General features: G+C 36.5%; 138 protein-coding genes, 10 tRNA genes, 3 rRNA genes and 1 other RNA gene (2 of these 152 only partly in view). 18 read left to right on the top strand and 134 right to left on the bottom strand.

What is annotated here, in order from left to right:
- The 16 genes from BR77_RS12505 to BR77_RS12435 form a co-directional block, all read right to left on the bottom strand.
- On the bottom strand, positions 1-175 hold the beginning of the coding sequence (locus tag BR77_RS12505) for an HK97-gp10 family putative phage morphogenesis protein (protein ID WP_035065228.1). The gene continues 260 nt to the left of window position 1, outside the view; 175 of the gene's 435 nt are visible here — the first part of the coding sequence; its start codon is at positions 173-175; its stop codon lies beyond the left edge, outside the window.
- Entirely contained in the window at positions 175-525 is a 351-nt protein-coding gene (locus tag BR77_RS12500) for a phage head completion protein (protein WP_035065226.1), read from the bottom strand. Before BR77_RS12500 ends, BR77_RS12505 begins: the two co-directional genes overlap by 1 nt.
- Positions 512-811: a head-tail connector protein gene (locus BR77_RS12495; RefSeq protein ID WP_035066171.1), complete on the bottom strand. Its 300-nt coding sequence runs from the start codon at positions 809-811 to the stop codon at positions 512-514. The genes BR77_RS12500 and BR77_RS12495 overlap by 14 nt, the downstream gene beginning before the upstream one ends.
- Positions 812-822: 11 nt before the next feature.
- Complete coding sequence (locus tag BR77_RS12490; RefSeq protein WP_051926727.1) at positions 823-1,071, bottom strand: hypothetical protein; 249 nt, start codon at positions 1,069-1,071, stop codon at positions 823-825.
- A 102-nt stretch (positions 1,072-1,173) separates the two neighbouring features.
- Complete coding sequence (locus tag BR77_RS12485; protein ID WP_051926726.1) at positions 1,174-2,391, bottom strand: phage major capsid protein; 1,218 nt, start codon at positions 2,389-2,391, stop codon at positions 1,174-1,176.
- Between the two features lie 44 nt (positions 2,392-2,435).
- A complete protein-coding gene (locus BR77_RS12480) occupies positions 2,436-2,987 on the bottom strand; it encodes an HK97 family phage prohead protease (RefSeq protein ID WP_035065224.1) in 552 nt (183 codons plus the stop codon).
- The gene (locus BR77_RS12475) at positions 2,984-4,186 is read right to left on the bottom strand and encodes a phage portal protein (protein ID WP_035065222.1); all 1,203 of its coding nucleotides are present in this window, start codon (positions 4,184-4,186) and stop codon (positions 2,984-2,986) included. Before BR77_RS12475 ends, BR77_RS12480 begins: the two co-directional genes overlap by 4 nt.
- Complete coding sequence (locus BR77_RS12470; protein WP_035065220.1) at positions 4,186-4,371, bottom strand: hypothetical protein; 186 nt, start codon at positions 4,369-4,371, stop codon at positions 4,186-4,188. The genes BR77_RS12475 and BR77_RS12470 overlap by 1 nt, the downstream gene beginning before the upstream one ends.
- Before the next feature lie 12 nt (positions 4,372-4,383).
- Positions 4,384-6,150, bottom strand: a complete 1,767-nt coding sequence (locus tag BR77_RS12465) for a terminase large subunit (protein WP_201784004.1) — start codon at positions 6,148-6,150, stop codon at positions 4,384-4,386.
- On the bottom strand, positions 6,137-6,604 hold the full coding sequence (locus tag BR77_RS12460) for a phage terminase small subunit P27 family (RefSeq protein ID WP_035065218.1): 468 nt from the start codon (positions 6,602-6,604) through the stop codon (positions 6,137-6,139). Before BR77_RS12460 ends, BR77_RS12465 begins: the two co-directional genes overlap by 14 nt.
- Before the next feature lie 268 nt (positions 6,605-6,872).
- The gene (locus BR77_RS12455) at positions 6,873-7,235 is read right to left on the bottom strand and encodes an HNH endonuclease (protein WP_035065217.1); all 363 of its coding nucleotides are present in this window, start codon (positions 7,233-7,235) and stop codon (positions 6,873-6,875) included.
- Positions 7,210-7,746, bottom strand: a complete 537-nt coding sequence (locus BR77_RS12450) for a hypothetical protein (RefSeq protein ID WP_035065215.1) — start codon at positions 7,744-7,746, stop codon at positions 7,210-7,212. Before BR77_RS12450 ends, BR77_RS12455 begins: the two co-directional genes overlap by 26 nt.
- Positions 7,737-8,048, bottom strand: coding sequence for a hypothetical protein (locus BR77_RS12445; RefSeq protein WP_035065213.1), 312 nt, complete (start codon positions 8,046-8,048; stop codon positions 7,737-7,739). Before BR77_RS12445 ends, BR77_RS12450 begins: the two co-directional genes overlap by 10 nt.
- A 4-nt stretch (positions 8,049-8,052) precedes the next feature.
- Positions 8,053-8,328 (bottom strand): hypothetical protein, encoded by a 276-nt coding sequence (locus BR77_RS12440; protein ID WP_035065211.1) that lies wholly within the window; start codon positions 8,326-8,328, stop codon positions 8,053-8,055.
- Positions 8,329-8,340: 12 nt separating this feature from the next.
- A complete protein-coding gene (locus BR77_RS19535; RefSeq protein WP_257613304.1) occupies positions 8,341-8,466 on the bottom strand; it encodes a hypothetical protein in 126 nt (41 codons plus the stop codon).
- 240 nt (positions 8,467-8,706) lie between these two features.
- Positions 8,707-9,114, bottom strand: coding sequence for an ArpU family phage packaging/lysis transcriptional regulator (locus tag BR77_RS12435; protein WP_236700891.1), 408 nt, complete (start codon positions 9,112-9,114; stop codon positions 8,707-8,709).
- Positions 9,115-9,384: 270 nt separating this feature from the next.
- Between BR77_RS12435 and BR77_RS18755 the strand changes: the two genes are divergently transcribed.
- Positions 9,385-10,526 (top strand): IS3 family transposase gene (locus BR77_RS18755; protein ID WP_233463432.1). Its coding sequence is split into 2 segments (ribosomal slippage): positions 9,385-9,631 and positions 9,631-10,526, totalling 1,143 coding nucleotides; the frame shifts between segments, so codons are not numbered across the junction.
- A gap of 19 nt (positions 10,527-10,545) precedes the next feature.
- Here BR77_RS18755 and BR77_RS12420 read toward each other — a convergent pair.
- The 15 genes from BR77_RS12420 to BR77_RS19130 form a co-directional block, all read right to left on the bottom strand.
- The gene (locus BR77_RS12420) at positions 10,546-10,833 is read right to left on the bottom strand and encodes a hypothetical protein (protein ID WP_035065207.1); all 288 of its coding nucleotides are present in this window, start codon (positions 10,831-10,833) and stop codon (positions 10,546-10,548) included.
- A gap of 14 nt (positions 10,834-10,847) precedes the next feature.
- Positions 10,848-11,390: a hypothetical protein gene (locus tag BR77_RS12415; RefSeq protein ID WP_155520270.1), complete on the bottom strand. Its 543-nt coding sequence runs from the start codon at positions 11,388-11,390 to the stop codon at positions 10,848-10,850.
- Positions 11,339-11,674: a hypothetical protein gene (locus BR77_RS12410; RefSeq protein WP_035065204.1), complete on the bottom strand. Its 336-nt coding sequence runs from the start codon at positions 11,672-11,674 to the stop codon at positions 11,339-11,341. The genes BR77_RS12415 and BR77_RS12410 overlap by 52 nt, the downstream gene beginning before the upstream one ends.
- Positions 11,662-11,847 carry a hypothetical protein gene (locus BR77_RS12405; protein WP_035065202.1) on the bottom strand — a complete coding sequence of 62 codons (186 nt, stop codon included), beginning with the start codon at positions 11,845-11,847 and terminating at the stop codon, positions 11,662-11,664. Before BR77_RS12405 ends, BR77_RS12410 begins: the two co-directional genes overlap by 13 nt.
- Positions 11,848-11,860: 13 nt before the next feature.
- Positions 11,861-12,631, bottom strand: coding sequence for a putative HNHc nuclease (locus BR77_RS12400; RefSeq protein WP_051926723.1), 771 nt, complete (start codon positions 12,629-12,631; stop codon positions 11,861-11,863).
- A 13-nt stretch (positions 12,632-12,644) separates the two neighbouring features.
- A complete protein-coding gene (locus BR77_RS12395) occupies positions 12,645-12,926 on the bottom strand; it encodes a hypothetical protein (RefSeq protein ID WP_035065199.1) in 282 nt (93 codons plus the stop codon).
- Positions 12,927-12,977: 51 nt separating this feature from the next.
- Positions 12,978-13,712: a hypothetical protein gene (locus BR77_RS12390; protein ID WP_035065196.1), complete on the bottom strand. Its 735-nt coding sequence runs from the start codon at positions 13,710-13,712 to the stop codon at positions 12,978-12,980.
- Positions 13,713-13,735: 23 nt separating this feature from the next.
- Positions 13,736-14,173 carry a hypothetical protein gene (locus BR77_RS12385; RefSeq protein WP_035065193.1) on the bottom strand — a complete coding sequence of 146 codons (438 nt, stop codon included), beginning with the start codon at positions 14,171-14,173 and terminating at the stop codon, positions 13,736-13,738.
- Between the two features lie 35 nt (positions 14,174-14,208).
- Entirely contained in the window at positions 14,209-15,570 is a 1,362-nt protein-coding gene (locus tag BR77_RS12380; protein WP_051926722.1) for a PcfJ domain-containing protein, read from the bottom strand.
- Positions 15,567-16,040: a Cas9 inhibitor AcrIIA9 family protein gene (locus tag BR77_RS12375; protein WP_035065189.1), complete on the bottom strand. Its 474-nt coding sequence runs from the start codon at positions 16,038-16,040 to the stop codon at positions 15,567-15,569. The genes BR77_RS12380 and BR77_RS12375 overlap by 4 nt, the downstream gene beginning before the upstream one ends.
- Complete coding sequence (locus BR77_RS12370; RefSeq protein ID WP_035065186.1) at positions 16,037-16,423, bottom strand: hypothetical protein; 387 nt, start codon at positions 16,421-16,423, stop codon at positions 16,037-16,039. The genes BR77_RS12375 and BR77_RS12370 overlap by 4 nt, the downstream gene beginning before the upstream one ends.
- A gap of 28 nt (positions 16,424-16,451) precedes the next feature.
- Positions 16,452-17,270, bottom strand: a complete 819-nt coding sequence (locus BR77_RS12365; RefSeq protein ID WP_035065185.1) for a rolling circle replication-associated protein — start codon at positions 17,268-17,270, stop codon at positions 16,452-16,454.
- A 237-nt stretch (positions 17,271-17,507) separates the two neighbouring features.
- Positions 17,508-17,678, bottom strand: a complete 171-nt coding sequence (locus BR77_RS19135; protein WP_155520271.1) for a hypothetical protein — start codon at positions 17,676-17,678, stop codon at positions 17,508-17,510.
- Complete coding sequence (locus BR77_RS19530; protein WP_257613286.1) at positions 17,678-17,803, bottom strand: hypothetical protein; 126 nt, start codon at positions 17,801-17,803, stop codon at positions 17,678-17,680. The genes BR77_RS19135 and BR77_RS19530 overlap by 1 nt, the downstream gene beginning before the upstream one ends.
- A gap of 13 nt (positions 17,804-17,816) precedes the next feature.
- Complete coding sequence (locus BR77_RS19130; RefSeq protein WP_035065182.1) at positions 17,817-18,527, bottom strand: antA/AntB antirepressor family protein; 711 nt, start codon at positions 18,525-18,527, stop codon at positions 17,817-17,819.
- A gap of 110 nt (positions 18,528-18,637) precedes the next feature.
- Here BR77_RS19130 and BR77_RS12355 point away from each other — a divergent pair, with 110 nt between their 5' ends.
- Positions 18,638-18,874 carry a DUF1883 domain-containing protein gene (locus BR77_RS12355; RefSeq protein WP_035065180.1) on the top strand — a complete coding sequence of 79 codons (237 nt, stop codon included), beginning with the start codon at positions 18,638-18,640 and terminating at the stop codon, positions 18,872-18,874.
- 4 nt (positions 18,875-18,878) lie between these two features.
- Here BR77_RS12355 and BR77_RS12350 read toward each other — a convergent pair whose 3' ends face one another.
- Together BR77_RS12350 and BR77_RS12345 are read right to left on the bottom strand one after the other, a co-directional pair.
- Positions 18,879-19,058 (bottom strand): hypothetical protein, encoded by a 180-nt coding sequence (locus BR77_RS12350; RefSeq protein ID WP_035065177.1) that lies wholly within the window; start codon positions 19,056-19,058, stop codon positions 18,879-18,881.
- A gap of 80 nt (positions 19,059-19,138) precedes the next feature.
- Complete coding sequence (locus BR77_RS12345; RefSeq protein WP_035065174.1) at positions 19,139-19,507, bottom strand: hypothetical protein; 369 nt, start codon at positions 19,505-19,507, stop codon at positions 19,139-19,141.
- Positions 19,508-19,612: 105 nt separating this feature from the next.
- Between BR77_RS12345 and BR77_RS12340 the strand changes: the two genes are divergently transcribed.
- A complete protein-coding gene (locus BR77_RS12340) occupies positions 19,613-19,930 on the top strand; it encodes a hypothetical protein (protein WP_035065171.1) in 318 nt (105 codons plus the stop codon).
- 20 nt (positions 19,931-19,950) lie between these two features.
- Here BR77_RS12340 and BR77_RS12335 read toward each other — a convergent pair whose 3' ends face one another.
- The 3 genes from BR77_RS12335 to BR77_RS18745 form a co-directional block, all read right to left on the bottom strand.
- On the bottom strand, positions 19,951-20,145 hold the full coding sequence (locus BR77_RS12335) for a hypothetical protein (RefSeq protein ID WP_035065168.1): 195 nt from the start codon (positions 20,143-20,145) through the stop codon (positions 19,951-19,953).
- Positions 20,146-20,226: 81 nt separating this feature from the next.
- Positions 20,227-20,523, bottom strand: coding sequence for a MerR family transcriptional regulator (locus BR77_RS12330; protein WP_035065164.1), 297 nt, complete (start codon positions 20,521-20,523; stop codon positions 20,227-20,229).
- A gap of 58 nt (positions 20,524-20,581) precedes the next feature.
- A complete protein-coding gene (locus tag BR77_RS18745; protein ID WP_257613278.1) occupies positions 20,582-20,755 on the bottom strand; it encodes a DUF739 family protein in 174 nt (57 codons plus the stop codon).
- A 22-nt stretch (positions 20,756-20,777) separates the two neighbouring features.
- Here BR77_RS18745 and BR77_RS18740 point away from each other — a divergent pair.
- Positions 20,778-21,919, top strand: a protein-coding gene (locus BR77_RS18740) for an IS3 family transposase (RefSeq protein ID WP_233463432.1) whose coding sequence is annotated in 2 segments (ribosomal slippage) — positions 20,778-21,024 and positions 21,024-21,919 — 1,143 coding nt in all. Because the reading frame shifts where the segments join, the coding sequence is not laid out codon by codon here.
- Here BR77_RS18740 and BR77_RS12315 read toward each other — a convergent pair.
- Entirely contained in the window at positions 21,916-22,074 is a 159-nt protein-coding gene (locus BR77_RS12315; RefSeq protein ID WP_080732574.1) for a DUF739 family protein, read from the bottom strand. The two genes, BR77_RS18740 and BR77_RS12315, sit on opposite strands and share 4 nt — an antisense overlap.
- Before the next feature lie 161 nt (positions 22,075-22,235).
- Between BR77_RS12315 and BR77_RS12310 the strand changes: the two genes are divergently transcribed.
- From BR77_RS12310 to BR77_RS12300, 3 genes are all read left to right on the top strand, one after another.
- Positions 22,236-22,631 (top strand): helix-turn-helix domain-containing protein, encoded by a 396-nt coding sequence (locus BR77_RS12310; protein ID WP_035066154.1) that lies wholly within the window; start codon positions 22,236-22,238, stop codon positions 22,629-22,631.
- Between the two features lie 113 nt (positions 22,632-22,744).
- Positions 22,745-23,209: a hypothetical protein gene (locus BR77_RS12305; RefSeq protein ID WP_035065161.1), complete on the top strand. Its 465-nt coding sequence runs from the start codon at positions 22,745-22,747 to the stop codon at positions 23,207-23,209.
- A gap of 85 nt (positions 23,210-23,294) precedes the next feature.
- Positions 23,295-24,464 (top strand): tyrosine-type recombinase/integrase, encoded by a 1,170-nt coding sequence (locus BR77_RS12300; protein WP_035066150.1) that lies wholly within the window; start codon positions 23,295-23,297, stop codon positions 24,462-24,464.
- Between the two features lie 162 nt (positions 24,465-24,626).
- Here BR77_RS12300 and BR77_RS12295 read toward each other — a convergent pair whose 3' ends face one another.
- From BR77_RS12295 to dnaX, 15 genes are all read right to left on the bottom strand, one after another.
- Positions 24,627-24,974: an initiation-control protein YabA gene (locus tag BR77_RS12295; RefSeq protein ID WP_035065157.1), complete on the bottom strand. Its 348-nt coding sequence runs from the start codon at positions 24,972-24,974 to the stop codon at positions 24,627-24,629.
- 60 nt (positions 24,975-25,034) lie between these two features.
- Positions 25,035-25,847 carry a PSP1 domain-containing protein gene (locus tag BR77_RS12290; RefSeq protein WP_010053486.1) on the bottom strand — a complete coding sequence of 271 codons (813 nt, stop codon included), beginning with the start codon at positions 25,845-25,847 and terminating at the stop codon, positions 25,035-25,037.
- Between the two features lie 30 nt (positions 25,848-25,877).
- Positions 25,878-26,873: a DNA polymerase III subunit delta' gene (holB, locus tag BR77_RS12285; protein WP_010053485.1), complete on the bottom strand. Its 996-nt coding sequence runs from the start codon at positions 26,871-26,873 to the stop codon at positions 25,878-25,880.
- A gap of 17 nt (positions 26,874-26,890) precedes the next feature.
- Positions 26,891-27,220, bottom strand: a complete 330-nt coding sequence (locus BR77_RS12280; RefSeq protein ID WP_010053484.1) for a cyclic-di-AMP receptor — start codon at positions 27,218-27,220, stop codon at positions 26,891-26,893.
- 1 nt (position 27,221) lies between these two features.
- Positions 27,222-27,869, bottom strand: coding sequence for a dTMP kinase (gene tmk / locus BR77_RS12275; protein WP_015077654.1), 648 nt, complete (start codon positions 27,867-27,869; stop codon positions 27,222-27,224).
- A 283-nt stretch (positions 27,870-28,152) separates the two neighbouring features.
- A complete protein-coding gene (locus BR77_RS12270; protein WP_035065152.1) occupies positions 28,153-29,388 on the bottom strand; it encodes an MFS transporter in 1,236 nt (411 codons plus the stop codon).
- Positions 29,389-29,582: 194 nt separating this feature from the next.
- Entirely contained in the window at positions 29,583-30,056 is a 474-nt protein-coding gene (locus tag BR77_RS12265; protein ID WP_015077656.1) for a MarR family winged helix-turn-helix transcriptional regulator, read from the bottom strand.
- A gap of 129 nt (positions 30,057-30,185) precedes the next feature.
- Positions 30,186-30,644, bottom strand: a complete 459-nt coding sequence (locus BR77_RS12260; RefSeq protein ID WP_010053475.1) for a hypothetical protein — start codon at positions 30,642-30,644, stop codon at positions 30,186-30,188.
- 91 nt (positions 30,645-30,735) lie between these two features.
- The gene (locus BR77_RS12255; RefSeq protein ID WP_010053472.1) at positions 30,736-31,080 is read right to left on the bottom strand and encodes a hypothetical protein; all 345 of its coding nucleotides are present in this window, start codon (positions 31,078-31,080) and stop codon (positions 30,736-30,738) included.
- Positions 31,077-32,411: a DUF1576 domain-containing protein gene (locus tag BR77_RS12250; protein ID WP_016356660.1), complete on the bottom strand. Its 1,335-nt coding sequence runs from the start codon at positions 32,409-32,411 to the stop codon at positions 31,077-31,079. Before BR77_RS12250 ends, BR77_RS12255 begins: the two co-directional genes overlap by 4 nt.
- Positions 32,412-32,420: 9 nt before the next feature.
- The gene (locus BR77_RS12245) at positions 32,421-33,866 is read right to left on the bottom strand and encodes an aminotransferase class I/II-fold pyridoxal phosphate-dependent enzyme (RefSeq protein ID WP_015077659.1); all 1,446 of its coding nucleotides are present in this window, start codon (positions 33,864-33,866) and stop codon (positions 32,421-32,423) included.
- Positions 33,867-33,967: 101 nt separating this feature from the next.
- Complete coding sequence (locus BR77_RS12240; protein WP_010053463.1) at positions 33,968-34,198, bottom strand: YaaL family protein; 231 nt, start codon at positions 34,196-34,198, stop codon at positions 33,968-33,970.
- Positions 34,199-34,214: 16 nt separating this feature from the next.
- A complete protein-coding gene (gene recR, locus BR77_RS12235) occupies positions 34,215-34,811 on the bottom strand; it encodes a recombination mediator RecR (RefSeq protein ID WP_010053460.1) in 597 nt (198 codons plus the stop codon).
- A 104-nt stretch (positions 34,812-34,915) separates the two neighbouring features.
- Positions 34,916-35,227, bottom strand: a complete 312-nt coding sequence (locus BR77_RS12230) for a YbaB/EbfC family nucleoid-associated protein (RefSeq protein WP_010053459.1) — start codon at positions 35,225-35,227, stop codon at positions 34,916-34,918.
- 97 nt (positions 35,228-35,324) lie between these two features.
- Positions 35,325-37,211 carry a DNA polymerase III subunit gamma/tau gene (gene dnaX, locus BR77_RS12225; protein ID WP_015077660.1) on the bottom strand — a complete coding sequence of 629 codons (1,887 nt, stop codon included), beginning with the start codon at positions 37,209-37,211 and terminating at the stop codon, positions 35,325-35,327.
- Between the two features lie 230 nt (positions 37,212-37,441).
- On the opposite strand from dnaX, the gene BR77_RS19525 reads away from it, so the two are divergent.
- A complete protein-coding gene (locus tag BR77_RS19525) occupies positions 37,442-37,612 on the top strand; it encodes a hypothetical protein (protein ID WP_257613240.1) in 171 nt (56 codons plus the stop codon).
- Complete coding sequence (locus BR77_RS12220) at positions 37,578-38,213, top strand: carbonic anhydrase (RefSeq protein WP_236700905.1); 636 nt, start codon at positions 37,578-37,580, stop codon at positions 38,211-38,213. Before BR77_RS19525 ends, BR77_RS12220 begins: the two co-directional genes overlap by 35 nt.
- A 51-nt stretch (positions 38,214-38,264) precedes the next feature.
- Here the strand turns inward: BR77_RS12220 and ffs are convergent.
- An RNA gene (gene ffs / locus BR77_RS18735) (signal recognition particle sRNA small type) lies at positions 38,265-38,351 on the bottom strand.
- A 173-nt stretch (positions 38,352-38,524) separates the two neighbouring features.
- Here ffs and proC point away from each other — a divergent pair.
- Positions 38,525-39,337, top strand: a complete 813-nt coding sequence (proC, locus tag BR77_RS12215; protein WP_015077724.1) for a pyrroline-5-carboxylate reductase — start codon at positions 38,525-38,527, stop codon at positions 39,335-39,337.
- A 74-nt stretch (positions 39,338-39,411) separates the two neighbouring features.
- Here proC and tadA read toward each other — a convergent pair whose 3' ends face one another.
- The gene (tadA, locus tag BR77_RS12210) at positions 39,412-39,933 is read right to left on the bottom strand and encodes a tRNA adenosine(34) deaminase TadA (protein ID WP_015077725.1); all 522 of its coding nucleotides are present in this window, start codon (positions 39,931-39,933) and stop codon (positions 39,412-39,414) included.
- A gap of 141 nt (positions 39,934-40,074) precedes the next feature.
- On the opposite strand from tadA, the gene BR77_RS12205 reads away from it, so the two are divergent.
- Positions 40,075-40,941 (top strand): helix-turn-helix domain-containing protein, encoded by an 867-nt coding sequence (locus BR77_RS12205; RefSeq protein WP_010049713.1) that lies wholly within the window; start codon positions 40,075-40,077, stop codon positions 40,939-40,941.
- Between the two features lie 74 nt (positions 40,942-41,015).
- Here BR77_RS12205 and BR77_RS12200 read toward each other — a convergent pair whose 3' ends face one another.
- From BR77_RS12200 to BR77_RS12115, 17 genes are all read right to left on the bottom strand, one after another.
- Positions 41,016-41,366 (bottom strand): hypothetical protein, encoded by a 351-nt coding sequence (locus BR77_RS12200; RefSeq protein ID WP_010049709.1) that lies wholly within the window; start codon positions 41,364-41,366, stop codon positions 41,016-41,018.
- 102 nt (positions 41,367-41,468) lie between these two features.
- Positions 41,469-43,961 carry an ATP-dependent Clp protease ATP-binding subunit gene (locus BR77_RS12195; protein ID WP_016356668.1) on the bottom strand — a complete coding sequence of 831 codons (2,493 nt, stop codon included), beginning with the start codon at positions 43,959-43,961 and terminating at the stop codon, positions 41,469-41,471.
- Between the two features lie 30 nt (positions 43,962-43,991).
- Positions 43,992-44,453 (bottom strand): CtsR family transcriptional regulator, encoded by a 462-nt coding sequence (locus BR77_RS12190; protein WP_010049704.1) that lies wholly within the window; start codon positions 44,451-44,453, stop codon positions 43,992-43,994.
- A 223-nt stretch (positions 44,454-44,676) separates the two neighbouring features.
- Positions 44,677-44,750, bottom strand: a tRNA-Pro gene (locus BR77_RS12185).
- A gap of 48 nt (positions 44,751-44,798) precedes the next feature.
- A tRNA-Arg gene (locus BR77_RS12180) sits at positions 44,799-44,872 on the bottom strand.
- A gap of 3 nt (positions 44,873-44,875) precedes the next feature.
- Positions 44,876-44,964, bottom strand: a tRNA-Leu gene (locus BR77_RS12175).
- 54 nt (positions 44,965-45,018) lie between these two features.
- Positions 45,019-45,090, bottom strand: a tRNA-Gly gene (locus BR77_RS12170).
- Between the two features lie 36 nt (positions 45,091-45,126).
- Positions 45,127-45,202: transfer RNA gene (locus tag BR77_RS12165), tRNA-Thr, on the bottom strand.
- Positions 45,203-45,220: 18 nt separating this feature from the next.
- Positions 45,221-45,305 (bottom strand) — tRNA-Leu (locus BR77_RS12160).
- Positions 45,306-45,346: 41 nt separating this feature from the next.
- A tRNA-Lys gene (locus BR77_RS12155) sits at positions 45,347-45,419 on the bottom strand.
- 1 nt (position 45,420) lies between these two features.
- Positions 45,421-45,496 (bottom strand) — tRNA-Val (locus tag BR77_RS12150).
- 37 nt (positions 45,497-45,533) lie between these two features.
- Positions 45,534-45,649 (bottom strand): 5S ribosomal RNA (rrf, locus tag BR77_RS12145).
- Positions 45,650-45,905: 256 nt separating this feature from the next.
- Positions 45,906-48,827, bottom strand: a 23S ribosomal RNA gene (locus BR77_RS12140).
- 311 nt (positions 48,828-49,138) lie between these two features.
- Positions 49,139-49,211, bottom strand: a tRNA-Ala gene (locus tag BR77_RS12135).
- A gap of 36 nt (positions 49,212-49,247) precedes the next feature.
- A tRNA-Ile gene (locus BR77_RS12130) sits at positions 49,248-49,321 on the bottom strand.
- Positions 49,322-49,431: 110 nt separating this feature from the next.
- Positions 49,432-50,986, bottom strand: a 16S ribosomal RNA gene (locus BR77_RS12125).
- The 16S, 23S and 5S rRNA genes sit together here with 10 tRNA genes alongside, the layout of an rRNA operon.
- 1,074 nt (positions 50,987-52,060) lie before the next feature.
- Complete coding sequence (locus BR77_RS12115) at positions 52,061-52,834, bottom strand: MurR/RpiR family transcriptional regulator (RefSeq protein ID WP_015077729.1); 774 nt, start codon at positions 52,832-52,834, stop codon at positions 52,061-52,063.
- A 199-nt stretch (positions 52,835-53,033) separates the two neighbouring features.
- Between BR77_RS12115 and BR77_RS12110 the strand changes: the two genes are divergently transcribed.
- Positions 53,034-54,413, top strand: coding sequence for a PTS sugar transporter subunit IIC (locus BR77_RS12110; protein WP_016356671.1), 1,380 nt, complete (start codon positions 53,034-53,036; stop codon positions 54,411-54,413).
- A gap of 69 nt (positions 54,414-54,482) precedes the next feature.
- Here the strand turns inward: BR77_RS12110 and nrdF are convergent, their stop codons facing one another.
- The 9 genes from nrdF to BR77_RS12065 form a co-directional block, all read right to left on the bottom strand.
- The gene (gene nrdF, locus BR77_RS12105; protein ID WP_010052137.1) at positions 54,483-55,445 is read right to left on the bottom strand and encodes a class 1b ribonucleoside-diphosphate reductase subunit beta; all 963 of its coding nucleotides are present in this window, start codon (positions 55,443-55,445) and stop codon (positions 54,483-54,485) included.
- Positions 55,446-55,514: 69 nt separating this feature from the next.
- Positions 55,515-57,689: a class 1b ribonucleoside-diphosphate reductase subunit alpha gene (gene nrdE, locus BR77_RS12100; protein ID WP_015077731.1), complete on the bottom strand. Its 2,175-nt coding sequence runs from the start codon at positions 57,687-57,689 to the stop codon at positions 55,515-55,517.
- On the bottom strand, positions 57,667-58,047 hold the full coding sequence (gene nrdI / locus BR77_RS12095) for a class Ib ribonucleoside-diphosphate reductase assembly flavoprotein NrdI (RefSeq protein WP_010052135.1): 381 nt from the start codon (positions 58,045-58,047) through the stop codon (positions 57,667-57,669). The genes nrdE and nrdI overlap by 23 nt, the downstream gene beginning before the upstream one ends.
- A 2-nt stretch (positions 58,048-58,049) precedes the next feature.
- Positions 58,050-58,283, bottom strand: coding sequence for a glutaredoxin-like protein NrdH (nrdH, locus tag BR77_RS12090; protein WP_010052133.1), 234 nt, complete (start codon positions 58,281-58,283; stop codon positions 58,050-58,052).
- 312 nt (positions 58,284-58,595) lie between these two features.
- A complete protein-coding gene (locus BR77_RS12085; protein ID WP_015077732.1) occupies positions 58,596-59,426 on the bottom strand; it encodes a hypothetical protein in 831 nt (276 codons plus the stop codon).
- A gap of 90 nt (positions 59,427-59,516) precedes the next feature.
- Positions 59,517-60,071, bottom strand: a complete 555-nt coding sequence (locus BR77_RS12080) for a DUF5067 domain-containing protein (protein ID WP_035065146.1) — start codon at positions 60,069-60,071, stop codon at positions 59,517-59,519.
- A 210-nt stretch (positions 60,072-60,281) separates the two neighbouring features.
- Positions 60,282-60,479 (bottom strand): hypothetical protein, encoded by a 198-nt coding sequence (locus BR77_RS12075; protein ID WP_010052128.1) that lies wholly within the window; start codon positions 60,477-60,479, stop codon positions 60,282-60,284.
- Positions 60,480-60,597: 118 nt separating this feature from the next.
- Positions 60,598-61,914 (bottom strand): ATP-binding protein, encoded by a 1,317-nt coding sequence (locus BR77_RS12070; RefSeq protein ID WP_015077735.1) that lies wholly within the window; start codon positions 61,912-61,914, stop codon positions 60,598-60,600.
- A gap of 1 nt (position 61,915) precedes the next feature.
- Positions 61,916-62,617, bottom strand: coding sequence for a LytR/AlgR family response regulator transcription factor (locus BR77_RS12065; protein WP_010052125.1), 702 nt, complete (start codon positions 62,615-62,617; stop codon positions 61,916-61,918).
- Between the two features lie 296 nt (positions 62,618-62,913).
- On the opposite strand from BR77_RS12065, the gene BR77_RS12060 reads away from it, so the two are divergent.
- The 4 genes from BR77_RS12060 to glf are packed head-to-tail and all read left to right on the top strand — an operon-like array spanning position 62,914 to position 68,033.
- Positions 62,914-65,322 (top strand): glycoside hydrolase family 3 C-terminal domain-containing protein, encoded by a 2,409-nt coding sequence (locus tag BR77_RS12060; protein WP_015077736.1) that lies wholly within the window; start codon positions 62,914-62,916, stop codon positions 65,320-65,322.
- Between the two features lie 32 nt (positions 65,323-65,354).
- Positions 65,355-65,870 (top strand): GtrA domain-containing protein, encoded by a 516-nt coding sequence (locus BR77_RS12055; protein ID WP_035065143.1) that lies wholly within the window; start codon positions 65,355-65,357, stop codon positions 65,868-65,870.
- 3 nt (positions 65,871-65,873) lie between these two features.
- Positions 65,874-66,884 (top strand): glycosyltransferase family 2 protein, encoded by a 1,011-nt coding sequence (locus tag BR77_RS12050; RefSeq protein WP_010052121.1) that lies wholly within the window; start codon positions 65,874-65,876, stop codon positions 66,882-66,884.
- 21 nt (positions 66,885-66,905) lie between these two features.
- A complete protein-coding gene (glf, locus tag BR77_RS12045) occupies positions 66,906-68,033 on the top strand; it encodes a UDP-galactopyranose mutase (RefSeq protein WP_015077738.1) in 1,128 nt (375 codons plus the stop codon).
- Between the two features lie 228 nt (positions 68,034-68,261).
- Here glf and BR77_RS12040 read toward each other — a convergent pair whose 3' ends face one another.
- Positions 68,262-69,167, bottom strand: a complete 906-nt coding sequence (locus BR77_RS12040; protein WP_010052118.1) for a magnesium transporter CorA family protein — start codon at positions 69,165-69,167, stop codon at positions 68,262-68,264.
- A gap of 194 nt (positions 69,168-69,361) precedes the next feature.
- Here BR77_RS12040 and BR77_RS12035 point away from each other — a divergent pair, with 194 nt between their 5' ends.
- A complete protein-coding gene (locus BR77_RS12035) occupies positions 69,362-69,751 on the top strand; it encodes a DUF1801 domain-containing protein (RefSeq protein WP_015077739.1) in 390 nt (129 codons plus the stop codon).
- Positions 69,752-69,795: 44 nt separating this feature from the next.
- On the opposite strand, the gene BR77_RS12030 is transcribed toward BR77_RS12035, so the two are convergent.
- The 51 genes from BR77_RS12030 to rpsL form a co-directional block, all read right to left on the bottom strand.
- A complete protein-coding gene (locus BR77_RS12030) occupies positions 69,796-70,782 on the bottom strand; it encodes a tRNA dihydrouridine synthase (protein ID WP_015077740.1) in 987 nt (328 codons plus the stop codon).
- Positions 70,783-70,951: 169 nt separating this feature from the next.
- Positions 70,952-71,335, bottom strand: coding sequence for a RidA family protein (locus BR77_RS12025; RefSeq protein WP_010052113.1), 384 nt, complete (start codon positions 71,333-71,335; stop codon positions 70,952-70,954).
- A gap of 201 nt (positions 71,336-71,536) precedes the next feature.
- Positions 71,537-74,458: a glycoside hydrolase family 3 protein gene (locus BR77_RS12020; protein WP_015077741.1), complete on the bottom strand. Its 2,922-nt coding sequence runs from the start codon at positions 74,456-74,458 to the stop codon at positions 71,537-71,539.
- A gap of 226 nt (positions 74,459-74,684) precedes the next feature.
- Complete coding sequence (locus BR77_RS12015; RefSeq protein WP_015077742.1) at positions 74,685-76,391, bottom strand: metallophosphoesterase family protein; 1,707 nt, start codon at positions 76,389-76,391, stop codon at positions 74,685-74,687.
- Between the two features lie 420 nt (positions 76,392-76,811).
- Positions 76,812-77,462, bottom strand: coding sequence for a hypothetical protein (locus tag BR77_RS12010; RefSeq protein ID WP_015077743.1), 651 nt, complete (start codon positions 77,460-77,462; stop codon positions 76,812-76,814).
- Positions 77,463-77,506: 44 nt separating this feature from the next.
- Positions 77,507-78,004, bottom strand: coding sequence for a hypothetical protein (locus BR77_RS12005; RefSeq protein ID WP_015077744.1), 498 nt, complete (start codon positions 78,002-78,004; stop codon positions 77,507-77,509).
- A 705-nt stretch (positions 78,005-78,709) separates the two neighbouring features.
- Positions 78,710-78,844: a hypothetical protein gene (locus BR77_RS19520; RefSeq protein ID WP_010052107.1), complete on the bottom strand. Its 135-nt coding sequence runs from the start codon at positions 78,842-78,844 to the stop codon at positions 78,710-78,712.
- Between the two features lie 210 nt (positions 78,845-79,054).
- On the bottom strand, positions 79,055-79,447 hold the full coding sequence (gene rpsI / locus BR77_RS11995) for a 30S ribosomal protein S9 (RefSeq protein ID WP_010052106.1): 393 nt from the start codon (positions 79,445-79,447) through the stop codon (positions 79,055-79,057).
- Positions 79,448-79,460: 13 nt separating this feature from the next.
- Positions 79,461-79,904: a 50S ribosomal protein L13 gene (gene rplM, locus BR77_RS11990; protein WP_010052105.1), complete on the bottom strand. Its 444-nt coding sequence runs from the start codon at positions 79,902-79,904 to the stop codon at positions 79,461-79,463.
- 176 nt (positions 79,905-80,080) lie between these two features.
- A complete protein-coding gene (locus tag BR77_RS11985; RefSeq protein WP_010052104.1) occupies positions 80,081-80,560 on the bottom strand; it encodes a GNAT family N-acetyltransferase in 480 nt (159 codons plus the stop codon).
- Positions 80,550-81,368: a tRNA pseudouridine(38-40) synthase TruA gene (gene truA / locus BR77_RS11980; protein ID WP_015077762.1), complete on the bottom strand. Its 819-nt coding sequence runs from the start codon at positions 81,366-81,368 to the stop codon at positions 80,550-80,552. Before truA ends, BR77_RS11985 begins: the two co-directional genes overlap by 11 nt.
- Before the next feature lie 74 nt (positions 81,369-81,442).
- The gene (locus BR77_RS11975; protein ID WP_010052101.1) at positions 81,443-82,240 is read right to left on the bottom strand and encodes an energy-coupling factor transporter transmembrane component T family protein; all 798 of its coding nucleotides are present in this window, start codon (positions 82,238-82,240) and stop codon (positions 81,443-81,445) included.
- Positions 82,237-83,118, bottom strand: coding sequence for an energy-coupling factor ABC transporter ATP-binding protein (locus tag BR77_RS11970; protein ID WP_015077763.1), 882 nt, complete (start codon positions 83,116-83,118; stop codon positions 82,237-82,239). Before BR77_RS11970 ends, BR77_RS11975 begins: the two co-directional genes overlap by 4 nt.
- The gene (locus tag BR77_RS11965; protein WP_010052098.1) at positions 83,094-83,933 is read right to left on the bottom strand and encodes an energy-coupling factor ABC transporter ATP-binding protein; all 840 of its coding nucleotides are present in this window, start codon (positions 83,931-83,933) and stop codon (positions 83,094-83,096) included. Before BR77_RS11965 ends, BR77_RS11970 begins: the two co-directional genes overlap by 25 nt.
- Positions 83,934-84,180: 247 nt before the next feature.
- Entirely contained in the window at positions 84,181-85,350 is a 1,170-nt protein-coding gene (locus BR77_RS11960; protein ID WP_035065136.1) for a M20 family metallopeptidase, read from the bottom strand.
- Positions 85,351-85,371: 21 nt separating this feature from the next.
- Positions 85,372-86,571: a hypothetical protein gene (locus BR77_RS11955; RefSeq protein WP_015077765.1), complete on the bottom strand. Its 1,200-nt coding sequence runs from the start codon at positions 86,569-86,571 to the stop codon at positions 85,372-85,374.
- A 578-nt stretch (positions 86,572-87,149) separates the two neighbouring features.
- Complete coding sequence (gene rplQ / locus BR77_RS11950) at positions 87,150-87,530, bottom strand: 50S ribosomal protein L17 (RefSeq protein ID WP_010052093.1); 381 nt, start codon at positions 87,528-87,530, stop codon at positions 87,150-87,152.
- A 27-nt stretch (positions 87,531-87,557) separates the two neighbouring features.
- Positions 87,558-88,502, bottom strand: a complete 945-nt coding sequence (locus BR77_RS11945; protein WP_010052092.1) for a DNA-directed RNA polymerase subunit alpha — start codon at positions 88,500-88,502, stop codon at positions 87,558-87,560.
- A 73-nt stretch (positions 88,503-88,575) separates the two neighbouring features.
- Positions 88,576-88,965, bottom strand: a complete 390-nt coding sequence (rpsK, locus tag BR77_RS11940; RefSeq protein ID WP_010052091.1) for a 30S ribosomal protein S11 — start codon at positions 88,963-88,965, stop codon at positions 88,576-88,578.
- Between the two features lie 25 nt (positions 88,966-88,990).
- Positions 88,991-89,356, bottom strand: coding sequence for a 30S ribosomal protein S13 (rpsM, locus tag BR77_RS11935; protein ID WP_010052090.1), 366 nt, complete (start codon positions 89,354-89,356; stop codon positions 88,991-88,993).
- 30 nt (positions 89,357-89,386) lie between these two features.
- A complete protein-coding gene (rpmJ, locus tag BR77_RS11930) occupies positions 89,387-89,500 on the bottom strand; it encodes a 50S ribosomal protein L36 (protein WP_010052089.1) in 114 nt (37 codons plus the stop codon).
- 34 nt (positions 89,501-89,534) lie between these two features.
- Complete coding sequence (gene infA, locus BR77_RS11925) at positions 89,535-89,753, bottom strand: translation initiation factor IF-1 (protein ID WP_010052088.1); 219 nt, start codon at positions 89,751-89,753, stop codon at positions 89,535-89,537.
- A gap of 248 nt (positions 89,754-90,001) precedes the next feature.
- The gene (locus BR77_RS11920; protein WP_010052087.1) at positions 90,002-90,649 is read right to left on the bottom strand and encodes an adenylate kinase; all 648 of its coding nucleotides are present in this window, start codon (positions 90,647-90,649) and stop codon (positions 90,002-90,004) included.
- 59 nt (positions 90,650-90,708) lie between these two features.
- Complete coding sequence (gene secY / locus BR77_RS11915) at positions 90,709-92,001, bottom strand: preprotein translocase subunit SecY (protein WP_010052085.1); 1,293 nt, start codon at positions 91,999-92,001, stop codon at positions 90,709-90,711.
- Positions 92,001-92,441 (bottom strand): 50S ribosomal protein L15, encoded by a 441-nt coding sequence (rplO, locus tag BR77_RS11910; protein ID WP_010052083.1) that lies wholly within the window; start codon positions 92,439-92,441, stop codon positions 92,001-92,003. The genes secY and rplO overlap by 1 nt, the downstream gene beginning before the upstream one ends.
- Positions 92,442-92,483: 42 nt before the next feature.
- Entirely contained in the window at positions 92,484-92,663 is a 180-nt protein-coding gene (gene rpmD / locus BR77_RS11905; RefSeq protein WP_010052081.1) for a 50S ribosomal protein L30, read from the bottom strand.
- Between the two features lie 17 nt (positions 92,664-92,680).
- Positions 92,681-93,181: a 30S ribosomal protein S5 gene (rpsE, locus tag BR77_RS11900; RefSeq protein WP_010052079.1), complete on the bottom strand. Its 501-nt coding sequence runs from the start codon at positions 93,179-93,181 to the stop codon at positions 92,681-92,683.
- Between the two features lie 20 nt (positions 93,182-93,201).
- Positions 93,202-93,567: a 50S ribosomal protein L18 gene (gene rplR, locus BR77_RS11895; protein WP_029451410.1), complete on the bottom strand. Its 366-nt coding sequence runs from the start codon at positions 93,565-93,567 to the stop codon at positions 93,202-93,204.
- Between the two features lie 120 nt (positions 93,568-93,687).
- The gene (rplF, locus tag BR77_RS11890) at positions 93,688-94,224 is read right to left on the bottom strand and encodes a 50S ribosomal protein L6 (protein ID WP_010052076.1); all 537 of its coding nucleotides are present in this window, start codon (positions 94,222-94,224) and stop codon (positions 93,688-93,690) included.
- 31 nt (positions 94,225-94,255) lie between these two features.
- Positions 94,256-94,654 (bottom strand): 30S ribosomal protein S8, encoded by a 399-nt coding sequence (gene rpsH / locus BR77_RS11885; RefSeq protein WP_010052072.1) that lies wholly within the window; start codon positions 94,652-94,654, stop codon positions 94,256-94,258.
- 33 nt (positions 94,655-94,687) lie between these two features.
- A complete protein-coding gene (locus BR77_RS11880) occupies positions 94,688-94,873 on the bottom strand; it encodes a type Z 30S ribosomal protein S14 (protein ID WP_010052071.1) in 186 nt (61 codons plus the stop codon).
- 18 nt (positions 94,874-94,891) lie between these two features.
- Positions 94,892-95,431, bottom strand: coding sequence for a 50S ribosomal protein L5 (rplE, locus tag BR77_RS11875; RefSeq protein ID WP_010052070.1), 540 nt, complete (start codon positions 95,429-95,431; stop codon positions 94,892-94,894).
- 27 nt (positions 95,432-95,458) lie between these two features.
- The gene (rplX, locus tag BR77_RS11870) at positions 95,459-95,770 is read right to left on the bottom strand and encodes a 50S ribosomal protein L24 (RefSeq protein ID WP_010052069.1); all 312 of its coding nucleotides are present in this window, start codon (positions 95,768-95,770) and stop codon (positions 95,459-95,461) included.
- 33 nt (positions 95,771-95,803) lie between these two features.
- Complete coding sequence (rplN, locus tag BR77_RS11865; RefSeq protein ID WP_010052067.1) at positions 95,804-96,172, bottom strand: 50S ribosomal protein L14; 369 nt, start codon at positions 96,170-96,172, stop codon at positions 95,804-95,806.
- Positions 96,173-96,226: 54 nt separating this feature from the next.
- Positions 96,227-96,493 carry a 30S ribosomal protein S17 gene (gene rpsQ / locus BR77_RS11860; RefSeq protein ID WP_010052065.1) on the bottom strand — a complete coding sequence of 89 codons (267 nt, stop codon included), beginning with the start codon at positions 96,491-96,493 and terminating at the stop codon, positions 96,227-96,229.
- 31 nt (positions 96,494-96,524) lie between these two features.
- Positions 96,525-96,719 (bottom strand): 50S ribosomal protein L29, encoded by a 195-nt coding sequence (gene rpmC, locus BR77_RS11855; RefSeq protein WP_010052061.1) that lies wholly within the window; start codon positions 96,717-96,719, stop codon positions 96,525-96,527.
- Positions 96,709-97,143, bottom strand: a complete 435-nt coding sequence (gene rplP, locus BR77_RS11850; protein WP_010052060.1) for a 50S ribosomal protein L16 — start codon at positions 97,141-97,143, stop codon at positions 96,709-96,711. Before rplP ends, rpmC begins: the two co-directional genes overlap by 11 nt.
- 2 nt (positions 97,144-97,145) lie before the next feature.
- The gene (gene rpsC, locus BR77_RS11845) at positions 97,146-97,802 is read right to left on the bottom strand and encodes a 30S ribosomal protein S3 (protein WP_010052059.1); all 657 of its coding nucleotides are present in this window, start codon (positions 97,800-97,802) and stop codon (positions 97,146-97,148) included.
- Positions 97,803-97,805: 3 nt separating this feature from the next.
- Positions 97,806-98,162, bottom strand: a complete 357-nt coding sequence (gene rplV / locus BR77_RS11840; protein WP_010052058.1) for a 50S ribosomal protein L22 — start codon at positions 98,160-98,162, stop codon at positions 97,806-97,808.
- A 23-nt stretch (positions 98,163-98,185) separates the two neighbouring features.
- Positions 98,186-98,464 carry a 30S ribosomal protein S19 gene (rpsS, locus tag BR77_RS11835; protein WP_010052056.1) on the bottom strand — a complete coding sequence of 93 codons (279 nt, stop codon included), beginning with the start codon at positions 98,462-98,464 and terminating at the stop codon, positions 98,186-98,188.
- 58 nt (positions 98,465-98,522) lie between these two features.
- On the bottom strand, positions 98,523-99,356 hold the full coding sequence (gene rplB, locus BR77_RS11830; protein ID WP_010052050.1) for a 50S ribosomal protein L2: 834 nt from the start codon (positions 99,354-99,356) through the stop codon (positions 98,523-98,525).
- Between the two features lie 37 nt (positions 99,357-99,393).
- Positions 99,394-99,678: a 50S ribosomal protein L23 gene (rplW, locus tag BR77_RS11825; protein ID WP_010052049.1), complete on the bottom strand. Its 285-nt coding sequence runs from the start codon at positions 99,676-99,678 to the stop codon at positions 99,394-99,396.
- On the bottom strand, positions 99,678-100,301 hold the full coding sequence (gene rplD, locus BR77_RS11820; RefSeq protein ID WP_010052048.1) for a 50S ribosomal protein L4: 624 nt from the start codon (positions 100,299-100,301) through the stop codon (positions 99,678-99,680). Before rplD ends, rplW begins: the two co-directional genes overlap by 1 nt.
- A 25-nt stretch (positions 100,302-100,326) precedes the next feature.
- A complete protein-coding gene (rplC, locus tag BR77_RS11815; RefSeq protein ID WP_010052047.1) occupies positions 100,327-100,962 on the bottom strand; it encodes a 50S ribosomal protein L3 in 636 nt (211 codons plus the stop codon).
- A gap of 50 nt (positions 100,963-101,012) precedes the next feature.
- Positions 101,013-101,321: a 30S ribosomal protein S10 gene (gene rpsJ / locus BR77_RS11810; protein WP_010052046.1), complete on the bottom strand. Its 309-nt coding sequence runs from the start codon at positions 101,319-101,321 to the stop codon at positions 101,013-101,015.
- A gap of 19 nt (positions 101,322-101,340) precedes the next feature.
- Positions 101,341-101,547: a hypothetical protein gene (locus BR77_RS19125; RefSeq protein ID WP_057001695.1), complete on the bottom strand. Its 207-nt coding sequence runs from the start codon at positions 101,545-101,547 to the stop codon at positions 101,341-101,343.
- 193 nt (positions 101,548-101,740) lie between these two features.
- Positions 101,741-102,760, bottom strand: coding sequence for a branched-chain amino acid aminotransferase (locus BR77_RS11805; RefSeq protein WP_015077773.1), 1,020 nt, complete (start codon positions 102,758-102,760; stop codon positions 101,741-101,743).
- A 316-nt stretch (positions 102,761-103,076) separates the two neighbouring features.
- On the bottom strand, positions 103,077-104,264 hold the full coding sequence (gene tuf, locus BR77_RS11795) for an elongation factor Tu (protein ID WP_010052044.1): 1,188 nt from the start codon (positions 104,262-104,264) through the stop codon (positions 103,077-103,079).
- A 145-nt stretch (positions 104,265-104,409) separates the two neighbouring features.
- Positions 104,410-106,494, bottom strand: a complete 2,085-nt coding sequence (gene fusA, locus BR77_RS11790; protein ID WP_015077775.1) for an elongation factor G — start codon at positions 106,492-106,494, stop codon at positions 104,410-104,412.
- 113 nt (positions 106,495-106,607) lie between these two features.
- Positions 106,608-107,078: a 30S ribosomal protein S7 gene (gene rpsG, locus BR77_RS11785; protein ID WP_010052039.1), complete on the bottom strand. Its 471-nt coding sequence runs from the start codon at positions 107,076-107,078 to the stop codon at positions 106,608-106,610.
- 66 nt (positions 107,079-107,144) lie between these two features.
- The gene (gene rpsL / locus BR77_RS11780) at positions 107,145-107,558 is read right to left on the bottom strand and encodes a 30S ribosomal protein S12 (RefSeq protein WP_010052037.1); all 414 of its coding nucleotides are present in this window, start codon (positions 107,556-107,558) and stop codon (positions 107,145-107,147) included.
- A 351-nt stretch (positions 107,559-107,909) separates the two neighbouring features.
- Here rpsL and BR77_RS11775 point away from each other — a divergent pair, with 351 nt between their 5' ends.
- Positions 107,910-108,650 carry a prepilin peptidase gene (locus BR77_RS11775; RefSeq protein WP_015077776.1) on the top strand — a complete coding sequence of 247 codons (741 nt, stop codon included), beginning with the start codon at positions 107,910-107,912 and terminating at the stop codon, positions 108,648-108,650.
- Between the two features lie 59 nt (positions 108,651-108,709).
- Here the strand turns inward: BR77_RS11775 and rpoC are convergent, their stop codons facing one another.
- Positions 108,710-112,357, bottom strand: coding sequence for a DNA-directed RNA polymerase subunit beta' (gene rpoC, locus BR77_RS11770; protein ID WP_035065124.1), 3,648 nt, complete (start codon positions 112,355-112,357; stop codon positions 108,710-108,712).
- A 137-nt stretch (positions 112,358-112,494) separates the two neighbouring features.
- A protein-coding gene (rpoB, locus tag BR77_RS11765) for a DNA-directed RNA polymerase subunit beta (RefSeq protein ID WP_119906970.1) crosses the window boundary here: on the bottom strand, positions 112,495-115,343 show its 3' portion. It continues 733 nt past the right edge of the window; the window shows 2,849 of its 3,582 coding nt (coding positions 734-3,582); the start codon falls outside the window, past its right edge; its stop codon occupies positions 112,495-112,497.

Here is a 115,343-nt window from a genome sequence, read left to right as displayed (position 1 = left end):
CTTTCCACTTACGATCACTTTTTCGGTCCGCATTATATGCCGTCTTTTCTGCTAACTTTCTTCCAGCATACTCAGCCGACTTTTTTAACCCTTTATTTCTAGCCGATTTCGATTGTGCAGCAAGTAGTTTCAAATTTTGATCAAGCTCTTTTTCTCCCTTAATTTCAATGCCCATTACGTCACCTTCTTAGCTACGATTACCATAAACTCATCGTTTTCTTCATCTGGATTTATTTTGATAATTTCGTATTTTTTTGGTGTTTCGTTTTTTCTTCGCTGATAAAGGATAAACCACTCGTTTTTAATTTCTTTCTTTTGTTTTTCACGAATGATAAAAGTCTTGCTATCTTCAAATTTTGTCCCTATTTCTGCCTTTACGTCTTTAATAAATGATTGTTTGATACCACACCAGCACGCTAGTTCTTCGGTTAAATTTAGCTCTGGTTTTCCATGTGGATCTTTAATTGTTTCAGCTGAATAAAATTTAATTCGTTTATTCAATTTATCAACGCTAGTGATCGACATACCAAAGCCCCCTAATTTTTTGTACTAACGTGGCATAGCTATGAGAAATCTTTGACATGTTTTGACTTGAAACAACTCCCCGGTTGTCATACCAGTGTTTAGTGAGAATAAGAGCCGCATAGTTAAACTGCTTGATTTCACGCATTTCGACAATATCAGCTTCTCTATCAACCGAGTCAATGATTTCTTGCTCCGCTAATTCATATTGTTCCTGCAGCAAGTCATCATCAAAGTCATGATCTACCTTTGCATAGTTCTTAATTCGATCCAGGTCTTTTTCTTCCATTTTTCCCAAGGTTATTCACCTGCTTTTGCTTTATCTTTTGCCAATTTAACTACTGGTTCTTCGGGTTCTGGTTCTACCGCTGCAATTTCCGTTTTTTCAGTTAACTTAGTCGTTTTGTCACTTTCTAAGCCATTTTCAACTGCCGTAACTTGAAAATCATAGGCGGTATCACTGGTTAACCCTGAATCTGTATATGCTTTTTTTGTTAATCCTGTAGCAACTTTTTCACCATTTCGATAGACATTATACTTAATAGCCAATTTCAGCCCTCCTTTCTTTAAATAAAAACCCCTATTCCCTAATCCCAAGCCAAAGATATGCTTGTCGCATCTTTGGCTGTCGTTCTTAGGTTTTGGGGCGCATTAGGGTGTAGTTTTAACTTGAATTTGGATAATCGCTTCTTTATCAATTGATTTGTAATCATTTCTAACAACTGTCGCAAGACCTTGTGTGTAAGAATCGAATTTAGTCCATGACACTTCCACTTTTTTACGATCAAATAATCCAACGCCTTCTTTAAAGTCTCCTAAGAACATTGGAAAACCTGCAGCATCACTGGCTAACAATTTATTAGAAATAACAGCTACGTCCACACCTAAAAACATTTTTCCAGTTTTAGAAGAAATAGAGTCCTGTAGTAAATAGCGACCATCTTCATCTTTTTGTAAATCCATCCAGTTATAGCCATCTTGATTAGTTAAGAAAGACATATTTAAATCCGGATCTAAGTCTTTATTTTTTACTGTTTTAACATCATCAACTGAGGTTGCTGGTTTTTTCGTAAAATCAGCTTTTAACACTTTAAGAATGTTCATGTTGTTTGTATTTTTTACAATTTTCCGCATTTGTTCTTTAACTTCACCAACAACATTGATTCCAGCATCATCAATCGTTTCTTCTGACAAGGCAATTTGTCCTGCTCTGGTATCAACTTTGTAAGGAACGCTGAAAAACATGTCAACATCGACATTTTCCATTTCTGCGAGTTCTTCTTTAGTTTTTAATGTCGCATCTGTTGAGCGTTTAGCAATTAGCATTGTTCCTGATTGACGACCAACCTTTTTCACTGTGATCATTGACGTTAGATCAACACCAGTTTCTTTCAATCGGTAAATATCCATGCTGATATCTTCCGGAATAATAATCGATTGATTTTCTGTAGTTAAACCATCACGTACTTTTCCGCTTGATCGTAAATATTCTTCAAAGTTTTTAACTTCTTCGTTTTCTGTTTTAATAATTTTTTTCTTTTTTTTCATACTTCTTTCATCTCCTTTTTTCTTTTTCAAAGGCGGAATATCTTCCCCCTCATCTTCGTCCTCCACTTCCTCTTCTTCGTCCAGCTCTTCGTCCAAATCTAGTTCTTCATCCAGATTTTCTAAACTTTCCAAATCTGAAATTTCTTGATCAGTTGCAGTCATTTTTTCTTTAATTTCATCTGCTTCTTTTTTTAACTTTTTCGCTTCTTCTAGTTCACCAGTTCCGGCTCTTTCCTTCGTCTCCTTCACTTTCAAATTAAACGCATCACGTTGGCTTGCTCTTTTTGTCTTCAATTTTTCAATTTTTTCTTTCAAACTCATTTTTTCCACCCCTTCAATTTTGAGTAAAATAAAAAGCCCTAGCGTTAGCTGGACTCATATTCCATTAATTCGATTTCTAACAGCATCAGCTCTCGCTCATGCAATTTTTCTTTTGCTTTAGCCATATTACGCTCTTTAGCTTTAATAACTGTTTGATTGTATGCTGGAATTGCTAGCGCGCTAATTTCGTAAACTTCATCAATTTTCATGACTCTACGGACAATCACACCATTTTCATCTTTATAAACTTTCGCTTGGCTCTCATCTTCAAAAAATCCATAGCTCATTTTATTTAAGATTCCTTCTTTGATCAGTTTATAATTGTTTTCTCCATCCGTTGTGCCTATGATTGTCGCATTAAAATAGAGCCCTTTTTCATCAACTTTAAACGTCAAACTCCCGTTTTCAGTACTTGCTAATAAAACGCTTGTATCATGATCAACAATAAAGACAATTCTTGACAAGTCACAATCAACTAATGCGCTAGAATCAATAACTTCAACATAATTCCCAAAATTACGACTAGGAACATCAAATACAATCGCATAGCCTTCAACGGTCATCGCTTTGGTTTTAACCGCTTCGACTTGACTCACTTTTCATCCCCCCTTTCAATTTGTGCGTTTTTATTCCGCCTCATTTCATATTCGTCAATTTTTTCTAGTGACGTAAAATTAAGGTTCGCTAAAACACGCTCGCCTCTACCATCCGGTAATGGTGCATACCCTAATTCTCGACGAGCCTCGTCAATCGTAATAATCGTTTCTTTTAACTTTTCGACAACGTTTTTCGTTTCTTCTTCTGGGTCCATTTTTGAAAGACGTCTTGTGTCGTAACCGAATTCCCATTCGCCTATCTCCAATAATTTAGAATCAAATTCGGCGGTACTAGCAGCAAAATAATGATTTAGCGTGTTTTTCATATACAGCATATTAGCATCATTACTGCTTGTATTCGTCATTTCAATTCCCATCCGTTCTAAAGGAATCCCAAAAGCTTTTGCAATTTGTTTTGTGGAATAAATATTGTTGTTGATCAATTTTAAAACTTCCGTTGATACTTCCATTTTCTTGTATTCCATCGTTTCGTCTAATACGATTGTTCGTAGCGCATTTGCATCGCCAGCGTTCGCTTCTTCGAATTTTTCTCGAATAGCTCTTTTTCCGTCAGCATCTAATTCAGAATTAATTACTTTTAAAATACCGCTACTGTTAACACCATTTTTAAAGAATCCAAGTAAATTCTTGTTTCCTTTATTCTGCAAATCAATCTCAACCTGCAAACTCATTAACGGGCTTCGGCCAATAATTCCATCATACGAAAAGAATTTCAAATGGATCATATTCTCCTGGCTAACTTCACGCTCATTCCCAACCATGTAACTAACTATCGAATGATCATCTTCTTGAATGATACTGACCTCACTAGGCTTTAAAAGCTCAAAACCTGTTATTTTTCCAGTCTTATCAAAAAGAATTTCAGCATATCCATTGCCGGCTAGCAACGCATTTACAGCTAAAGCAAATTTCATATGCCAACCAGTTGTATTTTTATTGGGCTTTTTATTCAATAAATACGTGATATGGCTAGGTTTTTGAACAATTCCATTTTTTAGTAATACAATTGGATTACTCGCCATGTCCTGGGCTAATATTTTAACTGCAGTAAATACATCACTATTTTTTAAAGCAGAAATACTGGTGTAGTTCGTCCCCTCTGAAACACTCATTGATACAATTGAATCCAGAAATGGATCTTTACTAGAATTAACGACTTTTTTCGTAGAAAACAGCATTATGTTTCACCTCCTTGCCCTCTATCGATCATAAAGGCAACTAGTATCATAAATAATCCTGTCACTACTAGCCCGATTATTGGGTTAAACACATAAGCGCCGTAGCAAACGATTGCGCCTCCGATTAAAAATAACAACGTTGGCAACATGGCCAACAAAATCCGTTTCATCACATCAAATTTCACATTATCACCCCTTTAAAAAGAAAAGTTATCGGATTTGTAATACTCGGAATCACGATAAACACGACCAAATTCGTGGTATTGTGCACCTGTAAAGGCGTTAATACCTGCAGCAATCGGATCGATTTTGTTTCTATTTTTATTTTTGTTAATTTGCACCGCATCATTGGTTTCTACCACAATCGCATTATTAATCGCTGTATTTAATAGCGGATTATTTGAATGGTGAATTTGTTTTTCATCTGCATAAATTTGGAACTGTTTTGTAGCCGGACTTAATGTTTTCAGCCCTTGTCTAACTTCTATCAATGTGTATTTTTCTTCTAACTCAGTGATAAAACTTGGACTAGAATATTCATCGTAGTATATTCCAGCAACCTTGAAATTGTATTTCTCAACGAGTTCATCAATAAATTCAATGATTCGCTTGTAATCGACAATTCCCGAATCTTTTTTTGTGATTTCGCAAAATCCTTTTCTCTCTAAATCACGATAATCAATCATGTCCCGCTGTTCTTTTCCTTCGATACCGAATCCTTTTGTACCAATAAAAGATTTTGAATCCATGAAAAAATGTTTTTCTTGATCCAGGGGTACAAGCCAAGTCAGCGCACTTAAATCACGAGTTCGAGATAAATCGGCGCCGATATATACTTCTCTACCATGTAAATCTGGAATTTCTTTATCAAAACAGTCTTTCCACTCCGAACCGGATAAGAAAGATTTTTCACTTGCAGATTGCCACATGTTGAAATTTTTAACTAATGTTTTCATAATGCTATTTTTCTGCAAGGCTTCATCTAATTTCCGGTGTAGGTAGGTCATCATTTTTTTAGATAGTTTATCCACTTCAAGCAGTGGATTTGACTTAATCCAAGTCGAATCGTCTTCTATTTCTGACTCTTCTTCTTGTTCATAACAAAGAGCAAAATAATTTTCATTTACTAGCTCTTTTTCCGGATCCAACAAATCAGTGATATATGGATATTCAACCGAATACATGACACCATTCAATTTAAATCCAGCAGTAGAAATAATAATGATCAGTGGCTGATCTTGTTGCCCTTGACTGGACTCTAAAACTTCCATCATGTCATCTTCGTTTGCCGTATGGTATTCATCTAATATCCCTAGCAAAACGTTTAATGAATCGAGATTATCAGTATCGCGAGATAAGGCTTTTAAAATCGACTCGTTGTCTTCGATTAAGACCTCATTTTTTAAAATCTTTGTTAATTTCTTGATTTTCTTACTTTTCGACCGTACTTTTTTTAATTGGGCTACAACCATTTTATAGACGGTTCGTGCCTGGTCTTTTGAATTGGCAGTACAATAAATTTGGCGGTCATACTTAGGCGATTCACCATAGATTAATTCGTATAGTGCAAACCCAGCGACTAAAACCGATTTCCCATTTTTACGCGCCATCGAGATATACGCTTTCGTGAATCTTCTAAATCCTGTCTCTTTTGAACGCCATCCATATAAACTTCCACTAATGAATTTCTGAAATAGTGCCAAAGTGGTTGGTGCTCCCGTACTTAAATCTGGTAACTTTTCCATAAATCGGATAACATGATCTGCTTTTTCAACAACAAAAACATATCCAAAACTAGGATCTTCCTCTGACCTTTTCAAATCATTCAAATGTCGTTCACTTGCTTGAATCACTTTTTTACAAGCTTTAATTTCTCCGGTTACGATTTTTCTAGCGTAAATCGTAGTCCAATCAACAGGCTTTGGAATTTCGGATAATTTTGTTTTGTTTTTATAAATCTGCAAAAGGATCATCCTCGTCCGATTCGCCTTCCGGTCTTACAAGGCGCATTCTTGAATCTAAGGTCATCCCCATATTGCTAGAAATAGATTTCATTTGATTTGTGGCCACATTCAAAACATCGATAGCTGGATGTCGCTTCAATGTTTTTTGGTCCTTACTTCCAATTTCCGTTATGATCACCTGGTTGCTTAATTCTTTTTCAGCTTTTCGGTACACTTGATACCACGTACAATAAGTTTCCAACATTCCTTGGTCCAACATTGAAACGCCTAAAAGTTCTAAGCCAGGTAATAACCTCCGCCACTCCTTTTTGCCAAAATGACCAAGGTGAGAAGGTGGCTCTCCACGTATCGGCGGAAATTGTCCGAGCAATTCTTCGATTTCTTCTCGTTCTTCTAATTCTTCAACTGTCCGATTTCCTTCGATTGCACTGGAATGTTTTTTCTTCCGACCCATTTCTAGCTCACCCCCTCTTTTTTGTCATTTTTCGCTAAATTTTTTTCATTTATTTTTTTAGCTCTTTATTGTTAAAACAATCTTTCCGGGCCCAAATCGGGAAAAAACGCAAACCCGTTTTGGGAGTTTTACGTCAAGATTAGAGTACACCGTTGTTTGGAAAAACAAGCCCCTAGCCGTCAAAAAAGAGGTGGGGCTTACTCAAAAACACAACAAAAAACTAGGCTCAATCGTCACCTAAGAGCGCCTAGTTTAGTCGGCTGGTATTTTATCCTTTATGGTCTATAGCGTTGTGGCAAGCAAAGCAGACACTTTGTAAATTACTCATTTCTAGCCGTTTCGACCAATCCACCTTCGTTTCTATTAAATGATGAACCAATACAGCAGGAACAGGATTGTCCTCGTCTATCGCTAGACATATCTCGCATAACGGATCAACAGTGAGCTTATATTTACTAAGCTTTCTCCAAGCCTTAGAATTATAAAAAGCCACGTACTTTTTATCGGTCAAGTACCTGGCTTTGTTATATTCTTTATGATCAGCACCTTGATGCTCTTCACAATACTTTGTATCATATGGGATTAACTTCCTACAGCGAGCTTTGTTACATTGTTTTAATGGCTTTGCCAATTGGTTTCACCTCGTTCTCTTTATCAAAGAAAGGTTCGTTTGCTGCTTTCATATAAGCTCCTTTGTTGAATGGGCCAACTTCCATCGCTTTATTATCAAACGTTCTGATCAGCTTAATCAGATTATCAATCGTTGGCTGCAAACCCACGTTATCACCTGCGTCCTCTAATTCCTGCAGGTACTTCTGGATATAGCCGCAGAACATTCTTAATGCGATAGCATCTTTTAGCGCATCAGCCTGGTCTAAAATCAGCTGGTTACAATGCTCCAGGAGGTCTTTATATTCGTTTACTGATACCTTGCTAAAGTATACCGGAACGCTATCCATATCCGTTTTAATCTTCGTTACGTCGCACGTTTCATCGATAAGCAAACCTTTAACAGCATCTAATGCTTTCGTTCTATGAGAACGGAACAACGGATAGTCATACTTCTTACGCAGCATCTTTGCTGTTGCTTCGTTCAGGACTAAGATAGTAAATCCTTTTTGAATCGCTTCGGTTACATCCATGATTCTTCAACCTCCTTATTATCCTCACTGAACTTCCTTAATAGTTCAGCAACACGATCAGACGTTTCTCCGGTAGTAATCCCTATATCTACAACCACCTGTGAGAACTCACGAACTTGTTCTAACTGTTTATCGATTCTTTCTATATCTTCATTCAAGCGTTCCAGTTGAGTACTAACTCTCATGCTCTCCCAAATGTTTGAATAAACTACATAGCCTGTAGCTTCAGTTAATCTTTTTCTTTGTTGTATCAAGTGATCTCTGTGCCACAACAAAGATGAATAAATCATTTTTTCATCCACGATGTCATCCCTCCACCATTTCGTATGTCTGTTCAAATATATCCGGCTTACATGGATAGAACTCGCCTTGTATACCTTTAATAATATAATCGCCTTCACTTATTTTCATATCGCCTTCCAACGTCCGTATATAGTAAATCTTTTTGTCGGATGCATAGTGTTCTTGGTGTTCAATAAAATAAGTACCAGCAAATAGTTTTGCTTTATTTAATTCAATATCATTTTTTGTGGTGAATACGACTGCCTCAACCACTACTGGTTTCTTTCTGTACTTATTCATTATCCCGTCCTCCTATTTTTTACTGCTAATTTTCGCACCTGTAAAACATTTAACCGCATAGTCTATTGAGTCAAAAAACATTAGCGCAATAAAGAATGTTAAAAAAGGATGCTGCGACATAAATTCAAATACGTTCATGTTATCTCTCCTTAATAAATTTATGTAAAAATACTCGCAACCTCCGTGTAAAGGTTACGAGCCGTTAACAATCTTTTTTCCTCTACAATTCTCAGATGAATGAAGGACTTTGCCGAATCACTAATCTTTCGACAATACCATAATATCATTTAGGTACGTTACTAATCTTTTGCTTTTTGGTTGAATTTACATTGAATTTTAGTTGTAATTACATTGAATTGTCATTACATTTACGTTGCGTTAATATTCTTCGCATCCAATAGCCCAGGCAAAAGCTAGCAACCCCATAGCTTTATACTTATTATATGTTGAGGGAGTAATATCCAAATTCAACTGACATTCGCTATCATATTTTTCATACCCTCTAATATATTTTTCCATCAGAACTTCTCTCGCTGTTTCATTTGGTATAGATTCAACTGCTGCTTTAATGCGCTCCGTTTCTGTTTCCGCATATACCTTCGCCACAACTTTCTTTTCAATGAGCGGTGTAGTGTCAGCTGTACTTCCAGGTTGCGAATCATAGCTGACTGTCATTTTTTGATGGATCTCACGTCTGGCTACCATTCTTAATCTTCTATAATCTTCCAAAATCATCTGAGCCGCATCTTTAGTTTTTCTTGCGTTTATTCCTTCAAAATCAACCACTAAGATTCCTCCCTGTGTGTTATAATAGTTTTAGGCTTGCTGGGAGAAATCTCAGCTTTTTTTGTTTACTTATTTTTTATTCGCTCATTATATTTCTTTACTACATCCGCAATTAACTGCTTCAATCTTCACACCTCTTTTTAAAGTAAATTGGTAACACTCTTCTGATTACATCTTCTGCAACACTTTGGATATATACTAATAAAGTAGACAGTATTTTTAATGGTATACTGTTTATAAGTAGACACTAAAACGAAAGGAATGATTCAAATGTCCAATTACAAAAAATATGATGAAGAATTTAAGAAAAGCCTTGTTAATCTTTACCATGGAGGTAAAACACAAACTTCGTTGTGTAAAGACTATGGCGTTTCCTTTACAGCGTTATCCCGCTGGGTAAAACAATATTCTGAAGTTCAAATTGAAGATGGTTCTATCCTTACTGCTAAACAGATTAAAGACTTACAGAAGAAAAATGCTTTATTAGAAGAGGAAAACCTCATCTTAAAAAAAGCGATTGCCATCTTCACGCCACACTCAAACAACGATTAGATGCGGTTCATTTATTACGTTTTGATCATTCTATTGTGCGCCTTTGTAGAGTCTTAAACGTAAATAGAAGTACCTATTATAAACACTTTGACCCAACTCCTGCTCCTAGAACTGTTGAAAATCAACAGCTTCGACAAACCATTTTTTCTATCTATATGGATTCTAAAAAACGATTAGGTGCTGCGAAAATAAAAGTTGTTCTTGAGCGTGATTTTGGAATTTTCATTAGTGTTGGGCGAGTGTACCGATTAATGAAATCAATGGATTTGCCAAAAATGTCTACAGCTAAGCCGAAATTTTTATATGCGAAACCAAAGGTTTCTTTAGCTTACTCAAATCACTTAAACCAACAATTCAATCCGACTGAACCGAATCGAGTTTGGACGAGCGATATTTCTTACATTCCTGTTAATAAAGGGTTTGTTTATCTCTGTGTCATTTTAGATTTATTTTCCAGGAAAATTATAGGATGGCGCGTTCGTCCAACTATGGAAGCTTCTTTAGTCCTTGAGACACTTGAAACAGCTGTGAATCAAAGAAATCCCAAAGAGCCTGTTCTATTCCATACAGATCGTGGAAGCCAATACTGTGCGACTAGTGTTCGTCAATTTTTAGACACACATAACCTCGTTCCATCTTATTCCAAAGCAGCTTACCCATGGGATAATGCCGTAAACGAGTCTTTTTTTAAATATATGAAAAAAGAAGAACTGAACCGCAGAACATTTAGAACAATCCAAGAAGTTGAACAATCTTCATTTGAATATATAGAGGGTTTTTACAATTCAAAACGCCCCCATTCAGCAAACAATATGATGACCCCGAATGAAAAAGAAAAAATCTATTTTGGGTCTATCTAAATTGTATCTATTTTTGTGTCTACTTTATTGACATCTGTCCACTTTCAATCCCTTTACGAGGAAATTCTCTTTCATGTAAAATCCAATTAATTCTGTACCATTCCTCACTCTCATAGTCATACATTTCGAATCTGAATCTACAACCTCCAAAAAAATCATCCTGCGGTTCTTTTATAATCCGAAATAAGTTTCGTACATTAACTTTATCGATTGGCGATACTAACATATCAACCATCTTAAAAACCGCACTATTAAAAATTAATTCATACATATCCGGCGTTACTTCAACCCTTTTAAATTTATTCATTTAGTTCACCTCAGTTATTGGCATTTAAGCAAAAATTTAATCGCCGCTTTCTGGTTCTTATTTCTAATACGCTTATTCTTTGTAGTTACTACAATTTTAAGTTTGGTCAGCGCTTCTTTTTCAAACAAACCAGACTCAGCAATATTTTTTTCAAGGTGGAATTTTCGTTCTATTTCTCTCTGTAACATTTCATCTTTAACCGCCATCCTTTCCTCTATCTCTTTGATATGCCTACATTGAGCTACGTTGTCTTGCCTTTCAATTTTAATCAGCTTTTTCAACTCTAAATTGCGGGCTCCTAATTCAGATATCAAAGCAAAATCTAATTTGCTAATCGTTTCTCGATTCCTAACCTTATCTTTTTCTATCTCAATATCTGCTTTATAGATTTTTTCCATTCTTTCAATCTCTGATAATAAACCCGACTCGACTTCTTTCTTTTCTGCTAAAACTCTGTATAGCACACTCGCAATAAACAACACTACAACAACCAATATGAATATAATCATTTTCTCAGCTCCTTTAATTCTTTTTCTAATGCTTCCGCTTTCTCCCACTGCTCTACGCCCCAGCGTGATCTTTGTTGGGAATCATTTATTGCATCAAGATGATTGTATGAACCGTTCTCAGAACCTATCACCTCATATACTGCAACAATAGCTTCTTGCTCGACAACTTCACCATCACACAATTTTTGATTCTCACTAAAGAAATCTTGACCTGTCATCACAACTGCAGTAGTAGGATTGCTTGCTTCTGCATATTCACGTTTAAATCTGATATGATTCTTCTTTCCGTTTTCCGGCTCTGTGTATACTTCTGTAATTACTACAAATTCCATTTGTCGTTACCTCCCTCAATTTTAGCCATTTCTACATGGATTTTAGTCATTTCAACATAAAATGTTTTCTGGTGCTTCTTTTTATTCGTTACGGTATAACCTCGTCTTTCGTTACTGGTAATAAAAGAGTGCATCTGCGCTTTTGACTTACCTTGCCATTTAATTTGATTCATCCTATTGCACTTCCTAACCTGTTGTGAATATTTCTGGTACATTTTGAGTAGCCAATTGTTCTGGTCCATACTGCCTGTTTTTAACTTCGTATGGATATTTAATGTTTGTATCTAAATCTTGTTGAGTAACTTTTATTCCAGCTACATGATACTTATTAAAAAATGTATCAAGCCCTATAAAATGGGTTTCAGTATGATGGACCCAACAAAGGCACATCATTCTACTTTTCGTATGATCAAACTGATTACGGTCAAGGCCCATGCCAATACTGTCATAATGATGAACTTGATTGCCACTGCCGACCCTGTCGCATATCACGCATTTTCTTTTAACTAAACATAGATATACATAGTAAGAAATATCTTCAGTGATTTCCCTTCCTGGTCTAGTTGTATGCATCCCTAGCTCATGGATCAACAACAGAAGAAAGCTTATAAAATCTTTAGCAAACGACATGCTGCATTTTTTTAAACTGAATTCTCCTATTCCTGTCGTATTTCTGTAAGATTGCTTAATCAACTCTTTTGTTTGAGCATAACTATATGCCCCTTTTCCTCCGTCATATTGATTATGAATTTCTCTTATTAAGCCATGAATCGTTTTATTTTGTTGTGCTGATAGATAGCGATTATCAAATAATTCAACATTTACAACCACTTCTCCATCTCTAGAAAATCTTTTTAGTGAACGATCAGATATAGAATCATCTAGTTCAACTATTAATTGCTGTTTTCCATTTTCAGATATTCTTTTACTTACAACCTTAGCTAGACTGTTTTCCAAATTGCATCACAACCTATCGTTTGCCTAACCATTTGTTCATTTTATTTTGACTTGTTCTCTTTGTTTTTTTATACTCTTGTTCTGCTACGCTGAGAATTGTTAAAAAACCCAGATGTGCAAGAAATATATTTTTTATTCCTTCTCTGTCAATAACTGCTTCTGCATCAAATGCTTTTCCTTTGTCATCTGTAGCAGCTCCATATAGATTATAAAAATCTTGTGCAACTAACCGAATGATCGACGGCTCTTTTTTCTCAAATTCAATGTAATATACTTTTCCTAATACTAATTCCATCTGGCATCCTCCTAATTGAATAGAATCAAAGGGGCATGAAGCCCCTTATCGTTACGCTATAATATTAATTTGGCTATCTTCAATTTCTTGTTTGAATGCTACTTCTAAATATTTACGCACATTTAAAATTGCTTCATTTTTCCAAAGTCCTCCATCAGCTTCAAATAAAGCGCATCTGCCTTCATCATCTAATCTAAATATAAAAGCACTTTCTGGCTGTGGTACTTCTAAAAATGTTCTGTATGGTTGCAATGTCGCTGGGCTTGGAACTTTTGCACTTGCTACTGTAGCAGCTCCCGATTTAACAATTGTCGTCTGACTGACTCCGTTATCGTTTAACTCAATCCCATTATCAATTTTTATTGCACCTGTAAATTCCAGTAACGCTTTTGCATCATCATTACGTTGAAATATTGATTGCAATTGAATAATAAAATCACTTGGTTTTAAAAATCTTCCGAACGGATAAACTGGCAAATCAACTACAGCTGTTAAAATATTTTCACGCTGTCCATTTTCATCTAACTGTGATAAAACTTTAACTGTAGTCGGATTTTTAACATGTAAGACTAACCGGTCCCCATCACGATCAAATTTCGCTTTAATGAAATCAATAACTCCTTGCAATGTATTTACAGTTAATGTCTCAGCATATTTCTTTTTATCCAATTCTGTTAAGTCATACTTGTTTCGGTCATAATATACCTTTTCGTTAACCTCAATCGTCTTTTCTTCATCCAGCGCTAGCTCTACTGCGTACTCTAAACTTTCTTTTAAATCTGTCATCTTACATTCCTCCATTGGCCTTATTAGGCATTATTTTGTTGTTTCTTTTGAAAATCAAGAACTGGCGTTTCTGCCTGTTCTGTTTTTTCTATTTCATCAATTGACGTTCCTATGTCCGTCTTTTGTTTGAAATCATCATTTGGATCTAAAAATGTTTGTCCTGGTACTAGGCTGACTAACTCAGCTGCTTGGATTGCCCCTGTATCCATGTCACGTCCGACTAAAACTGTGGTTGAAACTGAATTTTGCATCGCTAATTTGGATTTAGCTTGTACCACCATGTCAACAACGTCTCTCTTATCGTTTGTTGTCATTGTGATCTCGACAGTGATTTTTCTTTTTGCACCTGGATCAGTATTTAAATCAAGTAGGTTTTCAATTACTTCTTTTAATTCGTAATCAACCTTTTCTTGAATACCGCCATTTGCTAAATCTGAAATTTCTAATCTAATATTTTTCATGTTTTTTCTCCCATTCTATTTATATTTTTAACTAATTAAACAAATTCAGTTTTTCGAGTACTTCTTTTTTTGGCCGTTCTTCTATTTTTATTCGTCCATTCTAACCATCTTTCAGTGGCTTGCTTAACTTCTTTTGAAGCTGCTTTATTGTGTTTACCACGTAATTGGTTTATTTGGCCATTCTTGAACTCCAAAGTGAAAAATGGTGTATTCGGATATTCTTTTTCTCTAACAAAAACAATAGTAGTCTGGCCTTTTCTATGCCCTTCTACATAAGTGCTACTACCTACACAGTGATGCAAACTCTTACCTTCAACAATCAATTCATTCAAACTTTTTGGAACAAGAAAAACATAATCATCAATATCCTTTTCAAGCTTCATCGTGCTTTTAAGTCGTTTTCCAATATCAGCATCTCCTCGAGCAACATTCATTTCGTTCATTAACTTAACAACATTGTCATGAGCTTTTTTTAAATCTTTAGGTTTTACTAAATTCTGATCATCTGCTTTGATATTCAAGTCTTTCAACATGCCTAAATAATCTCTATAAAACTGCATGTCTACTTTATTTTTAATGACCCAATTCTGAAAACTAACGATTCCTACACATTTCGAAATACTATTTATATCTCGGTAGTTCATATATTCTTCAATACCAGGTACGACTTTCCCACCTCGTTCAAGCACTCGTCTTTTTAGTTCAAACACATAAAATGGATCTTGATTATTTTTTAGCAACTGTTTATTTACTCGCAGCCACTTCTTAGTAATTGTTCTAAAGTCTATCTGACAGTTGTTAGCAACTTCTCTTGCAATAGTTGTCGCACGTATTTTTTGAAGGTATTCTATTTCAAACTTAAATTTGTATAAATGTGGCAAATCCCCAAAACTCATATATTCCACTTCACTAAGATTTAAATATCTAAGTTCAGAAATAGTTTGAACCCGTTCTTCCCATTTATTCTTATAGAGCCTTGTTCCAGTGTACTTACCACCCATTATTCCAATGCTTACTAGACCGAAACCATATTCATTCATATATGAATAATGTCCGATTTGGATATGTTGATCATTGGCCAACAATTCTAAATTGGTTAATTCAGTTTCTATCGATTCTTTTCCATTTATAATTTGGACCCAATAACAATACGTTTGGATCTCAATTCTTTTTGCAGTAACCAAAACAATTGTAAAAGGGTAAAAGCCCGCATTAAAATCTAAATTAGATACTTTAGTTAATCTTTTTTCAATGACTTTGCTTCCTTGTCGTTCTGAAGATAAAATCATTTTTTCTTTGTTTTCCCACTTGTAAACTGGTATTTGGGATAAACACCAATCAAAAAATGACTTATTTGGCTTCAATCTATTGGTAATGTAACTTTTAGCTTCTCTCATAGCATATCCAGCAAACTCAATTGCTCTCCACTAACATAATTAGTTTTTTCAACTTTTGATTTAACTTCTTTCGTTGTACCAGCTCTCTTATTTGCGATAGATGAAACTTTATCACTAAATATTTTCTTCTCTTCCTTTTCCATTTTTGGGATGGATTCCGAACTGACAACTTCTGCAGTAATTTTTTCTGAACTTTTAGGTGCTTTTTTTGTAACAAAGTATTTCTTCACCCAACTAAAAACTGTTTCATTATCGATCATGGCCACACTTCCAACTTTTTGTTTTGAAGCTTGGTTAGTACAATATTTAACCGCTCCTTTTATACTTCTATCTACTTTTAGAATCCCTTCAAATAAAAGTTCATCTTCCTGATCACATAACCAATTATGAATAGCATCTTCAGCTCCGGAATGTTTCTCATTCATTTCAATAAGCATTTTTTCCGCTGCTTTCATTTTCAACTCATTCATTTCTCTCCCTCCTTATGCCTTAATTCCATATTTTCTTTAGCAAGTTTTTTAGCTTCCCCTCGGAAAAATTCATCTGTAGCAGTAACTGTTTGTAAATTAACCATGAGTTCCCATTTTCCACTATCTATTTTTTCTTGAACATACTCATACGAACATACTTCGCTCTTCACCTCGTAAATTCCTGTAATCCACATAATGAATACTGCATTCCCGTAATGCTGGAGCGCACTATAAATTGCTCCAGTCATCATTTCCCTAAAAGCAAAGCTACCTTTTAAATTCCTAACTTGGATGTTTTTTGATTCAAAGAAATTAAAACTTCTTTCATTTTGTTTATCTAATCTTGTTAACAATCCTTCAATTTCACTTTTTCTTTTCATCATCCAGAACACCTTCCCTGTATTTCATTTTTTAACCATAATACTTTTTCTTCCTATCCTTTTTCCACATTTTCAGATATACATGCCACCTATCTGTATGCTTATTAAACTTAGGAACAATTGATACAATGTCATAATTTGGATATTTTTTAGAGAAGAATTCTTCTCCTAAATCATTAGATACTGCTAACTGGTCTATTTTGCGTTTTTTATATCTACGATCATCTGGTGTCGTTTCTGGACGTTTTAAATTTCTACTACTTGACCAACTTTTTTTCTTATAAGGCTTATTCATGTATTTAACTAAACCCTCTATGCCGTTTCCATTACCATCGAACTGTAGTCTTTTTGCATTGATCCAACCCATTTGTTCTTTTGGCTGACCTTTTATTTTTTTTGACCACAAACTTTCCAGTTTATCCCTGTCTAAACCACCATTGATAATAAGATGGTGGTGAGGTTTAATTACAAAATTTCCTTCTTCATCCTCTTTAAATTCTGTGACTAAAATATATTTAAGTGGACCAACACCTTGCTTTTTCATTTCATATGCCACACGTCTTAGATAATTTCTTATTTCTTTTTCTGCCTCTTCAATTGTCTTTGGCGCATAATTCACATTGTAAGTGCACACTAAAGCCAAATCTTTTCTTGTAAAATTACCATGTGCTAGCAGCTTCATATATCTTTTACTATTTTTTTCATTTAAATTTACTTGGCTTGGTCTTATTAATTTTTCTTTTCTTTTCTTTTCACCTTGTTTTAGTTTTATTGCCCTCCCTATTCCTGGGATGATATCTACTTCCATATAATTCTTGCCACATTTAATTTGTTTCTCTCTCATGAACATTTGACTTACACCCTCCACTTTTTATAGTTTCGTAAGAATGTTACTATCCTATACAAGCTCACTATACGCCCTTAATACTAGCGTTTTGACTAGATTTATTAGGCTTGAAATGGTATAATTAATGTACCGATTTAATTAAACATTTCTACCTGTCACTAACGATTCCAGTCGCTAGTGACTTTTTTTGTCTGTATTTTGCGTAAATAAAGAAGCTACTTGTTTTATACTCAAATAACTTCATTTTTTAATTACTCGTCTTGCTTCGGTAGCTTCTTTATAGTTCTTTAACCGTCTGCTGCGTTTTTTGATTCTAGCAGCTGACCAGTCGTTTGTATGTTTCACTAACTCACTTAATTTCTTGAAATAATACTCCATTCGTTCCTCGTACTTTTGTTCGCTACTGATCACTAAATCACCACCGAAACAATAATTACAATTACACCGCATAAAATAGTAAATCCCAACCCACCAAAAAACCAAATTGCAGTTTCTTTATCATCTGTACCAAAATAATCATTTACTTTGTCAGTCATAAGTCATTCCTCCTTAGACTACTTCATCAAATAATTCTGTTTGAGTATTAGCTTTCTTAATTTTCAACGCTAATTCTGCTGACGGATGCCACATACCAACTAACTCCATTGCATCATTAAACTGAAGCTTCGGTATTTCTTCATAAGCTGCAACTTCAAAGTAATCTTTAATTTCTTTCCAGTGTTCGGAAATTGCTACTCGATAATATAGTGTATATGCTCTTGCTTTCTTTCCACCTACTGCTTTCATACAGTTAAATCGAACCGCTCTGGATAATTGTGCTTTTTGATTCCTAGATAGATCAATTTCATTTTTCAACATATCCACGTCAATTTTTACTGCTTCAAGATTTTTATTCGTCTGCTTTTGAGCTTCAAATGTTAAGGCTAAAACTTCCATTGGGTCAGCTGGCAATTTAAATTGTTTATATTCTTTTTCAACTTTGATGAAATATTGACGAGCTTGTTTCCCTTTTTCGCTTCGTTGAATCATAGAAATCTCTTTGGCCATATCTAAAATTAAAGCATGATCTTGTTTAGGACGTCCTCCAGTGCTTTCGCTCAAAATTGCGCTAAAGTCTACACCTTCAACAAATCCGTATCTAACCATTCTAGGAAACCAGTCTTTATATTCTGTAGCTACTTCAAGGAATCTGTGTAAATCACGACCGCTTGTTAGTTGCTCTCCATTTTCATTTGTTGTTACTTTAATTAATTCGTTCATTTACTTTCCTCCATAATTTAAATTGTTGGTAGCACCTATACTATAAAATTGATATACTTATATTATTAGCAAGTGGTCTGCTGAAATAAAGTAAAAACGAGGTGATAAAAATGGTTCAAATACCCTATTGCGATAGTACTGGTAAATTATCAGTACGAGTTGAGTTGAAAAATACTGCAAATGTTTTCCTAGTTGATAGCAACAACTATAGAAAGATGAAAGCAGGATCTAAATTTTCTTACCATGGTGGGAATTACTCTCAAACCCCAGTAAATATTACTGTATCTGGTACCGGAAGATATTATTTAATAGTAAACGGTAGCGCATATAGCTATAAATTTTATTAATTGATCAAAGAAAGTTGTCAGTTAAATGGCAACTTTTTTCTAATGTCGCATTATTTTCTATATGTTGATAAACTTCTTCCATTGCTTCTTTTATATTTGTAATTGTCATCCGTTTCGATTTTACTTCTGCTATTACCAATGCAACAAATTCCGTTTCTTGTTCTTCTGTCATTAATCTTTTCATCTTTACAGCTCCTTTGTATTAGTAGTTATGTTAGTTACTTTTGTAAATATTGTTCCTGCCAGTCTCAAAGCAATTTTTTCTTATATTTTACTCATTTCCTTAAAATATTTTTTTAAAAATTCACGTATTCCTTGATTTTCAAATCTCCAAGGTGCTCTTACACCTTCACCCATCCTACGTGCCAAATCACCTTCGATAACTCTTGGATCTCGACATATATTACTGACTATCCACTTACTACTAAATCCGGTAATGTATTCCATATCTTCCATTGTTAACCATTCTTTTTCTAACTTTTTATTATAGAATTTTTCGAGAAATTCAATAGCTACTTGGTATAACCAATTTTTATCCCACTCTATTTTCACCGGAATTCTTTCGTTATGCATACAATTACAGTTCTGTCTTTCCCAATCTAATCCATTCCCGTTTTTCTTGTTTTCTGCCATTTGTTTTCCTCCTTGATATTTCGTATATAGCGCCTATTAAACTTTATTGCTATACTTATATTACCAGCAATCCCTTTGCTGAATAATTAACAAGGTGGTGAAACTATGGAAATCGTTTTATCAATATGTGTCTCTGATGGCAGCAATATTGAAGTAGATGGATTTGACGAACTTTATTTCTCAAATGAACTACCTCAAAGCGAAATATCTCGAAATGCCTACTCTTGGGGAAATGACTATTACTTCGACTTATTGAATGGATTAGCTAAATATTCTTTCATTTCTGTAAAGCGGCATGATCCAATTGACAGACTAGAATATCATGATCATGTTTATGCCTTCTTAAATGAGAAGTTTGAACAAAATCAACCTATCCATCTAAAAACATCTGCAATTACTACTATTCAAAAAGTAAATATTTAATGTATTGGCATATCGTTTTCTTACATTTGAACGGTATGCCAACTATTTGAATGAAATATTTTCTCGGCTTTAGTTAAAATTTTGCTAGCTTCTTTTGCACTTGCGCCTTCTTTATACAAAATCAGATTGATCTCTTCAATGATTTTTCTTTCTTTATTTCCATCGATTGGTTTCCCAATATTACACTCACCTATATAACAATCTTCTTGATTCATTGATGCCCTCCTTGTATTAGTAATTATGTTAGTTACTTGTAAATATTGTTTCCCCACTGCTTTGTCCTGTCCGACATTTTATTAATTTAGCTTAGTATTTTTAACGATCCACTCTTCAACTGCTTTTTTAGGATACCTTCGGCCTTTTTCTCCAAAATCCAAATATGGAAACCCTTTCCTATTTAAAAAGTGAGCTTGGGCAGTTTTATCGCAACATTTTAGAATTCTATCAGTTACTTCTTTTGCTGTTAACAGCTCATCAGTGTCTAACTGTTCTTTCATCATCCCTAACAACTTAGGCATCATTATTTCCATTATCTTAGTTGCGAACCATTCAAAAAATTGTTTAGTTCCCATTTTATCAAACTGGATGTTCATTCAATCCACCCCCTTTTCTTCAATCTATCGTCCATTTAATATAGAAACAACTCTTAGTTCATTTTTCGTGAACTTTTTCTTTAAAAAAATACCTTGGAATGTCATCTATTGCAACATTCAATAATTTAGCCGCTTTTAAAATTTCATCATCTTTCCAAGACACTTTGTCATTTGGATATATACTAATAAAGTAGACAGTATTTTTAATGGTATACTGTTTATAAGTAGACACTAAAACGAAAGGAATGATTCAAATGTCCAATTACAAAAAATATGATGAAGAATTTAAGAAAAGCCTTGTTAATCTTTACCATGGAGGTAAAACACAAACTTCGTTGTGTAAAGACTATGGCGTTTCCTTTACAGCGTTATCCCGCTGGGTAAAACAATATTCTGAAGTTCAAATTGAAGATGGTTCTATCCTTACTGCTAAACAGATTAAAGACTTACAGAAGAAAAATGCTTTATTAGAAGAGGAAAACCTCATCTTAAAAAAAGCGATTGCCATCTTCACGCCACACTCAAACAACGATTAGATGCGGTTCATTTATTACGTTTTGATCATTCTATTGTGCGCCTTTGTAGAGTCTTAAACGTAAATAGAAGTACCTATTATAAACACTTTGACCCAACTCCTGCTCCTAGAACTGTTGAAAATCAACAGCTTCGACAAACCATTTTTTCTATCTATATGGATTCTAAAAAACGATTAGGTGCTGCGAAAATAAAAGTTGTTCTTGAGCGTGATTTTGGAATTTTCATTAGTGTTGGGCGAGTGTACCGATTAATGAAATCAATGGATTTGCCAAAAATGTCTACAGCTAAGCCGAAATTTTTATATGCGAAACCAAAGGTTTCTTTAGCTTACTCAAATCACTTAAACCAACAATTCAATCCGACTGAACCGAATCGAGTTTGGACGAGCGATATTTCTTACATTCCTGTTAATAAAGGGTTTGTTTATCTCTGTGTCATTTTAGATTTATTTTCCAGGAAAATTATAGGATGGCGCGTTCGTCCAACTATGGAAGCTTCTTTAGTCCTTGAGACACTTGAAACAGCTGTGAATCAAAGAAATCCCAAAGAGCCTGTTCTATTCCATACAGATCGTGGAAGCCAATACTGTGCGACTAGTGTTCGTCAATTTTTAGACACACATAACCTCGTTCCATCTTATTCCAAAGCAGCTTACCCATGGGATAATGCCGTAAACGAGTCTTTTTTTAAATATATGAAAAAAGAAGAACTGAACCGCAGAACATTTAGAACAATCCAAGAAGTTGAACAATCTTCATTTGAATATATAGAGGGTTTTTACAATTCAAAACGCCCCCATTCAGCAAACAATATGATGACCCCGAATGAAAAAGAAAAAATCTATTTTGGGTCTATCTAAATTGTATCTATTTTTGTGTCTACTTTATTGACATCTGTCCAATTAAGTTTAAGAGAAACACTTCTTTCTGATAACCCCATCGCAAGTGCGAAATTATATTGAGTCCCTAACTTTTCAGTAATCCTTCCTACAAGCGTTGAATAATCATAGCTCATTTCTTTTCCTCCTTCTTTTAGTTCATAAAACATGAACTTTTATATCTAAATCATATACTCCTTTTTGAACGCTGTCAACTAAAACATTCACGAATCATGAACTTTTTTATTGAAGTTATGTTCAATAAATTGTATACTTTAGTGGAAAGGTGGTGAAACACTTGAAAGTATCTACATCAACTAGGCTAAAACAAATAATGAGTGAACGTAATCTAAAGCAAGTTGACATCTTAAGGATGTCACTACCCTTACAAAAAGAGCTTGGAATCAAAATGGGGAAAAGCACATTATCACAATATGTCAACGGAATCCAATCTCCTGATCAGCATAGAATATATTTATTATCAAAAACATTGGATGTTAATGAACCTTGGTTAATGGGATTTGATGTTGACAAAAAAAGAATACCCGATAACGAAAGAGGTCCAATAGAAGAAAAAATTGGTCTTTCCAAAGATATTACTCATATATATGATAAACTTGATTTTCACAGACAAGAGATTGTCTATGCTACTGCTAAAAAACAATTAGAAGAACAACAAAAAAAGCTAAAATAGTCCCGCAAGAACTACTTTAGCTTATAATCACTATTAACGAGCGTGACAATATAATTATATCATAAAAAAATTAAAAGTGGTCTTTAATTTTTTGTGATAAACAAGGAGGAAATATGAAAAAAACATTAAGTGTTGGCTTAATTTTGTTATCTCTGGTTTCTTTAATTGGATGCGGTAGTCAAAATAAAGCTGCTGAAACTTCTTCGGAATTAGTCCAAAAAGATTTGTCACAAAAAGACGTTGATGCAATAAATATTGGATTCAACATTAAAGAACTATCAAAAGAGCTCGGCAAACCAGTAAAAATTTGGAAATCAGATGATTTTATTTATTCTCAGATTGATGACGCGATAAAAGTAAATGAAATAGCTGAATCATTGGTACATGATGAACAAATCAATCACTATAAAAACTTAAAAGAAATCGGAAGTAAGGCAAAAGAAATTGACGGGTTAGAACTTTACCAATTTGAATATCTATCTTCTACCGATACTAAAGAAACTTTTTTAGCATGGGTTAACCCAAAAAACAACACAGTAGTCTATATTAATCAAAGACCCTACATTGACGCTTCATAATCGGAATATTTATACATAGAAAGGAGTGATGACAATACTTCCCTTAAAAGTCCTGTCCGACATTAAAAGGAAGGAATTCATTACAATGACAAAAGCAAAAAGAACTAAAACAAAATATCCAAATATTTTTTCTTATTCTACAAAAAAAGGAATTAAATATCATGTCCGTATGAGATACACTGTTTCATATGGTGTTTATAAAGAAATAGATAGATCAGGCTTTTCACTTCCCGCCGCACGAGCATTTGTTAGGGAGACTGAAAAAAATATCGAACAACATGAATTCGGTTACTTAAACAACCATAAAATTACTGTTGATGATTACTTTGAAACCTTTAAAAAAAACCGAATAGAGTCTAAGGTATGGACCTCTGACTCTCAAGTATCATTTATAAATATTTATAATAACCATATATTCCCAGATTTCGGTCATGTTCCATTAATAAAATTAAATAGAAATATATACCAGAAATTTATCAATCGTAAATTATATATAGATGGATACGCATATCAATCTGTAAAAACTTTTCACAATCAATTCATGGCTTTAATTAACGATGCTGTTAACAGCGGTGTTTTAGAACGGAATCGACTTTCAAGAATTGTCCTACAGAGAGATAGCCCAGATAAAAATAAAAAGATAGAGCTAAAAGATTTTAAAATTTTTCTTGAAACTGCTGAGGCTATTCTTTCAAAATATCAATTTGCCAGACTATACTTGACTATTTTTGGTCTAAGGCGCGGTGAAGTAAATGGAATAACTTCTAGATATGTAAAATTTGTTGGTGATCAGAACATAGCTGAACTCCACGTAGCTATTACCCGAACATCTAATGCCCCTAGAAAAGGACCTAAAACAAAAGATAGCGATCGCATAATTAGAATAGATAAAAAAGGTAGCGACTTACTTGAATATGCGATTCAAGAGGCAACTAATATAAAAAAAGATTTTGGGGAAATTCTCCACCAAGATGATTATATTTTTTTAAATCCACTAACTGGAAAACCATACTCTGCTAATCATTTAAACAGATTGTTTGAAATAGTTAGTGATAAAGCAAATATAAAGATTCACCCTCACATGATGAGGCATAATTTCGCCACTCAAGCAGCACTAGCCGGCGCAACTTTAACCGATACAGCTAATTACTTGGGTCATTCAAATACTGGCCAAACAGAACACTATATTCAACGCACCAACGAGGGGACTAATAACGTCATAAACCTTGTAGAAACAAGACTATCGGAGGGATAAAAATAGAATTGCGGGATACTTTTAGTAAAAAAACTAAATATCCCACAATCCTCCCACTTCACTATTCTTTTTAATACATTTTAATTCCATTAATAAAACATATTTCCTTTTAAACTCACAATTCCAAAGGAAATAGATAGCATTGAAACGTATTGTTTTTATTTACGTTCTTCGCTCACCATAAATTACATCCAAACAAAATGCACAGGGTTCATCCCCAACTCTTCTTGAGCCATAGAAGACATTACAAACATGAAAGCCATCTTCATATAGCTTTTCTAAATTCATGCGAGATTTTGTCATTTCTGGTTCGACTACCTCTTCATCAATTCGTTTCTGTTTTTCTATATCATCTAAACGATCTCTTAAATGTTGGTTTTCAATCTGTAGCACCGCATTTTCTTCAACTAACTCTTCTACACCTTTTTTTAACGCTGTAATTTGGTGTAAAGTAGCATCAGTATCCAATTCTAACTTGGTGAAGCTATCATATAAAGTTCTTTTATCCATCGGTCCTCACCTACTCTTTTATATGAAATCGTTCTGAGAAAGTAACACAATGTACCTTCTTTACATATTAGCAGTTGCTTCATTTAATTCTTCTAAAGTATACTCTAAGGGCGTTTCTTTCCCATTCAAGCGCACTTTAATAATTCGGCTCAATAAGTTTAAGCCAATAACTGTTCCTTCACCATCTGGTGTTACTACCTTTTTCCCATAGTCTGGCAACTCACGTTTAGCTGCTTCGTATTCATCATTTTCATACTTTAAGCAACACATTAAACGGCCACATAAGCCTGAAATTTTCGTTGGGTTTAACGATAAATTTTGATCTTTAGCCATTTTAATAGATACCGGCATAAAGTCTCCTAAGAAAGTTGAACAGCACAGCATACGTCCACACGGTCCAATTCCACCAAGTAATTTAGCTTCATCCCTAACACCAATTTGGCGTAATTCAATCCGTGTTTTAAACACACTAGCTAAATCCTTAACTAACTCTCGAAAATCAACTCGACCTTCTGCACTAAAATTAAAGATCATCTTGCTACGATCAAAAGTATATTCTACATTAATCAGTTTCATTTCCAACTGATGATGAGTTATTTTTTCTGTCGCAATATCGTAAGCCTTAGCTGCATCGATTTTATTTTGCTCTTCCTTTTGGAAATCTTTTTCAGTAGCAATACTGTTAATTTCCTTGAGAGGATGAATTAAATCTTCTTCTAAAACTTCTTTTTTATCTATCACAACATTGCCCATTTCGATGCTATGTTGCGTTTCTACAACCACTTGGTCGCCAACGTGACATTCCCAACTACCAGGAGAAAAGTAATAAATTGTGCCAGCATGTTTAAATCTAACACCAATTACTGTTTTCATGAATCGTCCCTCACTCCAGCTTTATTCTGTCTAAATAGAATTTCTCATTAATAAAAGAACCATTTGTTCAAAAACACCTTGCGCTGAAACATTACTTTCTAGTTTTTTTCGACTAAATAAAATCGTTTCAATCGCTGCTGTTACATCTTTCCCTCGACTTCTTGCCAGAAAATCTTGTAGTATCTTTTGATGTTGAGGATAAGCTAACTGATCAACTGAACCATACAAAAGCATCAGTGCATCGCGATAAGCTAACAACAACAATTCAAAAGCCAGCATTTGTTGTTCTCTTTCCTTAAAATGAGGCATAACATCTGTTTGAACAAAAATAAAAGCTTGTTTTTCATTTTGAGAAATTAACTGAAACCATTTCCAGATAATATCCCTAGCTTCATTAAACCATTCATTGCGATTCATTTCAACTGCTGATTCCAAACTATTGGTCAAATGTACTAATAAAGCGCCCTGTTTTTCACTAATTTCTAATTTTTTTAATTCAGTTAATAACATTCGTTTAGAAAGTGGTGAAAAATGAACAAGCTGGCAACGAGATAAAATAGTCGGTAAAATTTTTTGTTTAGCCGTTGTTAATAAAAAAGCCACGACTGTTCCTTCAGGTTCTTCTAAAAATTTTAATAAACTATTGGCTGCTCCAACTGTCATTTTTTCAACATCTTCAACAATAAAAACTTTTTGACGGCCTTCAACACCACTTTTAGAAAATTCGGTTTTTAATTCTCTAACTTGATCGACTTTAATAGAAAGGCCATCTGGAGCAAGCTCAGTAACGTCTGGGTGTTGGTGTTCCAAAATTCTAGTACAATTTTGGCACTTCCCACAAGGTAGACCATCTTCAGGTTCTAAGCAAAAAATAGCTTGCGACAACCAAATAGCCATTTCCTTCTTACCAACACCTGGTACGCCCTCAAAAAGGTAAGCATGAGCAAGTTGCCCATGCTGTAAGTTTTTTTTGAAGCGATTAAAAAGTTGCGGTTGTAACCATTCTAAATTGTTTTCGTTATCCATCTTAGTCCCCTTATCTTCTAAAATTGATGGAATTGTTCTACCGGCATAACAAATACTGTTGCACCACCAACTTGGACTTCAATTGGATAAGGCATATGTGTATCCATAGAAACGTCTAGGCTAATTGGCGGAGTCATAAATTGTTCTCTTGCTTGACAGGTTTCACGAATAATATCTAAAACTTCTTGAATCCGTTCATCTTCAATCCCAACAATAAACGTTGTATTCCCTGATTTCAAGAACCCACCTGTTGTAGAGAGTTTTGTTGCTCTTACACCTGCATCAACAAATTCATTTGAAAGACGTGCGCTATCTTTATCTTGAACAATCGCTAATAGTAATTTCATTTTATTCAACCTCTTTCAATTTTAATTTTTCTGTAATTAACGTATAACAAGCTGCTACAACTTCTGAAATAGCTCCACTAGCATCAATCATTTTAATTCTTTTTGGATTTTCACTAGCTAGTTTCAGATAAGCTGTTCGAACTTTTTCATGAAATTCAATTTTTTCTTGATCCAATCGATCAAACTGACGACTATCCTTATTACGTGTAATCCGTTCGATTCCAACACTTGCCTCAACATCTAAATAGAGCGTTAGGTCTGGTTCCAAGCCTTCTGTAGCAAATAGATTCATCTCTCTTACAGCTTCAACTCCGATGTCTCTACCAGCACCTTGATAGGCTAGAGAGCTATCTACAAAACGATCACACATTAATAAAGCACCGCTTTCTAAGGCGGGTTTTATTTTTTCAATCAAATGTTGTCTCCGTGCTGCGGCATAAAGTAAAGCTTCTGTCCGAATATCCATTTCAGTATTGACTGGATTCAAGATTAATTCTCTAATTTCCTCTGCAATTCGACTACCACCAGGTTCCCTAGTTGCAATAACATCCATTTGCACTGTTGCTTCCAGTAATGGCAACAACTCCTTTAAGACACTTGTTTTCCCAGCACCGTCTGGACCTTCAATTGTTATAAAAATACCATCCACTTTACCGTACCCCTTATCATCACTTATTCTACTATTCATTATACTTTATCTAGTGCCAACCGTCTAATCAAAAAATTTAAGGTACCAAAAAAACTGATTTTATTCGGATAAAAAGCTCTTTGAATCCCCTAAATCAAACAAAAAAAATAAATCCCCATAAAGTAGTTCTTTACTTTGAGAGGAATTCATCTTTTTCCAAAAATCAGATTTAACAGACCTAGTCTAATAAGCTAGAATTATCAACAAAAAACGCCATTCTTGGTGCTAGTAATTTAAATATAATTTAAGTCTCAACAAGTCCGCGCTTATATAGAAATAAAATCGCTAGTGCAATGAGAATCACACCCATAAAAGCAGGAGCTGCGTGACCTAGTGTGATATAGATTTGACCTCCAATAATCGGTCCAGCAATTCTTGCTAAAGCTTGAATTGATTGACTACCGCCTTGGACTCTCCCTTGTTCACTAGCATCAACAGATTTAGATAACATTCCATTAAATGATGGACCAAAAATTGAATCCCCAAATCCAAAAACAAATATTCCAATAATAAAAAATGGATAAAATGAAAACAAAGCTGAGCCTGCAATCAAGCTATACCCGATAATTTCAGCTGTCATTCCAACAATTGCAATTTGCTTGTCCGTATATTTTAATAAAAGTTTAGGCATGATTAGCCCTTGTGAAAGAATATCTTGGATGCCCATAATTGAAAACATCAATCCAATTATAGCTGGTTTCCAATTAAAATTATCAATTGTAAATTGTGAAAAAATAGCCTGTAATGAACCATTTGGTAACCACAATAAGAAAGCTGATATCAACAACCATTTTAAATTTTTCATCGATAAAATAGTAATTAATTGTGTAAATGGATTCAACCTTACTATTGGAATAGCTACAATTCGATCTTTTTTATCTAAACTCTCAGGCATATAGATAAATCCATATACAACGTTGATTACTGTAATTATTGCTCCAAAATACAGCGGCAATGAGTAATCAAATCTAGCCAGTAAACCACCCAATGCTGGGCCAATAGCCGTTCCAACTCCAACTACAGCACTCATCCATCCAAAATATTTGGTTCTTTGCTGAGCAGGAATGATATCAGAAAAATAAGCAAAAATCGTACTAATACTTCCACCTGTCACTCCTTCAACAATACGTCCAATAAATAAAACCCATAAAGCTCTACCTATTCCAAAAATTAGGTAGCCAATAGCAGAGCCTAGAAGACAAATTAATAAGACTGGTCGACGACCATATCTATCGCTTAGAGCCCCGATACCAGGAGCAACAAAAAAGACACAGACTGCATAAACAGATGTAAGTAATATAACAATAATAGTTTGATTTTGAGGGCTATTTACATAAGGCCGCACTAAAAATGGAACAACCGGCATTATGATACTAAAACCAAGCCCACAAAGGAAACCTGAAATAAGACCAAAGGCTAACGCATGCTTGTCTATTCTTTTTTCTGAATTTTGATCATTATTTTCTTTAAATTTTGACATTGAATTTCTCCTTAATTAGCTAAATATTGTTTCTTAGTCAACAATATAATAACTAATTTTAGTTTCCTTGTCAACAAAAACTCGTTTTTTTTTTTACTTATATTTTAGGATTGCATTCGCTCCTTTGGGTTGATGCCTAGCGTAAGAACTATAACAAAAAGACAGCCTACTCAATAAAGTTGGGCTGTCTTAGTTTATTCTGATTTAGTATTTAGCGTTACTTTCTTTATTTCTTTATCTAGATGCTGACTGTACAATTCGACAAAATGTAGCATGCTATTAAATTGTTCCTCAGTTACCTGCTCAAAAACAACTTTATCTCGTTCACTGAATTCATTGTGCAACTTTTCATGAATATCATATACTGCTCGCCCCTTTTCTGTCAGCCTAAAGTAAATTTCTTTCTTATTATCGGACTTTTGATAGCTCTCAATCAGCTCTTTTTTTATCAGCTTCTTCGTTAGCTTGCTGATAGCACCTCTCGTCATATAAAAAGAGTCAGCTAATTTAGTCACATTAGAGTCTTTATTTTTTTCGATGTACTCCATACAATGAACTTCAGAGGACGTATAGCCTTTCAAACTGTCTTCCATCTTCCTTCGATTTAACCAGCTCATTTTATCATATAACTCTCTAAATCCTACTTTAATTTGTTCTTCTTTATTCATGAGCACACCTCCTACTTCATTACTCTATTATAATTAACTATTGTTTCCATTTCAACAATAGAAAATCAGACAATAAATAAAGACAGATTGCACCTACTATATCAGGTGCAATCTGCCTTTAACCTTTAATTAATAAGAAAACCCTTCGTCAGCTAAATAGCCTTCTGCTGCTTCTTTGGTTTTAAAAATTGCTTCTAAACCACCATGTGACATATAAATTGACCACATGCCATTGCCATATTTCAATGTCAATTGATCATTGTGATCATCATGCCACTCTTCTTCGTAGCCTTCTTCATAACCATCTTCTGTTTTTTTCAAATATTCAATGGCTTGTTGAACATACTTATGAATAGTTCCCGCGTCTTCATCACGAATCGAAATATACCCTTTATTAGTGTCCTCATCAGGTAAATACCCTGCATAAATAAAGGCATTACCGCTTTTAGGATGTAGAAACTTAACAACTATCGTTTTTGCAACTGCACTATCTTCAAAATGGTAATTTAAGCGTTCCATCGAAACTTCATGTACCGTTAATTCATCATATTCATCAAAAATTGCTTTTTTTTCTTCAAATGATAACATTATATCATCCTTTCCCTAGTTACCTGTTCCAATTATAACAGGATTCTCTTGGAATTACTCATTAAAAAAAATTTCTTTTGAACCCACCAACTTAATATAAATTTTCACGGTAAATGCGAATATTTAATAAACCTTCTTGGCAGGTAATTTCAGCTGAGTCTACTAACATTCCCACTAAGCTATAATCCTCTTGTTCCCTGTGCATGCCCATTAAATGTTCGTAGTAGTCATCCATTTCTGGTTGCCTTTTTACTTCCAATAATGTTTTTAAATTTTCTAGATTACCAGGTTTGCGCGGGACAAGTCCTTCTAACTCTAACCAAATGCCTTCTCCATTTACTGTTAAATTCATTTGGGTTTCTTCGCAGCCGTTTTCCAAAAAGTACCCTACTAATTCCTGCAAAATTTTTTGCGCTGTTTCTCGCTCTTCATTCATGCTTTTTTCTCCTTTTTTAAATTTAAGATAGCATCATAAATTGGAACCAAAATTGCGGCTGTAAAGCCACCAGAAAAGCCATTATTATATAAATTCATACCACCATGTAAATAGCCGATATTCATCACTAATGCCATATGCAAAAAGCCTGCTACGACTCCTGCAAAGCTGCCATAGTAACCACTAATCGGAGCTAATGTTGTTCCAAATAAAGCTGCTAATAAAGCATTTGTTGAATTAGGTTGGTAAATATTAAAAATTGCGGCTAAATAAACGCCAATAAAAATTGGAATGCTATTACGCGGATGTTTCCCGAAAGCACTAAATCCCATAATTGTTAGAATTCCACCAATAACTGGCCCATTTAGCTCTCCACCAACTAACAAAACATAAGATGTTGCTACAATTCCTTGCAAACCCATATTGATTAATGTTGTCCCAAATCCTTCTAATAAGAAAAAATCAGTAACCAACTTTCCAGAATGCTTCAATAACTTGGGATAACCACCAATACTCATACCGTTATAGTAGAAACCCAATCCAAAAAAAACAAAACAAAAACCAATAATTACTATTGATAAACTCAGATTGTTTCCACTAGAAAGGATTGAGACACTCTCAATTTCATGACCAAACATGCGGCTAATAGCTGTAATAAACATACCAATAATGCCAGAAGTAAACCCGATATTATATAAACTGAATCCTTTGTGAAAGCTTAAAAAATGGCTCGATAAAGGTGGCAAAATTAGACCTATGCCAATCCCAATTAAATAGCCTAAAGCAATTCCTTTCCAAGGCTCTAATCCCATTCCAAAAGCAAACTCACTAACTACAGGTCCCAATGCTGTTCCAAATAAACTAATTAAAACAAAGTGTGAAAATGGACGCCGCTCGAACTTGGCATATAACATAACCCCTAATGTGATTGGAATTGAGTTAAATAAATTTTTCCCAAATAAAGAGAAACCACAGACAGTCAAAATCCCTGCCACTAACGGTCCTGAAATCGTGATTTTTTGGGAACGCACCATCAAAACGCTCAATAACGTTAACAATCCACTATTAAAAAAAGCTGCCCCAATTGACGTCAGTTCCATATAATCTGTTAACAGTTTCCCTGATGATCTCATAATCACTTTCATTCCATCAAAAATTTCGATAGGCGATTGGAACAAAAAAGCAATTGCCATTAACGCTAAGCTGAAGCTGACTAATAAATAGTACTTACTATCTTCAGTTATTTGTGGTTGCATTACCTTGTTAGTAACTTCATCCCTAGTTACTTCCAATTTAGTTTCACTATTCTTTTTTTCTAACTTTCCTTTCATATCTTCCTCCTATTTTTCTTCCAAATAAACCTGTATTTCACCTTGCTCTGTTAATCCAACCACTCTTGCTCCTTGGCTCAACCAACCTGCTAACTGAGTGATATGCTCTTGTTGAATTTTTTCACCCTTTAACGCTAAAGGAACTCCTGGTGGATAAGGCGTAATATTCTCTGCTGCTATTCGGCCGATACTTGTTCGCCACATTATTTTCTCAAACATCAATCCCACTTGCGCAGCATAGGTTAACTCTAGTTCACTCAATCTTGAATAATGACCATTCACAATAAAATTATTTCTTTTCTCGCTACTCTTTTCTAAACCTAACTGACACTTATCAAACTCTGAAAAAGCACCCAAATCTTGGTTCTCTTTTATTAGCGGGAAAGTTAGAACGATTTTTTCATGATCTACTAGTTCTGGAAATAAACCAGATTTCTCTAGCTTTTTTCCTAATTCTATTCCGGTCAACCCTTGATACCTCAAAATTAATTTAAGAGGATCTCCACTTATTTCAGCATTCAATCCTTGCTCTTCAAAAAAACATTTCCAATTTTTTACAAGTACAAGACTGGCCTCCAAATCAGCTGCTGTTAAACTGGCTAAAAACCAACGTGCATATTCCAAAGATAGCATAAGTAAGTACGAAGGACTACTAGACTGAAGCATATGTAAATAATGCTCCACTTTACTCTTTTGTTCCTCAGTAAGATTATTCCCAATATGCAAATAAGCCGATTGGGTTAATGCTGGCAACATTTTATGTGCTGATTGTACTACAATATCAGCTCCCAAAAATAAGGCTGACTTTGGAAAGCTGGCGTTTTGTTCTCCTAATATAAAATGCGCGCCATGAGCTTCGTCAACTAAAGTTAAACAATTATGTGCTTTGGCTAAATCAAGTAGCTCTTCAATTGGATAAATATCTCCTGCATAAGTTGGATACGTCAAAATCAACGCTTTTACGTCTGGATAGGCCAATAAAGCTTTTTGTAAAGTGGCAAGTGAGATACCTACTGGTGATTGATGTTTAGACTCGATTTCAGGCGCTAAAAAAATAGGACGTAATTCATTTAACTCCAAACCATGAATAATTGATTGATGGACATTACGATCAACAAATACTCGGTCACCTTTTTGCGTTGTGCCTAAAATCATAGCTAAGTTCCCAACAGTTGAGCCATTAACTAAATAATAACTTTGTTGACTCTGATAGAAGTTCGTTAACAAATCTTGACTCTTTTTAATTGCTCCTTCTGCTTCATGTAAATAGTCTAACCCCGTCACTTCCGTTTGATCAAACGGTAGAATACCTCTGAATGCCGCCATATCCTCTAGCCAGTTTAATCCATTTTTATGTCCTGGCACATGAAAAGAAATTTTTTCCTGTTTGTGGTGTTTTTTTAAGGCGTCAAAAAGAGGCCGCTGTTTCTGATCGAAGTTTTTTTTCTCTCCCATCACCCTGGCCTCCATTCTTTCTATCATCAAAACATGAGAACTGGATTTTCTAGACTCAGTCCAGAAGGCACTCGCTATTCTTCTGAACTTTACTCTCATGTTTATCTTACTTTAGTACTTTTTAATTTTCTAATCCGAGCTTCTTTAAATAGATAAAAATACTTAGCTTCAGCTAATTTTGTTTGAGCAAACAAAAGACCGTCTTTGTCAAAAACAGAATCTTCAATATCTTTTTTATACTCCCACTCATCTTTTGTTTTATACATTAACTCAAGTAAGGATTCATCGTATTCTTTTCTTAATAAGCCTTTTTTATTTTTTCCAAATAACATTTTCATCCCCACCTTCTTAAAGTTCTCTACGCCCTTCAACTGCTTTAAGTAATGTAATTTCATCTGCGTATTCAATATCGCTTCCCACTGAAAGACCATGGGCTAGACGTGTAACCTTAATTCCAGCTGGTTTAATTAAACGAGATAAATACATCGCTGTTGCTTCCCCTTCAGCAGTCGCATTAGTGGCGATAATGACTTCATTAATTTCATCAGATTGCAATCGTTTAATCAAGCTAGGAATATTAATATCTTCCGGACCTGTCCCTTCAATAGGCGATAAAACGCCATGTAAAACATGATATAAACCGTGATATTCTCGCATTTTTTCTAAAGAAATAACATCTTTAGGATCTTCTACAACTAGTACAACACTACGGTCACGAGTCGTATCCTTACAAATCTCACAAGGATCTTCTTCTGTAATATTTCCGCAAATCGAACAATAATGTAAGTCGCGCTTGGCGCTAATCAACGCTTTCGCAAAATCCGTCACATCTTCTTCCTTCATATCAATGGTGAAAAAAGCTAAACGAGCAGCTGTTTTTGCACCAATACCTGGTAATTTTTGATAACTATCAATTAATTTTGAAATGGGTTCTGGATAATGCATTTTCTTTTCCTCACATTCATTTAGTCAAAAGAAAGCTGGGACAAAAAGCCCCAGCTTAATCTTTTTATCTAAATAATTCAAAGATTACCTCTCGAATTATTTAATTAGAAGCCTGGGATTCCTTTAGTGAATTTACCCATTGTTGCTTGTGTTTCATTATCGACTTTATCTAAAGCTATATTTGTTGCCATTAAAATTAAATCTTGCAACATATCAATATCATCTGGATCAACTGCTTCTGGTTTAATCACAATATCTTTCATTTTTTTATCGCCAGTCATTGTTACAGTAACTAAATCGCTACTTGCTGAACCAATAAATTCTTTTTCATTTAGGGCCTCTTGAGTTTCAGCCATTTCTTTTTGCATTTTTTGCATTTGTTTCATCATACCTTGCATATTTCCCATTCCACGCATCTTAAAATCTTCCTCTCATTGGTTAGTATATCTTATTTTAACGAAAAATCTCGTTAAAGTCACTTTTATTGCTAGTTCTTAAGAATAAAAAAACTTTTTAATCATTCACAACTTCAACAATTGATTCACCAAATAGCTCTAAGGCTTCGCTTACAACTGAATTATCGGTTTTGGACTCATCTGGTGGTGGAGCTAAATCATCAAGTCCATCAAATGGTGAAGCTTCAACTCGTTGCTCTGTCTCTTGACTAATTTGATGGTTCGTAGGCACATTTTGCTGTTGATTATCTCCTGCTGCTTGATTAGCTTGAATCGAATCTTTTGAGCCTTCACTCTTATTTTGTGTAACTGTATCTGGTTTATTTTGACTTAAATACTGCGTTCTGATAGTTGGCCATTGTTCACTTGGTACACAAATCATTTTAGGCGTATGCCCGATTAAACGACGCATATATTCACTGACTGCTTCAATTAATTCAGTATCGTTGGTTGCTTTTTGACATAAAATATCATATTCAAATGAAACAATCAAACCGTTTGGACTTGCTGCTACTGGTGTAGAAGCCTTCATAATCGCCCGTTGTGTAACAGAAAGCATGTTCAATAAATCAGGCCATAGATCACGGAGTTGGACTAAATTATCTTTAGTTGCTTCTTTTAGCACACTATAAATTCCGGTAGTATTCGGTTTGAACTGTCCACCAACAACTTTTTTCTGAACTTTAGCAGGAGCTGTCTTAGCTGCTCCACCAGAAAAACCTTGCTCTTTCATTTCTTGGAGTTGCTTCTTCAATGCTGCCAATTCTGATTCTAAATAAGCAGTATTGGCATTCCCAGAAGACTCTTGTACTCGATCTACTTGTTTAGTTGGTACTTCCTGAATTACAGCTGGTGCTTCATTCCGAAGCTGGGTCATTTTAACAGTCGCTACTTCCAAATAGATATCCGGATGATTACTAAAACGCATCTCTCCTTGCGTTTCATTTAAAATCGTAATGACACTATACAACGTTTTAGCAGGAATTTTTTGGCTTAACTCTTTGAATCCATTATCGGCACTTGCTTCTTCTAATAAATCAAGCATTTCTGGAGCTTGTTGATAGACAAGCAAATCTCGACTGAATAGAATTAAGTCTTCTACAAAACGAGCAGCATCTTTACCTTCAGCTAAAATACTTTGGAGGATAGACAGTCCTTTTTCAGTATTATTCATTACAATAGCATCAAAGTAACTTAGTAGTAATTCTTGCGTCAAACTACCTGTAACACTCATGGCATTCGCTACTGTCACCATATCATCTCCGTAAGAAATAACTTGGTCTAAAATACTTAATGCGTCCCGCATGCCACCTTCAGCGACTCTAGCAATCACAGGCAATGCTGCATCTTCAAATCCAATTTTTTCTTGATTTAAAATATAAACCATGCGCGCACAAATATCTTTCACCGAAATACGTTTAAAATCAAAACGCTGTGTTCGGGAGATAATTGTTAATGGAATTTTATGTGGTTCTGTCGTAGCTAAAATAAAAATAACATTTTTAGGAGGTTCTTCTAATGTTTTTAATAGCGCGTTAAATGCACCTGTTGATAACATATGAACTTCATCAATGATGTAGACTTTATAGTCCGCGCTTGTAGGAGCATACTTAGCCTTATCTCGAATATCACGTATTTCCTCAACACCATTATTACTTGCTGCATCAATTTCAATAACGTCGTTTAATTGACCAGATGTAATGGCTTTACACGTCTCACATTCATTACAAGGTTCGCCATCTTCTAAAAACTGACAATTAATCGCCTTTGCAAAAATCTTAGCGGCACTGGTTTTACCAGTTCCACGTGGACCGGTGAATAGATAAGCATGACTAGATTTGCCTTGTATCAAAGCATTTCTAAGAGTCTGTGTAATTGCTTGTTGACCAGCAATATCTTGAAAACGTTGAGGGCGCCATACCCGATAAAGTGCTTGATAACTCATCTATTTCCCTCTTTCTTGTTCATATAGTTTCTACCTATTATTATACTTTATTTAGGCTTATATTTCATTAGGAAAGAGCCATTTAATTTCAATCTGGTCTCTTCTCGTATACATATTCCTATTGAATCAAAAAAATTACATATTTTTACCCCAATTTCCAAAAAAATAAACACAGTTTTTAAATTTATTTCATGGTATCATTTAGCTATTACTTATAGAAGGAGAAGAAAATGATGAAAAATAAAAAAATTTTAGTTGGGGTACTCTTTATGAGTCTCTTAGTATTAGCTAGTTGTGGACCACAAAAAGGAGCTTCTGTAGAAAGTTCCAACATAGAAAACAAGTCTGAAAAAAAAAGAAGAACATTTGGATTACAAAAATCAAGAAGAGTGGGATTTTGAAGCTGGTGATGCTCAGTCGCCAATAAATATCGAAACTAGCACTGCCGTTCCCATGGTAGATGCTGGAGAAATCACCATCAACTACAATGATCTTGTGATTGACGAAGTTGATAATGGACATAGTATCCAAATTGATGACACTGGTACGGCAGTCATTAATGGACGGAATTTTGATTTAAACCAATTTCATTTTCATGCTAAAAGTGAACATACCATCAACTCAGAATATTTCCCACTTGAAGCACACTTTGTTAATAAAGCTCAAAACGGTCGCTTAGCGGTACTAGCCGTTTTATTCAAAGAAGGTCAAGCCAATCCAGCATTTGAAACCATTTTACAAAATATTAAAAAAGGTGAAAAAGCTACCGTTTCTGATCCAATTAATACTAGTCAACTTTTCCCAACTGACTTTAGCTACTATCATTATTTAGGTTCACTAACAACTCCACCGCTAAGTGAAAATGTTGAATGGTACGTGATGGAGCATCCTGTAGAAGTTTCTAAAGAACAATTAAAAACATTTAACACCTATTACGATGGAAACAATCGTGAAATCCAGCCATTAAATGAGCGTATAATTCTAAAACACGAGAATCAATAAAAAATTTAAGAAAAAAGAATCTAATCAAATTGATTAGATTCTTTTTTCTCTATGTACATACAGCACATGGCGAAATCAACTTAGTGCTGCTTCCTTCCGGATCTGACACGATTCGTAGACTCACCATTGCCATACGGCCTTGCGGCAATTTCTATTCTACCGTACATCTATAATAAAAGCTAGTCTTTTTTTCAATAAAAATGGAGCTAAATAAGTCAAACTCTTAAAATAGCCGTAGCCAACGCATGCTGATTAAAATGTGGTAAAATAAAAGTTAGTTTGAATACAACTACTAACCAAGGAGTGATATGATGAAAATAGGCTTTATTGGAACAGGAAATATGGCACGAGCCATTATTAAAGGCATCATTGAAAGCAAACAATTACCTAACGAAAATATTTTTGTCTTTAATAGGGATTCAGATAAGACCACTAGTTTTGCTATTGAAACAAATACACACCCTTGTACTTCAAGTCAAAAACTTGCAGAATCTGTGGATGTGCTTGTTTTAGCCGTTAAGCCAGGAGTAATTCCTACAGTTTTAAAAGAACTGCACACGACATTTTTAAAACATCAACCTTTGTTGGTATCGATAGCAGCAGGCACAACGATTGCTTCCCTTGAAGACACTCTTGGATCTATTCAAAAACATCCTATCATCCGTGTAATGCCAAATTTAAATGCGTTGATTGGTAAAGGGATGGCAGCAGTATGCAGTAATCAATTTGCTTCAAAACAACAAATTAGCTTCGTTTTAGATTTATTTAATTCAATTGGGATAGCGATTGAACTAGAGGAGCATCATTTCAGTACCTTTACTGCTATCGCAGGGAGTTCGCCAGCTTATACATTTTTATTTATCGACTCACTTGCTCGAGGAGCCGTTAAAAATGGGATGCCAAAAGATTTAGCCACTAAAATTGCAACTCAAGCAGTCCTTGGCAGTGCCGAAATGCTTTTAGCCAGCGACAAATCTCCTTGGGATCTAATTGATCAAGTTTCGTCTCCAGGTGGGACAACTGTTGCTGGACTGGTTGCTCTCGAAGACGAAGCATTTATATCAACAGTCATTAAGGGTGTGGATGCGACAATAAAAAGAGATCACGAGTTAATGAACGACTAAAAAGTTACCCACAGACTTAGAATAAATTCTTCTAAGTCTGTGGGCATCTTTTTTAATTTATCGTTTATCCACAGCTATTTTGTGGTATTTATTTCATCTATCGCTATTTTTTGTTTTATTTTTTCTATTTTTTTCCTTTTTCGCAATTCTCTGAAAAAATCACTTAGGAGTTTTCCACATTCTTCTTCTAAGATTCCTTTTTCCACAGCAACTTGATGATTAAATCGAGTATCTGTTAATAAGTTTAATAGAGTTCCTGCTGTTCCACCTTTAGGATCTGCTGCTCCATAATAAACGGCCTTCATTCGAGACATAATAAGCGCGCCACTACACATTGGGCAAGGCTCCAAAGTCACGAACAAACTAGCCTCCTCTAAGCGCCAACTCTCCATTACCTGATTTGCTTCTCGAATGGCAATCATTTCAGCATGGGTTGTTGCATCGTTCGTTTCTTCACGACGATTATGACCTCTAGCAATGATTTTTCCATCTAAAACGATGACTGCTCCAATCGGTACTTCTAACTTATCCCCAGCTTTTTTAGCTTCTACGATAGCTTCTCGCATAAATTTTTCTTTTTCCACATGTGTATACATTAGTCAATTCCTTCTTTATTTTTCTATATCATACCATATTCAGCTTCTTTTTTTGTCAATTAATGGTAAAATAAAGACAACTCTTAAGACTTTAATTCGTGTTTTGTCTATAGAGATGACTATACGAAAGGGGCGATTTAATTGGATTTCCAACAACTTAAAACAATCTATCCAACCGCTAAATTATCCGATACTCGTCAGCTTGATACAGCGCTCTTAAATTTTCCCTACTCTAATCAATGGATACAAATTGAAAGCCAAGACTTATCCACATCCGAAATAAAACTACTTAATCAACTGTTTAAGTATTCTGAAACAGCGGCTAACTCGCTCAATACACACTTTTGGTATCAATTTTTATGGGAAAATAAACAGATATCCACAACTAAGCACGGTGACTATCGAGTGATTCAATTTGAAATTGTTCATCCTTCTCAAAATGAAAACGCTACTTCTTGGTTAGAAGCTTTTCAAAATATTTTTGAAGGCTGTGAAGATGCCTTTTTCATTAGTGAAAATTACGGAATTATCATCGAAGAAAAGCAAAAAACTGAACTAAGTACTAAAGAAATAGTAGGCGTCCTTCAAGCCTTAGAAGATGATTTTTCTATAAAATCCATTTGCTATATTGGGCAATATTGGACTATAACTCCATCTTTTCCAAGTTTATTTAATGAAGAGTATACCATTTTTCAAAAACAAAAAGGGCAAAATAAAGGTTTAGCAGTCCTCTCTTTATCTCAACTAGCCCTTTCCCACTATATCAAATCTGCTCTGGAAGAGAGCGAATTACTTAGTGAACTCAAGAAAATATTCTCTGATCAAGCGGAGTGGAGAGAATTAGTCAAAGCCCTTTGGGAGACACAAGGGAATATTTCAATGGCTGCCAAAAGCCTCTATGTGCATAGAAATACCTTGCAATATCGTATAGATCGCTTCAATGAAGCAACTGGCTTTTCTTTAAAAGATAAAGACGATTTAATGTTGTGCTACCTTTTATTACTTTAATATTTTAGTTATCCACAAATTTTGCAAAAAAAAGCACCAGACTCCAATAACTTAGGAGCTGATGCTTTTTTTAATTAATTTTCAAACTTTTCTTTAACGGTATCTTTGTAACCATGTAATGTGCTTTTGAATTCTTCAGCAGCATCTTTCAAGTTATCCCCATACACGTTAATACGTCCTTTTAAGCTATTAACTTTATCCACAATTTGTAGCAGGTTTGTAATTTCTTCGTCAGATAAATGGTCAACAACTTCTAATGCATCATTGTTACCATTTAACTTTTCTTTAATAAAATCTTTCGCACGTTTGCGGTTCATAAAACTTTCGATCTTCTTAACAGCTTTTTCTGATGATGAAACGATAATTGTTCCAACAACGACTGTAGCTCCTAATCCAATTAATAATCCTTTAGTTGCGTTTTTCATTCTATTCACATTCCCTTCAAATTAATAACAATCTACTCTTTTATAGTAACATAGTTTAAAAAAATTCCCTAATAAAAACAATTTTACTTAAGAAGTTAACCTTTATTTCACTTCAACTGTCTCAGGTTTTGCTTTCTTTTTCAATTCTTTAACTTGAATGTTAATTTTACCTTTAGCAGCACCAATTGTCACATGGTCTCCAATTTTAACTGTTTTATTTAGTAATTCTTCACTCAAACGATCTTCAACTTCTTTTTGTAAGGCTCTGCGTAATGGACGAGCTCCATACTCTGGATCAAATCCAGCTTTAGCAATTACTTCAATAGCTGCTGGAGTAATTTTTACATGGATATCTAGATCTTTTAGGCGTTTGACAATAATTGCTGCCATCAGCTTAACAATTTCATTTAATTCATTTTTTTCTAAACTGTGGAAAACAATAGTTTCATCAATTCGATTAATAAATTCAGGTCTAAACGTATTTTTCAATTCTTCCAGAATACGTTTTTCCATTGCTTTATGATCTTTTTTCGTATCTTTCGTACTAAATCCAACTGATTTTTCATCTCTTAATGATGTTGCGCCAAGGTTTGAAGTCATAATTAAAATTGTATTTTTAAAATCGACTTTGCGACCCTTAGCATCTGTTAAATGTCCATCATCTAGAACCTGTAACAGAATGTTAAAGACATCTGGATGAGCTTTTTCAACTTCATCCAATAGAACAACTGAATATGGTTTTTGACGAATTTTTTCAGTCAATTGTCCACCTTCATCATATCCAACATAGCCTGGTGGGGAACCTATTAAACGACTTGTACTATATTTTTCCATGTATTCAGACATATCTACACGAATCAACGCATCTTCACTACCAAACATTGATTCAGCTAAAGCTTTGGCTAATTCCGTTTTCCCTACACCTGTAGGTCCTAAAAACATAAATGAGCCTATTGGTCTGTTAGGATCTTTCAAACCGCTTCTAGCACGTCTCATTGCTCTAGACACTGCACTTACAGCATCTTCTTGTCCAACAACCCGACTATGCAATACTTTTTCTAAATTCAGTAAACGTTCACTTTCTTTTTGTTCCATTTGTTGCACTGGAATTCCAGTCCAAAGAGAGACAACCTCAGCAACATCAAACTCGGTTACTTGTAATTTGGATGCAGAATGTTGTTTTCCTTCTTTGACAATCAAGGTTTCTATTTTTTTCTTTTGACGCATTTCTTTCGTCCGAATAGCGGCAGCTTTTTCAAAATCTTGCATTTGAATAGCCAGTTCTTTATCATTTACAAGTTGATCTAATTCTGCAACTGCTACAGCAACTGGAGTTGGTTTATCAGAAACATCTAACCGAACTTTAGCAGCTGATTCATCAATTAAATCAATTGCTTTATCTGGCAATTGTCGAGATGTAATGTAGCGAGTTGAAAATTGGACAGCAGCATGGATAGCTTCGTCTGTAACTTCCACACCATGATGTTCCTCATACCGTGAACGAAGACCTAAAAGAATTTCCTCAGCCTCTTCCGGAGTTGGTTCATCAACAGTAATAGGCGCAAAACGTCTTTCTAATGCAGCATCTTTTTCAATATATTTTTGATATTCATCTAAAGTCGTAGCACCAATGGTTTGTAACTCACCACGGGCTAAGGCAGGTTTTAGAATGTTTGAAGCATCAATAGCGCCTTCAGCTCCACCTGCACCAATTAGGGTGTGTAATTCATCAATAAATAAAATGACTTGGCCATCTTGATAGATTTCTTCAATAACTTTTTTCATTCTATCTTCAAATTCACCACGATACTTAGTACCAGCTACCATAGATCCCATATCTAGCATCATCAAACGTTTTTTAGCCATATCTTTGGGTACTTCACCATTGATAATCTTTTGCGCTAAACCTTCTGCAATCGCTGTTTTACCAACTCCTGGTTCACCTACTAAAACTGGATTATTTTTAGTTCGGCGGCTCAAAACTTGAATTAAGCGGTGAACTTCTTTATGCCGACCCACAACTGGATCCATTTTCCCCTCTTTAGCAAGTGCTGTTAAATCTCGTGCTAATGAATCTAACGTAGGAGTTCCACCTGTTGCTTGTTTAGGTGATTGACGACCGCGTCTTGCTCCTTTAGTCCCGTTAACGTCGGAAACACCGATTTTCTTCAATAATAGTTGGCGCGTTTTATTTAAACTAACATCTAGATTACTTAAAATTTTTGAAGAAAGGATTTCTTCTTCACGTAATAAACCTAATAACAAATGCTCCGTTCCAACCAAAGGTGCACCCAAGCGTCTAGCCTCATCGGTTGCAAACGTAATCACTTGTTTCGCACGAGGAGAGTACGGTAGCAAAGCATTTTTAGGAACATTTTTCATGGTGCCGTAACCTGTGAAATGTTCAATTTCTTCACGGACATCTTGTTCGTTTACGGCAAATTGTCGTAATGTTTTCCCAGCCATCCCATCTTGTTCAACAACTAGAGCTAATAAAATATGCTCTGTGCCAACTGAATGATGACGGAAATTTTTAGCCTCTTCTTGGGCAAGTATTAAAACTAGCTTAGCTTTTTCAGTGAATAATTCATCCATAAATCGTTCCTCCATCATTTACCGTAATAGTTACTCATATCTTAGATTATTTAAGAATGCAATTAAAATTTGAGCTCGCAATTCATTTTCTAATTTCCCACACAAGGTTAAGACTGGTTTTTCCATTGCAGAAAGGATTAGAGTTGCCTCACGTTTTGTTAACATATCATCTTCATATAACTTTTGAACAATTGAATAGGCATCTTTTTGTGAAATTTTATCGCCAATAATTTGAATCATGGCATCGAGCATTTCTGCTTTGTCTAATAATTTTACTTTAATAATTCTAATGTATCCACCACCACCGCGTTTACTTTCAACTAGATAACCTTGTTGGATGGTAAAGCGCGTGTTAATTACATAATTAATTTGAGAAGGCACACAATTAAATTGATTAGCCATTTCACTACGCCGAATTTCAATTTGTTCATGGGCAGTTAAAACTTGTTTCAAATAGGCCTCAATAATATCAGACATATTTTGATTTTGCATGAGTCTCCTCCTTTAAAAATATTTTATTAGATTTTGACTAATACTGACTTTAATTATACGAGAAAATAATAGATTTGAAAAGCAAGTCTACTTATTTCTACAATATTTTTATAAAAAACAGTGAAAATATGTCACAGATCAGCTAATTTCCTAAAATTACAATTAAAAAAAATGATTTTAACTCCAAAAATGGAATTAAAATCATTTTTTATCGTTCATTTTATCGGGAAGACAGGATTCGAACCTGCGACCCCTTGGTCCCAAACCAAGTGCTCTACCAAGCTGAGCTACTTCCCGTGGGTATGAATCGTAATTGTTCCTATTTTCTTTATAAAAAAAAAGAAATGCACCCAAGAGGAGTCGAACCTCTAACCGCTTGATTCGTAGTCAAGTACTCTATCCAATTGAGCTATGGGTGCAAATGGTGCCGAGGGCCGGAATCGAACCGGCACGGTGATCACTCACCGCAGGATTTTAAGTCCTGTGCGTCTGCCAGTTCCGCCACCCCGGCATGGAATGTGGATCAGATCTCAAAGAAATCTGGGCAAGCTAGACGAATCTAGTAAGCGAAAGACGGGGTTCGAACCCGCGACCCCCACCTTGGCAAGGTGATGTTCTACCACTGAACTACTTTCGCATCGCATATATTTTATTTAATGAAATAGTATAAAAATGGTGCCGGCTAAAGGAGTTGAACCCTCGACCCTCTGATTACAAATCAGATGCTCTACCAACTGAGCTAAGCCGGCTATATAAAAAAATAATTATGGTGCGGGTGAAGGGACTTGAACCCCCACGTCTTACAACGCTAGATCCTAAATCTAGTGCGTCTGCCAATTCCGCCACACCCGCGCAAAAAGGGCAGCTAACTATTCATTTAAAATGTTTAGTTATGAGTCATGTAGGATTCGAACCTACGACCCTCTGATTAAAAGTCAGATGCTCTACCAACTGAGCTAATGACTCATGGTGGGGGTTAACGGGCTCGAACCGCTGACCCTCTGCTTGTAAGGCAGATGCTCTCCCAACTGAGCTAAACCCCCAAAATGAATGGATATTTTGACTAAATGTATTGAATCCGCGTGGCAACGTCCTACCCTCACAGGGGGAAACCCCCAACTACTCTCGGCGCTGAAAAGCTTAACTGCTGTGTTCGGCATGGGAACAGGTGTATCCTTTTCGCTATCGCCACCACACAATTTTTTTACAACTTGCGGCGCTACTCTGCGTCTGTTTCCTTTACTCCACTCCTCATGCACACTAGTGCATTCCGGGGTTCGCTCAGTTACATCCTTGATTAGCTTGCAATTTGTTAAAAAATGCTTGTTTAGGTTGATGGTTACATCGACACTAAACTGCGATTCAATTATTTAGTTGTAGAGAGTTTGATCTCTCAAAACTGGAACTGTTTAAAAAGTAATTGTTTTGGAAACGTTCTTCACCGTTTATTTCTTGGTTAAGTCCTCGACCGATTAGTATTGGTCCGCTCCATACATCGCTGTACTTCCACTTCCAACCTATCTACCTGATCATCTCTCAGGGGTCTTACTCACTTACGTGATGGGAAATCTCATCTCGAGGGGGGCTTCACGCTTAGATGCTTTCAGCGTTTATCCCTTCCACACATAGCTACCCAGCGATGCTCTTGGCAGAACAACTGGTACACCAGCGGTGTGTCCATCCCGGTCCTCTCGTACTAAGGACAGCTCCTCTCAAATTTCCTGCGCCCGCGACGGATAGGGACCGAACTGTCTCACGACGTTCTGAACCCAGCTCGCGTACCGCTTTAATGGGCGAACAGCCCAACCCTTGGGACCGACTACAGCCCCAGGATGCGATGAGCCGACATCGAGGTGCCAAACCTCCCCGTCGATGTGGACTCTTGGGGGAGATAAGCCTGTTATCCCCAGGGTAGCTTTTATCCGTTGAGCGATGGCCCTTCCATGCGGAACCACCGGATCACTAAGCCCGACTTTCGTCCCTGCTCGACTTGTAGGTCTCGCAGTCAAGCTCCCTTCTGCCTTTACACTCTACGAATGATTTCCAACCATTCTGAGGGAACCTTTGGGCGCCTCCGTTACTCTTTAGGAGGCGACCGCCCCAGTCAAACTGCCCGTCTGACACTGTCTCCAGCCACGATTAGTGGCTAGGGTTAGAGTGGTCATACAGCAAGGGTAGTATCCCACCAATGCCTCCATCAAGACTGGCGTCCTGACTTCTATGGCTCCTACCTATCCTGTACAAGCTGTACAAACACTCAATATCAAACTGCAGTAAAGCTCCATGGGGTCTTTCCGTCCTGTCGCGGGTAACCTGCATCTTCACAGGTACTATAATTTCACCGAGTCTCTCGTTGAGACAGTGCCCAAATCGTTACGCCTTTCGTGCGGGTCGGAACTTACCCGACAAGGAATTTCGCTACCTTAGGACCGTTATAGTTACGGCCGCCGTTTACTGGGGCTTCAATTCTTAGCTTCGCCGAAGCTAACCAATCCTCTTAACCTTCCAGCACCGGGCAGGCGTCAGCCCCTATACGTCATCTTTCGATTTTGCAGAGACCTGTGTTTTTGATAAACAGTCGCTTGGGCCTATTCACTGCGGCTGATCTTTCGATCAGCACCCCTTCTCCCGAAGTTACGGGGTCATTTTGCCGAGTTCCTTAACGAGAGTTCTCTCGCACACCTTAGGATACTCTCCTCGACTACCTGTGTCGGTTTGCGGTACGGGCAATTTCTTTCTAACTAGAAGCTTTTCTTGGCAGTGTGACATCAGAAACTTCGGTACTGTAATTTCCCTCCCCATCACAACTTGTCCGTACAGAAGCAAGCATTTAACTCACCTCAAGACTCATTGCTTAGACGCACATATCCAACAGTGCGCATTTCTTAGCCTCCTGCGTCCCTCCATTGTTCAAACAAAAGAAACTGGTACAGGAATATCAACCTGTTGTCCATCGCCTACGCCTATCGGCCTCGGCTTAGGTCCCGACTAACCCTGGGAGGACGAGCCTTCCCCAGGAAACCTTAGTCATACGGTGGACGGGATTCTCACCCGTCTTTCGCTACTCATACCGGCATTCTCACTTCTAAGCGCTCCACTAGTCCTCACGGTCTAGCTTCGACGCCCTTAGAACGCTCTCCTACCATAGAACCCTAAGGTTCTATCCACAGCTTCGGTGTACTATTTAGCCCCGGTAAATTTTCGGCGCAGGGTCACTCGACTAGTGAGCTATTACGCACTCTTTAAATGATGGCTGCTTCTGAGCCAACATCCTAGTTGTCTAAGCAACCCCACATCCTTTTCCACTTAATAGTAACTTTGGGACCTTAGCTGGTGGTCTGGGCTGTTTCCCTTTCGACTACGGATCTTATCACTCGCAGTCTGACTCCCGGATATAAATCAATGGCATTCGGAGTTTATCTGAATTCGGTAACCCTAGAAGGGCCCCTAGTCCAAACAGTGGCTCTACCTCCATGATTCTTAATTCCGAGGCTAGCCCTAAAGCTATTTCGGAGAGAACCAGCTATCTCCAAGTTCGATTGGAATTTCTCCGCTACCCACACCTCATCCCCGCATTTTTCAACATACGTGGGTTCGGTCCTCCAGTGCGTATTACCGCACCTTCAACCTGGACATGGGTAGGTCACTTGGTTTCGGGTCTACGACCACATACTCATTCGCCCTATTCAGACTCGCTTTCGCTACGGCTCCGTCTTATCAACTTAACCTCGCATGTAATCGTAACTCGCCGGTTCATTCTACAAAAGGCACGCTATCACCCATTAACGGGCTCTAACTATTTGTAAGCACACGGTTTCAGGAGCTCTTTCACTCCCCTTCCGGGGTTCTTTTCACCTTTCCCTCACGGTACTGGTTCACTATCGGTCACTAAGGAGTATTTAGCCTTGCGGGATGGTCCCCGCGGATTCCGACGGAATTTCTCGTGTTCCGCCGTACTCAGGATACACAACAGAGTGAACTTTGTTTCGATTACGGGGCTTTTACCCTCTTCGGCGGACCTTTCCAGATCGCTTCTTCTACAAAACTCATTTATGACTCTTAATGTCGTGTCCTACAACCCCAAAGAGCAAGCTCTTTGGTTTGGGCTCTTCCCGTTTCGCTCGCCGCTACTCAGGGAATCGAATTTTCTTTCTCTTCCTGCAGGTACTTAGATGTTTCAGTTCTCTGCGTCTACCTCTACTAGCCTATGTATTCAGCTAGCAGTAACATTCTATAAAAAATGCTGGGTTCCCCCATTCGGAAATCTTTGGATCAAAGCTTACTTACAGCTCCCCAAAGCATATCGGAGTTAGTCCCGTCCTTCATCGGCTCTTAGTGCCAAGGCATCCACCGTGCGCCCTTATTAACTTAACCTAATTTATCTGTATTGCTTCCTACTTCTTCGTCCATTTAGTGTTCTGCGATGCTCACGTACGCTAGTACGCTCTGCTTCTCAAACCCTTCATGTCCTCGAATTAGAAACCACTACAACTAAATTTTTATCGATGGTATTCCCGAAGGAATCTCATGATGTTAGTCAATGATTTTATTCATTATCTTACGATAAGAACTAATTAAAAAACTCATTTAAAACGCGGTGTTTTCTCGGTTTCTTACTTTAATTACTTTTTAAACAGTATCCAGTTTTCAAAGAACAAATTCTGTAATCTGCAATCAGATTACAATGGAGCCTAGCGGGATCGAACCGCTGACCTCCTGCGTGCAAGGCAGGCGCTCTCCCAGCTGAGCTAAGGCCCCTTATTAAGGGTATTTAATTAAAAATAAATAATCCAATGGGCCTAAATGGACTCGAACCATCGACCTCACGCTTATCAGGCGTGCGCTCTAACCAGCTGAGCTATAGGCCCAGGAAATTAGGACTCTAAAAGACTATTTATAAGTACCAATTTGAGAGTTAGACCTCTCAAAACTGAACAAAGTAAAAACGAATGTGTGGGATTTCCGTAATATTCCTTAGAAAGGAGGTGATCCAGCCGCACCTTCCGATACGGCTACCTTGTTACGACTTCACCCCAATTATCTATCCCACCTTAGACGGCTGGCTCCTAAAAGGTTACCTCACCGGCTTCGGGTGTTACAAACTCTCGTGGTGTGACGGGCGGTGTGTACAAGACCCGGGAACGTATTCACCGCGGCGTTCTGATCCGCGATTACTAGCGATTCCGGCTTCATGTAGGCGAGTTGCAGCCTACAATCCGAACTGAGAATGGCTTTAAGAGATTAGCTTGGCCTCGCGACCTTGCGACTCGTTGTACCATCCATTGTAGCACGTGTGTAGCCCAGGTCATAAGGGGCATGATGATTTGACGTCATCCCCACCTTCCTCCGGTTTGTCACCGGCAGTCTCACTAGAGTGCCCAACTAAATGCTGGCAACTAGTAATAAGGGTTGCGCTCGTTGCGGGACTTAACCCAACATCTCACGACACGAGCTGACGACAACCATGCACCACCTGTCACTTTGTCCCCGAAGGGAAAGCTCTATCTCTAGAGTGGTCAAAGGATGTCAAGACCTGGTAAGGTTCTTCGCGTTGCTTCGAATTAAACCACATGCTCCACCGCTTGTGCGGGTCCCCGTCAATTCCTTTGAGTTTCAGCCTTGCGGCCGTACTCCCCAGGCGGAGTGCTTAATGCGTTAGCTGCAGCACTGAAGGGCGGAAACCCTCCAACACTTAGCACTCATCGTTTACGGCGTGGACTACCAGGGTATCTAATCCTGTTTGCTCCCCACGCTTTCGAGCCTCAGCGTCAGTTACAGACCAGAGAGTCGCCTTCGCCACTGGTGTTCCTCCACATATCTACGCATTTCACCGCTACACGTGGAATTCCACTCTCCTCTTCTGCACTCAAGTTCTCCAGTTTCCAATGACCCTCCCCGGTTGAGCCGGGGGCTTTCACATCAGACTTAAAGAACCGCCTGCGCTCGCTTTACGCCCAATAAATCCGGACAACGCTTGCCACCTACGTATTACCGCGGCTGCTGGCACGTAGTTAGCCGTGGCTTTCTGGTTAAATACCGTCAGGGGATGAGCAGTTACTCTCATCCTTGTTCTTCTTTAACAACAGAGTTTTACGATCCGAAAACCTTCTTCACTCACGCGGCGTTGCTCCGTCAGACTTTCGTCCATTGCGGAAGATTCCCTACTGCTGCCTCCCGTAGGAGTCTGGGCCGTGTCTCAGTCCCAGTGTGGCCGATCACCCTCTCAGGTCGGCTACGTATCATTGCCTTGGTGAGCCATTACCTCACCAACTAGCTAATACGCCGCGGGTCCATCCATTAGTGGTAGCCGAAGCCACCTTTCCTTCAAGAATCATGCGATCCCTGAAACTATGCGGTATTAGCATCCGTTTCCGAATGTTATCCCCCTCTAATGGGCAGGTTACCCACGTGTTACTCACCCGTCCGCCACTCACTTGGTTAAAGAGCAAGCTCTTCAACTTCGTGCGTTCGACTTGCATGTATTAGGCACGCCGCCAGCGTTCGTCCTGAGCCAGGATCAAACTCTCATATAAAATGATGCTTGAAGCTCATTAGTTTTTGCTAGCGAATAATTATTCACTTTCTTGCTTGTTTGACTCAACCTTGTTGAGTCATCCTACACATTTGGTTCGTCTTACTTTGTTCAGTTTTCAAAGGTCTAAGTTGTTTCGTTTGTCGTTTTGACAACTTCTATATATTAGCAAATATCTTTTCGATTGTCAACACTTTTTTAAAATTTATTTTTCGTTGAGACGCGAATACGTCGTAACGACATGTATTAATATACCAAGTATGACAAGGTTCGTCAACACTTTTTTATCTTTTTTTATCTTTTTTATTTAAAGATGAACATTAGATAAAAATACATTCTAATTTCTAAAGTTATTCCTACTAAAATACGAATTTAGCAATGTGATTAACCTTTATTGTTCGTGATAAAAACTCCTTACCAATTTATTCTTTATTTCCATAGGGTGTATATTTCCACAAAATCGTTTATTTTATTCATGAATTTACGAAAAAAATTCATTTCCAATCTAGATTATTCTTTAATTCCTCACTTTTTCCTAAAAAATTCTGCTATATTTCATTCTTTTTAAAAGAATTAACTAGCGTAAAATTAAAGTCAACCGAAGCTTTTTATTTTTTTATTGCATCTATTTTAATTTTTAACTAGCATTCTCTATTTTTGAATTTTTATGCAAACGCATTCAGTAAGGAATAAGAAGCAACCAACTTTTATATAAAACAAAAAAGTATAATCACCTTAACTTACTCAGGCAATTATACTTCATTACATCTAGCTCATTTATTTAGTTGATTTTTGTTTTCGATAATTGATAAACAATATGACTGCAAAAATGATAGCTATAACTAGTAACCCAATCAAACAGATATCAATTAATAACGAATTTGTATCCCTAGTAAAAAAATACAATACTAAGAAAAGAATAATTAAAGTTGAGTAAATTGAGCTAAGCATACTAAAAACTTTCTTTTGATCCATATTTTTCACGGTTATTGCCACTCCTTTATCAGATTGGTACCATTAGCATACCGTAATCTTATTTTGATAGCAAATAAAATTACTCTTTTTCTTTCTAGCTTTAAAATAGGTCATTCCCAATGCTATCTTTAGTTCTATTTAGCTGTTTACGCATCTCTTTACCCACCAGTTCAATCGTATACAACGCTGGCAATTGCGAGGTGATATTTGCCTCTTGAAATTGTTCTTTATTTATATAGTAGGAAATGTTTGCATCTGATAGTCTAGCAATGGTGGACTTAGCGCTGTTGGTTATAGATATAACCTTTATATTTTGCATTTTTAAGTGATGAATATTTTTAATTATTTCTTTGTTCTCACCATCAACTGAAACTATAAACAAACAAGATTTTTTAGATACTTGGTTCGACAGATAATATAATGGATGATTAAATAAATCATCTATATGGATCGACATGAGAAATAATGAAGAAAAATATAAAGCTCCATACTCTGCCATCAGCTTCGATGATCCAACTCCAACAAAAATAACCAGTTCCGATTCAGCTAAAATCGTTACAACTTCTTGAACGGAACGCTGAAACTCAGGTTGTGCTGTTCGGTTCAAAAAATCAATATATGTCGTCTCATCTGTCGTATCAATTGGAATTTGTTTTTGATTTTTACGAAACATTCGCAACTTAATTCTAAATTCAGCGAAACCCTGACAGTCAAATTTGCGACAAAAACGCAAGATGGTGGTCGTACTATAATGAACTTCATCTGCTAAATCACGAATTCTCATAAAAATAACTTTATCAATGTTCCCGCTGATATAATGATAGATCTCCATTTCAGTATCATTTAATTCCACCGTTTTATCCAAAAACAACATATTTTATTCCCCCTAGCTTACTCCAGTATTTTAACATGTAACAAGGCGTAACGTAAAGGTAACGCTTTCCTTTCCTTAGTAATGAATCTCCTTATCTTTAATACACCTGTTAAAAGGGTATTTTAAACATTATAATGATTTGTGTAAAGCGCTTTACTTGTTGCTACACTTATATTATTTTAACTATGGAGGTTTAATGATGCAAGGATTAATGAATTGGTTAGAGAAGTATATCATTCCTATTGCTGCTAAAATCGGGAATGAAAAACATTTAGTTGCGTTACGTGATGGTTTTATCGGAACTATGCCAGCGACCATGGCTGGATCGATTGCCGTCTTATTAAATGCTTTTTTACGTGACTTCCCGACTACTTGGGGTTGGACTGGTTTTGTCACTGCGATGGAACCAATTATTGGCATTAATGGGTATGTTTGGCTTGGTAGCTTAGCTATTGTTGCAGTGATCTTCGCAGTTGCGCTTGGCTATAATTTAGCAAAAGTTTATCATGTCGATCCTTTGTCCGGAGCTGTCGTGGCTTTAGCTGCTTTTTTTATGGGCTTAACTCAAACTGCAACAACAAATTTAGCTCTGTCAGAAAAAATACCTGGTAACATGGTAAAATTGATTAATGAAGCTGGCGGTAGTGTTACTGATGGAAATACTATCGTCACTAGCGCTTGGGGCTTTTTTAACTTCGACGCACATATGGGCGGATCAGGATTATTTACAGCGATTATCTTTGGTTTTATTTCAGTAGTAATTTTTTCAAAATTAATGTTAGCAAATATCACAATTAAAATGCCTGATTCTGTTCCACCAGCTGTGGCAAAAGCTTTCGCTGCTATTATTCCAGCTTGCGTAGCTTTATATACCTGCGGACTCATCAATTATGGGTTTTCTAAATTAACTGGTATGCCGATGATTGACTGGATTACATCTACCATTCAAGAACCTCTTCTAAACTTATCTCAAGGTTTCGGGGCCGTTTTACTCATTGTTTTCCTAGTTCATTTGCTATGGTTCTTTGGGATTCATGGAGATAACGTCATGGCTCCAGTTCTATCTACTATTTGGGGAAATACCATGAATCAAAATATGAATGCTTTTCAAAATGGCCAAGACATCCCCTACAAATGGGTTTCAGGAACGTTCCAAGCTTTCGTTTGGCCAGGCGGGTCTGGCGCAACATTAATGCTAATTGTTGCAATCTTTGTTTTTTCTAAGCGTCCAGATTCAAGAGCTGTAGCAAATTTAAGTATTGGACCAGGAATTTTTAATATTAATGAACCTGTTATGTTCGGTATGCCGATTGTTTTGAATCCTCTTTACATGATTCCTGTCATTCTAGCTCCTTGTGTTATGGCTGGTGTAGCTTACTTTGCTACCATGACTGGCCTAGTCGCACCTGTAGTTGTTAGTGTCATTTGGGTCATGCCACCAATTGTTAATGGCTTCCTAGCGACTGGTGGCGATTGGCGTGCGATTATTCTTTCGATTGTTAATCTAGCAATTGCTTTCGTCATCTGGGCACCTTTCGTTATCGCTGCTAATAAAATAAAACTAGAAGATGTTGATTAATTTAAAAAAATAAAAAATACCGACTTAAACCTTTTGTAAAAGTTTAAGTCGGTATTTTAGTTAATCAAATTATAAAATTTCGTAATCTTCTTTCTGCATTGGCTCAACAACTCCTAATAGATAGCCATTTCCAACTTGTGAGAAGAAATCATGGTTACTTGTTCCAGCAGACATTCCATTCATAACAATTGGATTAACATCTTCTGCTGTATCAGGGAATAATGGTGCCATACCTAAATTCATTAAGGCTTTGTTTCCATTATAACGTAAATAAACTTTAACTTCTTCAGTCCAACCAACTGTATCATATAATAATTCTGTATACTTCACTTCATTTTCATAAAGTTTATACAATAATTCATAAATCCAGCCTTGTAAACTTTTTTGTTCATCTTCTGATAACTCATTGAAACCTAGTTGGAATTTATAACCGATATACGTACCATGGACAGATTCGTCACGGATAATCAATTTAATGATTTCAGCAACGTTAGGCAATTTGTTAATTCCTAGATAGTATAACGGTGTGTAGAAACCAGAATAGAATAAGAAAGTTTCCAAGAAGACACTTGCTACCTTCTTTTGTAATGGCGAGCCTGTTTGATAAATATCATTCATAATCGCTGCTTTTTCTTGCAAATAAACATTTGAATTCGTCCAGTTGAAAATCTCTTCTATTTCTCTAGGCGTATTTAATGTACTAAATATAGAAGAATAGCTCTTAGCATGTACAGATTCCATAAATTGAATATTATTTAATACAGCTTCTTCATGAGGCGAACGGACATCTTGACGTAAAGCTGAGATTCCATCTTGTGATTGAAGCGTATCTAATAAAGTTAATCCACCAAAAACGCGTTCTACTAAAGTTTTTTCAATACTTGATAGGTTACGCCAATCATCTAAATCATTTGAGATTGGAATTCGTGTATCTAACCAAAATTGTTCTGTTAATTTTTCCCATGTCTTTTTATCAAGAATATCTTCAAAACTATTCCAATTTATCGCCGCATATTGTTCTGATTCAGTCATCGTCTAAAATCCCTTCTATCTTGAAAAATAGCGCAGTTTAACGTGCGCTATTTCAACTTTTATTTAATCTTATATCGAGCAACTTTCACATGCATTACTACCGATTTCATCTGTATCATCTGTAAAGGTACGAATATAATAGATTGATTTACAACCTTTATGGTAAGCATAGTTACGTAAGATACTTAGATCTCTTGTAGTTTGCTTCTCATTTTCGCCTTTCCATTCATATAAACCTGCTGGAATTGTTGAGCGCATAAACAAGGTTAAGCTCATTCCTTGATCAATATGTTGTTGAGCAGCTGCATAAACATCGATTACTTTACGCATGTCCATATCGTAGGCTGATTTATAATAAGGCATTGTTTCATCTGATAAGAATGGTGCTGGATAATACGTTTTACCCGTTTTCTTTTCTTGACGCTCTTCAATTCTTTGCGTAATTGGGTGTAAACTAGCACTAGTTTCGTTCACATAAGAAATAGAACCATTTGGTGCTACCGCTAAACGGTTTTGATTGTATAAGCCAAATTCTTTAACATTATCACGTAATTTTTCCCAGTCTTCTGTGGTTGGAATAAATATACCTTCAAATAATTCGCGGACACGTTGAGACTCAGGTTGCCATTCTTTTTCGATATATTTGTCGAAGTACTCACCTGTTGCGTATTTAGACTCTGCAAAATCAACAAAAGTCTCATTGCGCTCTTTAGCAATATTATTACTTTCAACTAATGTCCAGTAATTTAATAATAAGAAATAAATATTAATGAAATCAACTGATTCCGGTGAGCCATAATGGATTTGATTCATAGCTAAATACGTATGCAGTCCCATTGCTCCTAAACCAATTGTATGAGCTTGATCATTACCTTTTTTAACAGAAGGAACTACTGCAACAGATGAACTGTCTGTAATAAATGTCAGTGCACGAGTCATTGTTCGAACAGAACGGCCAAAATCTGGTGAAGCCATTAGATTCACAATATTACTTGAACCTAAATTACAGCTAATATCTGTTCCAATTTCTTCATAGCTTTGGTCATCATTAATAATAGAAGGTTTTTGAACTTGTAAAATTTCTGAACATAGGTTACTCATCAAGATTTTCCCTTTAATTGGATTGCTACGGTTAGCAGCATCAATATTAATCACATAAGGATAACCTGATTCTTGTTGCAATTTACTGATTTCTATTTCTAAGTCACGTGCTTTAATCTTAGATTTTTTAATATCAGGATTATTCACTAACTCGTCATATTTTTCTGTGATATCAATATACGAGAAAGGCTCTCCGTAGATACGCTCAACATCGTATGGGCTAAATAGATACATATAATCATCATTTTTAGCCAATTCATAAAATTTGTCTGGAACAACTAATCCAAGAGACAATGTTTTAACACGAACTTTTTCATCCGCATTTTCTTTTTTAGTTGCTAAAAATGCGACAACGTCTGGATGGAAAACACTTAGATACACAGCTCCTGCTCCTTGACGTTGGCCTAGTTGGTTACTGTATGAAAAGCTATCTTCTAATAATTTCATAACTGGAACTACGCCACTTGCTGCGCCTTCATAGCCTTTGATTGGGTCTCCAGCAGCACGCAAGTTAGAAAGTGAAATCCCTACGCCTCCACCGATTCTTGATAATTGTAGGGCGCTGTTAATACCACGACCAATACTATTCATATCATCAGTTAATTGTAGCAAGAAACACGAAACTAATTCACCACGACGCTTACGCCCAGCATTTAAGAATGAAGGTGTTGCAGGTTGGTAACGTTGTGTAATCATTTCTTCAGCTAAATCCATTGCTAGTTCTTCATTGCCATCGGCAAAATAAAGTGCATTAAACGCAATTCTATCTTCATAACGCTCTAAATAGCGTTGATTATCATTCGTTTTCAAAGCATATTGAGTATAAAATTTATGAGCTCCCATAAATGAACGGAAACGGAATTTATGATCGTAGGTTTTTTGGAATAATTTCTTGATAAATTCAAATGAATACTTAGAAATAAACTCTTCTTCAATATAATCATTTTCTAGTAAGTAGTCCAATTTTTCTCTTAATGTATGAAAAAAAACAGTGTTTGGATTTACATGCTCCAAAAAGTAAGCACGAGCGGCTTCTTTATCTTTGTGCATGGGTATTTTTCCATTCACTGGAATATTTAATTGATTATTTAATTTAAAATAGCTAGGGTTGTTTTGTTCTTTAGGAATTTTTGTTATGTTCAAGTTTATCAACCTCTTTCTTAAAGTTAATGACATCTAAGTCTGTTCCACTAAATTCAAATGCAAATAGCATTGGAACGTTGTATTTTTTTGCTAAATCTTTTGCTGTAAAGACAAAAAGATTGGCGAAGTTTAGGTTTCCACCACCCGCTACGCCTTTCAAGTGCATTTGATTATCACTATACTCGATAAAATCATTAATCAATTCGGTTACTTCGATGTCATAAGTAGGGGCCACTACGACATAGTCCTCTTCAATACGATAAAAAGGATTTGTTTCAGTGACCTCATAGCTATCTAAGTCTAATTTTTTTACAAAACGTCTGGTTTGTCCGGTTAAGGAAAAATAAACGATTTTCATAATTAGATTGCTTTCAATTCTTTTAGACGTTCTGGTTGGAAACCAACGATTGGTTCAATTCCTTCCACCATTACTACAGGAACACTCATATAGCCAAGATCTTTTAAATAATTTAAATGGCTTTCGTCTTCCATAATATTCTTTTCGTGGAACTCTATATTTTCATTTTTTAACAAAAACTTTGTCATGTCACATTGTGGACAATTTGGTTTACTATATAAGTGGATTTTATTCATTTTTACTGCCTCCATTTTGTTAAATAATTGTTTTTTTATATCGACAAGATTCATTATAAGCCATCTCACAACTAAACACAACATATAGATACGCTACTTGCAAACTTTATTAAAAAACACCATATATAGTCGTTTAGAAAAACTTAAGAAACCCTATTATAGCTTAGACAATTGCCGATTTGCAACTTATTCGCTCAAAAATTTTAACCTTTTTTCTTCATTTTACTATTGACTTTTTAGCTATTTAAATTTCTAACTTTTTCCTACAATTAATCCAACACTTTTCGTACATTTACAACTAGCTATTTCCAATCATTCCGTTGCTAAAAATAAGTTATTTTGATAATTAATGACTGGCACATCTCCACTGTCGATTAAAGCGTAAAGATAGCCTTCTTTTTCAACGTTGACTTCCAATTCCGATCCTAAGCGATCTGGAGCAATGACTGTCACACGTTCATAAGGATTTCCCTCTTTTGAATAATAACTAAAATCAAACTCTGAGAATTTCGCGATTGCCGTTGAATTTTCTGGTGCGACAATCTTACACTTCAAACGATTCAAGATATATTCTTTACCTGCTGGCGCCACAGGATTAAACTGATTTTCACCAACTAATAAACGCCACGCCTCTTCTCCACGAATGGAGTTTAAAACAGTAACCTCCAATTCAGCAGGAAAAAAAGTCATCGTGTTTAAATCTAAAAAATTTGCTGCCACTCTTACTGGTTGTGAAAACGGCTGTGGATTTTCTTGTGTTCCTGTTTTTTCTGGGACTTCATCTTTTTCAATCGACTGTTCAGGGGTATTTAAAATAAGTTGATTTTGGTCAGCATTAACTTCAGTCTTGAAAGTACTCTCTGAGCTAGCTTTGAATCTGTTTTCTGAATAGAATGGCAGTGTCAAACCTACCATTAAACTTACTAAACCAAAACAAATCACAAAAATCAAGCGTTTAGCTAGGCGTTTCTTCAACATTTTTTGAGTCTGATTCCATCTCAACTGCGCTTTTCGTTGGCGTGTATTGGGCTTTTTAGTCATCAACCGTTTGATTTTTTTCTTCAACTGAATATGTAAACAAAGAGAGAGGACAAATAGACTAAGAGAGAAAATCAATAGAGCACTTATTATTATTTTTTCCATCTAACCATCCTCCTATTTACTCTAACTCTATTTGAATTCAAATTAAAAAGTACTTTTCACCACAACTAACGGAAAAGTACCCTTTGCTTCTTAAATCTCGGTAGATCCTTCAACAATTCCTTTTTGCATATCAATCTGAATGATCCCCAGATATTCTTCTTCATAACTGTAAACTTCAACTTCTAGCGGGTATTTATTATTTCTTAACTTCCACACAGTTGCGCATTTTAATTGGCTTTCTGGCTCTACCAGCTCAAAAGTATTATTTAATAGAGTTAAATCTTCTTCATCTAGTAACCCATCATAAATATCAGCTTCATAAAGCTCTGTATCCCCGTCTGCTATTTTACTCGTTTGATAAGCATCCATATAGAGGTCATATGGTGAAATTTCTTCTTCACTACTATTAACAAATTCATAATAGATCATCAAAGCCGGCATATTCTCGCTATCTCGAATTACTTTATACCCCGTCACTCGAACACTGTACTCCTCACCTTCTACAACTTGATCCATCTCTACCTTTTTATCATAAGTAAAATCTTTAGAAACATCATGCTCTGCTTCTTTTCTCATTCCACAACCGACTAGCAGTAAGAGTCCCAACATCAAAGCAAAAATGTTGATTTTCCTCCATTTTTTCAATGTCTTCTTCCTCCTCCAGTTCCAAATTTTGCAAATAAAAACAAAAAACGAACGTTACTTGAACAGTATACCATATTTTTATTTCAATGTTTGCTTTTATTCTTTTCTTTTTTACACAAATTAAGAATAACTAAATAGCTTTTGGACAGACTTATTATGTATTGATCTTAAAGACAAAAAAAAGAGACAGTGCGCCATTGCACTCTCCTTCTAAGCTTCTTTTAAATGGCCATTTTCCATGATCCATTCTGTCGGCTCTCCCGATTGATTTAAAATGTTTGCTTCGACTAAAATTTGATAAAGCGATTTATTGTGTGTTTTTACTCCTTGCTCTTTCAAATCTGCATCTGCCTGTATGATAAACTTTGGGTACGATAAAATATTGTTCTTTTTACTAATAAGCGTCACCTTCCCTTCTCTATATAGAATACCTTGTTTTATCAGTAATTACAAGTTTTTGCCCCCTCTAATTCCAATCAGGCTAAGCACATTTATCTGACCTAGCCTGATTTTCTTTATAGTAAATTCAATTTAATGTAGCTGGAAGAGGTAAAAGAACTTTTAGTAAAAACCAATTATTTTTTACAGAAACATTCATATTCCCTTCATACTTCCCAGCGATATAATCAATGCTTTTTAATCCATATCCATGGTAATCTTTATTTGTTTTAGTTGTTTCAGGCAGCCCTTCTGAAAGTTCATCTAGGTCTGGAACATAGTTTTCCACCAAAATGATGACAAAATCACCCCTTTTTGAGACGCGTAAATTCACTAGTCTTTGCTCTAGTTCAGCATTTCTTAAAACAGCTTCAATTGCATTATCAAGAGCATTCCCAAACAAGCTACAAATATCCATAGTATCTAGAAAACTAAGTAATTTCCCTTCCACGATACAAGTAAAACGAATATCTTGTTCTAGACAATAACTATTTTTCCGTGACAAAATAGTATCTAAAATTCCATTTCCTGTATGAATATCAGAACTAAATGTATTAATCGCCTTCGTCATTTCTTCAAGATAAGCTTCTTTCTTCTCGATATTTTCTTCTGAACGAATTGTTTCAATTTGATGTTTTAAATCATGGACTTTCCGTTCAATCAAACTAGCACTTTCTTTATAAGCAACATATTGTTCATAATGATTTTGAAAGATATTATTAACTGCCTTCAATTCATTTTGTAAATGGTGTTCATATTGTTGGTTCTCTTGCATATATAAAATACAGATACCACAAAAATTAATTAATGATCGTATCAAAAAAACGGACAATGGATCACCAAAAGAGTATTCTGTTCTTGAGATGATAAAACCGATATTACTAATAGAAAAAATAATCACTGCAGTTAACATCGCAATAAAGACATTTTTATTTTGAATAGTTAAATTCACATCTGTTCGCTCTACTCTTTTTTCAACCAAAAACACAGTAGTTAGAATTATTGCATATAGCAAAACAGGGAACCAAATGGAAATAAATGCCCCTTTAGCCACACGATTCAAAATTAGCTGACAATACATCTGCCAAGTAAATGATGCTGTGAATTCTGCGACAATAAAGGCTTTTGCACAAAGATAGCTAGCATTTTTCAAACTAATTTTACTACTGACGACAATTGTTAAGAACATCCAGCAAACATTGACAACCATACCGGGAATCCATAAAGGCAAGGGCCATGAACCAACCATCATTTGCAGCGCATATTGCCCAACGCCCATTAACAAAACTAAGAATTGCCAACGCTCTCTTTTAGCAGCCAGAGGAAAAATAAACACTACACAAGTCAACCACTCAGCCAAAGCCCTATAGTGCCTAGGAATATTGGGTAAAACTTCTTGGATCAACTTACTCGCCTCCAATATAAGCTGTTAAAGCTTCTAAGAACTCTTTTTTCCGAGGACGACTGATTTGTAAATTATAGTGACCGACTTTAGCCGTACTTTTTTCAATACCTGTAACATATTTCAAGTTAACTAAGTAACAGTTATTGCAACGAAAGAAATCTTCTTCCAATAACTTTTTTTCCATATTTTTCATAGATTCTAGCAGTGTAAAGGTTTGCTCATGGGTATGGATTTTAAGATAGTGACCCTCACTTTCAATAAAAAAAAGTTCACTTAATTTAATTTTTGTAAAACCGCTTCCAGCTTTAATTGTTAGATATTTTTGTTCATTATGATTCAATCTCTTTTGTATTTTTTTAAAATGCTCACTAAAATTAAAATAACTTAATGGTTTAAGCAAAAAGTCAGTCGCATTGACAGTGTATCCTTCAATTGCCCATTGCACATAATTCGTAACAAAAACAATTAATACTTCTTCGTCAATTTGTCTAATCTTTTTTGCTGCAGTCATGCCATCCATTAACTCCATTTCAACATCAAAATAAATAATGTCATAGTTGTTTTTAAAGGAATTAACTAATGCTAATCCATCAGGATAGTAATCAATTGTGCCGATTAAATTATGGGCTTTAAAAAAAGAGTCAATATGCTGTTTTAATGTTAAATAGTTCGCCTCATTATCCTCCACAATTGCAATTTTCATTGATTTCCGACCCTTTCTCTATTTAGTCTACAGAATTATTGGATGACGTTAGTATAACAAAATTAGTTCAAATGTGCTAGATGTCAATTTCCAGTTATTTCCCCTTCAATTTTTAGCAATTTTTGGGTATTTCAACAGCCCATGACAGAACATGAAGGAAATCTTTCAAATTATGCACGCTTAATTGCAACCGTTTCCGCCAATGCTATACTGAATTTAATTATATCTTTCCACCCTAGCGTAATCTTATTGCTAAGGGATTATAAAAGTTAATTTATCGATAGAGAGGGCTAACAATGAACAATACAGAGTTAATTAATAAAATGACACTGCAACAAAAGGCTTTTTTTATGTCTGGCAAAAGCACTTGGGAGACTGTTTCTTATGAAGAACTAGGCATTCCATCTATTTTTCTATCTGACGGTCCCCACGGTTTGCGCAAACAAGAAGGAGCTGCTGATCACTTGGGCTTAAATGCCAGTTTAAAAGCAACTTGTTTTCCGACAGCAGCCACTATTGCTAATAGTTGGGATGAAGAGTTAGGTGAAGAAATTGGGAGGAGCCTAGGCGCAGAAGCTCGTAATAGTGATGTCCATGTGGTTTTAGGGCCCGGTTTAAATATCAAACGCAACCCTCTTTGTGGACGTAATTTTGAATATTTCAGTGAAGATCCCTATCAAGCTGGGAAAATGGCGGCTGCCTATACACGCGGAATCCAAGAAAACGGTGTGGTTGCTTGTCCTAAACACTTTGCTGCAAATAGTCAAGAAACTAGACGGATGACCGTTGATTCTATTATAGATGAGCGCACTCTCCATGAAATTTATTTAACTGGATTTGAAATTGCCGTCACAGAAGGCAAGGCTAAGTCAATAATGTCTGCCTATAATAAAGTCAATGGCGTCTATGTCAATGAGGATAAAGAATTGCTACGTGACATCTTAGTAGATAAATGGGGATTTTCAGGATTTGTTGTCTCTGACTGGGGTGGGAGCAATGACCATGTCCTTGGAGTAAAAAATGGCAGTCATTTAGAAATGCCCTCAACTGGAGTAAACGGTGCAGCAGAAATTGTTGCTGCGGTTCAAAATGGGCAGCTTTCTGAAGCTATTTTAGACGAACGTGTCGATGAACTACTCACGATAATTTTAGAGACTAGTAGACATGCTACAAATAAAAGTGAGCGTACTTTCAAGCTGCATCATGAAGTTGCAAAAAAAGCAGCTCGTGAAAGCATTGTTTTGTTAAAAAATGAAGAAAATATTCTTCCGCTTCAAGCAGATGAGTCCATCGCCATTATTGGGGATTTCGCCCAAACACCAAGATATCAAGGAGCTGGGTCTTCAGTTGTTAACCCAACAAAATTAGATTCGACACTAGAGCTAATCGACTCCTATCCGCTTAATTTTAAAGGTTATGCTCAAGGATATAAACGTAGTTCCACTAGTGATCAGTCTTTGATTTCAGAAGCTGTTGCTTTAGCGAAAAAAGTCGACACCGTTTTACTTTATGTTGGCTTGGATGAGATTAGCGAATCAGAGGGATTAGATCGTACGACTTTATCTTTGCCAGAAAATCAATTAGCTTTAATCGCAGCTATCGCAGAGGTAAATCCACAAATTGTAACCATTTTATCAGCTGGATCCGTCATTGATATGAGTTGGGATACAGCGAGCAAAGGTGTGCTCCATGGTTATTTAGCTGGACAAGCTGGTGCCGGCGCTATGCTGGATATTTTAACAGGAAAGTACTCACCTAGCGGAAAATTAAGTGAGACTTATCCAGTGGACTATTGGGATTTGCCTTCTGCTAAAGATTACCCTAGCTCAACAAATCAAGCTATTTATCAGGAAGGTCCTTACATTGGCTATCGTTATTTTGAAACAGCCAATAAAAGCGTCAAATACCCTTTTGGATTTGGATTAAGTTATACAGATTTTGAGTATTCTGATTTACAAATTTCTGAAACTGGCATCAGTTGTCTCATTAAAAACAGTGGCACAGTTGCTGGTGCAGAAATTGTTCAGTTCTATGTGTCTTGTCAATCTGATGCTATCTATCGACCAAGCAAGGAGCTAAAAGGATTTAAAAAACTGTTTTTAGAGGTTGGCGAAGAACAGTTGGTGGAACTACCTTTTGATGATAAAACATTTAGATATTATAATACTGCAACTAAAGCATGGGAGATCGAATCTGGAACGTATCATCTGCTAGTTGGAACAAATGTCCAAGATATCCGCTTAACCGGTTCAATTTATCAATCGGGTAAGCAAGTTCCGCTTCCATATAACCCTACTGCTATTTCTTCCTATTTTACTGCTGCGGTTGAAAATTCCTCAATGAGCGAGTTTGAGCTCATACTTGGTCGAGCAGTACGCTTAACTCCTTTTACAAAAGGACAAACTCTAACAATCAATGATTCTATTAGCCAACTTGCTTATGCCAAAAGCTGGCTAGCTCGTGCTGTTTATCAGATTTTAAATCGTATTTTAAAACAGAGCAAGAAAAAAGGGAAACCCAATCTTAATGTTTTGTTTATCTATAATATGACATTTAGAGCCGTGAGTAAAATGACCGATGGACTGATGAGTTTTGCAATGATGGAAGGATTAATGGTCATGATTAATGGTCGTTTTTGGTTTGGTACAAAACAATTACTAAAAGCAACACGAATGAACCGCAAACGACAAAAACAAGGTATTTAACTATAAGACTAACGATTAAAGGTGATGAAGACTTGGAAACTAAAAAACAGTGGGGACTTGTAACGGCTATTAAAAACTTTAAAGCCAAGCACCCTGACTTATTTGAATTTATCTTGTTTAATATTATGAGTAACGTTGCTACTATTGTAAATTTCATTGTTTTATGGATTGGAACTGGATTTTTATTCTCTCAGTTAGCTGGCATCAATTTCCATTGGTTTATATTTAACTATTCAACCGCTGAAGGTGGTTTAAGTAGCTTTTTAAGCTTCCTGTTGGCTTATGTTTGTGCACAAATCGTCAATTTTTTTGTCCAACGAAAATTTGTTTTTTTAGCAACGATTGAAATTCGAAAAGTCTTGCCACTCTATATTTTAACAGTTGTTTTTGCTGGATTGATTTCTGTCTGGCTACCACCACATATTATTAAGTTAACACAACCTTTTATTCACGGATTGGCTCCTACTTTAGCAAATGTCGTCAATATTGTTTTACAAGTTGTGATTAACTATCCAATGATGAAGTTTAAAATCATGAAAAAGGAGTAAAAAATGAAAGCTTTGAGTGTTGTTGTCCCCTGTTATAATTCAGAAAATTATATGAAGCATTGTCTAGATTCTTTATTAGTCGGGGGTACAGATATTGAAATTATTATTGTCAATGACGGTTCTACTGACCAAACTGCTACTATCGCTCAACAGTATCAAGAGCGTTTTTCAACTGTCATTAAAGTTATTCACCAAGAAAATGGCGGTCATGGCATGGCCGTTACTTCTGGAATACAGCAGGCGACCGGTCGTTACATTAAAATTGTAGACAGCGATGATTGGGTCGATGCTGAAGCACTGCATTCGGTCTTAACTTTCATAAATAATCAATCTGCAATGAATGAAGTTGATTTGATTATTAATAATTATGTCTATGAAAAAGTCGGGGCTCGTTATAAAAAACGGATTCACTATGCTTCAGCTTTACCAGTTAACCGAGAATTTTCTTGGGATGAGGTGAAGTTACCTGTTGGAAAATATTTGTTGATGCATGCACTTATTTATCACAGAAGTGTGTTACAAAAAAGCAAGTTAACCTTACCAAAGCACACTTTTTATGTCGATAATCTTTACGCTTTTGAACCCTTACCCTTTGTAAAGAAAATGTATTACCTAGATGTTGATTTATACCGCTATTTTATCGGGCGCAACGATCAGTCCGTCAATGAACAAGTCATGATTGCACGTATTGATCAACAGCTATTTGTCAATCGACGTATGATTGACTTCTATACAAATTTGCCTGAGATTGATAATGATCAACGCAATTATATGCGTCAGTATTTAGAGATTATCACAACGGTATCTTCCGTTCTCTTAATTAAAGAAGGATCTGTTGAAAACTTAGCTAAAAAAGCAACTTTATGGAAATATATTGCTGAACAGAATCATCCCCTTTATCGAGAACTGCGCAAAAGCTTAATTGGCTACAGCGTCAATCTTCCTGGAAAAACGGGACGCTATACAGTTATAGGTGTTTATCGTGTCTTGCAAAAAATATATGGATTTAATTAAACCGGCTGGAAGGAGCGTATTATGACAGAAAAATTCGATTATCTAGTTGTTGGGTCAGGGTTGTTTGGAGCTGTATTTGCCTATGAAGCAGCTCAACGTGGCTTCAAAGTAAAAGTAATTGAAAAACGTGAGCACATCGCTGGCAATATTTATACAGAACGCATTGCAGATATTGACGTTCATCGCTACGGTGCTCATATTTTCCATACTAATAATGAAACGATTTGGCAATACATGTCTCAATTTACCGCCTTTAATCATTTTGTTAATGCACCCATCGCTAACTATCAGGGAAAGCTATATAATTTACCTTTTAATATGAATACTTTCTATCAACTATGGGGGACTCGGACACCGCAAGAAGCCCAAGATAAAATTGCTGAACAACGGAAAATTCTAGGAACTAAAATACCCGAGAATCTTGAAGAACAAGCAATTGCGTTGGTTGGTACTGATATTTATACTACCTTAATTAAAGACTACACTAAAAAACAATGGGGAAAAGACCCAAAAGAATTGCCAGCATTCATCATAAAACGTTTGCCTGTTCGTTTTACCTTTGATAACAACTACTTTTCAGATAAGTATCAAGGTATTCCCGTAGATGGGTATACAGCGATTATCGAAAAAATGCTCGCATCTGATGCTATTCAGGTCGAAACAAAGACAGATTTTTTTGCAGATAAGGAGATGTATTTATCTACTTATCCTAAAATTATTTATACGGGAATGATTGATGAATTTTTTGACTACCAACTAGGTATTTTAGAGTATCGCTCTTTGCGTTTTGAAACTACACTTTTACCAGAAACGGCTAACTACCAAGGCAATGCCGTCGTCAATTATACTGATGCCGCTACCCCGTATACACGAATTATTGAACATAAGCATTTTAACTTTGGAGAACAGCCCGAAACCATTATCACAAAAGAATATTCTACAGCTTGGCACAAAGGGGATGATGCTTACTATCCTGTGAATGACCAAGTCAATAATCAGTTGTATAAACGCTATGTTCAATTGGCAAAAAACGAACCGACTGTCACATTTGGTGGACGCTTAGGTACCTATCAATACCTAAATATGGATCAAATTGTAGCCAGTGCTTTAGCGCTGGTTAAGCGAGAGTTCCAACAAGAAAATAGATAATTTTGCTAAATTATAGGAAGACATTTAAACAATCTAAGCTTCACTATTCATCCTTTAATAATTACTGGCTTTAAGATACGTCCGCGCCGTAACTTAGCTTAGTATCCACTGGATGTTGGATATGGATAAATTAATCTACACAGATGAATCAAGTGATTTCTGCTACTATCTGAGGACAAAAAAAAGAGCATGAGAAAGACTCAAGCTCTTTTTGCTCTATTTTCAACATTACTTAAGAATAAAATGCAAAATAAATGCTAGGCCAAACCATCCTACTAGACTGATGCCTATCACGATTAGCCAACCAAAAATATTTTGCTCCAAGGGTAAAGGCATATTCATACCGAAATAACCTGTTACAATGGTTGGTACAGTTAATAAAAGCGATAAGACTGTTAGTATTTTCATGGTGTCATTTAGATTATTATTTAGAATATTGTTATATGTGCCAGATAATTGTTGAAGGACTTGTGCCGTTAATTGAGTCATTTCAACTAATTGCTTGGCTTCAATCAGCGTATCCTCAAGTTGCTCGCTTTCTTCTTCATTTAATCGTCGATAGATGGCGTTCGTTTTTATCTGTTCCAATAAAACTGCATTTTGCTTTGTCCCAGAGATAAAATAAGTTGTCCCTGTTTCTAAATCAGATAGTGCAAGTAAATTTTTCTTTGTCGTTTTTTGTTTTAGCATATCATTAATATAGTTTCGTTCTTTATTCATTTCCTCAATTAATGGAAAGTAATTATCTGAAATAATAAATAAACTAGCGAAAAGGAATTTAAATACCGAATCTGTAGGATTTTTTTCAAGGTATCTTTCCATTTGTGGAATAATATACTCATTTGTATGATTGGATATCGTTAGTAGACGTTGATTTTGGATTAAGAAGGTCATTGGTGCTGTTTCATAATATTGATTCTGCCCCTTTTTTTTAGGAACATTATAAATCAATGTAAAAGCATCAACCTCATCATCATAGTCCGCACGTGCTCGCTCATTTCTGTCCAATGCGTATGAAATCAGTTCACTATCAATTCCATATTGTTTATATAAATCTGAATCATTTCCAACGGTATCTGAATTTATATTAATCCAAGTATTGATTCCATTTTGAAATTTTCTTTCTGTAATCATCAAAAATCCCTCCTTTTTTGTAATGCTTCTCGTATCAAAGTCTAATCCAAAGTTTGATACTTTACAACTCTTAACAGCAAAAGATTTTTCTTTTAAGCTATTTTTGATTGGAAATTATAAATGCTGACATACTATTGTCCAGTTATTTATGAGATACTTACTCTAGATAAAAAATCGTATAAAGGAGAATGACCATGACACCTTTTGAAAGTAGCGAAGTTAAAGCAGTTTTCAACCAATACTCACCCCAATGCAAAGAAGCACTTTTAACTATTCGCCAATTAATTATCGACACAAGTGCAGAACTAACACCACATGAGAAATTGGTTGAGAATTTAAAGTGGAATCAGCCCACCTATACAGCAAAAGCTGGGACGCCCATACGAATTGGGATTTTTGAAGAGACTAAAATTGCTCTTTTCTTCCATTGCCAAACAACCTTGATTGAACAATTTAGAGAATTATTTACAGACACTTTAGTTTTTTCTAAAAACCGAGCTATTGTTATGGACCCAACGAAGCCATTACCTATCAACGATCTCAAATTATGTATTCAAATGGGGCTAACTTACCATTCTAGTTAATAAAAAGGATTGATCACCGAAAATCGGTAATCAATCCTTTTAGTTTATCGCTCTAGCGAAGAATCAGTTGCTTTAGCGGCATCAAAATCAGCTAAAATTTGTCGAACTTGTTCCGTCGATTTAGTGTTCATTAATTTAACCCGTAATTCACTTGCACCAGGAAAACCTTTAACATAAATTTTAAAGAAACGATGCAATCCCACAATTGAACGTGGAACCAGCTCAGCATACTTATCTTGCAAATCAAGCTGTAAATGTAATAATCCTAGCAACTCTTGTGAAGTGTGTTCTCTTGGCTCTTTTTCAAAAGCATATGGATTTTTAAATATACCTCGACCAATCATAATCCCATCCACGCCATATTGCTCGGCAAGTTTCAATCCAGTCTCTCTGTCTGGAATATCTCCATTAATCGTAATAAGCGTTTGAGGTGCGATTCGATCACGAATTGCCATGATTTGCGGAATAATTTCCCAATGAGCATCAACTTTACTCATCTCATCCCTCGTCCGTAAATGAATCGATAAATTCGCAATATCTTGCTTGAGCAAGTGAGTAATCCAGTTTTCCATTTCACTTATCTCTTTGTAACCGATACGTGTTTTTACACTGACAGGGATACCACCAGTTTTGGCTGCTGCAATTAATTCAGCTGCTACTTCTGGTCGCAAAATAAGACCGCTGCCTTTCCCACGACCTGCTACGTTAGGAACTGGACAGCCCATATTAATATCAATACCTTTAAAACCCATTTTTGCTAAACCAAGACTCATTTCCCGGAAAAATTCTGGCTTATCGCCCCAAATATGCGCTACTACTGGCTGCTCATCTTCAGTAAACACTAAGCGACCACGCACGCTCTCTATACCATCTGGATGACAATAGCTATCCGAATTTGTAAACTCAGTAAAAAAGACATCTGGCGAACCTGCTTCTTTAATCACATGGCGAAAAACGACATCCGTCACATCTTCCATCGGTGCTAAAATAAAAAAGGGCTTTGGTAATTCTGCCCAAAAATTAGTTGTCATTGTATAATCTCCATTTCCTTACTCTCTGTTACTTTTGGAAAAAGCATAGTTATTATACTAAGAATTCCCCAAAAAATCAAAGGTAAGATTTGCTTTTTACTTGTAACTTTACCTTTGTTGATGAAATCTTTTCTGCAATAGCCTGTCTATTTTCTTACAATACGCGCTATCAGGCTTGTCTCTTTACAGTACACTCAATTTCAATATCTGCTTCTAAAGGTAATTCTAAAACAGCAACACAAGTTCTCGCTGGAAATGGATGCTTAAATAGTTCTTTATAGACAGCATTCATTTCATCAAAATACTTCATACTTGTCAAATAAACATTGACTTTAACTACATCATCTAACGTAACATTTGCTTCCGCCATCACATCGCTTAGGTGACTAAAACATTTTTGCGTTTGTGTCGCAATATCGTATTTTTCGCCATTGTATCCAATAGCATTGTAAGCCGTTTGACCTGAAAAAAACAAATACTCTCCAGCATCAACAACATGCGAATACGGACCAGATGCTCCCACATTTTTTCCCGTATAAATTTTTCTGCCCATCAAAGACTCCCCCTTCTTTTACTCTTATCATAGCATAATCCTGTTGGTTATTGGAGGATTTCCATATTGAAAAAAATCAGCGCTGATAAAGTATTCAGATAAAAAGAAACAACTTAGCAGAGCTCAGTAATCCTGAGTTTTCTAAGTTGTTTCTTAGGATAAAAGAGAATTTAGTATCTCATGCTCTTCTATGGAAGTACTTTATTTTTTAGTAAAAAGCTTAAATTTTCTTGCTGTTTTTTTCCGATGAGTTGTTTTTGTAAAACAAAACAGTAGGAAAGTGAAAACGGCAATATTAATTGTAACAAGCAAGTAAATCCAATTTGGAACATTCGTTTCTGCAACTTCATATGCGTGACTATTTACCACCGTATATAGAATATTGTGGCTAGCTTTACGCATATTTTGTTGACCCCAATCAGTATCCGTTGTAACATTGTTTAGTTTCGTTGGCAACAAGTACAGAACTAAATCATTTCCAGCACTTAACCCTTGATCAACATTCATATATTGTGGTTTATAGAAATCTGAAATAACCGTTCCTCTAAAGCCCCACTCATCTCGCAAGACATTTTGTAAAAGAGCTTCACTTTCGCCAACCCATTTAGGTCCAATTCGATTATAAGAAGACATGATTCCTGTAATACCTGAATCTTTGACAGCAATTTCAAACGGTTTCAAGAAAACTTCTCTCATCGCTTGTTCCGTTGACCAAGTTGCTGCCCCTGTTGGGAATTCATATCTGCGCGTTTCTTGATCATACATCGCAAAATGCTTCATGAAGACATAGCTACCTTGATCCATTGCACCCTTAGATAGGCTTGAACCAATTTTCCCAGATAGTAAGGCATCTTCAGAGTAATACTCAAAGTTACGTCCACCAAATGGAGAGCGGTGAATATTAACCCCAGGCAGATAGAGGCCTGTAATATTTGATGCTTTCGCTTCTTTTCCAAGAGCTGCTCCCATCTCTTCAACCAACTCTGTATTCCAGGTAGAAGCTACAACGACCTCACTTGTGTATTGATTCCCGTGGGCTTGACTGACTAAATGATTGATTCCAGCCGGTCCATCTGCGTCAATTGTTGCTGGTTTCTTGACTGAATTAATTGCTGGCGTTTGGAACCCACCATAGGTAATTAGGTTTTCCATATCTTTGACCGACAATTGTTCCAATAATTGATCCCATTTCGGATCATCATAGTCAACACCTTTTAGATCATACAGTTCCAGACCATGTTTTTCAAATTTGATTGGATCCGCTTTTCCTTCATTCACACTTTGATCTTTCAAAGCCTTCAATAATTCTTTAGAGGCTTCTTTAGGTTGTGCCATTTCTTTTGGCATCGTTTCTTCCCAATTCCAACGTGATAAATACTGAACATCGCCTTTGGCATCTTCAAATTGATTAGTAGCTGAAAGTTGATCACTCTCACGTTTATTTTCTTGATCGAAGACGATATCTTTAGCGACTTCATAATTTTTTGAGTCAATAACATCATGAGAATTGTTCATCAATTTAATTTCATAATTTCCTTTTTCAAGAACATAGGCTTTGTTTTGTTTCTCATCATAACTTGCCATATTTTCAACATCAAAAGAAAGATTAACTTCTTCAGATTGATTTGGTGCTAATTCTTGTGTCTTTGCAAATCCAGACAAGACTACGTGAGATTTTTCAATTCCACCAATTGTGTAGGGCGGCGTATAATACAATTGTACGACATCTTTCCCAGCCTTTTTACCCGTATTGGTTACTTTAACGGTCATTTTAGCCTCATTACCATCTACTTTGAAATTTGTAATTTCTTGTTTAAAATTCGTATAGGATAATCCATAACCAAATGGATATTGAACCGCTTTTTCATACGCAGCTTCATCCATTTCACCTGTTTGGTTATCAATATAACGCGTTTCATAATAACGATAGCCGACATAAATTGATTCCGCATAATTGACATATTTGTAATGCCATGTATCTTTTTCGTAGTCAAATTCAGAATTAGAGTAAGGGAACTCACCAATATTATTAAATGAAGGCGCACTGGTTTCATCATAGGCATAAGTATCCACTAAGCGTCCTGATGGATTAACCTCTCCAGCTAGAATTTCTCCAACTGCATTAAATCCGACCGAACCGGGCCCACCAATCCAAAGTGCTCCAGCAATTTTTTCATCATCCAAGAAACCTAATTCCATTGGGAACGATGAATTAAGAATCACCACGACTTTATCAAAATTTTCTTTCACTAAATCGAGTGTCGCTGCTTCATCATCTGAAAGTTCTAGGTAATGCTTTCCGGCAGTTCCGCCTGCATAACCTTTCATTTCATTGGTAATATCAGCACCTTCACCACTATTTCTAGAAAAAACAACTAGTGCAGTGTCACTAAATTCTTTAGCAGAGGTTAGTAACGACTCACTATACTCACTCGCTTTTGGCTCATGAATATTAAAATCACCACCGACTAGTTTATGAATATTGACTTTTTCACGAGGCACATAGCGATCATCATAAAAAGTCGTTAGCTGATCGTTTACTTGGAAGCCTGCATTTTTTAGGCCTTGTTGTAAATCAACATTGTTGTCTTCTTTACCACCGCCAGAACCTGTTCCGCCATAGACAACATTACGAGAAGCATAACCAAAGACATTAACTTTCTGATTTTGTAACGGCAAAACTTCATTTTTGTTTTCTAAAAGAACAGCACCTTCACCTTCTATTTTCTCCGTTAAGGCCATAGCTTGTTCTGTTGTTTTTTTCACTTCCGACTGATTAATTTGTGAAGCCGAAAAATAAGTATTAATAATCATTGCATATTGATTTACCGCTAAATTAAAGATAATCAAGATACCTAGTAATAATGAAGATAATACATACAAGAATTTTCTTGTCTTGCGAATTTTAACAATTCTGTATATCGAATAGGCAATTAAGGAGATACTTAATAGAATGATTATTTTCGTAATCCAACCAACTAAAAATTGAACATTAATCCCAAATGACGGATTGTCCCCACTAGCTTTGCCATGATTAAGCAAATAAAGATAGATACCTCCGACAATTGCAATCCAGATTCCTAAGATTGCCCACTTCTTTTTATTCATTTTAAATTTTTTCACAGCGTTCCCTCCTAAATTCGTCTAGCTATCAGTTGCTTTACTAACAATTTCAGTATAGCTAGCCATAGGTTTATTGAAAACGCTACCTTCTTAAACTGTACACTTTCATTCATAACTTGTTTGAAATTAGAGAGGTCTAGGGAAAGAGGGTATAAAAAAAGCCCCTTCTTTTTGTGAAGTGGACTCTTTTGCTTGGAGTATTTAGTTGGAGATAGAATGTACTATTCTAATTGTTCAATGAATCAAAAGGTAGCAGATTCATCAATTCATAGCCTGTGTTCATTTTAGAATAAATTGAACACACCACGAATAGCTCTTTTCCTGCAAAGTTCATGATTTTATATCGGCCTGAAGATGCTGGTATATGGTGATGGCCGTGGATAGCTCCAATTATATTGTATTCTTCAACTAATTTTTCGATTTTCGGTTCCGAGCAACCATAGTCTTTATTGTACGCTTTACTCTTTGGTGAAAGCATACTAAGCTCATTAAAGAGAGGTGCGTGTGAAACTATGACTGTTGGTGTATCATAATCGTTATTTAGTAGCTTATTTAACCACTTAAGAATAAATTTTTGTTGCTCCTGTTTCCTTTTTACTAAGACAACCGGAATGGTTAACCCTATATAGCGAATTCCATTATGGATTACACTACTATTGTTTAGCACCGTTATTTTAGGGAAACGTTTTTCAAGTTCTACTTTTACGATGTCATAATAGGTATGGTCACCAGTAGGTAATAAATACCATGAATCATCTGGATTCTCTAAGAGCTGCTCAAACCATTTGTTTTTGAAAAATGGTGTCCACTTGTCCCATTGCCTATTCTGTAGATTGTCATTCGTTGGTAATACATCTACCAAATCGTGATTTCCAATAACATAAATTCCCTCAATTGATTTATTTGTTACACGAGAATCAGAAACATCACCTACTAAGATGTTAAAGTTCTCATTAATGAACGGAAGTTTCCCATCCAGCGCATGAACATCCGAAACTACATTTACCAAGTTTCGATTTTCTGTCTTATGAACATTTTCAAAATGGTGTTCTATTTCTTTTGGCTGAATACTGTGGGCAACATATTTATTTCTAATCTCCGATAATTCTTTACCATATTCTGATCGTAAAAGTACCTTATTATTCGTAGGTATAGTCTGTTTAGCAATAGCCATTGAACTTTCGATCTGTTGTTTTACTTCTTGAGGTAGTAAATCTAAAGCTTGATTAATATCTGAATCAAAAGCTAATTCTGTATTCATATTTTGTTTAGACAGAATACCCTCTTGTACATTTGAGTCTAACAGTTGTATCTCTTTTCCATCCGTGGTTATCGGTAAAGAGCTCGTACACTGAATAACAAAGTTAAGATATTCTGAAACATATCCAGCTATTCCTGTTTTTACATTTTCACTAAATAAAAACTTCCCTGCAAGATTGGCAGAAAGCGCACCTGTGTCATCATGTTGCAATAACCGACCTAGAATTTGAATTTCAAATAACGGATTTTGAAATATTGCATTATACGCTTGAGTAACTTCAAATGAATTCTTAGCAGGTCGTTTTTTAGTCACTTGAAAAATACTTTCAACAAGGTATGTTTCTAAATTAACCTTATGAGATTCAATATACCGACGGGCCTCTTCCGGATGAAGCAAGTATTGAATCGCCGCACGTTGAATATAGTTTCTAGCAGTATCATAAGGAATCGCTGAATAAACGAGATCGCCTCTTGATGATACAGCCATAGAATTTTCTTTCATGTTATAGCACAATTGAAAATAATCATTTCTAAATAGTGTTTTGTTAACAGGTCTTCGTCTATTTTCTGGATAAAGCTCAAAACGAGCAGCTAGTTCTGAAGGCAATGTAATTTCAGTATTCAGCGGCAAAAGTGTATTGTGTTTGCTCCCGACTAAAGGATTTTTATTCATTTTTATTTAAGCACCTCGTCCTATATAGATAATGAGTAACTATATTTATTTTATTTCCCCATATTTAATAGACTCATTATAACATGTTCAGGTTCCCTGCTTTATACTATTATCTACTAGTAAAGAAAAATAGTATAATTTTAGCCAGTTAAAATTAATACATCAAAAAAATTCATTATCTATATTCTTTTGGTCATTTTTAGTGAACCTTATTGCTTCACCTTACCCAAGATTGTTTATTCTCAACACTTTTGTTTATATTCGTCTTTTAAAGTCTTTACCGAATTATGATTCAATAAGAAAGCGGTCCGCACCATAATCGTGGAAAACGTCCCAATTAGTGTACTTGAATGGCATAATACAAAAAAAGTCAAAGAATCTAAGATTCCTTAACTTTTTTGTATAAATTAAAATTTAGTTCTATTTTGCTGCTTCTAAAGGTAACTCAACTGTGTATGCATGTGTTATCTCTTCATCAGCACTATCCTTTGCTTTAAATGCCAATTTCACACTAGCGATTTCTTTTAATGCTTCTTCATCTTTCACTTTAAAATAAAGAAATCCATCTTTATGTTCATTTTTAGTTAAAACTTCATCATCCCAATAGTTCATGAATACTTTTGCATCAACTTCTGTGCCATCTTTTAATATAAGAACAGCATTATCTGGTGTAATATGTTTATCATCAGAACCTTCATTTGTTAATTTATATTTAAAAGAAAGTAATTCTTTATAAGCCATATCATCTCTATCTTTGAAATCAGCTACACTGACCATTCTAACATGCTCAATATCTAAAGTTGTATCGTCCCAATCTGAATTTTTGTAGTCTGTTTCGTATGAAATAGTGTCTTTAACTTTTGGGTTAATTCCATCTGTAACGAGTTCTTTAAAGTAACCATCATCTTTTAGCGTTCCTTTAACTTCTATCACCTCTCCTGAAGAATCTGAGTAAGTTGTTTCTGTTTCTGAGTCATTTACGATTTCAGCTTTATCTGTTTTGCCACATGCCCCAAGGACAAGTACTGCACCTAAAGTAATCAATGGTAGTTTTAATGTTTTAAAGTTCATAATAAATCCTCCTAATTTTTTGTTTATTTGATGATTAAATTCTTTTAACTTAAATGTTTTTTGGCCATCTCTACATCTTTTTTTACTTCTTCATAATCAAATCTCTCAATTTTTCCATCTAATTTTTCTACAACCATTGTATTTAATAAATCTTCATTAGTTTCATTCATTAAAATCAGTAATCCGGCTTCATCAGGAGCTAAGCTTTCTGCAATTTTATCAAAGACAGTAATTTCTTTTTTAGACTTCACATAATTTATGCCCATACCTGCTAGATCCCCAACAATCCAGCCACATAATACGCCTAAAGGACCTCCTAAAATACCAACAATCATCCCGATAATACTGCCTGTTGCAATACGTTTCCCGCTTTCATAGTCTAGGCTATCTTTAATACTAAACTTTGTTCCATCATGACTTTTTTGCACAACAGCTACTTCTTTTAGCCCAAAACTATTTGTTTTACCTAATTGTTTTAGCACTGACATCGCTTCATACGCTTTTGCTTGTTCTTCATAGGTTATTAAAGCCGCTTTTTTCATAACTATTTCCTTCTTTCTCTTACTAAAATTTTAATCACTTGCCTCAACTACTTCTTCAATTCGACTTCTCCTTTCTTTTATTTCCTTTTTCCTTAAGTTTATAAGGCTCATTTTGCAAAATTCTAACTAGTATAAAATGTAGCAAATCTCTCTGGAATTACTCAGACTAATAACTATTTGCTCTGAATATAAAGTTAGAGGTTACATAAGGGATATAACAAGGAGTTTACGGTTACTTACAAAGTCTATTATAAAAGAATTTGATTCTACTAACTGTTAATCTTTGTCGTTCCAACTGTACTTTTTTTTCGGTTTTAAAATAAGAAAGCACTAATGATAAAATACAGTCATTATGCTATTTATGGAATAATTACTTTGGATAAAAATAAAATATATTAGACTATTCTATATGACACCCTTTAAAGAGCAGACAGTCAAACAAGTTGTATAGAACCACTTTAAAAATTCGTTGCTTATTTATAGATACAAACAATACTACTAAACTTAAAAATCTGAAATAATACTATTTAGACTATAACAACTTATGCTATTCTCGAAATAGCGCAATACAAGAATCTCGTAAAATTCATTTTTTAGGTTCTACATTCTTTTTCTTTATTATTTTTCAGTACTACAAAACTATCACTATATGTACTTCTACGCAAAATAAAAAAGCACCAATAAAAATCAGTGCTCTAAACGTTTCTATTTATTATAAATCTTTGGACCTTTACGCATATTTTTTTGATCATTTTTTGGAGGAGCCATTTGTTTAGATCTTCCGCCAGATTGTTTATTTTTGATGATTTCTAACATTTTTGCTTTATCTTTTGCATTCATTCTTCTTACCACCTTTGTTCATATTCGCTTTTTAACTATATTTACTGTATTCTATTTCAATAAAAAAAGACGTTTCGCAACATAATCGTGCGAAACGTCCGAAATAGTGTAATTGAATGGAATGGTACTCGATTTCTTGCGAAATCTCCGTCCCATACTGTATCTCGTAATCGAATAAATTCGAAACGGCTCCAGTAACGATTCCAATAATTAACGTTTTGAGAATTGTGAAGCTTTACGGGCTTTCTTAAGACCTGGTTTTTTACGTTCCTTCATACGAGGGTCACGTGTTAATAGTCCAGCTGCTTTAAGAGGAGCGCGGAAATCTGGGTCAACTTGTAATAATGCACGAGCGATTCCGTGACGAGCAGCTCCTGCTTGTCCAGTGAATCCTCCGCCATTAACGTTAACATAGATATCGTAGCTTCCTAAAGTTTCCGTAGTTGCAAGAGGTTGTTTAACTACCTCGTGTAAATATGGAAATGGAATATATTCGTTAATATCTTTTTTGTTCATGATGATTTTACCTGTTCCAGGTACTAAACGTACGCGAGCAGTTGAGTTTTTACGACGGCCTGTGCCGGTATATTGTACTTGTGCCAATGAAATTCCCTCCTTAAATTAGGTTTGTAATATCCAAAAATTCTGGTTTTTGTGCTTGATGTTCATGTTCAGAACCACCGTAAACGTTTAATTTCATATATTGTTTACGACCTAAAGTATTCTTTGGAAGCATACCTTTTACAGAGGTTTCAATCAATCTACGAGAATTCGTTGCACGTAATTCACCAGCTGATACTTGTTTCAAACCACCTTGGAATCCTGAATGGTGATAATAAATTTTATCAGTTGCTTTTTTACCTGTTAATTTAATTTTGTCTGCATTAATAACGATCACGAAATCACCTGTATCTACATTAGGTGTGAAAGTTGGTTTATTTTTGCCACGTAAAATGGTTGCTACTGTAGTTGAAAGACGTCCCAATGGAATATCAGTTGCGTCTACTACGTACCATTTACGTTCTACTTCGTTTGGTTTTGCCATATAAGTTGTACGCACGTTTTTTTCCTCCATATTCTTATCTGTTTGTTTGAATGCACAATAAGTTTCCGGGGCTCATCGTGGGGCAAACAATACCATCTAACATAATATCGTTTTTTTGACGATTTGTCAATAAAAAATCGTGTTTTTTTCAAATAAATCCCGGTTTTTATCTGCTTGCTCAGACAATTTTTTTATAAAATAATGCCCATAAATATATCGTCGACGTATTTGTCTCCAATTTTAAATTCTTCTTTTAAATTGCCTTCGATTTCAAAGCCGTTGCGTAAGTAAAAACGTTGCGCACCTATGTTAGTTCCCATCACACGCAAGGAAAGTTTATGAATCCCTTCCTCGCGTGCTTTGGCTTTTAAGGCTTCCAGTAACTTCTGACCAACACCACGCCCTTGTGCTTGGCTAGCTACTCCGATTCCCAATAACCAAGTTTCACTATGAGCTGCTAACGGACTTGGGTTGTTAAAGTTGACTAAACCCAATACTTCTTTGCCGTCAACTGCCACGAGCATACTGCCAACTGGGTAACGTAATTGATACTCAATCACATTTTCATACACATGGACAAAGGGTGTATTTTCATCGTTCCAGACGCTATTTTCAATTTCCATTAACCCAACGTAGTCCTCAACTTGATTTAATCTAATCTCAATCCCCATTATTCTCGCGCCTCCATTGTTCACTCTCTTTTAAAATCTGTTGGATCTCTGCTTGTGACTTGTATGTCACTTTTAGTAAATATAAACCGGATGGTGATGCTGTAGGTCCGGCTTGTTGTCGATCTTTAGCTGCGATAATTCGAGCTAAGTCATGTACAGGTCGTCTACCATTGGCAATTTGTAATAAGGTACCGATTAGTATCCGAACCATGTTATACAAGAATCCATTTCCTCTGAAGGTAAAAATTAAGTCTCCTGTAGCTTCATTCCAAATAACGTCAGCTTCATAAATAGTTCGAACTTTATTTTCTCGTCCGCTTTTGACGGCGCAAAAACTAGAAAAATCATGCTCGCCAACAATATCCGTTAAAGCAGCTTTTAAATCATCTAAATGAACCGGATAGGGATGGTGAAGCGCATAGTTCCGTCTAAATGGATCGACAACTTGATTTGTATTTACTCGGTACTGATAGGTCTTTTCTGCCGTGAAATAGCGGGCATGGAAAGTCTCATCAACAATTTCTACTTTTACAATCGCAATTTCATCAGTTGTCAGGCTGTTTAAGGCTTGTTGCATCCGTTCTGGCGGAATCATGGCTGGATAGTCATAATGGATCACCTGTCCCAAAGCATGGACTCCTGCATCGGTTCTACCTGACGCTTGCAGCTTAATCGCGATTCCTTTAGTCATGGTCTTTAAGGCTTTTTCAATATCACCTTGGACGGTTCTGTCTTTAGGTTGAATTTGAAACCCAGAATAGTTGGTTCCATCATACTGAATAGTCACTTTATAGCGGGTTGTAGTCATTTTATGCTTAAACTCCTATCTGTTTGTTCAGACTAAAAAAGTTATTTCATCACGAAATAACTTTTTAGTAGCATTTAGCTGCGTAAATACACAAGGGCAACCGTTACGATTGCATAAGCTATAATGACAGTTGAATCGGTTAATTCCCATTTTAATAAACGGTATTTTGTCCGACCTTCCCCGCCTTGATAACCTCTAGCTTCCATCGCTGTTGCCAATTCTTCTGCTCGGTTAAAGGAGCTAACAAATAGCGGAACAAGCAATGGGACGATTGATTTCATTTGTTGGAAAACATTTCCTTCCCCGAAATCAACACCACGGGCTCGTTGTGCATTCATGATTTTCTCCGTTTCATCCATCAACGTGGGTACAAAACGTAAAGCAATTGATAACATTAAGGCAATTTCATGAACTGGAAACTTAATCACTTTTAGTGGGCGTAATAAATATTCAATCGCATCGGTTAAAGATAAAGGCGCTGTGGTTAATGTTAGTAATGTTGACATAAAAATAATTAACACAAAACGACAGAAAATGAAGAGTCCATTTTTCAATCCTCCCGAGGATACGACTAAAATGCCCCACTCAAAGTAAACTTCTCCACCTCTACTAAAGAGGACTTGTAAAATAACAGTAAATAAAATTAGCCAAATTAACGGTTTGACACCATTAATAAAAAATTTGAATTTTATTTTTGACATAGCAATCGAGAATAAGGTAAAGGCAAACAAGAATAGATAGCTTTGCCAATTATTTGCTAAGAAAATAATTCCAATAAAGTAAAAACTCGCCAATAATTTAACGCGAGGGTCGAGCTTATGAACGAAAGAATCACCAGGGATATAACGTCCAAAAATCAGTTTATCCATCATTGTGCTGCACCTGCTTTACTGGCTTTTTCAATTTCGGCAACAAGTAAATCTGCCAAAAGTTCAGTCGTGATTGGCAACTCGCCTAAATCAATTCCCTTTTTCTCTTTTAATAAATTACCAAAAGAAACTGCGGTTGGAACACCAAGTTGTTTTTCTTCTAGCCATTCAGTTTCTTTGAAAATCTCAGTTGGTAGTCCTTTTTTAACAATTGTTCCACCTTCTAGAACGATCATTTGATCCGCATAATCGGCAACATCATCCATTTGATGAGTAACCAAAACAATCGTTAGGCCTTTTGTAACATACAATTGATGGAACATCTCCATCATATCTTTCCGACCTTTTGGATCAAGACCCGCTGTCGGCTCATCAAGCACTAAGACTTCTGGCTCCATCGCTAATACCCCTGCAATCGCCACACGACGCATTTGTCCACCTGACAAGTCAAATGGTGAACGTTCTAGATAAGTATCGTCTAAGCCCACGAGAGTTAGCATTTCTTTAGCTAAGACTTTCGCATCCTCTTCTGGCACACCAAAATTCATCGGACCAAAGCAAATATCTTTCTCAACCGTCTCTTCAAATAATTGAGCTTCTGGAAATTGGAAAACAATCCCAACTTTTTTACGAATGCCTTTAAGATTTTTATTATTAGTTTCAGGAAATATTTCACGATCGCCAATCGTAACTTTGCCTTCGGTTGGCTTCATTAAAGCATTTAAATGTTGTAAAATAGTCGATTTCCCACTACCTGTATGACCGACTAATGCCGTAAAACTCCCAGTTTTAATTTCTAAATCAATATCATAGAGAGCTTTATTTTGGAAAGGTGTGCCTTTTTGGTAGGTATAGCCTACTTTTTCGAAAGTAATGTCCATAGCCAATCCACCATCCCTTCCTCAGTTAAATAGTCTTTAGGTACATCAATGTTGCGTTTTTTTAATGCACTTTTTAATTTTTCAGGGAAAGGTAAATCCAGTCCCATTTCAATTAATTCATCACCGAAAGAAAAGATTTCTTGTGGCGTTCCTTCTCTAATCAACTGACCGTTTTTCATCACTAGAATACGATTAGCACTAGCGGCTTCATCGATATCATGAGTAATTGAAATGACAGTTAAATTTTCTTCTTCTTTAATCGCTTTAACCGTCGCTAAAACTTCTTGTCTACCTTGAGGATCTAGCATACTTGTTGCTTCGTCCAAAATGATAATATCAGGTCGTAAAGCCACAACCCCTGCAATCGCAACACGTTGTTTTTGACCACCAGAAAGTCGAGCCGGCTCTTTTTCAATAAAATCAGACATTTTGACCTTATCAATAGCGTCGGTAACTCGTTTGACCATTTCATCACGAGGGACACCGCTATTTTCTAAACCAAAAGCCACGTCGTCCTGGACTGTTGAACCAACAAATTGATTGTCTGGATTTTGAAATACCATTCCAACCATGCGACGAACATCCCAAACTGTTTCTTCGGTTAAAAGTTGATTCCCAACCGTTACCGTTCCATTTGTTGGTGCCAGCAAACCGTTGATTGTTTTAGCCAAAGTTGATTTACCTGAACCATTATGACCGATAATCGCAACCCATTCGCCTTTTTCAATTGAAAGGGATACGTTTTTTAATGCTTCTACCTCTTCGTTGGGGTGATATTTATATGAAATGTCATCTAATTTAATGATTTTCTCCACTGAGCAAACCTCCGCGTTCTTTTCAATTCAATTTCTCTAAGACTACCAAAAACGCGACTAAAATACAATAACTACGCGCTTTCATTAAACATATTTTACGTTTAATTATACCGCTTTAAACATGAAATTGAAAGGTCTAAAAATTGATTTGAACGCTAATTAAATTTTCTTTCTTGTTATTAAAGTAGATAAAAAGGCAAAAGATGTGCGAATAACTCGACATCTTCTACCTTTTTTGATTTTAAGTTTATTGATTTAAATAATTATACGCATATTGCGCATACAATTCTGCCCCTACCTTCATGGCCGCTTCATCAACATTAAAACGTCCATGATGATGTGCCCACTGGGTATCTTTTTCAGCATTTCCACATCCAACTAGAGCAAAACAACCTTTTGTATTCTCGGTAAAATAACTAAAATCTTCACCGCCAGTAGTTGGTCGTTCATGCATCAATACATCTTCCCCTAAATGCTCACGAATAACCTGCTGAGCAAATAAAGCATCCGTTTCACCATTAACAACTGGCAATGTGCCATACTCATAATTCACTGTCGCTGTCGCTCCATAACTTGCTGCAACATGCTCAGCATAGCGCTCAATCGCTTTTTGAACGCGACTTCTAGTTTCTACGCTAAAACAACGCACGGTTCCTTCTAAACGCGCATTTTCAGCAATCACATTGAACCGTGTGCCAACGTCCATCTTACCAATCGTCACAACAACCGGATCTAATGGATCAGTTTCTCTTGCAACGATCGCTTGAATATTCATTACAAATGCAGAAGCAACAACTGCTGCATCGACACAATCATGGGGCATAGCACCGTGACCACCTTGCCCTTTAATATCAACTGTAAAAATATCTGCAGAAGCAAAACTAGATCCGACCACACAAGAAGCTTTACCTGTTGGCATTTGCGACCAAATGTGAATTCCAAAAACATTATCAACACCTTCGACCGCACCTTGTTGCACCATAGCTTTAGCTCCCTTAGCATTTTCTTCCGATGGCTGAAAAATAAAGCGGACTGTTCCGTGGATTTCAGGCTGTAACTCTTTTAGTGCTTTTGCAGCCGTTAATAACATTGCCGTATGAGCATCATGGCCACAAGCATGCAATTTCCCGTCTTCTAAAGATTTATAGTCTAGGTTCTGATTTAGTTCTTGAACAGGCAGAGCGTCCATATCAGCACGCAATGCTACAGTTTCACCTGGCTTACCACCAACTAGTTCAGCAATCAAACCTGTTGGCTTAGTTTTGCGATATGGGATGTCTAATAAATCTAATGCATCAGCTACTTTTTGAGTCGTTCTAAACTCTTCCCATTGCAATTCTGGATGTTGATGTAAATCTCTTCTAAAAGCAATCATTTCTGCTTCATATTTATTAATTTGTTGTTTTAATTTATTCATCTTCTCTTAACCCCTATTCTTTTATAAATTTATTAAAATACTTGAGAAAATTCCAGCCAAGATAACCGACACAATTGTAACTGTCACAAATCCTGCTACTAACATCGGTGGCAACATATGGCTAGTTAAAGCTTCTTGTTCGTCCTTGTCATCAGTCAAAGCTTTAATGACTTCATTTGTAATAATATAGTCAGCTGGAAATCCATATAATGCTGTTAGTGAAACTGCAAAAGCCATCTCTTTACTGACTCCTAATAATTTCCCAACAATCCCAGAAAAAATATACATGCCTATTACACCAATTACAATAATGCCAATCATTGGAACTGCTAACTCTTTTATCATATCTGGCGTGGCATTCTTTAATCCATCAAAGATAAACAACATCAAGCCCATGATGGCAAAACCAAATCCATTGGCTTTTTGTAAAGGCTGTTTTTCTAAAAAGCCCACACTACTTGCAATCACACCAAACAGTAAACATAAAACAAACGGACTAATCGTCACGAATGGGCTACACAAAACTGAAACATAATAGGCCAACATTCCAACTAAGCCTAATCTGAAAAAACGTGAGAAGTCTGTATGATAGGCTTTAGGAATTTTAGTAAATAACTTTGGCGTATCTAATTCTTCTTGTTTTTTAGATCCCTCTTTTTGATTATCAGGTATCCATTCTCCTTTGCGGTACTTCTCAAGCATATGTTTACCTTCTTTTTTCAGCATAATGGATGTCAGGGGATACCCAGCAAAACCTTGCATCACATAAATTAAAATAGCTAGAATTGATAAAGAGGTTAAGCCAGCCGTTTGAGCAGCTTCCGACATAATTAAGGACGATACCACACCTCCTACTAATGGTGGAATAGCAACTAAGACTGTTTCCAAATCAAAAATAAGCGTTCCAATGGTGAGCAATAAAATCACGATACCTGCAATTCCTGACAATGTGATTACTATCGTTTTCCATTGCTTAATTAGCTCATTGATAGATAAAAGTGTACCCATATTTGTAATCAACAAATACATCAGTAACGTTGCAACAATACTTGGAATCCCTGCGACTTCAACGATGTTCTTAGGAAATATCGTCCAATACCCAATGATAAATAAAACAGCACAGACAAATACTGATGATACTGAAGCTTTGGTTCTAGTTGACACCACATCTCCTATGTATAAAATTCCCATCAATAACGTAAAGGCAGCCATTTGCGACATAAACATTCCTCATTTCTTTTTTATTATCAGAATATTCTGATGTATTAACAGTGTACTAAACAATCAATAAATATGCAACGATATATAATGAACGTTTTATATTTTCGGTTTATTTCTAAGTAAAAAACTTGCGACGGCATATCCTCTTGTTCATGTGCGAATAAAAAAGAGACCTAGGAGCAATAGCATCCCATGTCTCTTTAGTGAAAAGTTAGTCAGTTTGTAGTTCATGATCAAGAACATCAATGGCTTGACCTAAAAAATCATTAATCAATTGGCATTCATCATCGCTATAGTTAGCTGCTAGTTGAAGCATTCTTGCATTCAATCAAAAAAATAGCTGGATTTGCAATTAAAGCCTAATCTTTGATTGCAAATAAAAAAGAACTATTTCTATTAACAAATATATGTTGATAGAAATAATTCCTTTTCGACAAAAAAAAATCACATTTGATGAATTTACCTCTCCTGAAAGCGAAGTTTCAGGAGAAGTTTCGAGCTAGACTTGGAAATAAATTTCCATCATCGTAACACTCTTTGCACACATCCAAAAGTGAATCAATTTTTATTTTGAAAAATTAAACCAATTCAATGATAACCATTGGTGCAGCGTCTCCGCGGCGAGGTTCAGTTTTCATAATACGTGTGTATCCACCTTGACGCTCAGCGTAACGAGGTGCGATATCACTAAATAATTTTTGTAAAGCAGATTCAACAACGATTTTATCGCCATCTTCTTTAATTGCAGCAGTTTCGTTACGAACAAAACTAGCGGCTTGACGACGTGCGTGTAAATCGCCACGTTTACCTAAAGTAATCATTTTCTCAGTAGTAGAACGAATCTCTTTAGCGCGAGCTTCAGTTGTAACAATACGTTCGTTAATGATTAAGTCAGTCGTTAAATCACGTAACATTGCTTTACGTTGAGAACTTGTGCGTCCTAATTTACGGTAACCCATTCTGATTTTTCCTCCTTCGGTACGGTACTAATCGTCTTGACGTAAACCTAAACTTAGCTCAGCTAGTTTAAATTTCACTTCTTCAAGTGACTTACGACCTAGATTACGTACTTTAATCATTTCTGCTTCAGATTTATCAGTCAATTCTTGAACTGAATTAATACCAGCACGTTTCAAACAATTGTATGAACGTACAGATAGATCCAATTCTTCAATTGTCATCTCAAGCATTTTTTCTTTATGAGTCTCTTCTTTTTCTACCATGATTTCCACTTTACGAGCTTCGTCAGATAGATTTACGAAGATATCTAAATGCTCTGTTAAAATTTTTGCTGCTAAACTCACAGCGTCTTCTGGGCTAATAGAACCATCTGCCCATACATCAAGTGTTAATTTATCAAAATTATCTTTTTGACCCACTCGAGTATTTTCTACTTGATAGTTCACACGACTAACTGGGGTGTAAATCGAGTCGACTGGTAATACGCCAATTGGCATATCATCGTGTTTATTATGTTCAGCTCTTGCATAACCTCTACCTTGTTTCGCAGTTAAACGTACGTGGAAACGTGCGCCTTCAGCTACGGTACAAATGTATAAGTCAGGGTTTAAGATTTCAACATCGCTATCATAAGTGATATCGGCTGCTGTAACTACCGCTGGACCTTTCACATCGATTTCAATCGTTTTATCTTCACCAGAATATAACTTGAGTGCAAGTTTTTTAATATTCAAAATGATTGATGTCACATCTTCTACAACCCCATCGATTGTTGAAAATTCGTGTAACACACCATCGATTTGAATAGTAGTTACTGCTGCTCCTGGAAGAGAAGACAACAAAATACGACGTAGAGAATTCCCTAACGTAGTACCATAACCGCGTTCAAGTGGCTCTACAACGAATTTACCAAATTTGGCATCATCGCTGATCTCAATCGTATTAATTCTTGGTTTTTCAATTTCGATCATTCTCTATATACCCCTTTCAAAACGTTAAGTTCATGTTACTGAGTGCAAACAAGCATAATGTAGCAGCTCTCAATTAAACACGACGGCGTTTTGGAGGGCGGCATCCATTATGAGGAACTGGAGTTACGTCACGAATTGCTGTAACTTCTAAACCAGTAGCTTGTAATGAACGGATTGCAGCTTCACGTCCTGAACCAGGACCTTTAACAGCAACTTCAACTGTTTTCATACCATGTTCCATACATGCTTTAGCAGCAGTTTCTGCAGCTAATTGAGCAGCAAATGGTGTAGATTTCTTAGAACCGCGGAAGCCTAATGCTCCTGCTGAAGACCATGAAATTGCATTACCATGCGCATCAGTAATCATTACAATTGTATTATTGAAAGTAGAACGGATATGAGCTATCCCAACTTCTACATTCTTTTTCACACGACGTTTACGTACAACTTTTTTTCCTGCCATGAAGTGTTACCTCCTTACTTATTAATTATTTTTTCTTGCCTGCAACTGTTCTAGCTGGGCCTTTGCGAGTGCGCGCGTTGTTTTTCGTGTTTTGTCCACGAACTGGTAAACCACGGCGGTGGCGCATGCCTCGGTATGATCCGATTTCGATTAAACGTTTAATGTTTAGGTTTACTTCACGACGAAGGTCCCCTTCAACTTTAATTGAGTCAATCTCAGCACGGATGCGATCTAATTGATCATTTGTTAATTCACGTACGCGAATTTCTTCTGATACGTCTGCAGCTTTCAAAATTTTGATTGCTGTGTTTTTACCGATTCCATAAATATAAGTTAAAGATATTACTACACGTTTGTCACGCGGAATATCAACTCCTGATATACGAGCCATTACAATTACACCTCCTGTTATAGTTAATTATTATCCTTGGCGTTGTTTGTGTTTAGGATTTTCACAAATCACCATAACACGCCCGTTACGACGGATAACTTTGCATTTTTCACAAATTGGTTTTACTGATGGTCTTACTTTCATGAACTATACCTCCCATTTTATTGACGGAGTACAATTATTTAAAGCGATAGGTAATGCGACCGCGGGTTAAATCATACGGTGACAATTCTACTGTTACTTTGTCTCCAGGTAAAATACGAATGTAGTGCATACGGATTTTTCCTGAAACATGTGCCAATACAACATGGCCATTTTCAAGTTCCACTTTAAACATTGCATTCGGCAAAGTTTCAACGACTGTTCCTTCAATTTCAATGACATCGTCTTTAGCCACGCCTAGTACCTCCTTAAAATTGTTTCGCAATTAAATGCGATAAACCTAGCGAGAACCTTAGCCCCCACAATTTTTACACTTAACCTACTAATTCTATCACAAACTCTGGCCTTTTAAAAGCCAAGACCTCGAATATTGTAACATAAAATTAAATTAGTGACAAGTCCCTCGTTAGACAACCGCTTTTCCTCGCGAATAATTTCTTTGGAAACGAGGCATCATTCGTAATAAAAGAGTGACTTGCTATTTTATTTTGCAATAATTGCTTGTACTTCTTTGAAAACATCCTGAATATCTTGATCACCTTTAACAGTGTTCAATACCTGGCGTGCTTCATAAAAGTCTAACAAAGGTTGTGTTAACTCAAGGTTAACGTTAATTCTATTTTCAACTGTTTCAGGTTTGTCATCTTCTCGTTGATAGAAATCATGTCCGCCACAGCGATCACAAGTTCCAGCAACTGTCGGTGGGTTAAAGACTTTATGATAAGTCGCTCCACACGTACGACAGATGATGCGGCCTGTTAAGCGTTCCATCAAAATGTCTTTATCAACGTGAATGTTAATAACGGCATCGATTTTCTTACCAAGTTCAGTCAAAATTTGTTCCAAAGCTTCTGCTTGGTTCAAAGTTCTTGGGAACCCATCTAGTAAGAAACCATTGTCAGTATCAGCCTCAGCTAAACGTTCTTTTACAATCCCGTTTGTTACTTCATCTGGTACCAAATTGCCTTTATCCATATACGCTTTCGCTTCAAGACCTAAGGCCGTTTCATTTTTGATTGCGGCACGAAACATATCCCCTGTTGAAATGTGTGGAATTTTATAAGTATCCACAATTTGCTCAGCTTGTGTTCCTTTACCAGCACCAGGAAGACCCATTAAAATGAGATTCATCATTTTTCCTCCTTAAATGTAAGAATGAGTGCTGAAGGAAATCCCTCAACACTACTTTCTTATTGTATAAAGCCTAGATAACTACGCTTAATCATTTGTCCTTCTAATTGTCTAGTTGATTCTAACGCAACACCGACTACAATAAGTAGACTAGTTCCGCCAAGACCGATAGATTGTGGTAGATTCCAAAGAATTCCCGCTACAATTGGAAGTAAAGCAATTAATCCTAAATATACTGCTCCGACTGTACTCAAACGCATTAATACGCTTGAAATATAGTCCTCAGTCCCTTTACCAGGACGCACACTTGGAATATAGCCACCTTGTTTTTGTAAGTTTTCAGCAACTTTCTCTGGATTCACTTGAATGAATGCATAGAAGAAAGTAAAGACAACAATTAGTAATGTATACAAAGCAGCACCAATTGGTTTTTGATAGTCAAAAACGTTACTCAAAATTTGGAACCATTGCGTATCGCCTTGTGTTCCACGGAAGAAACCCATTATCGTTTGCGGAGTTACAATAAATGAACTTGCAAAGATAACTGGAATAACCCCAGCAGAGTTGATTTTTAATGGTAAGAATGTGCTTTGGTCGGAAGCCGCTGCACGTTTTGAGTAAGAGATTTTGATTTTTCGTTTTGCTGTTTCAAAGTAAACAACTAAGATCACAACTGCGATAATTGCAACAATTAAAGCAAGGGTGAATAAAATTGCTTTCCAAAGGTCTGGTCCAGCATTTCTGATCTGTGCATTATAATAATCCATCACATCAGCCGGCACACGTGCCACAATACCAGAAAAGATAATCATAGAGACGCCGTTCCCAAATCCCTTAACAGTGATTTGTTCACCCATCCACATAACTAACATTGTTCCAGCCGTAAGAATTAATGCGATACTTAGATAAGTTGAAGCGCCTGGATTTTTAATTAAACCCATGCCTGATAAAGCGTTAAACCCGTAAGAGATTCCGATTGATTGGACAAATGCCATGATAATCGTTAAGTATCTCGTTACTTGATTTAATTTTTTACGACCAACTTCTCCTTGTTTCGACCATTCAACAAACTTAGGAACAATATCCATTTGTAATAATTGAACAACGATTGAAGACGTGATATAAGGTGATACACCCATTGCAAAAATGGAGTACTGGCTTAACGCGCCTCCACCAAATGTGTTTAACATGCTAAAGATTCCTGAATCCGAAAATTCTGAAATTGCTTTAGCGTTAACGCCAGGAACAGTTATATGTGTTCCTAGACGAAAAATAATTAAAACACCTAAGGTAAATAATATTTTGTTTCTAATGTCCTTCTCTTTTAAAGCACTTGAGAGCATTTTAAACATTAGATCACCTCGATTGAACCACCAGCAGCAACGATAGCTTTTTCTGCTGCTTCGGAAAATTTGCTTGCTTTAACGGTAAGTTTTCTTTCAACTGCACCGTTACCCAAAACTTTAATCCCTGATTTTTCATTTTTAATGATTCCAGATTCAACCAACAATGCTGGAGTTACCTCTGTACCATCTTCAAAGCGATTTAATGTATCTAAGTTTACAATAGCAAACTCTTTGCGGTTAATGTTGGTAAATCCACGTTTTGGTAAACGACGGAATAAAGGTGTTTGTCCACCTTCAAAGCCTAAGCGTACGCCACCACCTGAACGTGAGTTTTGTCCTTTTTGACCACGACCTGAAGTTTTACCATTTCCTGATGAAGTTCCTCGTCCAACACGGTTACGTACTTTACGAGAACCCTCTGCAGGTTTTAATTCATGAAGTTTCATATAGATTGGGCACCTCCTTCAATAATAAGTCTCATTCTTTTATTAAACTTCTTTTACGTCCACTAAATGTGAAACAGTGTTAACCATACCTTTGATTGCATCATTAGCAGGTTTCACAACTGTACTGTTAATTTTAGTTAAACCTAAATGTTTAACAGTATCACGTTGGTTTTGAGGACGTCCGATCACGCTACGTTTTAAAGTAATTTCTAAATTAGCCATTTTCTTATGTCCTCCTTTTATCCTAGAATTTCTTCTACAGATTTGCCGCGAAGTTTTGCAACTTCTTCAACACGTTTTAATTGAGTTAAACCTTGAACTGTAGCACGAACCATGTTAATTGGAGTGCTTGAGCCAAGAGATTTACTTGTAATATCAGCAACACCTGCTAACTCAAGGACTGCACGAACAGGTCCTCCAGCGCTGACTCCAGAACCGGCTACGGCTGGTTTCATTAAGATGTTTCCGCCGCCAAAGCGTCCGATAACTTCGTGAGGAATCGTTGACTCTACCATTGGTACTTCAATTAGATTCTTTTTAGCATCTTCAATTGCTTTACGGATAGCTTCAGGTACTTCTTGAGCTTTACCAGTACCGAAACCTACGTGACCATTTCTATCTCCAACTACAACTAATGCAGCAAAACGTAAACGACGTCCGCCTTTTACTACTTTAGTTACGCGGTTGATAGCAACGACACGATCTTCTAATTCCAAATGTGATGGATCAATATAAACCATGAATGGTGTTCCTCCTTTTCCTAAAATTCTAGTCCATTTTCGCGTGCAGCTTCAGCTAAAGCTTGTACACGGCCATGGTATAGGTAACCACCACGGTCAAAGACTACTTCTTTAACGCCTTTTTCTACGGCGCGTTTAGCTACTAATGTTCCCACAGCTGCTGCTGCGTCGACTTTAGATTCGCCACTTACTTCTTTGTCTAATGTAGATGCACTTGCTAGCGTTACACCCGCTACGTCATCAATTACTTGTGCGTAGATGTTTTTATTCGAACGGAAAACGTTCAAGCGTGGGCACTCTGCAGTACCAGAGATTTTAGACCGCACACGTGCGTGTCTTTTTTGACGCATTTTATTTTTATCTGGTTTCGTAATCACAATTGTCACCTCTTTATAGTAGTGCTGCGAAAATCAGCAAGCTTTCACCGGCTGAATTAAGCAGGGTTGTAACCACACAAATGTGCAGTTACAGAGTTGGTAATAAACTTTAACCGAAAAACGATTAAATTATTTACCAGTTTTACCTTCTTTACGACGAACATGTTCGCCAACGTAACGAATTCCTTTACCTTTATAAGGCTCTGGAGGACGTACTCCGCGAATGTTAGCAGCTAATTCGCCAACGCGTTCTTTGTTTGCTCCTTTGATGATTACACTAGTGTTTGAAGGAACTTCTACAGTGATTCCTTCTTCTGGTGTAAACTCAACTGGATGTGAGTAACCAACGTTTAATACAAGTTTTTTACCTTGTAATTGCGCACGGTACCCAACCCCAATTAATTCTAAAGCTTTTTCAAATCCTTCAGTTACTCCGATAACCATATTATTTAGGTTAGCGCGCATTGTACCATGTAAAGCACGGTTTTCTTTGTCGTCGTTAGGACGAGTAAAAGTAATTTCGTTGCCTTCGGTATGCATTGTAATGACAGGGCTGAAAGAGCGAGTTAGTTCACCTTTTGGTCCTTTAACAGTAATCTCGTTACCATTTTCAGTAACAGTTACGCCTGCAGGAATAGTGATTATTTTTTTACCAATACGGCTCACAGCAATGCACCTCCTTATATATTCTTAATTATTACCAAACGTAAGCTAAGATTTCTCCGCCAATGTTTTTAGCTCTTGCTTCTTTATCAGTGATAACACCTTCAGAAGTTGAAACGATAGCAATTCCAAGTCCGTTAAGTACTTTAGGAACCTCGCCTGTTTTAGCATAAACACGTAAACCTGGTTTAGAAATACGTTTCAAGCCTGTGATAACACGTTCATTGTTTTTACCATATTTTAAGAATACACGGATAACATTTTGTTTGTCGTCTTCGATGTATTCAACATCTTTAATAAAGCCTTCACGTTTAAGGATATCAGCGATATCTTTTTTTATTCTTGAAGCAGGTAATTCTAGTGATTCGTGGCGAACCATGTTCGCATTACGAATGCGTGTTAGAAAATCTGCAATCGGATCTGTCATGACCATTGTACTTATTACCTCCTTTATGCAAGTATCGTTTTACCAGCTTGCTTTCTTCACGCCGGGAATTTGTCCTTTATAGGCAAGTTCGCGGAAGCAAATACGGCAAAGTTTAAATTTACGATAAACTGAATGTGGACGACCACAACGTTCACAACGCGTATAAGCTTGAGTTGAGAATTTTGCAGGGCGTTTGTTTTTAGCAATCATTGATTTTTTAGCCACGTAGTTCGCCTCCTTTTATTATTTTTGGAACGGCATTCCAAGTTGTGTTAAGAGTTCGCGTGATTCTTCATCGGTTTTCGCAGTTGTTACAATAACAATGTCCATTCCGCGTACTTTGTCTACTGTATCGTAGTCAACTTCAGGGAAGATTAATTGTTCTTTAATACCTAGCGTGTAGTTACCACGTCCATCGAAAGCTTTTTTAGAAACTCCGTGGAAGTCACGTACACGAGGTAATGAAACTGAAACCAATTTATCTAAGAATTCATACATTCTTTCGCCACGTAGGGTAACTTTAGTACCGATTGGCATACCTTCACGTAGACGGAAACCAGCGATTGAGTTTTTAGCTTTAGTAATCATTGGTTTTTGACCAGAGATTACAGTTAATTCGTCAACAGCTTTGTCTAAGTTTTTAGCATTTGAAACAGCATCACCAACACCCATATTGATGACAATTTTGTCAACTTGTGGAGTTTGCATGATTGATTTATAGCTAAATTTTTCCATCATAGATGGTGTAATTTCTTTTACATATTTTTCTTTAAGGCGGTTCATGAAGTTAGTACCTCCTTCCTTATATTATTATTTATCTAAAACTTCACCGGTTTTTTTAGAAACACGTACTTTTTTGCCATCTTCAACTTTAAAGCCAACACGAGTTGGTTCGCCAGTCTTAGAGTCAATTAGCATTACGTTTGACACGTGAATAGGAGCCTCTGTTTCAAGAATGCCACCTTGTGGATTCATTGAACTAGGTTTTTGATGTTTTTTCATCATGTTCATTCCTTCAACGATCACGCGATCTTTTTTAGGGAAAGCTTTTAAAATTACGCCTTCTTTACCTTTGTCTTTACCAGTAATAACTTTAACTTTGTCACCAGTTTTTACGATCATGTTTTTCTTGCACCTCCTTCATGGATGGTTATATTAAAGAACTTCTGGAGCTAGGGAAACGATTTTCATGAAATTGCTGTCACGTAATTCGCGAGCAACAGGTCCAAAGATACGTGTTCCACGTGGGCTCTTGTCATCACGGATGATAACACAAGCATTTTCATCAAATTTAATATATGAACCGTCTGTACGACGAGCTCCGGTTTTAGTACGAACGATTACAGCTTTCACTACTTCACCTTTTTTGACAACGCCACCTGGTGTTGCATGTTTAACAGTACACACGATAACGTCACCAATATTAGCAGTTTTACGGCCTGATCCGCCTAACACTTTAATAGTTAGTACTTCACGAGCTCCTGAATTATCAGCAACTTTTAAACGACTCTCTTGTTGGATCACTTCAGTATCCTCCTTTCGGAATTAGAACTCACATTTATCATTAAAATTGTTTGATTAAACAATTACTGCTTCTTCAACAACTTCTACTAAACGGAAACGTTTTGTAGCTGATAATGGACGAGTTTCCATAATTTTTACAACATCTCCAGTTTTTGCAACATTGTTTTCATCATGTGCTTTAAACTTTTTAGAGTATTTTACACGTTTGCCATAAATGCCGTGTTTCTTGTAAGTTGCAATTTCAACTACAATGGTTTTATCCATTTTGTCAGAAACAACGCGACCTTGATAGACTTTACGTTGATTACGTTCTTCACTCATGCTTTATTGGCCTCCTTTACTTACTAGTCAACTATTTTTGTAATTCACTTTGACGTAACGCAGTTTTAATACGTGCAATCGATTTGCGAACTTCACTCAAGCGAGAAGTATTTTCTAATTGACCAGTTGCCAATTGGAATCGTAGATTGAATAACTCTTCTTTGTATTCTTTTTCTTTTTCAACCATTTCAGCAGTGGATAACGCGTTAAGTTCATTAGCTTTCATTCGATTCACCACCATTTTCTGTACGTTTTACAATCTTAGTTTTAACTGGTAATTTGTGAGATGCCAAGCGTAATGCTTCGCGTGCCACTTCTTCAGATACGCCAGCAATTTCAAACATGATTTTACCACGTTTTACTGGTGCTACCCATCCTTCTGGAGCTCCTTTACCTGAACCCATACGGACTCCGATTGCTTTTGCGGTATATGATTTATGAGGGAAGATTTTAATCCATACTTTCCCACCACGTTTCATATAACGTGTCATTGCAATACGGGCAGCTTCGATCTGACGGTTAGTAATCCAGTGCGAGTCAACAGCTTGTAAGCCCCACTCACCAAAGGTTACTTCTTTCCCACCTTTTGCTTCACCACGCATTTTACCTCTAAATTCGCGACGGTATTTCACACGTTTAGGTACTAACATGATTATTTCCCTCCTTTCTCAGCGTTCTTTTTTGTAGGAAGTACTTCTCCACGGTAGATCCAAACTTTAACGCCTAGTTTACCGTAAGTAGTGTCTGCTTCTTCCCATGCGTAGTCGATATCGGCACGCAATGTGTGAAGAGGAACAGTTCCTTCAGAATAGCCTTCGCTACGAGCGATATCTGCACCATTTAAGCGACCAGAAACTTGAGTTTTGATCCCTTTAGCGCCAGAACGCATCGTACGTTGAATTGCTTGTTTTTGTGCGCGACGGAAAGCCACACGATTTTCTAATTGACGAGCGATTCCTTCGCCAACTAATTTTGCATCTAAATCAGGTTTTTTGATTTCAACGATGTTGATGTGAACTCGTTTACCTGTTAATTCGTTTAAGTTTTTACGTAATGATTCAACTTCAGATCCACCTTTACCGATAACCATTCCTGGTTTAGCAGTATGAACTGATACATTTACGCGGTTAGCGGCACGTTCAATTTCAACGGTAGAAACTGCAGCGTCACTAAGGTTTTTAGCTATATAGCTACGGATACGTAGATCTTCATGTAGATAGTTTGCATATTCTTTCTCAGCATACCATTTAGCATCCCAATCACGGATTATGCCTACACGCAAACCTATTGGATTAATTTTTTGACCCACAGATTATCCCTCCTTTTTCTCTGATACCACGACTGTAATGTGGCTTGTGCGTTTCATAATTGGTGAAGCTGAACCTTTTGCACGAGGACGGAAGCGTTTCATAGTTGGTCCTTCATTAGCATAAGCTTCGCTTATTACCAAGTTTTCTACGTCTAAATCGTAGTTGTGTTCTGCATTCGCTACTGCTGACATTAGTACTTTCTCAACAGGAACAGAAGCACCATTTGGAGTGAATTTCAAAATTGAGATTGCTTCTCCGATGCTTTTTCCTCTGATAAGATCGATTACTAAACGAACTTTCCGAGCTGAAATGCGAACAGTATTTGCAGTTGCTTTAGCTGCTGTAATTTGTTCTGACATGAGTAAATCCTCCTCTCGAAATTTTAACGTTTAGTTTTCTTATCATCCGCAGCATGACCGCGGTAAGTTCTTGTTGGTGCAAATTCACCTAATTTGTGTCCGACCATATCTTCTTGCACATATACTGGTACGTGTTTACGTCCATCATATACTGCAATAGTGTATCCAACAAAGCTTGGAAAAATTGTTGAACGGCGTGACCAAGTTTTAACAACGTGTTTTTTATCACTTTCAGCTAAAGCATTCATTTTTTTCATTAAATGCTCATCGACGAAAGGTCCTTTTTTCAAACTACGTCCCATGGTTGAACCTCCTTCTATCCTTTTGGGTTAGCCGGCTTTCAGCCAGCTAACTTGATTTTTATTTAGTCTTACGACGACGTACGATAAATTTATCAGATTTAGCTTTTTTGTTACGAGTTTTGTAACCAAGAGCTGGTTGACCCCATGGACTAACTGGTGCTTTACGTCCGATTGGAGCTTTACCTTCACCACCACCGTGTGGGTGATCGTTCGGGTTCATTACAGATCCGCGAACTGTTGGGCGTTTACCCATCCAACGTGAACGACCTGCTTTACCAATATTGATTAATTCGTGTTGTTCGTTACCTACAGAACCGATTGTAGCACGGCAAGTAGCTAAGATCATACGAACTTCACCAGAGTTTAAGCGAACTAATACGTATTTGCCTTCTTTACCAAGTACTTGAGCACTTGTTCCAGCTGAACGAACTAATTGTCCACCTTTACCAGGTTTCATTTCAATATTGTGAATAACAGTACCAACTGGAATATTTTCTAATGGTAAAGCATTACCGACTTTGATATCTGCTTCTTTACCAGAGAAAATACGTTGGCCTACTTCAATTCCTTTTGGTGCAATGATGTAAGTTTTAATTCCATCAGTGTAGTGAATTAAAGCGATATTAGCTGAACGATTTGGATCGTATTCAACTGTTTTTACGATACCTGCGATATCGTCTTTATTACGTTTAAAGTCAATCACACGATATTGACGCTTGTGGCCACCACCGTGGTGACGAACAGTAATTCTACCATTATTGTTACGGCCCGCAGTTTTTTTAGTTGGTTCTAACAAAGTCTTTTCAGGCGTTGTTGAAGTGATTTCTGCGAAATCTGAACCAGTCATATTACGACGTCCGTTTGTGGTAGGTTTATACTTTCTAATTCCCAAGTTTATTCCCTCCCGATACTTATTTCTAAGCTTTTAATTAAGCTTCAAATAGTTGGATTTCTTTAGATTCTGCTGTTAACGTTACAATTGCTTTACGACGTTTTTTAGTGTATCCAGCGTATTTACCCATACGTTTTAATTTACCACGTACGTTCATGATATTTACGTTTTTTACTTTAACGCCGAAAATTTCTTGAACGGCTTGTTTTACTTGTGTTTTGTTTGCGCGTACGTCCACTTCAAAAGTGTACTTTTTATCATCTGTAATCAACATTGTTGCTTCAGTGATAACTGGGCGCTTAATGATATCGCGTGCATCCATTATTTAAGAGCCTCCTCTACCTTAGTAAGAGCAGTTTGCGTTAAAATCATTTTTACGTTAGAAACAACATCAAGAACAGTAATTCCATCATGAGTTACTACTTTAACTCCTGGAAGATTACGTGCTGATAAAGTTGCAAAGTCGTTATCAGATTCAACAACTACTAATACTTTTTGGTCAACGTTAAGATTTTTTAACACTTGTGCAAATTCTTTTGTTTTTGGTGCATCAAAGTTCAATGCGTCTACAACAATCAAGTTGTTTTCTGCTACTTTAGTAGAGAGAACAGATTTAATCGCTAAACGACGAACTTTTTTAGGAAGTTTGTAGCTGTAAGAACGTGGTGTTGGTCCGAAGACAACTCCACCGCCACGCCATTGTGGAGATCTGATTGACCCTTGACGAGCACGACCAGTTCCTTTTTGACGCCATGGTTTACGTCCACCACCGCGGACAGCACTACGGTTTTTAACCGAATGATTTCCTTGTCTTAATGAAGCGCGTTGCATAATGATTGCATCAAACACAACGTTTTCGTTTGGTTCGATACCGAAAATTGCGTCGTTTAAAGTAACTTCGCCGTTTTGAGTACCATCTTGTTTAAATAATGCTACATTTGCCATTCCTTAGTTCCTCCTCTCTTTTCTATTATTTTGCTGCTGATTTAAGAGCAGTTCTGATTTGGATTAATGATTTTTTAGCTCCAGGAACGTTACCTTTAATTAAGATTACGTTTTTCTCTACGTCGATACGGACGATTTCAAGGTTTTGAATCGTAATACGATCTCCACCCATACGGCCTGGTAATAATTTACGTTTAAATACTCTATTAGGAGCAACTGGACCCATTGAACCAGGACGACGGTGGTAACGAGAACCATGTGACATTGGTCCACGAGATTGTCCGTGACGTTTAATTACGCCTTGGAAACCTTTACCTTTAGAAGTCCCTGTGACATCAACGATGTCTCCCGCTTCAAATACATCAACTTTAATTTCTTGTCCTACTTCGTATTCTCCTAGCGTTACATCGTTAAATTCACGAATGAAGCGCTTAGGAGTAGCATTTGCTTTTGCTACATGACCTTTCGCAGGTTTGTTAGACAATACTTCACGTTTATCTTGGTAACCTAGTTGTACTGCTTCGTAGCCATCATTTTCCATTGTTTTAAGTTGCAAAACAACGTTTGGAGTAGCTTCGATTACAGTTACTGGGATTAATTCACCATTTTCAGTAAAGACTTGTGTCATTCCTACTTTTTTTCCTAAGATTCCTTTGGTCATGAGTACACCTCCATTTAATTTTATTTTTTAGTTTAGGTATTGCTTCGGTATTACAGTTTAATTTCGATGTCTACGCCACTTGGTAAATCAAGTTTCATCAATGCATCAACAGTTTTTGGTGTTGGATTAACGATATCGATTAAACGTTTGTGTGTACGCATTTCGAATTGTTCGCGTGAATCTTTGTATTTATGTGTCGCACGAATAACAGTGTAGAGTGTTCTTTCTGTTGGCAATGGAATTGGTCCAGACACGCTAGCTCCAGTTCTTTTTGCTGTTTCTACAATTTTATCCGCTGATTGATCTAAAATACGGTGTTCATACGCTTTTAAACGGATACGAATTTTTTGTTTTGCCATTTTTATGTTCCCTCCTCGCCTATTTTTGAAAATTAGACATAGCTCCACGAAAATCTCTGTCACACACGCCCGTGACAAAGCGGCCGGGTGTGTCACAACCTCTCGTTTCTTCGCCGGAGAATTCTTTCGAAAACTCCAGTGCAAATTCGTCTCCAAATTCAGCACCTTTATCATTATACAAATAAAGAAAGACAATTACAAGCTTTTTCTGTTGATTTATCAACATTTCTTAAAGAAAAAAATGAAAAGGATTACAAAAGTCAATTGCCTCTCAAAAAATCTTTCCCAAGTTTTAATTATCCCGTACAACCTTCACTCTACTCTTCTTTATTTATAGTAGAGATTTTTTTAACTAGCTATTTTACAGTCTATCTAATAAACAAGAAGTCTACTATATAATATAGTAGACTTCTTGTTTATTAGATTTTGATAATCCAACCTTCTGGGGCTTCTTTATCACCAAATTGAATCCCACATAATTCATCATATAACTTACGTGTAACAGGACCAACTTCCGTTTCACTATAAAATACATGGAAGTCCTCTCCGTATTGAATACCAGCAATTGGCGAAATAACCGCGGCTGTTCCACAAGCTCCAGCCTCGACAAACCGTTCTAACTGATTTATATAAACATCACCCTCTACAGGGATCATTCCTAATCTTTTTTCAGCTAAATGTAACAAAGAGTACTTTGTAATGCTCGGCAAAATAGATGGAGATAACGGAGTAACAAATTCATTATTAGCAGTAATACCAAAAAAGTTTGCTGCGCCGACTTCTTCAATCTTCGTATGGGTAATTGGATCTAAATAAATGCAGTCACTAAACTGCCGTTGATGCGCCTCTTCTCCTGGCAATAAACTTGCAGCATAGTTTCCGCCGACTTTAGCAGCACCAGTCCCATGCCCAGCAGCTCGATCATATTCTGAAACAACAAAGTTAGTTGGTGTTAGTCCACCTTTAAAATAAGCTCCAACAGGCATACAAAATACTGAGAATAAGTATTCCGGAGCTGGGTTCACACCAATGTTGTTTCCTACACCAACAATATAAGGTCTTAAATAAAGTGTTCCTCCTGTTCCATAGGGAGGAATAAAATGCTCATTAGCCTTCACTACGTCCACACAGGCTTTTATAAAGACATCAGTAGGAACTTCTGGCATTAACAAACGACGACAGCTGTCTTGTAATCGTTTGGCATTCTCATCTGCTCGAAATAGATTAATACTGTCATCTTTACAACGATAGGCTTTTAATCCTTCAAAAGCCGTCTGCCCATAATGCAATGCAGTTGAACCTTCACTGATATGAACTTGATTGTCTTCTGTCATCACGCCTGCGTCCCATGCACCATTTTTCCAATAAGATAAGTAACGTAAATCTGTTTTAATGTAAGTAAATCCTAAATTTTCCCAATCGATATCTACTTTTTTCATCATCAAGCCCCTTTTCTTTTACATCGTCAGTAATCATAATCAATCTTATTCACTATCTATATTAAAAGTAAATTTGATAACTAAGTTTTTAATTTTTCTATTAAATGCGCCTTGAATATCTAAGGTTTTATCCATTTTACCACACATTATGAAAAAATGATGAGTTTTCCATAAAAAAATAGCCATTTTACCAATAGAATCAAACAATAAAATAAAAAATCGTATTCTCAAAAGAGAATACGATTTTTTTCGTCTGGACACGCATTAGTTGCCTTCACTAATGTCTGATTATTTGATTGTTCTTTTAAAGGTTAAATTAAGCTTGGATTTCAGCTACAACGCCGGCTCCAACTGTACGTCCACCCTCACGGATAGAGAAGTTAGTTCCTGCTTCGATAGCGATTGGGTTGATAAGAGTTACTTCAATTGTAACGTTATCGCCAGGCATTACCATTTCAACGCCTTCTGGTAACTCACAAACACCAGTTACATCAGTTGTACGGAAGTAGAACTGTGGACGGTAGTTTGTGAAGAATGGAGTGTGACGTCCACCCTCTTCTTTTGATAATACATAGATTTCAGCTTTAAACTTTGTGTGTGGAGTGATTGTACCTGGTTTAGCAAGTACTTGTCCACGTTCGATATCTTCACGAGCTACACCACGTAGTAATGCGCCAATGTTATCTCCAGCTTGTGCGTAATCTAATAATTTACGGAACATTTCAACACCAGTTACAGTTGTTTTTGTAGGTGCTTCGTTGATTCCAACGATTTCGATTTCTTCACCAACACGTACTTCACCACGTTCAACACGTCCTGTTGCAACAGTTCCACGTCCAGTGATTGAGAACACATCCTCAACTGGCATCATGAATGGTTTTTCAGTATCACGTTGTGGAGTAGGGATATACTCATCAACTGCAGCCATTAATTCTAAAACTTTTTCTTCGTATGCAGCTTCGCCTTCTAGGGCTTTAAGAGCTGAACCAGCGATAACTGGAGTGTCATCACCTGGGAAATCGTATTCTGTTAATAAGTCACGAACTTCCATTTCTACTAATTCTAATAATTCTTCATCATCAACCATGTCTACTTTGTTTAAGAAGACAACGATGTATGGAACACCAACTTGACGAGAAAGTAAGATATGCTCACGAGTTTGTGGCATTGGACCATCTGCAGCAGATACTACTAAGATAGCGCCATCCATTTGTGCAGCACCAGTGATCATGTTTTTAACGTAATCCGCGTGACCTGGGCAATCTACGTGTGCGTAGTGACGAGTGTCAGTTTCATATTCGATGTGTGAAGTATTGATTGTAATACCACGTTCTTTTTCTTCTGGAGCGTTATCGATATCTGCATAGTTTTGTGCAGAACCGCCACCATGTTTAGATAATACAGTTGCGATTGCAGCTGTTAAAGTTGTTTTACCATGGTCAACGTGTCCGATAGTACCAATGTTAACGTGGGGTTTTGAGCGATCAAAAGTTTCTTTTGCCATTTTAATATTTCCTCCTCATATTGAGTAATAGTTTTTTGTTTTAATATAAATAGCAAATTGGCCGAAGCCTCTTCACTATTTATAAGAAATTATAAAGGTTGTTTCAATTAAAATCAACCGTTAGGAATGTCGGACTAAGCAAAGCCTAGTTATTTCCACCATTTTTAGCGATGATTTCTTCTTGAATAGATTTTGGTAAATCTTCATAGTGATCAAAGACCATCATGAAAGTACCGCGTCCTTGTGTTGACGAACGTAAAGTTGTTGCGTATCCAAACATGTTAGCTAAAGGAACAATCGCGTTAACGATTTGTGAGTTACCATGAGCTTCCATACCTTCAACACGTCCACGACGAGCAGTAATGTGTCCCATAATATCACCTAGGTAATCTTCAGGAACTGTAACAATTACTTTCATCATTGGTTCAAGAATTACAGGGTTAGCTTTTTTAGCAGCTGCTTTCAAGGCCATTGATGCGGCAACTTTAAAGGCAGTCTCATTTGAATCGACATCATGGTATGAACCATCGTAAAGTTTTGCTTTAATATCTACTAATGGATATCCAGCAAGAACCCCATTGTCTAATGAAGCTTCCAAACCAGCTTTAACAGCAGGAATGTATTCACGAGGGACAACCCCTCCGACAATTGCGTTTTCAAATTCGAATCCTGCTCCTTCTTCATTCGGTGTGAATTCAATCCATACGTGACCGTATTGACCTTTACCACCCGATTGACGAACGAACTTACCTTCTGCTTGTGTAGAACCACGGAATGTTTCACGATAAGATACTTGAGGAGCACCTACGCTAGCATCAACGTTAAATTCACGACGCATACGGTCTACTAATACATCTAAATGTAATTCACCCATACCAGAGATAACAGTTTCACCAGTTTCAGCGTTTGTTTCAACGCGGAATGAAGGATCTTCTTCTGCAAGTTTTTGTAATGCAATACCCATTTTATCTTGGTCAGCTTTTGATTTAGGCTCAACAGCTACTTGGATAACTGGTTCTGGGAATTCAATAGATTCAAGAATTACTGCTGAATCTAATGCACATAAAGTATCACCAGTAGTTGTGTCTTTAAGACCAACTGCAGCAGCGATATCTCCTGAAAATACTTTTTCAATTTCTTTACGTGTGTTTGCATGCATTTGTAAAATACGACCGATACGTTCTTTTTTGTTTTTAGAAGCGTTCAAAACATATGAACCACTTTCAAGAACACCAGAATAAACACGGAAGAAAGTTAGACGACCAACAAACGGGTCAGTCATTACTTTAAATGCTAATGAAGCAAATGGAGCTGAGTCATCAGCAGGACGAGTAGTTTCTTCCTCTGTTTTAACGTCAATCCCTTTAATAGCTTCAACATCAAGTGGTGATGGTAGGTAATCAAGAACTGCATCAAGCATTAATTGAACCCCTTTATTTTTAAAGGCTGAACCTGCCATTACTGGGAAGAATTCAACATTAATTGTTGCTTGGCGGATACCCGCTTTTAATTCTTCTTCAGTGATTTCTTCACCATCAAGATATTTCATCATTAATTCTTCATCAGTTTCAACAACTGCTTCGATTAATTTTTTGCGCCATTCAGTAGCTGCTTCTAAATACTCTTCAGGAATATCTGTTTCTTGGATATCAGTTCCTAAGTCATTTGTATAGATTTCAGCTTTCATTTTAACTAAGTCAATAATACCAGTGAAATCGTCTTCAGCACCAATTGGTAACTGAATTGGATGTGCATTAGCTTGTAGACGTTCGTGTAATGAATTTACTGAGTATAAGAAATCTGCTCCAATTTTATCCATCTTGTTACAGAAAACGATACGCGGAACTCTATAGTCAGTCGCTTGACGCCAAACTGTTTCAGTTTGAGGCTCCACTCCTGATTGTGAGTCAAGAACTGTTACAGCACCATCTAATACGCGTAGAGAACGTTGAACTTCAATTGTGAAATCCACGTGACCAGGAGTATCGATGATATTTACACGGTAATTTTTCCATTCTGCTGTTGTTGCAGCAGAAGTAATTGTAATACCACGTTCTTGCTCTTGTTCCATCCAGTCCATTTGTGATGCACCTTCATGCGTTTCACCAATTTTATGGATTTTACCAGTATAATATAAGATACGCTCTGTTGTAGTAGTTTTACCTGCATCAACGTGAGCCATAATACCGATATTACGAGTTTTTTCTAGAGAAAATTCTCTATTTGCCATAGCATTAATAACTCCTCTCTATATTTTAATAAGAAGGAAGATTCTTTTTAGTAAATACCTTTTCTGTCAAAGTCTAGCTACAAAGTAGTCCAGACTCTCCTACAGAAAAAATTTTACCAACGGTAGTGAGCAAACGCTTTGTTCGCTTCTGCCATTTTATGAGTATCTTCACGTTTTTTAACAGCTGAACCAGTATTGTTAGCAGCATCCATGATTTCTTTTGCAAGACGTTGTTCCATAGTATCTTCTCCACGTAGACGAGAGTAGTTTACTAACCAACGTAATGCTAAAGTAGTACGACGTTCTGCACGAACTTCAACTGGAACTTGGTAGTTAGAACCCCCAACACGACGAGCTTTAACTTCAAGAACAGGCATGATGTTTTTCATAGCTTGTTCAAATACTTCCATAGGATCGTTGCCAGATTGTTCTTTAATAGTATCAAAAGCATTATAAAGAATAGTAGCAGCTTTTCCACGTTTTCCGTCAACCATTAAACGGTTGATTAAACGAGTAACTAATTTTGAATTATACATTGGATCAGGTAACACATCACGTTTAGTAATAGGACCTTTACGAGGCATCCAAATTCCTCCTTTCAAAGAGTATATTTTTTAAGTTTCATAAGTTTTATAGGTTTAAAGTAAAGCTTAAGCTTTAGGTTTTTTAGCTCCGTATTTAGAACGGCTTTGTTTACGGTCTGTAACACCAGCAGTATCTAAAGCACCACGAACTACGTGATAACGAACCCCTGGTAAATCTTTAACACGTCCACCACGAATAAGAACAACACTATGTTCTTGTAAGTTATGTCCGATACCTGGGATATAAGCTGTAACTTCAAGCAAGTTAGACAAACGTACACGAGCATATTTACGTAACGCTGAGTTAGGTTTTTTAGGAGTCATTGTTCCCACACGAGTACACACACCACGCTTTTGAGGTGAGCTAGTATTTGTTGCTGCTTTTTTGAAGCTATTGTAACCTTTGTTTAAAGCTGGAGAATCCGACTTATCCATTTTCGCTTTACGAGGTTTACGCACTAATTGGTTAATAGTAGGCATTGAATTATTTCCTCCTTCCTTATTATCTTTCTAGGTCCACACATCCAGGCGGTTCATATTTAGCAAAAAAATATATGCTGCGTTATGCAACCTTAATCTGGCTATGTTTCTAATTGATAACCCTTGTACCAGTCAGAACGACTGATAAACAGGAATCTGTGTACAAAAGCACCTTAGAAAGCATACCATGTTTTTCCTTTTTTTGTCAACATTTTTCTATTTATTTTCTAAAATTTATGCAACTACTATTTTTGCTAATTTCAATGGCTTCAAATTTAATAGCCTATTTAAAACAGATTGCCTTTTTTTACGTATAGTTCTAGTACCACAAAAATTAAAGGAGGCATTTTAATGCTACACATTTTCTCTCTATTTCTACTCTGGTTTGTCGGCTGCTGTCTAGGCTCTTTTTTTATGGTTATAGGAACAAGAATCCCAATTCATCAATCCATCATTGTTCCGCGTTCTCATTGTCCAAATTGCCAAATCCCGCTTCATCCCTATCAATTAGTTCCTTTAATTTCATATTTTGTTCAAAAAGGACGCTGCGTGACTTGCCGGATTAAGATACCTTTTTTATATCCGATAATTGAAGGTCTTTCTGGATTTTGTTACTTGGTCGCTTATTTAAGCTTCGGCCATTCTCCAACTCAATTTAGAATCATCCTACTATTAATTAGCTTTAGTTTGATTTTTATTGTTAGTGATATTTTTTATCAATTATTACCTGATTCAATTATGTTCTGTTTTTTCTGCCTAACTATTCTAGTTCAGATTAGAAACTTTCCCACTCACTTCCTTGGTGGGTTTAGTTTATTTAGTTTATTTTTTCTGGTTGCTTACTTATCACCTGACGGAATCGGTGGAGGTGATATAAAATTAGCAGGCGTACTAGGTTGGTTACTAGGTTTCAAATTAGGAGTTCTAGCCATTCTACTGGCTTGCTTAGCAGGTTTCACTTATTTTTTATTTTTATTTAATTATAAAAAAGCGGACTTAACAACTAAAGTACCTTTTGCTCCTTTTATCTTGTTTGGTGCATTAATTGCTTACTTCGTTACAAATCAAAGCTTCCTGGCGACTATTTTTTAAACAAAAAAGTACGAAAAACCCTCTAGGATAAGGGGATTCTCCGTACTTGTGTTAGTTATCTATTCAGCTGAAGTGTCAACTGTATCGTTGATACTATAAACATTTTCACTAACTACACCAATGCTTTTTGGTTCCATATTGCGATATTTCGCCATTCCGGTACCAGCAGGGATGATTTTACCAATGATAACATTTTCTTTCAGACCTAGTAATGGATCACGTTTTCCGCGAATTGCCGCATCCGTTAAGACACGAGTTGTTTCTTGGAATGAAGCTGCTGATAAGAAACTGTTTGTTTCTAATGAAGCTTTTGTGATTCCTAGCAAGACTGGACGTCCAGTTGCTGGCACATCGCCTGCTACTAGGGTCTTCAAGTTTTTATCTGTAAATTCACTGATATCCATCAATGTTCCTGGTAAGATGTCTGTTGAACCTGGGTCCATAACACGAATCTTACGTAGCATTTGACGAACCATTACTTCGATATGTTTATCGCCGATTTCTACCCCTTGCATACGGTAAACTTTTTGTACTTCACGCAATAGGTAGTTTTCAACAGATAATACGTCACGAACACGCAATAATTGTTTAGGATCAATAGAACCTTCAGTTAACGCTTCTCCACGGTGAATGTAATCACCTTCAACTACTTTAAGACGAGCAGTGTAAGGAACTGGGTAACTACGAGTATCTGTTGCTCCTTTAATTGTAACTTCTTTCGTACGTTCAGCAGCATTTTCTTCAATGACAATGACTTCACCAGTAACTTCAGTGATGACAGCTTGCCCTTTTGGATTACGCGCTTCAAAGATCTCTTGAATACGAGGAAGACCTTGAGTAATATCATCTCCGGCAACCCCACCTGTATGGAAGGTACGCATTGTTAACTGAGTACCTGGCTCACCGATTGATTGAGCGGCAATTGTTCCAACTGCTTCTCCAACTTCAACCTCAGAACCTGTTGCAAGGTTACGACCATAACAATGTTTACATACACCATGTTTAGTGTTACATGTAAAGACTGAGCGGATTGTAACTTTTTCGATACCAGCATCGATAATTTCTTTAGCGATATCTTCAGTAATAATATTATTTTCAGTAATGATTTTCTTGCCTGTTTCCGGATGGAAGACAGTCTTACGAATATAACGGCCAAGTAAACGTTCTTCCAATGGCTCGATAACTTCATTACCTTCTTTAATTGCTGCAATATCTAAACCACGGTCAGTTCCACAATCTGTTTCACGAATGATAACATCTTGTGCCACATCAACCAGACGACGAGTCAAGTAACCTGAATCGGCAGTCTTAAGGGCTGTATCGGTCATACCTTTACGAGCTCCATGGGTAGAGATAAACATTTCTAAGACAGATAATCCTTCACGGAAGTTCGAAGTGATTGGTAATTCCATGATTTGACCATTCGGAGCCGCCATCAGTCCACGCATACCAGCAAGCTGAGTAAAGTTGGAGATGTTACCACGGGCACCAGAGTCACTCATCATGAAGATTGGGTTTTTAGCATCTAGACTTTCCATCAGTTTGATCTGAATGGGATCTTTCGCTTTATTCCAAATCGCAATAACACGTTCATAACGCTCTTCATCAGTGATTAAACCACGTCTGAATTGTTTCGTTACGTTATCAACTTGATTATGAGCATCATCTAAGACTTCTTGTTTTTCGTGTAAAACAACGATATCCGCAATCCCTACTGTAATCCCTGCACGAGTAGAATGTTTGTAACCTAAATCTTTCATTCTATCTAACATTTTAGAGGTTTCAGTAATATGGAATTTCTTGAAGACTTCGGCAATGATATTTCCTAAGTTTTTCTTTTTAAATGGCAAGATTAAGTCTTGTTTTTTAATATGAGCAGGAATATCTGTTCCAGCTTCAACAAAATACTTGTCAGGTGTTGAATCTTCTAAGTTAAAGTTTGTCGGCTCATTTAAATATGGGAACTCTGGCGGCATGATTTCATTGAATAATAATTTCCCAACTGTGGTAATTAAAATTCGTTCTTTTTGCCAATCAGAGAATGGTTTTTCAATTGGGTGATTTGACTCACGATAAATATTATCTGTTTGAACACCAATTCTTGAATGCATATGCACATAACCACTTTGGTAAGCTGTAATGGCTTCAGTCAAGTCTTTGAAGACCATTCCTTCACCTTCGCGTCCCTCTTCTTCCATAGTTAGGTAATAGTTACCTAATACCATATCTTGAGAAGGAGTTACTACTGGTTTACCATCTTTAGGATTCAAAATGTTTTGAGCAGCTAACATTAACATACGTGCTTCTGCTTGCGCTTCATCACTTAATGGTACGTGAACCGCCATTTGATCTCCATCGAAATCGGCATTGTAAGCTTCACAAACAAGTGGATGCAAACGAATTGCACGACCATCAACTAATATCGGTTCAAATGCTTGGATACCAAGTCTGTGTAATGTAGGCGCCCGGTTCAATAGAACTGGATGCTCACGAATAACATCTTCTAAGACATCCCAAATTGCTTCGTCTTGACGATCAATTTTACGTTTTGCATTTTTAATGTTATTAGCTAGTTCACGTTCTACCAACTCTTTCATAACGAAAGGTTTGAATAGTTCGATAGCCATTTCTTTTGGTAAACCACATTGGTACATTTTTAAATTTGGTCCTACAACGATAACGGAACGACCAGAATAATCGACACGTTTACCAAGTAAGTTTTGACGGAAACGACCTTGTTTCCCTTTCAACATATGTGAAAGAGATTTTAATGGACGGTTACCTGGTCCAGTTACTGGACGGCCACGACGACCATTATCAATCAAAGCATCTACCGCTTCTTGAAGCATACGTTTTTCATTTTGAACGATAATGTTTGGTGCATTTAAATCTAATAAACGTTTCAAACGATTATTACGGTTAATTACACGACGATATAAATCATTCAAATCACTTGTTGCAAAACGTCCACCTTCTAATTGAACCATTGGGCGCAAATCAGGAGGAATAATTGGAACAACATCCATAACCATCCAGCTAGGGTCATTTCCAGAATTACGGAACGCTTCTAAAATATCTAGGCGACGAATTGCGCGCGTACGTTTTTGACCTTGAGCAGATTTCAATTCTTCTTTTAATTCAGCAACTTCTTTTTCAAGTTGAACATCTAAAAGTAATTGTTTAATCGCTTCAGCTCCCATTGCTGCTTGGAAACCTTGACCATATTGCATACGTTTTTCGCGATATTCTCTTTCAGTTAATAACTGTTTCTTCTCTAATGGTGTGTCACCGGGTTCGATAACAACATATGAAGCAAAATAAATGATTTCTTCTAACGCACGTGGACTCATGTCTAAAACAAGTCCCATACGGCTTGGAATTCCTTTAAAGTACCAGATATGAGAAACTGGTGCTGCTAATTCGATATGTCCCATGCGTTCACGACGAACTTTTGAACGTGTAACTTCAACGCCACAACGATCACAGACAATCCCTTTATAACGGATTCGTTTGTATTTACCACACGCACATTCCCAATCTTTTGAAGGTCCGAAAATGCGTTCACAGAACAAGCCATCACGTTCTGGTTTTAGTGTGCGGTAGTTAATGGTTTCTGGTTTTTTTACTTCCCCATAAGACCAGCTACGGATCTTGTCTGGTGATGCTAAACCAATTTGCATATTTTCAAAATTATTAACGTCTATCAAGGGGCCTACCTCCCTTTAATTATTAGTTGAGCTGCCCTATCTGCTCGAATATTTATCAACCAAGCGGGTGACTTTAATTTGTTAGTAAACTCTCGTCCACATGCAAATTAAAGTCTACTTGGTGCAATCAATCTTGCTTAGTTTTCTTCGTTTGCTAGTCTTTCTTTTTCAGCTGCTTCAGCACGGATTTTTTCTTGCTCTTCAGCATATTTGCTTAAAGCATCAATGTTGACAACATCATCATCATCATCTAAATCACGTAACTCGATTTCTTCATCATTAGCATCCAATACTTTCATATCCAATCCTAAGGCCTGTAACTCTTTAACTAATACGCGGAAGGATTCAGGAACTCCTGGTTTAGGAATTTTTTCACCCTTAACGATTGCTTCATAAGTTTTCACACGACCAACAACGTCATCTGATTTGTAAGTTAAGATTTCTTGCAAGGTATAAGCTGCCCCATACGCTTCCAGTGCCCAAACTTCCATCTCTCCGAAACGTTGTCCACCAAATTGAGCTTTACCACCCAATGGTTGTTGTGTAACTAGTGAGTAAGGTCCAGTTGAACGAGCATGTAACTTATCATCAACCATGTGGGCTAATTTAATCATATACATAATTCCAACTGAAATACGGTTATCAAATGGTTCTCCTGAACGTCCATCATACAAAATAGTTTTTGCATCATTGGCCATACCAGCTTCTTGAACAGTTGCCCATACATCTTCTTCACTTGCTCCATCAAAGACTGGTGTTGCAATGTGAATGCCTAGCTGACGAGCAGCCATTCCGATGTGTAATTCAAGTACTTGTCCAATATTCATCCGTGAAGGTACCCCAAGTGGGTTTAACATGATATCAACTGGTGTGCCGTCTGGTAAATAAGGCATGTCTTCTTCAGGCATAATGCGTGAAACGACCCCTTTATTTCCGTGACGTCCCGCCATTTTATCCCCTTCATTGATTTTACGTTTTTGCACGATATAAACACGAACTAACATGTTTACACCTGGAGATAATTCATCTCCTGCTTCACGTGTAAAGATCTTAACATCATGAACAATTCCGCCGCCACCATGTGGTACACGAAGTGATGTATCACGAACTTCACGTGCTTTTTCACCAAAGATTGCGTGTAGTAAACGTTCCTCAGCTGATAATTCTGTCACTCCCTTAGGTGTAACTTTACCAACTAATAAATCGCCATCGCGTACTTCAGCACCAATTCGGATAATTCCGAATTCGTCTAAGTCTTTCAAAGCATCGTCTCCGACGTTTGGAATTTCACGGGTAATTTCTTCAGGTCCTAATTTTGTATCACGTGCTTCCGATTCATATTCTTCAATATGGACAGAAGTGTACACGTCATCTTTAACTAGGCGCTCACTCATGATGATCGCATCTTCATAGTTATACCCTTCCCAAGTCATGAAGGCTACTAAGACGTTTTGGCCTAGAGCCATCTCGCCATTTTCCATTGAAGAACCATCTGCTAGAATTTCGCTAGCGTCAACACGGTCACCTAAAGCTACGATTGGGCGTTGGTTGTAACAAGTCCCGGCATTTGAACGACGGAATTTAGTGATTGAATATTTATCTAACGCACCATTATCTTGACGAATACGAATTTCTTTCGCATCAACATATTCAACTACTCCAGGATTGCGACAAATTAATGCAGCACCTGAATCATGAGCTGAGATATATTCCATCCCTGTTCCAACAAGTGGAGCTTGTGGGTGAATCAAAGGTACAGCTTGACGTTGCATGTTGGCTCCCATTAGGGCACGGTTACTATCATCGTTTTCCAAGAAAGGAATACATGAAGTCGCAACTGCAACTACCTGTTTAGGAGAAACATCCATATAATCGACACGGCTAATTGGTACTTCTAAGTTTTCAGAGATAAAACGAGCCATTACAATATCACTTTCAAAGCTACCATCTTCTAATAAGACTGAGTTTGCTTGCGCTACAACATAATGATCTTCCTCATCAGCAGTCAAGTAATCGATGTGTTTCGTTACTTTACCTGTTTCGCGATCAACACGACGATAAGGCGTTTCAATGAAACCAAATTTATTAATTTTTGCATAACTAGATAGGCTGTTAATCAGTCCGATATTCGGACCCTCAGGTGTTTCAATTGGACACATACGGCCATAATGGGAATAATGTACATCTCGTACTTCATATCCAGCACGGTCACGTGTTAATCCACCAGGTCCTAAGGCTGAAAGACGACGTTTATGCGTCAATTCACCAAGCGGGTTGGTTTGATCCATGAACTGAGACAGTTGTGAAGAACCAAAGAACTCTTTGATTGCTGCTACAACAGGACGAATATTAATCAATTGTTGTGGCGTTACAGTTGCTACATCTTGAATAGACATACGTTCACGAACCACACGTTCCATACGAGATAAACCAATACGGAATTGATTTTGTAGTAATTCTCCAACTGAACGAATACGACGATTACCTAAATGATCGATATCATCTACGTTGCCGATTCCTTCTTGTAAGTTAAAGAAGTAACTCATTGATGAAATGATGTCAGCAGGCGTTACGTTTTTAATATCTGTTGAAACATCACCATTTCCAATTACATTAACGATGCGATCTGGATCTTTTGGTGAAACAACTTGTACCACTTGAATTGTGAAAGGCTCTGGAACAACCCCTTCATCAGATGGATAAAGTGTTACACTATTAATTCCAGCATCGATAAATGGACTTAATTTATTGATCATATCACGATCTAATAACGTACCTTTTTCAGCAATAATTTCTCCTGTTTCAGGATCAATTAATGTTTCTGCTAAAGTTTGGTTAAATAGACGTGTTTTTAGATTTAATTTTTTGTTGACTTTATAACGACCAACATTGGCTAAATCATAACGTTTTGGATCAAAGAAACGAGCATTTAACAGACTTCTTGAACTATCTGCTGTTTTAGGCTCACCTGGACGTAGACGCTCGT

It is taken from the genome of Carnobacterium maltaromaticum DSM 20342 (assembly GCF_000744945.1).
Taxonomy (GTDB): Bacteria; Bacillota; Bacilli; order Lactobacillales; family Carnobacteriaceae; genus Carnobacterium; species Carnobacterium maltaromaticum.
The sequence above is the reverse complement of the archived record's forward strand: the minus strand, read 5'-3'. Positions and strand labels throughout refer to the sequence as shown.

Coding starts and splice junctions, on each gene's coding strand:
- BR77_RS19535 (WP_257613304.1), bottom strand. CDS start 8,466: ATGAACGTATTTGAATTTATGTCGCAGCATCCTTTTTTAACATTCTTT.
- BR77_RS12035 (WP_015077739.1), top strand. CDS start 69,362: ATGACACCTTTTGAAAGTAGCGAAGTTAAAGCAGTTTTCAACCAATAC.
- BR77_RS12420 (WP_035065207.1), bottom strand. CDS start 10,833: ATGAATAAATTTAAAAGGGTTGAAGTAACGCCGGATATGTATGAATTA.
- BR77_RS12060 (WP_015077736.1), top strand. CDS start 62,914: ATGAACAATACAGAGTTAATTAATAAAATGACACTGCAACAAAAGGCT.
- rpsL (WP_010052037.1), bottom strand. CDS start 107,558: ATGCCTACTATTAACCAATTAGTGCGTAAACCTCGTAAAGCGAAAATG.
- rpsJ (WP_010052046.1), bottom strand. CDS start 101,321: ATGGCAAAACAAAAAATTCGTATCCGTTTAAAAGCGTATGAACACCGT.
- rplQ (WP_010052093.1), bottom strand. CDS start 87,530: ATGGGTTACCGTAAATTAGGACGCACAAGTTCTCAACGTAAAGCAATG.
- BR77_RS12340 (WP_035065171.1), top strand. CDS start 19,613: ATGGAAATCGTTTTATCAATATGTGTCTCTGATGGCAGCAATATTGAA.
- BR77_RS12460 (WP_035065218.1), bottom strand. CDS start 6,604: ATGGGTCGGAAGAAAAAACATTCCAGTGCAATCGAAGGAAATCGGACA.
- BR77_RS12260 (WP_010053475.1), bottom strand. CDS start 30,644: ATGTTATCATTTGAAGAAAAAAAAGCAATTTTTGATGAATATGATGAA.
- BR77_RS12350 (WP_035065177.1), bottom strand. CDS start 19,058: ATGAAAAGATTAATGACAGAAGAACAAGAAACGGAATTTGTTGCATTG.
- BR77_RS11960 (WP_035065136.1), bottom strand. CDS start 85,350: ATGAATAAATTAAAACAACAAATTAATAAATATGAAGCAGAAATGATT.
- BR77_RS12025 (WP_010052113.1), bottom strand. CDS start 71,335: ATGGGCAGAAAAATTTATACGGGAAAAAATGTGGGAGCATCTGGTCCG.
- proC (WP_015077724.1), top strand. CDS start 38,525: ATGAAAATAGGCTTTATTGGAACAGGAAATATGGCACGAGCCATTATT.
- rpsH (WP_010052072.1), bottom strand. CDS start 94,654: ATGGTCATGACAGATCCGATTGCAGATTTTCTAACACGCATTCGTAAT.
- BR77_RS12495 (WP_035066171.1), bottom strand. CDS start 811: ATGGAAGAAAAAGACCTGGATCGAATTAAGAACTATGCAAAGGTAGAT.
- BR77_RS12200 (WP_010049709.1), bottom strand. CDS start 41,366: ATGAAAAACGCAACTAAAGGATTATTAATTGGATTAGGAGCTACAGTC.
- rpsG (WP_010052039.1), bottom strand. CDS start 107,078: ATGCCTCGTAAAGGTCCTATTACTAAACGTGATGTGTTACCTGATCCA.
- BR77_RS12345 (WP_035065174.1), bottom strand. CDS start 19,507: ATGGCAGAAAACAAGAAAAACGGGAATGGATTAGATTGGGAAAGACAG.
- BR77_RS12250 (WP_016356660.1), bottom strand. CDS start 32,411: ATGAAAGGAAAGTTAGAAAAAAAGAATAGTGAAACTAAATTGGAAGTA.
- rpmC (WP_010052061.1), bottom strand. CDS start 96,719: ATGAAAGCTAATGAACTTAACGCGTTATCCACTGCTGAAATGGTTGAA.
- rplO (WP_010052083.1), bottom strand. CDS start 92,441: ATGAAACTTCATGAATTAAAACCTGCAGAGGGTTCTCGTAAAGTACGT.
- dnaX (WP_015077660.1), bottom strand. CDS start 37,211: ATGAGTTATCAAGCACTTTATCGGGTATGGCGCCCTCAACGTTTTCAA.
- BR77_RS12365 (WP_035065185.1), bottom strand. CDS start 17,270: ATGTTCATGAGAGAGAAACAAATTAAATGTGGCAAGAATTATATGGAA.
- BR77_RS12450 (WP_035065215.1), bottom strand. CDS start 7,746: ATGGATGTAACCGAAGCGATTCAAAAAGGATTTACTATCTTAGTCCTG.
- BR77_RS12410 (WP_035065204.1), bottom strand. CDS start 11,674: ATGGAATTTGTAGTAATTACAGAAGTATACACAGAGCCGGAAAACGGA.
- BR77_RS11920 (WP_010052087.1), bottom strand. CDS start 90,649: ATGAATCTCATTTTAATGGGTCTTCCTGGTGCTGGTAAAGGAACACAA.
- BR77_RS12050 (WP_010052121.1), top strand. CDS start 65,874: ATGAAAGCTTTGAGTGTTGTTGTCCCCTGTTATAATTCAGAAAATTAT.
- secY (WP_010052085.1), bottom strand. CDS start 92,001: ATGTTTAAAATGCTCTCAAGTGCTTTAAAAGAGAAGGACATTAGAAAC.
- rplV (WP_010052058.1), bottom strand. CDS start 98,162: ATGTCAGAACAAATTACAGCAGCTAAAGCAACTGCAAATACTGTTCGC.
- BR77_RS12015 (WP_015077742.1), bottom strand. CDS start 76,391: ATGAATAAAAATCCTTTAGTCGGGAGCAAACACAATACACTTTTGCCG.
- BR77_RS12005 (WP_015077744.1), bottom strand. CDS start 78,004: ATGAAAAAAGCGGCTTTAATAACCTATGAAGAACAAGCAAAAGCGTAT.
- BR77_RS12265 (WP_015077656.1), bottom strand. CDS start 30,056: ATGAATAAAGAAGAACAAATTAAAGTAGGATTTAGAGAGTTATATGAT.
- BR77_RS12440 (WP_035065211.1), bottom strand. CDS start 8,328: ATGAATAAGTACAGAAAGAAACCAGTAGTGGTTGAGGCAGTCGTATTC.
- BR77_RS12295 (WP_035065157.1), bottom strand. CDS start 24,974: ATGGATAAAAGAACTTTATATGATAGCTTCACCAAGTTAGAATTGGAT.
- nrdI (WP_010052135.1), bottom strand. CDS start 58,047: ATGAAAATCGTTTATTTTTCCTTAACCGGACAAACCAGACGTTTTGTA.
- nrdH (WP_010052133.1), bottom strand. CDS start 58,283: ATGAATAAAATCCACTTATATAGTAAACCAAATTGTCCACAATGTGAC.
- BR77_RS19530 (WP_257613286.1), bottom strand. CDS start 17,803: ATGACTGACAAAGTAAATGATTATTTTGGTACAGATGATAAAGAAACT.
- rplE (WP_010052070.1), bottom strand. CDS start 95,431: ATGAACCGCCTTAAAGAAAAATATGTAAAAGAAATTACACCATCTATG.
- BR77_RS12230 (WP_010053459.1), bottom strand. CDS start 35,227: ATGCGTGGAATGGGAAATATGCAAGGTATGATGAAACAAATGCAAAAA.
- BR77_RS19520 (WP_010052107.1), bottom strand. CDS start 78,844: ATGAATGCAAAAGATAAAGCAAAAATGTTAGAAATCATCAAAAATAAA.
- BR77_RS11955 (WP_015077765.1), bottom strand. CDS start 86,571: ATGTCGCAAATGGCTGCCTTTACGTTATTGATGGGAATTTTATACATA.
- BR77_RS11975 (WP_010052101.1), bottom strand. CDS start 82,240: ATGATGGATAAACTGATTTTTGGACGTTATATCCCTGGTGATTCTTTC.
- BR77_RS12390 (WP_035065196.1), bottom strand. CDS start 13,712: ATGACAGATTTAAAAGAAAGTTTAGAGTACGCAGTAGAGCTAGCGCTG.
- BR77_RS12255 (WP_010053472.1), bottom strand. CDS start 31,080: ATGAATGAAGAGCGAGAAACAGCGCAAAAAATTTTGCAGGAATTAGTA.
- BR77_RS11985 (WP_010052104.1), bottom strand. CDS start 80,560: ATGGGGATTGAGATTAGATTAAATCAAGTTGAGGACTACGTTGGGTTA.
- BR77_RS19125 (WP_057001695.1), bottom strand. CDS start 101,547: ATGTTGATAAATCAACAGAAAAAGCTTGTAATTGTCTTTCTTTATTTG.
- BR77_RS12040 (WP_010052118.1), bottom strand. CDS start 69,167: ATGATTACAGAAAGAAAATTTCAAAATGGAATCAATACTTGGATTAAT.
- BR77_RS11805 (WP_015077773.1), bottom strand. CDS start 102,760: ATGAAAAAAGTAGATATCGATTGGGAAAATTTAGGATTTACTTACATT.
- BR77_RS12375 (WP_035065189.1), bottom strand. CDS start 16,040: ATGAATGAGTTGAAAATGAAAGCAGCGGAAAAAATGCTTATTGAAATG.
- BR77_RS12085 (WP_015077732.1), bottom strand. CDS start 59,426: ATGGAAAAAATAATAATAAGTGCTCTATTGATTTTCTCTCTTAGTCTA.
- rpsE (WP_010052079.1), bottom strand. CDS start 93,181: ATGGTTTATATTGATCCATCACATTTGGAATTAGAAGATCGTGTCGTT.
- rplD (WP_010052048.1), bottom strand. CDS start 100,301: ATGGCAAATGTAGCATTATTTAAACAAGATGGTACTCAAAACGGCGAA.
- BR77_RS12240 (WP_010053463.1), bottom strand. CDS start 34,198: ATGTTATTTGGAAAAAATAAAAAAGGCTTATTAAGAAAAGAATACGAT.
- BR77_RS11945 (WP_010052092.1), bottom strand. CDS start 88,502: ATGATCGAAATTGAAAAACCAAGAATTAATACGATTGAGATCAGCGAT.
- fusA (WP_015077775.1), bottom strand. CDS start 106,494: ATGGCAAATAGAGAATTTTCTCTAGAAAAAACTCGTAATATCGGTATT.
- BR77_RS12010 (WP_015077743.1), bottom strand. CDS start 77,462: ATGAACTTTAAAACATTAAAACTACCATTGATTACTTTAGGTGCAGTA.
- BR77_RS12355 (WP_035065180.1), top strand. CDS start 18,638: ATGGTTCAAATACCCTATTGCGATAGTACTGGTAAATTATCAGTACGA.
- BR77_RS12475 (WP_035065222.1), bottom strand. CDS start 4,186: ATGCTGTTTTCTACGAAAAAAGTCGTTAATTCTAGTAAAGATCCATTT.
- BR77_RS12305 (WP_035065161.1), top strand. CDS start 22,745: ATGAAAAAAACATTAAGTGTTGGCTTAATTTTGTTATCTCTGGTTTCT.
- recR (WP_010053460.1), bottom strand. CDS start 34,811: ATGCATTATCCAGAACCCATTTCAAAATTAATTGATAGTTATCAAAAA.
- BR77_RS12395 (WP_035065199.1), bottom strand. CDS start 12,926: ATGGAATTAGTATTAGGAAAAGTATATTACATTGAATTTGAGAAAAAA.
- BR77_RS12065 (WP_010052125.1), bottom strand. CDS start 62,617: ATGAAAATTGCAATTGTGGAGGATAATGAGGCGAACTATTTAACATTA.
- BR77_RS12195 (WP_016356668.1), bottom strand. CDS start 43,961: ATGGATGAATTATTCACTGAAAAAGCTAAGCTAGTTTTAATACTTGCC.
- BR77_RS12290 (WP_010053486.1), bottom strand. CDS start 25,847: ATGAAAACAGTAATTGGTGTTAGATTTAAACATGCTGGCACAATTTAT.
- BR77_RS12280 (WP_010053484.1), bottom strand. CDS start 27,220: ATGAAATTACTATTAGCGATTGTTCAAGATAAAGATAGCGCACGTCTT.
- rpsM (WP_010052090.1), bottom strand. CDS start 89,356: ATGGCTCGTATATCAGGAGTTGATATTCCGCGTGACAAACGTGTAGTA.
- BR77_RS11775 (WP_015077776.1), top strand. CDS start 107,910: ATGCTACACATTTTCTCTCTATTTCTACTCTGGTTTGTCGGCTGCTGT.
- BR77_RS12380 (WP_051926722.1), bottom strand. CDS start 15,570: ATGAGAGAAGCTAAAAGTTACATTACCAATAGATTGAAGCCAAATAAG.
- rpsQ (WP_010052065.1), bottom strand. CDS start 96,493: ATGAGTGAAGAACGTAATCAACGTAAAGTCTATCAAGGTCGCGTTGTT.
- rpsK (WP_010052091.1), bottom strand. CDS start 88,965: ATGGCAGGAAAAAAAGTTGTACGTAAACGTCGTGTGAAAAAGAATGTA.
- rplP (WP_010052060.1), bottom strand. CDS start 97,143: ATGTTAGTACCTAAACGTGTGAAATACCGTCGCGAATTTAGAGGTAAA.
- tuf (WP_010052044.1), bottom strand. CDS start 104,264: ATGGCAAAAGAAACTTTTGATCGCTCAAAACCCCACGTTAACATTGGT.
- BR77_RS12485 (WP_051926726.1), bottom strand. CDS start 2,391: ATGAGTTTGAAAGAAAAAATTGAAAAATTGAAGACAAAAAGAGCAAGC.
- BR77_RS12370 (WP_035065186.1), bottom strand. CDS start 16,423: ATGATGAAAAGAAAAAGTGAAATTGAAGGATTGTTAACAAGATTAGAT.
- rpmJ (WP_010052089.1), bottom strand. CDS start 89,500: ATGAAAGTAAGACCATCAGTAAAACCAATTTGTGAAAAATGCAAAGTT.
- BR77_RS19130 (WP_035065182.1), bottom strand. CDS start 18,527: ATGAACGAATTAATTAAAGTAACAACAAATGAAAATGGAGAGCAACTA.
- BR77_RS12110 (WP_016356671.1), top strand. CDS start 53,034: ATGCAAGGATTAATGAATTGGTTAGAGAAGTATATCATTCCTATTGCT.
- rplW (WP_010052049.1), bottom strand. CDS start 99,678: ATGGATGCACGCGATATCATTAAGCGCCCAGTTATCACTGAAGCAACA.
- BR77_RS12335 (WP_035065168.1), bottom strand. CDS start 20,145: ATGAATCAAGAAGATTGTTATATAGGTGAGTGTAATATTGGGAAACCA.
- BR77_RS12115 (WP_015077729.1), bottom strand. CDS start 52,834: ATGTTGTTTTTGGATAAAACGGTGGAATTAAATGATACTGAAATGGAG.
- BR77_RS12270 (WP_035065152.1), bottom strand. CDS start 29,388: ATGTCAAAATTTAAAGAAAATAATGATCAAAATTCAGAAAAAAGAATA.
- BR77_RS12315 (WP_080732574.1), bottom strand. CDS start 22,074: ATGAGCTATGATTATTCAACGCTTGTAGGAAGGATTACTGAAAAGTTA.
- BR77_RS12190 (WP_010049704.1), bottom strand. CDS start 44,453: ATGCAAAATCAAAATATGTCTGATATTATTGAGGCCTATTTGAAACAA.
- holB (WP_010053485.1), bottom strand. CDS start 26,873: ATGGATAACGAAAACAATTTAGAATGGTTACAACCGCAACTTTTTAAT.
- nrdF (WP_010052137.1), bottom strand. CDS start 55,445: ATGACTGAATCAGAACAATATGCGGCGATAAATTGGAATAGTTTTGAA.
- BR77_RS12405 (WP_035065202.1), bottom strand. CDS start 11,847: ATGAATCAAATTAAATGGCAAGGTAAGTCAAAAGCGCAGATGCACTCT.
- rpmD (WP_010052081.1), bottom strand. CDS start 92,663: ATGGCTAATTTAGAAATTACTTTAAAACGTAGCGTGATCGGACGTCCT.
- tadA (WP_015077725.1), bottom strand. CDS start 39,933: ATGTATACACATGTGGAAAAAGAAAAATTTATGCGAGAAGCTATCGTA.
- glf (WP_015077738.1), top strand. CDS start 66,906: ATGACAGAAAAATTCGATTATCTAGTTGTTGGGTCAGGGTTGTTTGGA.
- BR77_RS12300 (WP_035066150.1), top strand. CDS start 23,295: ATGACAAAAGCAAAAAGAACTAAAACAAAATATCCAAATATTTTTTCT.
- BR77_RS19525 (WP_257613240.1), top strand. CDS start 37,442: ATGATGAAAAATAAAAAAATTTTAGTTGGGGTACTCTTTATGAGTCTC.
- truA (WP_015077762.1), bottom strand. CDS start 81,368: ATGACTACAACCCGCTATAAAGTGACTATTCAGTATGATGGAACCAAC.
- rpsS (WP_010052056.1), bottom strand. CDS start 98,464: ATGGGACGTAGTTTGAAAAAAGGACCTTTCGTCGATGAGCATTTAATG.
- BR77_RS12500 (WP_035065226.1), bottom strand. CDS start 525: ATGTCGATCACTAGCGTTGATAAATTGAATAAACGAATTAAATTTTAT.
- rplX (WP_010052069.1), bottom strand. CDS start 95,770: ATGATCGTAAAAACTGGTGACAAAGTTAAAGTTATTACTGGTAAAGAC.
- BR77_RS11970 (WP_015077763.1), bottom strand. CDS start 83,118: ATGGACATTACTTTCGAAAAAGTAGGCTATACCTACCAAAAAGGCACA.
- BR77_RS12030 (WP_015077740.1), bottom strand. CDS start 70,782: ATGACAACTAATTTTTGGGCAGAATTACCAAAGCCCTTTTTTATTTTA.
- rplC (WP_010052047.1), bottom strand. CDS start 100,962: ATGACCAAAGGAATCTTAGGAAAAAAAGTAGGAATGACACAAGTCTTT.
- BR77_RS12245 (WP_015077659.1), bottom strand. CDS start 33,866: ATGGGAGAGAAAAAAAACTTCGATCAGAAACAGCGGCCTCTTTTTGAC.
- BR77_RS12385 (WP_035065193.1), bottom strand. CDS start 14,173: ATGAAAAATATTAGATTAGAAATTTCAGATTTAGCAAATGGCGGTATT.
- BR77_RS12330 (WP_035065164.1), bottom strand. CDS start 20,523: ATGAACATCCAGTTTGATAAAATGGGAACTAAACAATTTTTTGAATGG.